Source organism: Streptomyces sp. NPDC058683, assembly GCF_042716195.1.
GTDB lineage: Bacteria > Actinomycetota > Actinomycetes > Streptomycetales > Streptomycetaceae > Streptomyces.
In genome coordinates this window covers 1-110,832 of the sequence record NZ_JBHXSK010000030.1, presented here as the reverse complement: position 1 = coordinate 110,832, position 110,832 = coordinate 1, and the positions used below count along the sequence as shown (strand labels likewise).

Below are 110,832 nucleotides of genomic sequence, written 5' to 3'. Positions count from 1 at the left end.
TGACGGTCCGCTACCCGGATCGCTCGGCGGACGCGGTGACCGATGTGTCGTTCACCGTGGAACCCGGCGAGACGGTTGCACTGGTCGGCCCCAGTGGCGTGGGCAAGTCGACGCTGCTGAACGTGCTGCTGGGGTTCGTGCGGCCGGTGGCCGGCCGGGTGCGGATCGGGGGAACCGAGCTCAGCGAGGTGGACCTGGAGGCGTGGCGGTCGCGGATCGCGTGGGTGCCGCAGCGGCCGCATCTGTACGCCGGGACGATCGCCGAGAACGTACGGCTCGCACGTCCCGACGCGGACGACGAGGCGGTACGGAGGGCGTTGCGGGACGCGGGGGCGCTGGAGTTCGTGGATGCGTTGCCGGAGGGCGCCGGGACCGTGCTCGGTGAGGACGGGGCCGGACTGTCCGCCGGGCAGCGGCAGCGGCTGGCGCTGGCGCGGGCGTTCCTTGCGGACCGGCCTGTGCTGTTGCTGGATGAGCCGACGGCTGCGCTGGACGGGGCGACCGAGGCGGAGGTTGTGGCGGCGGTACGACGGCTTGCCGCGGGGCGGACGGTGTTGCTGGTGGTGCACCGGCCGGCGCTGCTCTCGGCGGCGGACCGGGTGGTGCGGCTCTCCGGCAGCGAGGCCCCCAGGGGGCCCCGCCCCCTGGACCAGCCCCTTCGCCCACCCACCACCCGACTCGGTCAATTGAATAGCGAGGCGAGCGAGCAACTCGGTCGGCTGGAAAGCGATCCGACGGAGCAGCTCGGGCAGACCGAAGTGCTCGGTCGGTCGGAAAGTGGCTTGGCGGGCCAGCTTGGTCTGTCTTCGGGTGGCTTGGCGGGCCAGCTTGGTCTGTCTTCAGGTGGCTCGGTGGGGCAGCTCGGGCTGTCTGGGCGTGGGGCTGTGGGGACGGCGGGTGGGGCTCAGGCGGGTGTTCTGGGGCGGGTTCGTGCGGCCTCTGGGGCTCGGCGGGGGCGGTTGTTGCTCGCGCTTCTGCTGGGGGCTCTCGCGCTCGGCAGCGCTGTGGGGTTGATGGCGACCTCCGGGTGGCTGATCTCGCGGGCCTCGCAGCAGCCGCCGGTGCTGTATCTGATGGTCGCCGTGACGGCTACGCGGGCCTTCGGGATCGGGCGGGCCGTGTTCCGGTACAGCGAGCGGCTCGTGTCGCACGACGCCGTGCTGCGGATGCTCGCCGACACCCGGGTCGCCGTGTACCGGCGCCTTGAACGGCTCGCACCTGCCGGGCTTCGGACGACCAGGCGCGGGGACCTGCTCAGCCGGCTCGTCGCCGACGTGGACACCCTCCAGGACTACTGGCTGCGCTGGCTGCTGCCCGCCGGGGTCGCGGTGGCCGTGTCCGCCGGGGCCGTGGGGTTCACGGCCTGGCTGCTGCCCGAGGCGGGCGCCGCTCTGGCCGTGGGGCTGCTGGCGGCCGGCGTCGGTGTCCCGCTGGTGACCTCCGCCGTGGCCCGGCGCGCCGAGCAGCGGCTGGCACCCGCCCGCGGCCTGCTCGCGACCCGGGTGACCGACCTGCTCACCGGCACCGCCGAACTGACCGTCGCCGGCGCGCTGCCCGCCCGTAGCGACGACGCCCGGCAGGCCGACGGCACGCTCACCCGGATCGCCTCGCGGGCCGCCACCGCCACCGCGCTCGGTGACGGACTGACCGCTCTGCTGACGGGTCTGACCGTCGCCGCCACGGCCCTGCTGGGCGCCCAGGGGGTCGCCGACGGCCGGCTGAGCGGGGTGGCGATGGCGGTCGTCGTGCTCACGCCGCTGGCCGCCTTCGAGGCCGTACTGGGGCTCCCGCTCGCCGTGCGGCACCGGCAACGGGTGCGCAAGAGCGCCGAGCGCATCTACGAGGTGCTGGACGCGCCCGAGCCCGTACGGGAACCCGAGCGACCGCGCCAGGTACCCGCCGCGCCCTTCCCCGTCGTACTGAAAGGCCTGTACGCCCGCCACGAGGGCCAGCGTCGGGACGCGCTCGCCGGGCTCGACCTCACCCTCCACCAGGGGCGCAGGGTCGCCGTGGTCGGTCCCTCCGGCTCCGGCAAGACGACCCTCGCCCAGGTCCTGCTGCGGTTCCTCGACCCGGACGCGGGCTCCTACACGCTGGCCGGCGTGGACGCGTACGGCATGGACAGCGACGACGTACGCCGGCTCGTCGGGCTGTGCGCCCAGGACGCGCACCTCTTCGACAGTTCCGTGCGCGAGAACCTGCTGCTCGCCCGTAAGGACGCCACCGAGGAGGACCTGCGGGACGTGCTGGGCCGGGCCCGGCTTCTGGACTGGGTGGACGGGCTGCCCGACGGGCTCGACACCCTGGTCGGCGAGCACGGAGCCCGGCTGTCCGGCGGGCAGCGGCAGCGGCTGGCGCTCGCCCGGGCGCTGCTCGCGGACTTCCCGGTGCTCGTCCTGGACGAGCCCGCCGAGCATCTCGACCTGCCCACGGCGGACGCGCTCACCGCGGATCTGCTGGCCGCCACCGAGGGCCGTACGACTGTGCTCATCACCCACCGGCTGGCGGGCCTGGAGGCCGTGGACGAGGTCATCGTGCTCGACGAGGGCCGGGTGGTGCAGCGCGGGCCGTACGCGGAGCTGGCCGCCGTGGCCGGGCCGTTGCGGGGGATGGCGGAGCGGGAGGCGGCGACGGAGTTGCCGGCGGCCGCACCTCAGGGCCTGGTGGGGGCACCTTAGGGCCGAGTGGAGCGCCTGGGAGCACGCCGGTGCCTCCCGGATCGAGGTCGTCGCCGATGCCACGGAGACGCTGCCCGCCGGCCGGCGGGGCGTCCGGCTGACGGTCGCCGACGACGGGGCCGGCATCCCCGAGGACGGCCGCCCCAGCAGGCTCCGGAACCGGCGGCTTCAGATGCGCGCGGCCAGCAGCTGTTCGATCACGACCGCCACGCCGTCCTCGTTGTTGGCGACCGTGCGGCCGGAGGCGGCGGCGATCACGTCGGGGTGGGCGTTGCCCATCGCGTACGACTGTCCGGCCCAGGTCAGCATCTCGACGTCGTTGGGCATGTCGCCGAAGGCCACGACCTCCTCGTGCGAGATGCCACGCTCGGCACACTCCAGGGCCAGCGTGCTGGCCTTGGAGACCCCCGGGCCGCTGATCTCCAGCAGGGCGCTGGGACTGGACCGGGTGACGTTGGCGCGCTCACCGACGGCGAGGCGGGCGAGGGCGAGGAACGCGTCGGGGTCGAGGTCGGGGTGGTAGGCGAGGATCTTGATCACGGGCTCGCCGGCGCTCGGACCGTCGGCCGCGAGGATCTCCTCGGCGGCCAGCAGATGGTCCGGTGTCTCCAGGTGCAGCTTGGGATAGGCCGGCTCCTGGTGGAAGCCGTACGTCTGCTCGACCGCGTACACCGTGCCGGGCGCGGCGTCGCGCAGCAGCCGTACCGCGTCCAGCGCGTTCTCCCTGGCCAGTTCACGCACCTTCACGAAGCGGTGGGCGCCGGGGCCGCCGTGCAGGTCGACCACGGCGGCGCCGTTGCCGCAGATCGCCAGGCCGTGGCCGTGGACGTGGTCGCTGACGACGTCCATCCAGCGGGCCGGGCGGCCGGTGACGAAGAAGACCGCGATGCCCGCCTCCTCGGCGGCGGCCAGCGCGGCGACCGTCCTCGGGGAGACCGACTTGTCGTCGCGCAGCAGGGTGCCGTCGAGATCGGTGGCGATCAGCCGGGGAGGAGTCGCGAAGGCGGAGGTCTCGGGCTGTCGGGTCGCTGAGGTCACCGCGCCATTCTCGCGCATATGCCCGCACGCCAGTGCGGTGCTCCGCACAGATGAGACACAGACGACTCCCGAAGCATCTCCCGGGCCCTGCCCACCCTGCTCGGCCCAGCCTCCTCGGCCCAGCCTCCTCGGCCCAGCCTCCTCGGCCCCGCCCGTCGGCCTCAGGCCAGCTGGGCCGGGGCCTCCATGGCGATCCGCTCGAAGACCTTCTCCTCGGCCGCGAAGTCCGAGTCGGGGATGGGCCAGTGGATCACCAGCTCGGTGAAGCCCAGCTCCTGGTGACGGCCCGCGAAGTCCACGAAGGCGTCCAGGGACTCCAGTGGCCGGGCACGGTCCGGGGTGAACCCGGTGAGCAGGACCTTCTCCAGCTCCGACGCGTCCCGGCCGACCGCCGCGCAGGCCTCGCCGAGCTTCGCCGTCTGACCGCGCAGCGCCTCGACGGACTGCTCGGGCGTGCCGTTCTCGTACAGCTTCGGGTCGCCGGTGGTCACCCACGCCTGTCCGTGCCGCGCGGCGAGCTTCAGCCCGCGCGGGCCGGTGGCCGCGACCGCGAAGGGCAGCCGGGGCCGCTGCACACAGCCCGGGATGTTGCGCGCCTCGTGGGCCGAGTAGAACGAGCCCTCGGACGTCACGGAGTCCTCGGTGAGCAGCCGGTCGAGCAGCGGCACGAACTCGGCGAACCGGTCGGCGCGCTCGCGCGCGGTCCACGGCTCCTGGCCCAGCGCGGTGGCGTCGAAGCCGGTGCCGCCGGCGCCGATACCGAGCGTCACCCGGCCGCCGGAGATGTCGTCGAGCGAGATCAGCTCCTTGGCGAGCGTCACCGGATGCCGGAAGTTCGGCGAGGTGACCAGCGTGCCCAGACGCAGCCGGTCGGTGACGGACGCGGCGGCGGTCAGCGTCGGGATCGCACCGAACCACGGGCCGTCCCGGAAACTGCGCCAGGACAGGTGGTCGTAGGTGTACGCGGTGTGGAAGCCCAGTTCCTCGGCCCGCGTCCACGCGGCACGGCCGCCCTCGCTCCAGCGGCGGTACGGCAGGATCACGGTGCTCAGACGCAGACTCATGCGCCCGAGACTAAAGGGCCCCACCGGCAACGGACGAAACGGTCACCGTATGCGGCCGCTCAGCCACGGCGTGAGGAAGCTCGCGGGCAGGTACTCCTTGTACGTACGGTCCCCGGGCAGCGGTACGACCAGCGAGGCCGTCGGTGGGAAACGGCGGGCGCGGACATGGGCCAGCCCGCCGAAGACGGCGCGGAGGAAGGCCGGCACGTCGTCGCGCGGGAGGTCGTGGAACTCGACGCCCTCCACCGTGATCAGCGCGTCGTCGTCCGGGTAGAGCCGCACGCTGACCCGGGGCACCCCGCCGAACTCGGCGTATGCCTCGTGCGGCAGCGAACCGTCCGGGTCCGCGGTGACACCGAACCCCGCCGCGCTGCGCCGGGAGGTCTGGTCCGCGCCGATGTCGTGCGTCACCTCGATCTCGCGGCCGCACTCGGCGGCGATCGCGCGAAGAGCGGTCACGGCCGCCTCCGTCGTGGGGAGGTGGTCCCTGCGTGCGCTTTGGTCCATACCAGTCATCATGCAGGGGTCAGTGCGGGTCGGGGAAGCGCAGGTACTGCGCCGGTACGGCTTTCGTCAGCCACACCCCGTTCGCGCTGACGTGGAAGACATGGCCGGCCCGGTGCATCGCGCCCGCGTCCACCGACAGCACGACCGGGCGCCCGCGCCGGGCACCGACCCGGGTCGCGGTCTCACGGTCGGCCGACAGATGCACGTCGTGCCTGCTCATCGGGCGCAGACCCGTGGTCCGGATGGCGTCCAGGTACCGGGCCACGGTCCCGTGGTAGAGGTACGGCGGCGGGGTCGCCGGGGGCAGTCCGAGTTCGACGTCGACGCTGTGACCCTGGCTGGCGCGGATCCGGGCGCCTTCGATCGCGAAGCGCTGCTTGTCGTTGGCGGCGACGACGTGGTCGAGTTCCTCGCGGGTGACCGGGAAGCCGTGTGCCGCTGCCGCTGCCAGCAGCGTGTCGATCTCCACCCAGCCGGCTTCGTCGAGCGTGAGGCCGATGCGTTCCGGCTGGTGGCGCAGGTGCTTCGAGAGGTACTTCGACACCTTCACGGTACGCCGATCGTCCCGCACCTTGTCGTTCTGTCCGATATCCGGCTTGTCGTCCCGTCCGTCGTTCGTTTCGTCGTTCCTTCTGTGGCTCTTCTTGTCGTTCACACCACCAGCGTGCCGGGAGAGACGCGGATCACGCAGATATTTTTTGCCGCAGGTTTGATCCACAAGCAAGTGCGGTTATCCACAGGTGAATTGGCTGCGCTGTGGACAACTGCTGGGCGATTCAGGATGTTTCGTCAAGATCGTTAACAGGGATGTGATGTGCGGTCAGTGCGTCCAAGTGGCGTGCCCGCGCCTCCCGTTCGGCGGCCAGGGCGATGAACTCGGCGACGTGGTCCGGGCCAACCAGACGCCGTACGGCCTGAATCGTGTCGACGGGGAGAGACACGGTACGCGTCTCCTCCCGGGACTTCGGCTGCTCCCCGGTACCAAGTCGCCGGCGCACCTCGCGGGTGGCGAACAGGCGCATGGCCCGGGCCAGTTCGGCGTCCACCGTCTGCTGGGCGAGCGGGCGCAGGCGCCGTACCAGGGAGGCCGCCTCGGCGGCTTTCGCGTCGGTGCGGTGGTGCGGATCGTCGAGGTAGCGGGCGAAGACGTGCTCGGTGGTGAACTCGAGGAAGCGGGCTGCGATGTGCTCGACCTGAGTCCTCAACTCCCGCAGGTGGTCCGAGATCGCGGTGAGCGGTACCCCGGCCGCGTGCAACTCGGCGGCCACGGCCAGCTCTTGGGGACTCGGGACCAGGAAGGAGTCGGGGTCGCCCGACACCGGTTCCAGGACGCCGAGCGCCACGGCCTCGGCCACGGCCGTGTCGTCGGGGGTGCCGCCGAAGCGGGCGTCCAGGTCGGCGCGGGAGAGACGGGCCGGTTCCTCGTCGGTCCAGGGGCCCTCGGCCTCCGTGACGAGGCCGAGGACGCCGGCCAGGCCGCGGCCGGTGTCCCACGCGTCGAGGAGTTCCCTGATGGAGGCGAGGGTGTAACCGCGGGCGAGGAGGTCGGCTATCTGGTGGAGGCGGGTGAGATGGGTGTCGGAGTAGAGGTTGGCGCGGCCCTGGCGCTCCGGGCGGGGCAGCAGGCCTTTGTCCTGGTAGGCGCGGATGGTGCGGACGCTGGTCCGGGAGTGGTGGGCCAGGTCTTCGATGCGGTACGTCCTGTGCGGCGGGGGGTCGGCCGTCACAGCCTCGGCTCCGTCCTCGCGATTCTCCGCAGCACCCCCGGCGCCACCCGCGACAGCATCCGCAACCCCCGCGCCTCAGGTGTCACCGGTACCACCGCCCTGTTGGCCTCCACCGCCTCCAGAATCGCCGAAGCCACCTTCTCCGGCGGGTAGTTCCGCATGCCGTACAGGCGGGCCGAGCGCTTCTGCCGCCTCCGTTGCTCCTCCTCGTCGACGCCTGTGAAGCGGGCGGTCGACGTGATGTTGGTGTTGACGATGCCGGGGCAGATCGCGGTCACGCCGATGCGCTGAGCGGCGAGTTCGGCGCGCAGGCACTCGGACAGCATCAGGACCGCCGCCTTGGAGGTGCTGTAGGCCGGCAATGCCCGTGACGGCTGGAAGGCGGCCGCCGAGGCGACGTTCACGATGTGGCCGCCCTGGCCGCGGTCCGCCATCCGCGCGCCGAACAGGCGGCAGCCGTGGATCACGCCCCAGAGGTTGACGTCCAGGACCTTGCGCCAGTCCTCCGTGGTCGTCGTGAGGAACGAGCCGGAGAGGCCGATGCCGGCGTTGTTGACCAGGACGTCCAGGACCCCGTGCTCGCGGTGGACCCGCTCGGCGAGCTTCTCCATGGCCTGCTCGTCGGAGACGTCGGCCGTCTCGGCCCACGCGTCCGCCGCGCCGATCAGCCGGGACAGCTCGGCGGTGCGGGCGGCGGCCTCCGCGTCCCGGTCCACGGCCACCACGCGCGCGCCCGCCTCCGCGAACGCGAAGGCGGTGGCCCGGCCGATGCCGCTGCCCGCGCCGGTGACCAGCACCAACTGGCCGCCGAACCGCTGGGCATGGCGGTCCGCACGCTTCGGCTCGGTGCCCCGGCCGTCCTCGACGGAGATCACGAACTCCTCGATCCAGGCCGCCACCTGGTCCGGCCGGGTACGTGGGACCCAGTGCTTGTCGGGCAGGGTGCGGCGGGTCAGCTGGGGTGCCCAGCGCTCCAGGTCGTCGTACAGCCGCGCGGACAGGAACGCGTCGCCCAGGGGCGTGATGAGCTGCACGGGCGCGTGCGCGTACGCGTCCTCGCGCGGGCGGCGCAGCCGGGGCCGTACGTTGTCGCGGTACAGCCAAGCGCCGTGTGCCGCGTCGGAGCGGAGGGAGCCGGTGGGGTAGTCCCCGGCGGGGAGTTTCTCGGCCCGTCGGAGGATGCCCGGCCAGGCCTTGCCGAGCGGGCCGCGCCAGGCCAGTTCGGGGACGACGGGGGTGTGCAGCAGGTACACGTACCAGGACTTGGCGCCCTGGCCGAGGAGCTGTCCCACCCGGCGGGGTGTCGGGCGCTTCACGCGTGCGTTGATCCAGTGCCCGAAGTGGTCGAGGGACGGCCCGGACATCGAGGTGAAGGAGGCGATACGGCCCTCCGTGCGCCCCACGGTGACGAACTCCCAGGACTGCACCGAGCCCCAGTCGTGGCCGACGAGGTGCACCGGGCGGTCCGGGCTCACCGCGTCGATCACCGCGAGGAAGTCGTCGGTCAGCTTGGCCAGCGTGAAGCCGCCGCGCAGTGGTTGCGGTGCGGTCGAGCGGCCGTGGCCCCGGACGTCGTAGAGCACCACGTGGAAGCGCTCGGCCAGGCGGGGCGCGACCTCGGACCAGACCTCCTTGCTGTCCGGGTAGCCGTGGACGAGGACGACCGTCGGCTGTGCGGGGTCGCCCAGCTCCGCCACGCACAGTTCGATGCCGCCGGTGTGCACCCGGCGCTCGCGTGCGCCCTTCAGTGCCGTCACTTGTCCTCCGCCCAGCGCCGCACGTGCGGCAGATCGTCGTCCAGCCAGAAGGCGCCCTGCTCGGGGTCCCGGGAGTCGGTGACCACGAGGATCTCCTCGAACTTGGCTCCTGTGCCGCGGAAGCCGAGGTGCGGTTCGACCGCCCACAGGCCCGGCTGGGGCGGGTGGTCGGAGAAGCGGTACGGCGACCACAGGGGTGACCAGCCCTCGCGGTGGCCGTGCAGGGCGTCGGCGGCGAGGCCCTTCAGGGACTGGGTGCCGAACCCGAAGAGGTGAGGTGCCCAGCGGCGCTGTTTCACCCGGTCCACCTTGTGGGCGATCACGCCGAACGGGTACGCGCGGTGCCGGTTGGCGTAGCCCTGGCGGACCATGAGGCGGTCCACGTCCTCGTAGATCTCGCGCAGCGGGCGCCGCTCGCGCACCTCGCGCAGGATCAGCTCCCGGTGTGCCTCCAGGTCGGCCATGAGGCGGTCCTGCACGGGGTTGATCCCGAGGGAGCCCGAGTAGCCGATGTCGGCCGTACAGCCCTCGTACACCGGGGCCAGGTCCAGGATGAACGGCATCCCGGGGGCCAGCCGGCGGTCGGTCGGGAAGAACTGCAGCGGTATGCGGAAGTCCGTGAAGGCGGTGCGGTCGCCGAACCAGGCGAAGGGGAGGTGGAACCAGTCCCGTACGCCACGGGCGCGGAGCCACTCGCGCTGCATCCGGGCCGCCTCGCGCTCGGTGACGCCGGGCTCCAGCCGGGCCGCGACCGCCTCCGCGCATTCGTACGCGAGTCGCTGCACCCGCCGGAAACCCTGGAGCTCCGTGGCGCGTTCGGAGAGTACGTCCTGCACTGTCGTCGTCATCCGCCCCGTCCCCATCGACTGCGGTACGTGTCCGTAACTTGACACTGGCGAATGTGACAGTTGTTAGAGGCGACGTCAATAGGTGGTGCAAGGCCTGTGGATAACTCTGCGTAGCTCTCAGGCAGGGGATCCCCTAGGGTCCCGTAATACTCGAGAGTGATGCGAAGACGGCTCTCGGGTCTGACGACCTCCGTGGTCCACATCACTACCTTCGATGGCGTGACTGTGATCGCGACCGAAAGCCTGAGCAAGCGGTTCCCCCGGGTGACCGCGCTCGACCGGCTGTCCGTGGACATCGGACCCGGTGTGACCGGACTCGTCGGAGCCAACGGCGCCGGCAAGTCCACCCTGATCAAGATCCTGCTGGGTCTGTCCCCCGCGAGCGAGGGCCGAGCCGAGGTGCTCGGCCTCGACGTGGCGACCAAGGGTGCCGCCATCCGCGAGCGGGTGGGTTATATGCCGGAGCACGACTGCCTGCCGCCCGACGTCTCGGCCACCGAGTTCGTCGTGCACATGGCCCGCATGTCCGGCCTGCCGCCCGCCTCCGCGCGCGAGCGCACCGCCGACACCCTGCGCCATGTCGGGCTCTACGAGGAGCGGTACCGCCCCATCGGCGGCTACTCGACCGGCATGAAGCAGCGCGTGAAACTCGCCCAAGCGCTGGTCCACGACCCGCAGCTGGTCTTCCTGGACGAGCCGACCAACGGCCTCGACCCGGTCGGCCGCGACGAGATGCTCGGCCTGATCCGCCGCATCCACACCGACTTCGGCATCTCAGTCCTGGTCACCTCGCACCTGCTCGGCGAGCTGGAGCGGACCTGTGACCACGTGGTCGTCGTCGACGGCGGCAAGCTGCTGCGGTCCAGCTCCACCACCGACTTCACGCAGAGCACGACCACCCTCGCGATCGAGGTCACCGACAGCGACGAGCACCCCGACGGCACCCGCGCGGTGCGCGACGCGCTCCACGCGCGCGGGGTGGAGACGAACGCCGAGGGCGGCGGCCTCCCCGGCGCCGGCCACATCCTGCTGCTCACCGCCCAGGGCGAGGAGACGTACGACCTGGTCCGCGACGTCGTCGCCGACCTCGGCCTCGGCCTGGTGCGCATGGAACAGCGCCGGCACCACATCTCCGAGGTCTTCACCAGCAGTGACGAGCAGCCGAAGGAGGCGGCCGTCCATGGCGGTTGAGCAGCCCCTGGCCACCCCCGCGGGTGACCAGTCCCGAATCCACGACATCGGCTACCGCGGCTATGACGGCCCGCGCCTCGGCCGCGCCTACGCCCGTCTGTCCCTCTACTCGCAGACCCTGCGCGGCTCCTACGGCCTCGGCCGCTCGGTGAAGTCCAAGGTGCTGCCGATGCTGCTGTTCGCGGTGATGTGCGTGCCGGCGGCCATCATGGTCGCCGTCGCCGTCGCCACCAAGGCGCACGACCTGCCGGTGTCCTACACGCGGTACGCGATCATCATGCAGGCCGTGATCAGCCTGTACGTCGCCTCGCAGGCACCCCAGGCGGTCTCCCGCGACCTGCGCTTCAAGACCATCCCGCTGTACTTCTCGCGGCCCATCGAGACCGCCGACTACGTCCAGGCCAAGTTCGCGGCGCTGGCCTCGGCGCTGTTCATCCTCACCGGCGCCCCGCTGGTCGTGCTGTACGCGGGCGCCCTGCTCTCCAAGATGGACTTCGCCCACCAGAGCAAGGGGTTCGGCCAGGGACTGGTCTCGGTGGCCCTGCTGTCCCTCCTCTTCGCCGGTATCGGCCTGGTCATCGCGTCGGTCACGCCGCGCCGCGGCTTCGGCATCGCCGCCGTGATCGCCGTCCTGACCATCTCCTACGGCGCGGTCTCCACCCTCCAGGCCATCGCCGACTCCCAGGGCAGCACCAGCGCCATCCCATGGATCGGCCTGTTCTCGCCGGTCACCCTGGTCGGCGGCCTGAGCACCGCCCTGCTCGGCGGCACCAACACCTTCCCCGGCGGCGACGGGCCCTCGCACGCCCAGGGCGTGGTGTACCTGCTCGTCATCGTCGGCCTCATCGCCGCCTGCTACGGCCTGCTGCTGCGCCGCTACAAGAAGGTGGGACTGTGACCACGCTCTCCATCGACCACGTCTCCCGCTGGTTCGGCAACGTGGTCGCCGTCAACGACATCACCATGACCATCGGCCCCGGCGTCACCGGCCTGCTCGGCCCCAACGGCGCCGGAAAGTCCACCCTCATCAACATGATGGGCGGCTTCCTCGCCCCCTCCACCGGCACGGTCACCCTCGACGGGCAGCCGACCTGGCGCAACGAGGCCATCTACAAGCACATCGGCATCGTCCCCGAGCGCGAGGCGATGTACGACTTCCTCACCGGCCGCGAATTCGTCGTCGCCAACGCCGAGTTGCACGGCCTCGGCGCCAAGGCCGCCCAGAAGGCCCTCGCGACGGTCGAGATGGAGTACGCGCAGGACCGCAAGATCTCGACGTACTCCAAGGGCATGCGCCAGCGCGTGAAGATGGCGTCCGCCCTGGTCCACGACCCTTCGCTGCTCCTGCTCGACGAGCCCTTCAACGGCATGGACCCGCGCCAGCGGATGCAGTTGATGGACCTGCTGCGGAAGATGGGCGACGAGGGCCGCACCGTGCTGTTCTCCTCGCACATCCTCGAAGAGGTCGAGCAGCTCGCCTGGCACATCGAAGTGGTGGTCGCCGGACGGCACGCGGCCAGCGGCGACTTCCGCAAGATCCGCCGTCTGATGACCGACCGTCCGCACCGCTACCTGGTCCGCTCCAGTGACGACCGGGCCCTCGCGGCCGCGCTGATCGCCGACCCGTCGACCTCGGGCATCGAAGTCGACCTCACCGAGGGCGCGTTGCGCATCCAGGCCGTCGACTTCGGCCGTTTCACCGCCCTGCTGCCGAGGGTCGCCCGCGACCACGGCATCCGGCTGCTCACGGTCTCGCCGTCCGACGAGTCCCTCGAATCCGTGTTCTCGTATCTGGTCGCGGCGTAGGAGGCCGAAGATGTACGACCCCACAGTCGCCCGGCTCACTTATCGAGCCCTGCTCGGCCGCCGCCGGGCCCTCATCCTGGGGGCGCTGCCCCTGCTGCTCATCGCGATCTCCGTCGTCGTCCGCGGCCTCGCCGGTGCCGACGACCAGACCGCCTCCGACCTGCTCGGCGGCCTCGGGCTCGCGACCATGGTGCCGATCATCGGCGTCATCGCCGGCACGGGGGCGATCGGCCCGGAGATCGACGACGGCTCGGTGGTGTACCTGCTGTCCAAGCCGATCAAACGGCCCACGATCATCCTCACCAAGCTGATCGTGGCGATCGCCGTGACGATGGTGTTCTCGGCCCTGCCGACGCTGATCGCGGGCTTCATCCTCAACGGCAACGGCCAGCAGATCGCCGTCGCCTACACGGTGGCCGCGCTGGTCGCGTCGATCGCCTACGCGGCGCTCTTCCTGCTGCTGGGCACGGTGTCCCGGCACGCGGTGGTCTTCGGCCTCGTCTACGCCCTGGTCTGGGAGGCCCTGTTCGGCTCTCTCGTCCCCGGCGCGCGCACGCTCAGCGTCCAGCAGTGGTCCCTGGCGGTCGCCCACAAGGTGACGGGCGGCGAGCTGGTCACGTCGGACGTGTCCCTGGCGACGGCCACGGTGCTGCTGATCGCGGTGACGGTCCTGGCGACCTGGTACGCCGGCCAGAAGCTGCGCTCGCTGACGCTGGCGGGCGAGGAGTAGACGCCCGGCTTATTGACGGGGGCTTCACCTCTGTCCAGGCACACTGGACAAAGCGGGTGTACTGCGTAGGAGGCGCGGGATGGCTGAGGGTTTCGGAGACGGGGACTGGGACGGGCTTGACGGGCTTGTCCTGGACGAGAACTTCATACGGTCCGCGGGGACTTCGGAGCCGTCCGCGCGGGCGCGGATGCTGGCGGCGAAGTGGCGGGCGCAGTCGCCGGAGCCTCAGCCGTGGCGGTCGGACGAGCCGCCCGCCGGCTGGTTCTTCAGCAAGGCGCGGCGCAGGTGGTGGCGTCGCTAGGTGCCTTTAATTCGGTGGCTTCCAACTCGGCCGACAGGCACAGTTGTTGTGTCAGCCCCCGAACCGGGAGAGGAGCCGGACGATGTCCATGCACGACAGTACGTCCCGCTCCCTTCAGGGCAGCTCGCGGCGGATCGCGATGTAGCTGCCCGGGGCGGCCGCTTCGAGCACGCGATGTCGCTCTCGCGTGGGCCGCCCACCCGGAGGATTGGCCGAGTGGTAAGGCACTGGCTTGCGCTGTGTTTCCTCAAGAGCAAGCCGTGGTCGGGCGAAAGCCCGCGCACGTTCGATCCGTGCATCCTCCGCAATGCTGTGAAGGCATCTCAGCCGCAACACCGTGAAGGCGCCTCAGCCCAGCAGGCGCTCCAGCACCACCGCGATCCCGTCCTCCTCGTTGGAGGAGGTCACCTCGTCCGCCACGGCCTTCAGCTCGTCGTGCGCGTTGGCCATGGCCACACCCCGGGCCGCCCAGGCGAACATCGGGATGTCGTTGGGCATGTCACCGAAGGCGATCGTGTCGGCGGCCTTCAGGCCCAACCGGCGCGCGGCCAGCGACAGGCCCGTCGCCTTCGACAGCCCCAGCGGCAGAAGCTCCACGATTCCCTCGCCCGCCATGGCGACGGTGACGAAGCCGCCTGCCGTATGACGTGCCACCTCGGCCAGCTCGTCGTCGGAGAGCTCGGGGTGTTGGATGTAGATCTTGTTCAGCGGCGCCGCCCAGAGATCCGCCGCGTCCGTGAACGGCGTCGACGGGAGCTTGCCCGTCACCGCGTACCCCGGCCCCACCAGAACCTCGCCGTCGAGGCCGTCGCGGCTCGCGGCGAGGTACAGCGGGCCCACCTCCGCCTCGATCTTCGCCAGGGCGACCCCGGCCAGCTGGCGGTCCAGCGTCACGGACGTCAGCAGGCGGTGCGACCCGGCGTCGTACACCTGCGCCCCCTGGCCGCACACGGCGAGGCCGTGGTAGCCGAGGTCGTCGAGGATGGGCCGGGTCCAGGGGACGGCACGGCCGGTGACGACGATGTGCGCGGCGCCCGCCGCGGTGGCCGCGGCGAGCGCGTCACGGGTGCGCTGCGAGATCGATTCGTCGGGGCCGAGCAGCGTTCCGTCGAGGTCGGTGGCGATCAGCCCGTACGGGAAGCTCACCGGGACACCGGCTCCAGGACCTCTCGGCCGCCCAGGTACGGGCGCAGCACCTCGGGGACCCGGACCGAACCGTCGGCCAGCTGGTGGTTCTCCAGGATCGCCACGATCGTGCGCGGTACGGCGCACAGCGTGCCGTTCAGCGTGGCCAGCGGCTTGACCTGCTTGCCGTCGCGGACCCGGATCGACAGCCGGCGGGACTGGAACTCGGTGCAGTCCGACGTCGACGTCAGCTCGCGGTACTTGCCCTGCGTCGGGATCCACGCCTCGCAGTCGAACTTGCGGGCGGCGGAGGAACCGAGGTCACCGGTGGCGACGTCGATCACGCGGTACGGCAGCTCCAGCGAGGTCAGCCACTGCTTCTCCCAGGCCAGCAGACGCTGGTGCTCCGCCTCCGAGTCCTCGGGGGCGACGTAGGAGAACATCTCGACCTTGTCGAACTGGTGGACGCGGAAGATGCCCTTGGTGTCCTTGCCGTGCGAACCGGCCTCGCGGCGGAAGCAGGGCGAGAAGCCGGCGTAGCGCAGCGGGAGCCGCTCGGCGTCGATGATCTCGTCCATGTGGTACGCGGCGAGGGGCACCTCGGACGTGCCGACCAGGTAGAGGTCGTCCTTGTCGAGGTGGTAGACGTCCTGGGCCGCCTGGCCGAGGAAGCCGGTGCCCGCCATGGACTGCGGCCGGACCAGCGCCGGGGTCAGCATCGGCGTGAAGCCGGCCTCGGTGGCCTGCGCGATCGCCGCGTTGACCAGCGCCAGCTCCAGGAGGGCGCCGACACCGGTCAGGAAGTAGAAGCGGGAGCCGGAGACCTTGGCGCCGCGCTCGACGTCGATCGCGCCGAGCAGCTGGCCCAGCTCCAGGTGGTCCTTGGGCTCGAATCCCTCGGCGCCGAAGTCGCGGATCGCGCCGTGCGTCTCCAGGGTGACGAAGTCCTCCTCGCCGCCGACGGGCACGTCGGGGTGGACGAGGTTGCCGAGCCTGAGCAGCAGCTCGTGGGTCTCGGCGGCGGCGGCGTCACGCTCGGCGTCGGCGGTCTTCACGTCGGCGGCGAGCTGGCCGGCCTTCTTCAGCAGCTCGGCCTTCTCGTCACCGGCGGCCTTGGGGATGAGCTTGCCGAGCGACTTCTGCTCGTTGCGCAGCTCGTCGAAGCGGACGCCGGAGGACCTGCGCCGCTCGTCGGCGGAGAGGAGGGCGTCGACGAGCGCGACGTCCTCTCCACGGGCGCGCTGGGACGCGCGCACACGGTCGGGGTCCTCACGGAGCAGGCGTAGGTCAATCACGGAGCCAAGGCTACCGGTGTGGGGTTGCCCCCCACGAATCACTATTGACCCGTGTTCCGAATCGCGGCTTACGTTCGGTTATGGGGGAATTGCCGAGCGTGTCAATAAAAAGTGTCTCACTCCCCGAGACGGGGCATGCGCGAGGCCTGCGGTTGACTGGATTCCCTTGTGGGGAGCGGGACTTGGAGGCCCGGTTGTCCACAGGGATCCACGCCCTCCCGAGAGTTATCCACAGGCTGTGTGGATGGGTTGTGGACTTCGGAATTGATCACTTCGAAGCTGGCGCCCGAAGAGAGGAATTCCCCGCCCAAACCTGGACAACACCCACTTTCGAGTGGAAAGGAGTCGCTCCAAAAGATGAACCATGGGAAACGAGTGGACGAAGGGTGACGTGGGTGATCACCGGCCCTCCTGTGGACTGTAGGCCGATTTGTCGACAGAGTCAGGTGTCGCTGTCGACTTGTCCCCAGGTCGAGTTGAGGACCTGTGGATAACTTCTGTGGATAACGAAGATATGAACGTATGGCCGGTTAGAAACGGCCGTCCTGGCAGCGCGCCACCCAGTCCGAGGCCGCCATGAACTCCTCGTCCGACGTCCCCGGCCGCGTCGGTCCCGCGGTCTCGCCCGGCTTGATGTCCGCACGCGGGTACGAGCCGAGGAACCGCACCTGGCGGCAGATCCGCTTCAGCCCCATCAGGGCCTCCGCCACCCGGCGGTCGGAGATGTGCCCCTCGGCGTCGATGCAGAAGCAGTAGTTGCCGATGCCGGCGCCGGTGGGCCGGGACTGCAGCAGCATCAGGTTGATGCCCCGGGTGGCGAACTCACCGAGCAGATCGCGCAGCCCGCCGGGGTGGTCGTCGTTCTGCCAGAGCACGACCGAGGTCTTGTCCGCGCCGGTCGGGGCCGCGGGCCGGGCCGGACGGCCGACCAGGACGAACCGGGTCTGCGCGTTCTTCGCGTCGTGGATCTCGGTCTCCAGGGCCTCCAGGCCGTACCGCTCGGCCGCGAACTCACCGGCGAACGCGGCGTCGTAGCGGCCCTCCTGCACCAGCCGGGCGCCGTCCGCGTTCGAGGCGGCGGACTCCCAGACGGCGTTGGGGAGGTGGGCCCGCAGCCAGTTGCGGACCTGCGGCTGGGCGACCGGATGCGCGGTCACCGTCTTGATCTCGGAGAGCTTGGTGCCCGGGCGGACCAGCAGCGCGAAGGTGATCGACAGCAGCACCTCGCGGTAGATCGTCAGCGGCGCGCCCGCGACCAGTTCGTCCAGGGTCGTGGTGACCCCGCCCTCGACGGAGTTCTCGATCGGCACGAACGCGGCCTCGGCCTCGCCGCCCCGTACCGCGTCCAGGGCGGACTGCACGGAGACGTACGGGATCAGCTCCCGGGTGGCCGCCTCCGGAAGCGTGCGCAGGGCGACTTCGGTGAAGGTGCCTTCGGGACCGAGATACGCATAGCTCGCTGGCATGTCCCTCACCCTAATGGGCGCAAGGGAGCAGGGCTCACTTGTCTCGTCGGAACCACTCGACCGGGTGGTTTGAAAACCGGAAACGCGCCAATAGTGATCAGAATCCACGGTGGTAACGCGGCCACCGCGCGGAATCCACCGCACGCGCGCGGAATCCCCTACACGAGAAACCCGGCCCCGGCTGTCCGCTCTCAGCCCTCCAGCAGCCGCTGCCCCACGTACTCCCCGTCGGCCGTCCCGCCCGGCACCGCGAACAGTCCGCTCGCCTCGTGCCGGATGTACTGCGAGAGCGCGTCCCCGCGGTCCAGCTTCCGCTGCACCGGGACGAACCCACGCAGCGGATCCGCCTGCCAGCAGACGAAGAGCAGCCCCGCGTCCGGCGTCCCGTCGGCATCGATGCCGTCGTGGTACGAGAACGGGCGCCGCAGGATGGCCGCGCCCCCGTTCTGGTCGGGCCGGGTGATCCGGGCGTGGGCGTTGATCGGGACCACGTAGTCACCGTCGGACCTGGTCTTCTCCAGGTCCATCGCCGTCGTCTCGGTGCCTCCGGACAGCGGCGCTCCAGTGGACTTCCTGCGCCCGATCACGTCCTCCTGGGCCGCGAGCGAGAGCTTCTCCCAGTCGTCGAGGAGCATGCGGATCCGGCGTACGACGGCGTAGGAGCCGTTCGCCATCCACGCGGGGCCGTTCGAACCGCTCGCCGGAACGAAGATCCGCTGATCGAAGTCCGAGTCCGCCGGCTTCGGATTGCGGGTGCCGTCCAGCTGGCCCATGAGGTTGCGGGCCGTCATGGGGTGGGCGGTCGCGCCCGGGGTGCGGTTGAAGCCGTTCATCTGCCAGCGGACCTTGGCCGCGCTGCCCGCGTCCTTCTGGACGGCGCGCAGGGCGTGGAAGGCGACCAGGGCGTCGTCGGCGCCGATCTGTACCCACAGGTCGCCGTTGCTGCGCGACCTGTCGAGGTGGTCGGAGGAGAAGTCGGGCAGCGGGTCCAGGGCGGACGGGCGCTGCTTCTCCAGGCCGGTGCGGGCGAAGAAGCTGTTGCCGAAGCCGAAGGTGATCGTCAGCGACGAGGGACCGGCGTCACGGGCCACATCCGTGTCGTCCTGTGTCATCGCCTCGCCCGCCATCAGCCGCCCGGCCGTCGTCGACCAGCGACGCAGCAGCGCGGCGGCGTCCTTCCGCCCCGCGCCCGCCGCCAGGTCGAAGGCGATGAGATGGCCGCGCGCCTGGAGGCCCTCGGTGATGCCGGGCTGATGTTTCCCGTGAAACATCGCCCGGTCGGAGCCCACCGAGCTGAGCGGGGTGGCCTGTGCGGGTGCGGCCGCGTAGCCGACACCCGCGCCCGCCGCGCCGAGCACGAGTCCGGTGGCCCCGGCGGTGCCGAGCAGTGCGCGCCGGCTGACGCCTTGGGCCGGGGGAGCCGACGGGCCTTCCTCGGTGACCGACGGACGGAGGGACTGGGACGGTTCAGCCATGGTGCGGTTCAGCCGATCTGCGCGTTCTTGGAGACGGTCACCTGGTCGATGTCGGAGGTCCGCACGGTCACGGAGATCTGCCAGTCGCCGGCCATGGGGATCTGTACACCGTTGGCGGCCCAGTGGCCGGTGGTGACGTGGTCGGGGGCCACGGGAAGCGGCCCGATCTTCTTGGCGGCGAGGGTGAAGGCGACCTTCACCTCGGGGATGTCGAAGGCCCGGCCGTTGGGGCGCTGGACGTAGACGTGCATCTCGTTGGTGCCCACGGCCGCGGGGTCGAGGTCGACACGGACGACGCCCTTGCCGTCCTTGCCGCCGGTGTCGAAGGACATGTCGAGGGTCAGCGCGCCCGAGGACGAGTTCGATGCCGAGGACGAGGAGGTGGAGGACGCCGAGGAGGCGGCCTTGGCGTCCTGCTCGGTGCGGCCCGGCTCGGTCTGCGTCAGCACGGTCGTGACCGCGAGCAGAGCGACGGCGACCCCGGCCTCGGCGAGCACCGAGCGCCGCAGGCCGAAGCGGTTGGGGTCGGCGTCCCGGACGCGCTTCTGCCGGGCGGAGTCCTTGGCGGCCTGCTGCCGGGCCAGTTGGGCGGCCCGCCCGGGGTCCTCGGAGTCGTCATCGGCGGAGGCGTCCTTGCCGGACCCCTTGCCGCCGGAGGCGCTGGAAGCGGCGGACGCCCTGGACCCGCCGGACGCGACCGACGCCTCCTTGGTGGCGGCGGACGCCTTGACGGTCTCCTTCTCTTCCTCCGCCTCCTCCTCCGCATCGGTGACTTCCCCGGCCGACTCCTCGGTCTCCGTCACCGCCGTGTCCGCGAGCCGTCGCGTCCATCGCCGTGAGATGGACGCGATGCCGACCAGCAGCGCCACCAGCGCGATCTTGACCAGCAGCAGCTGCCCGTAGGCCGTGTCGGTGAACGCCGACCAGGAGCCGAGCTGGCGCCAGGACTGGTAGATGCCGGTGGCGACCAGTGCCACCACGCTTCCGAAGGCCATGCGGGAGAAGCGGCCCACGGCGACGGCCCCGACGGGCTTGTCCGCGGGCGCCCGGTAGAGGGCGACCAGCAGGGCGGTCAAGCCGCCCAGCCAGGTGGCGACGGCGAGCAGGTGGATGACGTCGACCGGCATCGCGATGCCCGGCTGGAGTCCGGTGGAGGCGTGCTCGGCCATGGCCCAGCTCGCCGCGAGCCCGGCGGCCACGACGGTCCCGCCGATGGCGAGCCCGAAGGTCAGGTCCCGCTTCTCCGCGCCCTCCTCGCGCTTGTCGTAGGCCCCGAAGAGGACGGCGATGAACAGCGCGGCGGCCGCGAGCAGCAGCAGCCGGGAGACCAGGGCCGCGCCGGTCTTGGTCTGGAGGACCTGGCCGAGCAGGTTGAGGTCGAAGACGTCGCCGAGGCTGCCGGAGGTGGTGTAGGAGCCGCGCAGGAGCAGCAGCCAGAGGGTGGCCGCGGTGAGTGTCAGCCAGCCGCCGACGACCAGCCGCTGCAGGGCCTGTACGCCGGAGCCGCGCTGCCAGCAGGCGAGGACGAAGGCGGCGCCGCCGACGAGCACGATGTACCCGGCGTACGACATGTACCGCCCGAAGCCGTAGAGCCAGCCGACGACCCCGCCGCCCGCTTCCTGGTCCCCGACCGAGGCGACGGTCGTGGAGGGCGCCCCGACGGAGAAGGTGTAGGCGCCTGCGACGGGGTGGCTGTCCGCGGAGACGACCTGCCAGGCGACGGTGTACGTGCCCTTGCCGAGCCCGCTCTTGAGCTGGACGCCGTAGGTCGTCCCGGTCAGGTTGTTCGGCTTGGCCAGGTCGACCCGCTTGCCCTTGGGGTCGAGGACCCGGATCGAGTTGTCGTTCAGCGACACGCTCTCGGAGAACGTGAGCGAGACCTGGTCGGGTGCCTTCGGGACCACCACCCCCTGGGCGGGGTCGCTGCCGGTCAGCGCGGCGTGCGCCGAGGCCGGCCCGGCGCCGGCCAGCAGCGCGCCGGTGACGGCGAGGAACAGCAGCACCAGCGTGCGCAGGCGGGGGGTGATGGTCCGCGTCAAGGTCGGTCCCTCCCTCAGTGTCCGGTCGAAGGGTTGTACGTGGCGGACTTCACCGGCATCTCGACGGTGAGCGGACCGGATTCGGCGAACTTCAGCTTCAGGGTGATCGTGTCGCCCTGTTTCGGGCGGCGCTTCAGCTTCTCGAACATCAGATGGTTGCCACCGCTTTTGAACACGAGTTGACCGTGCGCGGGCACCTCGAAGGAGTTGACCTCGTCCATCGCCCCGCCGTTGGTCTCGTGCATGGTGACCTCGCCGGCGGAGTCGCTGGTGACGGACGTCAGCTCGTCCTTCGTCCCGCCCTTGTTGGTGATCGTCAGGAACCCGGCGGCCATGTCGGCCGATACCGGCCGGGGCATGTAAGAGGCGCCGACGGACAGTTCCGTTCCCGGGGAGCCCGAAGAACCCGAGCCGCCGCAGCCCGCCAGGACCAGGGCGCCCGCGAGGGCTATGCCGGTCGTGGCCACGCCGGTCAGGGCGAGCCGTCGCCCGGTCAGCGCCGGAAGGGCCGGCGCCCGGCGGGGCGGTGCCGGACGGGGCGGTGCCGGGACGGCTCGGGCCCGACGCCTCACGGCTTCTCTCCCTTGACCAGCTTGGGGAGGTCCTTGGTGTAGTCGTCGACGGTGGCGTCCTCGCCGTACAGGACGTAACCGCCGTCGGTCTTCGGCGAGAACGCGATGACCTGGGTGCCGTGCACCGAGACGGTCTTGCCGGTCTTCTTGTCCTTGTGGGTCGGCTCGATGGAGATGCCGAGGGTGCGGGCGCCGGCCTGGATGGTGGAGAAGTCGCCGGTCAGGCCGATGAACTGGGAGTCGATGCCCTTGAGCCACTTGCCGAGCTCGGCCGGGGTGTCGCGGGCGGGGTCGGTGGTGACGAACACGACCCGCAGCTTGGCCTGGTCGGCCTTGGACAGCGCCTTCTTGGCGACCGCGAGGTTGTTCATGGTCAGCGGGCAGACGTCGGGGCAGTGCGTGTAGCCGAAGTAGATGAGCGTCGGCCGGCCCTTGGTCTCGGCGCGCAGGTCGTACTTCTTGCCATGGGTGTCGGTGAGTACCAGGTCCGGCTTCTCGAACGGCTGGTCCAGGATGGTCGCGGCCTTGTTCGAGGTGTCCCCGGCGACCACGGTGACGGGTGACTTGGCGTCGTCGCCGCTGCCGCAGGCGGAGAGGGTCAGGGTGGCGGCGGCGAGCAGCGCGGCCGCGGCGAACGTCTTCTTGCGCATACGAAAATGTCCCAGATGTGAGAGATCCGGCGCGCACCGGGGGCGTACGAGAACTACCGGGGCGTACCCGAGCTGTCGGAGCCACGACAGCCTCGCACGGCCCCCTGTGCGCGCTACGGACGGGGAGCTCAGGCCTCGGAGCCGGTGGACCGGCGGCGGCCCGCGAGGACGCCGTAGGCGACCCCGGCCGCGCCGACGACGATGCCGACGACGCCGAGGACGCGGGCGGTGGTGTCACTGCCACCGGACGAGGATCCGGAGTCGTCCGAGGCGGTGGTCTCGGTCTTGGCCGCGGTGTCCTCGGCCGTGGTGGTGGTCCCGTGGTGGTCGTCGGTGGCGGCGGACAGCGCGAGGGCCGGGGCCGGGTTCTCGGGCTCCTCCTGGCCCTCCTGCTGGACCTCGATCCAGCGGACGACGTCCTTGTTGGAGTACGTCTGGATCGCCTTGAAGACCAGTTCGTCGGTGTCCTCGGGCAGGGCGCCCACGGAGAGCGGGAACTTCTGGAAGTAGCCCGGCTCGATCCCCTTGTCCTCGGCGGTCCAGGTGACCTTGGTGACCGCCTCGTCGATCTTCTCGCCGTGCATCTCCAGCGGCTTGGCCAGCTTGGACTTGGTGACCTCGACCTTCCAGCCGGCCATCGGCTGCGGCATCACGGAGGCCAGCGGGTGGTCGGTGGGGAAGTTGACCTCGAGCTTGGTGGTCGAGGCGTCGTCGCGCTCGTTGGGGACCTTGAAGTCGATGACCGCGTAACCGCCCTTTGCGGCGGTGCCCTCGGGCTGCACGCTGACGTGTGCGAACGCGGGCGAGGAGACGGCCAGGACGGCCGTGCCCGCGACGGCGGTGACGGCGGCGAGACGAGAAACCTTCATGGCACGGAAAGCCTTCATGGCGTGGAGCACTCCACTCTGAGTGAGTTCTGTCGTTGAGGGGGCGCGCGGGCAGCGGGAAGCGCACGCACGCGCGCGTGCCGCGCGACGGCGGCAGGCCCCCTCCGGATCCGGACAGATCCCGGGAACTGCTCTGGTCGCGTCGCGTCAGGCGGCGAGAACGAGTACGGCGGCGGCCATGGGCGGCCCGCGCCGGATCACGGAGTGCTGGAGTGCGACGGTGTGGGGTGCGGGCGGTTCGTCCCGGGGGCTGCGACGGCTGTGTGCGGGCGCCTGGGGCACGGCCACGAGCCCGGCGCACAGAGCGCGCGCCAGTGCGAGCGCCCCGCGCAGGGAACGGACGAGCGCCCCCTCGGCGACTCCGTGCGCCGACAGCTCGATCAGCCGCAGCAGCGCCAGGTCGCCCCGGCGCAGCAGCCATCCGGCCACCACGGCCGCGAGGAGGTGTCCGAGCAGCATGGGCACGGAGGGCAGCAGCGAGCCGGAGGCCCCGGTGGCGTCCGCCGCATGGGCCGTCCCGCTCAGACCGGCGGCCGAACCGGAGGTGCTGAGATGCGCGTCGGTGAGGATCTTGTACGCGTGGGCGGGGCTGATCTGCGCCGCCCCGGCCCCGCACACCAGCCGCGCGGCCCGCTCGACCAGCGAGGCGTCACTCGTCGACAGGGAAGACAGCGAGGACAACGACGACGCGGATGACATGGACGACATGGACATCGACGACATCGACATCGAGCCGCCGGACATCGAGCCGGCCGACATGGCCGCGCCGCCGTGCTGGCCGAGCCCGAACAGGGTGTGCAGCACGGTCTGCATGACCGCGAGCAGTGCCACGATCCCCGGCAGCGTGCGGGCCCGCCCGGTGAGCGGGGCGACGAGTGCCAGGGTGCCGAGGAAGCCCGCGCCGAGCGTCCACAGCGGAACGGTCGCGCAGGATGCCAGCGTGTGCCCCGCCGCGGCCAGTACGACACAGAGCGCGGCGAACACCGCGGCCCGCAGGAGCCGCAGTCCGCTTCCGGTGCGCGCCGTGCGCGGATGGGGGGCGTTCATGGCGCGCTCATCATCGCACTGGGCTCACGCCCGCCATACGCCAGGTCCGCAAGATTCGTTTACAGGTGAAAGGAGTGAAAGAACCGGAAGATCGTCCTTGCTGTGAACCACCCGCTCATACACCGAAACCTCCCAAGGCGCATCCCCCGGATGGGCGTTCTCACATGAACGGAGTGCTTACACCCGCGCACGGGTGGCAATAGGTATCGGTATGTCGAGCCGCAGCCAGGAGGCTGGAGCATGAGCATCTGGTGGTCACTCCATCTGCGGCGCGAGGCCGCGAGCGTCCCGCTCGCCCGGCGGCTGCTGATCGGCACGATGGAGACGGCGGGCGTCGACCCCGAGATCTCCTACGACCTCTCGGTCGCCCTCAGCGAGGCCTGCGCGAACGCGGTGGAGCACGGCGGGGCGGGCCGTGCCTCGGAGGCGTACCGGGTCACCGCCTATCTGGACGGTGAGAAGTGCCGTATCGAAGTGGCCGATTCCGGCCCGGGGTTCGCCCCGGGGTTCGCCCGCACCCAGGAGATCAGACCCGCCCGCCCGGACGCCGAGCACGGCAGAGGGCTCTGTCTGATCAGAGAACTCGCCGATCACGTCCACATCGGCAACAAACCGGGCCGTGGCGGGACGGTGGTCAGCTTCGACAAGATCCTCAAGTGGACCAAAGATCCTTCTCTGCTTTCGGCATGACTCTCCCTCCTGCATAACTCGCGCGCTAAGGTGCGCGCATGATTCTCGGAAAGATTAAAGAAAACGCAATCCTGCCCGGCGTGATATTGCGTCCCATTGCCGTCGGCGACGCGAAACCGCTGTCCGCCGCCTACGCCGGCAACCGAAAGCATCTCGAACCCTGGGAACCGCTCAGACCCGAGTCCTTCTTCACGGTCGAGGGGCAGACCGAACGCATCGATGGCCTGCTGCGACAGGCAGCGGACGGGATCATGGTCCCCTGGGTCATGGAGTCGGCCGAGGACCGCCGGATCGTCGGCGCGATCACTCTTTCCGGAATTTCCCTGGGACCTTTCTGCAGTTCGTACGTCGGCTATTGGGTGGCCGGTGATCAGCAGGGCCGCGGGCTGGCCAGCGCCGCGCTGGAGCGGGTCTGCGAGATCGCCCGGGATGTCATGGGACTCCACCGGATCGAGGCGTCCACCCTGATCGACAACACGACGTCGCAACGGGTGCTGAAGAAATGTGGATTCGAGACGATCGGTGATGCTCCGCAGTATCTGCACATCAATGGAGAATGGCGGGACAGCCGGCTGTTCCAGCGGGTTCTGCACGACCGTGATCCGGCTCTGTGACGGCGTCACCCCACCCCTGTGACCAGCGTTTCCCCGCCGGCTTCAGCTTCCTGGGCGTTCACAGCCGGTTGCCAGCCCCTGCCCATGCCCCTGACAAACGGGGTTCCTAACTTCGTCGACCATGACGGGAAACCACAAAGACACGTCGATCACCCGCCGCCGCGCCCTCGTGGTGTCCGGCGGCACGGTGGCGGCCGGCGGCCTCGCGGTCGCCGGCTTCCAGTCGGCCTTCGCCGATGTGACCGACACCAGTGCCGACGCGGACGCCACGGCCTCCGCCAGTTCCACCAGCGATGCGTGCATGACGCTGATGACCAGCGTCACGGAGGGCCCGTACTACCTCGATGGTGCCTTGGTGCGCAAGGACATCACCGAGGGCAAGGCCGGTGTTCCGCTCACCCTGCGCCTGACCGTCGTGGACGCCACCGACGGCTGCACCCCGGTCAAGGGTGCCGCGGTCGAGATCTGGCACTGCGACGCCTGGGGCTACTACTCCGGTTACACCACCGCCAACCCGGGCGGCTCCGCCCCCGCGGAGAGCGAGGAGGGCGACTCCGCCGACGACAACACCTATCTGCGCGGCTACCAGGTCGCCAACGCCAACGGGGTCGTCAAGTTCGAGACGATCTTCCCCGGCTGGTACACCCCGCGCACCTGCCACATCCACGTGAAGGTGCACACGGGCGGCGAGAAGGAGGACGGCACCTACGAGGGCGGCAAGGTCAACTACACCGGTCAGCTGTTCTTCGACGACACCGTCGCCGAGGAGATCTTCACGCTCGACCCGTACTCCAGGCACACCGGCAGCTACACCGTCCTCGCCGACGACATGGTGTACGACGGCGGCGGTGCCTCCAGCGGTCTGCTGACCCTGAAGGCCGTGCACAAGAAGGACCCTTCGAAGGGCTACAAGGGCTCCCTGACCCTGGGCATCGACCCCGACGCCGAGAACACCGGCGCCGGCAGCGGTGGGGGCGGCACCCCGCCGAGCGGCGCCCCCACAGGCGCCCCGCCCACCGACAGCGCCTCCCCTTCGGCCTCCGCCTCCTCGTAAGGTAAGGGACATGACAAGCCGCGAGGATGACGCGCTGGCGCAGGCCGCCGTGGCCGCGCTCACCGGTCAGCTGGCGCTGGCCCCGAAGCCGGGGCTGCCCGACCCGCGTGACCTGGACGCCCGCAGCACGCGCCGGGAGCACGACAGTCTGCGCTGGTCGGCCCGGGCGCTGGCGCCCGGCCTCGCGGCGATGGCCGCCTCCGCCCGCCGTACCGGCGAAGCCTCGCCGGTGCTGCGGGCGGAGCTGGGCTCGATCGGCCGGTCCACCGAGCACTCGGTCGGCCTGGCCGGTGGCGGCCACAAGGGCGCCCTGTGGGCCCTCGGCCTCCTGGTCGCCGCGGCCGCCCTGGACCCGAGGGCCAAGGCCCGCGAGATCGCCGCCACGGCGCGCAAGATCGCCGCCTTCAACGACAAGGGCGCCCCCAAGCGCCCCTCCCGGGGTTCGTCGATCTCCGTGAAGTACGGAGCGGCCGGCGCCCGGGGCGAGGCCAGGGCCGGATTCCCGCACGTACGAAGGGCGTTGGACGCACTGGCGACGGCCCGCAAGGCGGGCGCCACCGAGAACCAGGCCCGTCTCGACGCCCTGCTCACCGTGATGTCCACCCTCCAGGACACCGAACTCCTCTACACCGCGGGCCCCTTGGGCCTGCGCCACGTCCAGGCGGGCGCCCGCGGCGTCCTGGAAGCGGGCGGTACGGCGACGGGGGCCGGCGCGGAGGCGCTGACGGCCCTGGACGCCGACCTGTACGAGCGCGGCTGGAGCCCGCGGGGCAGCGCGGGCCTGCTCGCCGGGGCCCTGTTCCTGGACGCCCTCCCGACACGCTGAGTCAGCCGTCCAGCACCTTGGCGAGCACCTCCAGGGCCTCCGGGTAGACCCGCTCCCGGGGCGTCCCGTACCCGACGACCAGGCCCTGCGGCCGCCCCGCACCGCCGCCCGTGTGCCAGTGCTCCCCGAGGCCGCCCACCGCCAGCCCCGCCGCCTCCGCACGGGCCAGCGTCTCCTTCTCGCCGGCCACGGTGACGAGCGCGTGCAGCCCGGCCGCGATCCCCCGCACGTCCCGTCCGGCACCCAGCCGCCCCAGCAGCTGGTCCCGGCGCCGCCGGTAGCGCAACCGGCACGCGCGCACGTGCCGGTCGTAGGCATGGCTCTCGATCAGCTCGGCGAGCGCCAGCTGCCCGATGGACTCGGTGTGATGATCGCTGTGCAGCTTGGCGTCGGCGACGGCGTCGACGAGATGCGGCGGCAGCACCATCCACCCGAGCCGCAGCGCGGGCCCCAGCGTCTTGGAAGCGGTCCCCAGATACACGACCTGCCCCGGCGCCATCCCCTGCAGGGCACCCACGGGCTGCCGGTCGTAGCGGAACTCCCCGTCGTAGTCGTCCTCGACGATCACCCCGCCACGCGCGCGTGCCCACTCCACCACGGCCCGCCGCCGCTCCGGATGCAGGGTGACTCCGGTCGGATACTGATGGGCCGGGGTGAGGACGACCGCCCCCGCGTCCCCCAGCTCCGCCGCCCGCGCCCCTCGTTCGTCCACCCGCACCGGCACCACGGTCCCGCCGTTCTTCCGCACCACCTCCCGGTGGAAGGGCATCCCGGGGTCCTCCATGGCCACGGCGGCGCCCCCGCCCAGCACCCGGGTGAGCAGCGCGAGCCCCTGCACGTACCCGGAGGTGATCACGATCCGCTCCGGCGGCGCCACCACCCCGCGGGCCCGCACCAGATACCCCGACAGCGCGGTCCGCAGCTCGATCCGCCCGCGCGGATCGCCGTAGTCGTACGCCAGGGAGGGCGCGCCGGTGATGGCCCGCCGCAGGGCCCGCAACCAGGCGGCCGCCGGGAACGCCCCGGTGTCCGGCCCACCGGGCCGCAGATCGAAAAGAGGCGCACGCGCGCGTGCGGCGGCTTCGGGAGCGTCGGAGGCGGCGGAGGGGAGGGTGGCGACGCGGGTCCCGGACCCCTGGCGAGCGGTCAGATACCCCTCGGCGACGAGCTGGTCGTAGGCGGCCTTGGCGGTCCCCCGGGAGATCCCCAGCTCGGCGGCGAGCCGCCGGGTGGCAGGCAACCGGACCCCGGGCAGCAGCTGCCCGACGCGAACGGCGTCCCGCAGGGCACGCTCCAGCCCGACCCGCCGTCCGTCGCCGGTATCACCCTCCAGGTGCAGTACGACGGCACTCCAGAAGTCGTCCACTCGTAACCCCCGTCGACTGGATCCACCTACGCAGAACACAACAATGGCCGGGCACCCACCCAGGTACCCGGCCATTCACTCCATACGTCAGCTCTTGAGCGAAGCCATCCACGCCTCGACCTCGTCCGACCGCCGGGGCAGCCCCGCGGAGAGGTTCCGGTTCCCGTCGGCCGTCACGAGGATGTCGTCCTCGATCCGCACGCCGATCCCCCGGTATCCCTCCGGAACGGTCAGGTCGTCGGCCTGGAAGTACAGTCCCGGCTCGACGGTCAGCACCATCCCCGGCTCGAGGACGCCCTCCACGTACGTCTCGGTCCGCGCGGCAGCGCAGTCGTGGACGTCGAGCCCGAGCATGTGCCCCGTCCCGTGCAGTGTCCACCGGCGCTGCAGCCCGAGCTCCAGCACCCGCTCCACCGGCCCCTCCACGAGCCCCCACTCGACGAGCCGCTCGGCCAGCACCCGCTGCGCGGCGTCGTGGAAGTCGCGGTACTTGGCGCCCGGCTGCACCGCCGCGATGCCGGCCTCCTGGGCGTCGTACACCGCGTCGTAGATCTTCTTCTGCAGCTCGCCGTACGTGCCGTTGATCGGCAGTGTGCGCGTGACGTCGGCGGTGTAGAGGCTGTGTGTCTCCACGCCGGCGTCCAGGAGGAGCAGGTCGCCCGAGCGCACCGGGCCGTCGTTGCGGACCCAGTGCAGGGTGCAGGCGTGCGGGCCGGCCGCGCAGATGGAGCCGTAGCCGATGTCGTTGCCCTCCACGCGCGCGCGGAGGAAGAACGTGCCCTCGATGTAGCGCTCGGACGTGGCCTCGGCCTTGTCGAGGACCTTCACCACGTCCTCGAAGCCGCGGACCGTGGAGTCGACGGCCTTCTGCAGCTCGCCGACCTCCCACTCGTCCTTGACCAGCCGCGCCTCGGAGAGGAAGACGCGCAGTTCCTCGTCGCGCTCGGCGGTGACCTTGTCGGTCAGCGCGGCCTCGAGGCCGGCGTCGTACCCGCGGACGACCCGCACCGGGCCGGTGGCCTCGCGCAGCTTGTCGGCGAGTTCGCGGACGTCGGCGGCGGGGATGCCGTAGAGCGCCTCGGACTCGGTCAGGGAGTGGCGGCGGCCCACCCACAGCTCGCCCTGCCCGGAGAGCCAGAACTCGCCGTTCTCGCGGTCGGAGCGGGGCAGCAGATAGACGGTGGCCACATGGCCGTCGTCCTTCGGCTCCAGGACGAGTACGCCGTCCTCCGTCTGGTCGCCGGTGAGATAGACGTACTCGACCGACGCCCGGAACGGGTAGTCCGTGTCGTTCGATCGGGTCTTCAGGTTGCCGGCCGGGATCACCAGGCGGTCGCCCGGGAAGCGGGCGGACAGCTCGGCGCGGCGGCGGGCGGTGTGCTCGGCCTGCTCGACGGGCGTCAGGTCGCGCAGCTCCGTGTCGGCCCAGCCCGACTTCATGTTCTCGGCGAGCTCGTCGGACACGCCCGGGTACAGGCCGTTCTTGCGCTGCTTGATCGGCTCTTCCGGCTCGGTTTCCGGGGTCTCCGGTGTGAGCTCGTCGGCCACGGTCATCCTCCTCGACACTGCACTGGATCCCGTCCATCGTACGGTCGTACCGAACGGTGCCCCAGGGCCGGACGACTCCTGACCGGGTGGCCTGGCCTTTTGACTGACCGATCAGTCGAAACGGGCCGCGAGCAGCACCACGTCCTCCTCGCTGCCGGCCGAGTCCAGTCCGTTCGGCAGCACCGTGCGCAGCACGTGGTCGGCGATCGCCCCGGGGTCGTGGCGCAGCGCGCGCGGGACGCTCGCGGCGGCCGCGTGCAGCCGGGCGAAGGCGCGGTCCATGGGGTCGCCGGTGCGGTGCAGCAGCCCGTCGGTGTAGAGGAGCACCGTTTCCCCGGCCTCGGCCTCGATCTCCACGCTGGGCGCCTCCCAGCAGGCCAGCATCCCGAGCGGCGCCGAGACCGACGTCTCCGCGAACTCGGTGCGGTGCTCCCCGATCAGCAGCGGCGGGCTGTGTCCGGCCCCGGCCAGGGTGACCTTGCGCAGCGCGGGCTCGCAGTAGGCGAACAGGGCGGTGGCGGAGCGGGCCGGTTCGGTCAGCCGCAGCAGCAGCTCGAGGTCGGAGAGGACCGCGACCGGGTCCTCGCCCTCCATCACGGCGTACGCCCGCAGGGAGGCCCGCAGCCGGCCCATGGCGGCCACCGCGCTGGGCCCGGAGCCGGTGACCGAGCCGACCGCGAGGCCGAGGGCGGCGTCGGGCAGCGGCAGCGCGTCGTACCAGTCGCCGCCGCCGCGCGGGCCGGTGCGGTGCCGGGCGGCGAGCTGGACGCCGGCCACCCGGGGCAGCCGGGAGGGGAGCAGCTCCTCGGCGATGGTCGCCATGCACGCGCGCGTGCGCTCGACTTCCAGCAGCCGGGCCAGGTGCTCGGCGGCGAAGCGGACGTACAGGCCGATGAGATGACGCTGGCGCTCGTTCGGCTCGGCCGGCTCGTCGTACAGCCAGAGGACCGCGCCCAGGCGGGCGGCCGCGTCGGTGGTCAGGGGGAGCGCGTAACTGGCGGCGTAGCCGAGGCGGGCGGCGACCTCGCGGTGCCGGGGGTCCAGGCCGTCCTCGGCGAACAGGTCGGGGTGGACGATCTCGGCGGCGGTGCCGGTGTCGTACGGCAGCGCGCCGCTCGGGACGGTCTCCATGTGGCCGAGGTCCGCGCGGCCGAGTCCGAGGCCGAGCGTGGTGTTCGGGCCGAGGCCGTCGGCGGGCTCCAGCGCCACGAGACCGCGCCGGGCGCCCACGAGGGCGGTACCGGCGCGCAGCAGCTCCTGGAGGGCGGGCTCCAGTCCGTCGGTGCGGGCGAGCCGTTCGGTCAGTTCGTGAAGGGTGGTGAGGTCGGAGACCCAGCCGGCCAGCCGGTCCTGGAGGAGGGTGCCCGGCGCTGGTGCGGCGGGGGCCTTCGGGACGGGAGGTGCGCCCGGGGCGGGGGGGACCGGGGCGACAGTGTGTGCGGGCGTGGGGACCGTTGAATCGATTCCAGCCACTTTCGGAGGGTGCGGGGCGTTCATCGTGTCCGGCTTTCAGACCTGTGCGTATTGCTCAAAAGCATCGCAAACCCCCATGTCTTTCTGCGCCGCTAGCGGTGTCTCCACATGTACACGCACTCGTGAGGGGATGTCCAGCATTGTCCTGCCGGGATTCCTGGTGTCCGTGGGTCTCCCGGTGACTTCTCCCGGACGGCTTGCACAAAAGCAAAGTTGGCTTAAAACTGACTCGGGTAACGGTTCATTGCGGTCGACTGGCCTTGCTCCACGGAGCGTCACAGCGGTCGTGATGGGTACGTACTCGGAGAAGGCCAGGGGTGGTTGGGGATCACCCGGAACCTGGCGACGGACCCGGGCGTCTTAACCACCGACGACCGTGCCCCATCCTCCCGTGGCGGCGGCGGAGAGAAACACTCGGAACGGCAAAACGCCAGACTTCGCCACCCCCACGCCGTGGCCGTGCTTTTGATAGACGCAGTATTGGATGCGGGCGCGGCCCCCGGCTCGACCCTTTGGGGTTCCCCTTGCCAGTGCAGGGGTGTGATGCGCCAACAGGTACGCACAGTGAAGTGATCGACACATGATGTGATGTGGTCCACGGTGTTGCCAGCGGTGCAACGGAAAGGAACGAGCGCTCATGCGCGAGATCCTCGGAAGGCGACGCAGGCTCCTGTCCAGGCGAAAAGACAAGGGGCCTGATTTTCTCGGCGCGGCCCTGACTTTCGCGACGGAATGGCAGTGGCCCGTACTCCCGGGTGTGGCCCCGGACCCGCAGGGCCGGGCCCGCTGTGCCTGCCCCGACCCGGAGTGCACGGTGCCCGGTGCGCACCCCTTCGACCCCGGTCTGCTCGCCGCCACCACCGACGAGCGCATGGTGCGCTGGTGGTGGGGCAACCGGCCGGCCGCGCCGATCGTCCTCGCTACCGGAGCCACCGGCGGAACGGCGCCCTGCGCGGTCAGTCTGCCCGCCCTCGCGGCCTCCCATGCCCTTGCTCTTCTCGACCGCCGAGGCATGCGCCTCGGCCCGGTGGTCGCGGCGCCCACCCGCTGGGCGCTGCTCGTCAAGCCGTACTCCATGGAGCAGTTGGGCGAGCTGCTGTACGCCAAGGACTTCGTCCCCGGCTCGCTCCGCTTCCACGGGGAGGGCGGCTATCTCGCCCTGCCCCCCTCCGAGACCGGCCAGGGTGCCATCCGCTGGGAGCGCGCCCCGCTGCCCGGCTCGGCCAAGCCCTGGGTGCCCGATGTGGAGGCCGTGGTGGACGCCGTGGTCGACGCCCTCACCCGTACGGGTGTGAGCGCACCCGAGTTGTAAGGGTGTCGGGCGCGAGAACCCGGCTTCTCGTGCCTCGCTGGTTATCTTCCGCACATGCTGCGTAATTCTGGGGGGCAACCCCCAGACCCCCGACTACGTCTGCTCGCCCTCGTGGGTGTCATGGTGTGCGCGGTCGCGCTGCCGCTGACCGTGGCGTCCGCGGGGCAGGTGGGCGACGCCGCCGGACACCCCGCCCGAAGTGACGACGAGAAGCTGCCGGCCCCCGTCCGGTCCCCCCTCGTGCTCGGCCTCGGCCTGGCCACGGCCGCCCGCTGCGGTCCCGAACTCACCTCCCCCGGCGGAGTGGAGGCGCAGACCTGTGTGATGGCCCAGGGCGCGGACACCTGGGCGCGCACCTACTACCGCAACGCCACCGGGGCGGACCTGGAGCCCGTGCTGAGCCTCCTGGGCCCGCACGGCCGCACCGTGCAGACGCACTGCCCCGCGGACGCCGCCGACGAGCCCGCCACCTGTGAGACGCCCCGGGAGCACACGCGGGGCGCGCTGGACGCCTACACGGCCGTCACGGAGTTCGCGGCGCGCGACGGCGACGGACCGCTGCTGCTGCGCAGCGCGAGCAACTCGGCAAGTGACCCCGGGAGCGGTTCCGGCAGTGACTCCGGGAGCGGGGCTGCGGGTGGCGCCGGAAGCGACTTCGGGAGGGGCGCCGCGGGCGGCTCGGCCGACGGCTCCGGAGACTCGTACGAGAGCAACTCCGGTGGGTCAAACGGCAGTTGACGTATCGCTACGGTCCGTACACCGGACGCCGGCATGCACGCGGGCATGAAAAGGCCCGGTTGCTGGCGACGGGGGATGCACCAGCAACCGGGCTACTGAGACGGTAACAAGAGATCGGCGGTTCGCAAATTCGATCTCGGCTATTCGGACACGTATTTGCTTGCCACATAGGGAAGTTGTGACAGGAGTCACCCGAGTCAACGGGTCCGGAGCGGCTGACCGGTCGGTCAGCCGCGTCCCTCCGCCGACCGTGATCGTCAGCTGAGCGTGACCTGCCGGTTGGTGAGCCCGCCACGGGCCCGGCGCTCGTCCGCCGTGAGCGGTGCCTCCGAGGCCAGAGCGGTCGCGAGCCGCTCGGCGAACTCGGCGGCCGGCTTCTCCACGTCCTCGGCGCCGACCCCGCTCGGCAGGTCCCAGACCGGCACGGTGAGACCGTGGGCGCGGAACGATCCGACCAGCCGGGTCCCCTCGCCGAGGCCGGACCTGCCCGCCGCGTGCAGCCGCGCGAGAGCGTCCAGAAGCTGCTCCTCGGGATACGGCATGACCCACCGCAGATGGTTCTTCTCGGGCGTCTCGCACCAGTAGGCGGAGTCGACGCCGGTCAGCTTCACCGTCGGGATGGCGGCCGCGTTGGCCCGCTCCAGGGAGGCGGTCACCTCCGCGCTGGCGTTCTCCGCGTCCTGCACCCAGAACTCGAAGCCGTCGTGCACGACCGGCACGAACGGGCCCTCGGGGTCGAGCAGGTCCTGCAGCCGGGGGCTGTCGGCGGGGGCGCGGCGGCCCTGCACGGGGGTGCCCGGCTCGGCGGCGAGGGCGCGCTGGAGGGTGTCGGCGAGGTCGCGGCTGATGTCGCCGGACGCCGTGTCGTTCTGCAGGCCGAGGAGGACGGTGCCGTCCTCGCGCCGGAGCGCCGGCCAGGCCATCGGCAGCACCGTCGCGAGCATGACCGAGGGGACGCCCTCGGGCAGGCCGTCCTTCAGGGTCAGTTCGGCCGTGGCGGCGGGGACCAGCTCGCGCAGTGCCACCCAGTCGCCCTCGCCGGACAGGCCCTCGAACGGGCGGTGCACCAGCTCGGTCGCCGCGTGTGCGGCCGCCCGGCCGTGGCACGCCTTGTAGCGCCGGCCGCTGCCGCAGGGGCAGGGTTCACGGGCACCGACAACCGGAAAGTCTCCATCAGCGCCTTGGGCCCGGGCCGCATCGCTGAGCTGCGGCCGCGTGGCCTTTGTCTGGGGTCGCTTCTTGGCCATCTGGGTGTCTCCCGGTTACGGCTCGTCTCGTACTGGCGGGAGCCTAGCCGTTCACGCCCCGGACCACGGGTACCTGTGGACAGAGCCGCGCAGCGGGCTCCGCAGGACCGGGTCGGTACGGCTCGGTACAGGCCGGTACCGGTCAGTCCAAGTCGGTACCGGTCAGTCCGAGTCGGTATACCGGTCAGTCCAGGTCGTCGAACGCGTCGGCGAAGTCCAGGCCGGCCATTTCCGGGGCCGCGGGTGTCGTGACGCGCGTAGCGAAGGCGTCGCGGCGGACCGTGCCATCCGGATCACTCACGTCCTTCTGGACCACGACCCAGACCGTCACCTCGCCCCGGGCGTCGTCCCGGACCCCCCAGTCGTCCGCCAGGGCCGTGATGATGTTCAGCCCGCGGCCGCCGTGTGCCGTGACCGACGGGGTCATGGGAGCCGGGCGGGTCGGTCCGCCGCCGTCCGTCACCTCGACGATCAGCCGGCCGCGCGTGTCAACTCGCCAGGCGGCCCGGACGTCGCCGTCCCCGGCCAGCGCGTCCCCCAAGGGACGCCCGTGTTTGCACGCATTGCTCAAAAGTTCGGAAAGGATAAGTACGGCATCGTCGATGACCGATTCCGATACGCCACCGGTGCGCAACTGATCACGCATGCGGTGCCTCGCCTTCCCCACGCCCGCAGGGCCATGGGGTACGGCCATGCTCGACGACGTGGGCACCTCCTGTGCCACCACCAACGCCACCCCCGAGACCTCCTTTGCCCCACGCCACGGTGTGGATGCCCCATCGGCCTGAACCGGAAACCGGCCAATGAATGTCCGGTGACGCATTCGCAACGAACGAATGCGGACCGAACGCGCCGGAGCACACCCTGTGACGGGTTCGTCGCCATATCCCCCAGGCATGGCTTCGTGTGGCTGAATTTCGATGGTGTGGCCGATACGTGAGGATGCTGTGAGTGCGCCGTGGGGTCAAGGGGTGCGGGGATTCCTTACGCGACTCTTTATCTGAGCCTCGATCAGCACGTCGATCAGCATCTCGATCAGCATCTCGATCAGCACGTCCAGGGCACGTCGATCAGCGGCACGGGCCCCGGGTCGTCGGACTCATCGCCCGAGCCGCCGCAGCACCGCCCCCGGCCGGTTGGTGATGATCGCGTCGATACCGAGCTCCAGGCACAGATCCACGTCCTCCGGCTCGTTCACCGTCCAGACGTGCACCTGGTGGCCGTTCCGCTTCAGCCGTTCGACGTAGGTGGGGTGGTTGCGCACGATCCGGATCGAGGGGCCCGCGATCCGCACCCCGGCCGGCAGCCGGCCGTCGCGCAGCCGGGGCGAGAGGAACTGCAGCAGATAGACCGTCGGCAGCGTCGGCGAGGCCGCCCGCACCCGGTGCAGCGACCGCGCGGAGAAGCTCATGACCCGCACCTGTGACTCGGCCGCCGTGGCCGGGGCGTCCAGGCCGAACCGCTTCAGCAGGTGCATCAGCCGCTCCTCGACCTGCCCCGCCCACCGCGTGGGGTGCTTGGTCTCGATCGCCAGCTCCACCCGCCGCCCGGCGTCCGCGACCAGCTCCAGCAATCGCTCCAGTGTGAGTACGGAGGTGTCCGCGCGGTCCTCCGGCCGGAACTCCCATTCGGGCTCCTCGTCCCGTCCCCGCCAGGCCGGGCTCTTGCGCCACGAACCGAAGTCCAGGGCCGCCAGCTCCGCGAGCTCCAGGGCCGAGACGGCACCCCGCCCGTTGGACGTACGGTTGACCCGGCGGTCGTGGACACAGACCAGGTGGCCGTCCGCGGTCAGCCGGACGTCGCACTCCAGGGCGTCGGCGCCGTCCTCGATGGCCTTCTTGTAGGCGGCGAGCGTGTGCTCGGGGGCGTCCTCGGAGGCCCCGCGGTGCGCGACGACCTGGATGCGATGCTGTGGTGCGTGGGTCACCGCGACATGGTGCCATCGAGCGGGCGTACGTGGGGGCATCCCCGATGCCAGCAAAGGGAACTTTTGTCGGACAGGCCCTATATAAAGGTTATCGGTGTACCCACAGCCACCGCTTATGGTGCTCTGACGGCCTGTGGGAAAAGCTGACGGCATACAAAAGCACATGCACAGCTGAATCGCGCCGGACCGACAGCAAGCGTGAAAGAGCGTGACCGAGTGCGACCGAGAAGAAAAGCCGTGGACCGAGGAGAGAAGCTGTGAGCACCGAGAACGAGGGCAACCCGGTACCTCCGGCCCCGTCCGCACCTCCCGTGCCGCCGACGTCTCCCGCTGCTTCGCCGCAGGCAGCCGCGTCCGACGGCGGGGAAGCGCCGACCACCCCGATCCCGCCGGTGCCCCAGGGCACGCCCGCGGGTGACCCGTACGCGCACCCGCCGCAGGCCCCCGCCGAGGGTTCCTGGCCGCCCCCGGCCCCCGCGACCCCTTCCTACGCGGACGCCGGCGCGGGCGCAGGTGCGGCTGCCGGGGCGGGCTGGGGCTCGCCGTACGACCAGCAGCACCAGCAGTACCAGCAACACCAGCCGTTCCAGCAGCCGCAGCCCGCGCCGAAGAAGGGCAGCGGGCGCGGCGGTCTGATCGCCGCCGTTCTGGTGGCCGCGCTGGTCGCGGGCGGCGTCGGCGGCGGCCTCGGCTACACGCTGGCCAAGAACGACGACGACATGGGCTCCACGACCGTCTCCGCCTCCTCCGACGGCGGCGCCACCCAGGTCAAGCGCGCGGCCGGCACCATCGCGGCGGTGGCTCACAACGCGCTGCCCAGCACGGTCACCATCGAGGCCGAGTCGACCAGCGGCGAGGGCGGCACCGGCACCGGGTTCGTCTTCGACACCCAGGGCCACATCATCACCAACAACCACGTGGTCGCGGACGCCCTCGACGGCGGCAAGCTGAGCGCGACCTTCCCGGACGGCAAGAAGTACGACGCCGAGGTCGTCGGCCACGCGCAGGGCTACGACGTCGCGGTCATCAAGCTCAAGAACCCGCCGTCGGACCTCAAGCCGCTCGCCCTGGGCAACTCCGACGACGTGGCGGTCGGCGACGAGACGATCGCGATCGGCGCCCCCTTCGGCCTGTCCAACACGGTCACCACGGGCATCATCAGCGCCAAGAACCGCCCGGTGGCCTCCAGCGACGGCAGCTCCACCAGCAAGGCGTCCTACATGAGCGCCCTGCAGACCGACGCCTCCATCAACCCGGGCAACTCCGGCGGCCCGCTGATGAACGCCTCCGGCGCGGTGATCGGCATCAACTCCGCGATCCAGTCCGCCTCCAGCGGCGGCCTGGGCAGCACCGGGCAGTCGGGCTCGATCGGCCTGGGCTTCGCCATCCCGATCAACCAGGCCAAGTACGTGGCCCAGCAGCTGATCAAGACCGGCAAGCCGGTCTACGCGAAGATCGGCGCCTCGGTGTCCCTGGAAGACTCGACGAACGGTGCGCAGATCACCGACGCCGGCACGGGCGGCTCCGCCGCGGTCGAGTCGGGCGGCCCCGCGGACAAGGCCGGCCTCAAGCCCGGCGACGTCATCACCAAGCTCGACGACTCGGTGATCGACAGCGGCCCGACCCTGATCGGCGAGATCTGGACCCACAAGCCCGAGGACAAGGTCCAGATCACCTACAAGCGGGGCGGCAGCGAGCACACGGTCACCGTCACGCTCGGCTCCCGCGTCGGCGACAACTGACCCGCACCCGCGCGCACGAACCGGTCACCCTGTTCCCCGCGCCGATCTCGGTCGGCGCGGGGTGGGGTGACCGAGCGGCCTGAGGGACGGTCTTGAAAGACGTGAGGACGCGAAAGCGTCCCCGTGGGCTCGGATCGCACCACCACCGGGCCATAGACGTGCTGGTCAGAAGGGGTGCCTCTCGCTGAGGGGCACCCCTTCTGCGTGGAGCGTGACTCACCTTGATCCGGCTCTGCCGCGTTGTGGATCACGTCGTGCGGACCAGGCGTGGCCAAGGCGTGGACCACGAAACCGTGCACGTGACCGGCTCGGTTCATCGCTGGACGCAGGTTGGGGACGAGGTGGGCGGCAGGCACGTCGGTGGCGTACGGCCCTGCCCGGCCCGACCGGCAGCCTGGTCCGCCCCGGTTGTGGTGCCCAGGACCCGCCGCAGCTCCTCGACGGACGGCGCTCCGCCGATCCGGCCGTCCGCTCCGCGGTAGAGCCGGCAGGACAGGCCGGCCTCGGCCCCCGGGGCGGCGAACGGGTCGCGCCCGTCGACCAGCAGCGTCGGCGAGCCGTACATGCCCCGGTGCTCGGCCTCGGCCTGGTCGCCGACCACGTTCTCGGTCAGTTCCACGTCCGTACGTCCGGCGAGCGCGAGCACCAGCCTCTCCTTGAGCACCGGGCCGTTCGGGCAGTCCGGGACCGTCAGCATCTCCACGCGCATCGGCGTCACCCCCAAGTCACGCGGCCCTACGCTAGACCTTCCATCGCGCTGGAAGGTCAAGGGTTAGCGTGAAGGTATGCGCATCGGAGCCCTCGCCGCCGCCACCGGCACCACCACCAAGACTCTGCGCTTCTACGAGCAGGCCGGGCTGTTGGAGGAGCCGCCGCGCACCCCGGGCGGCTACCGCGACTACCCGGTCCACGCTCAGGCCCGGGTCGGCTTCATCCGCTCCGCCCAGGCGGCCGGCCTCAGCCTCGCCGAGATCCGTGACATCCTCGCGATCCGCGACAGCGGCCAGGCACCGTGCGCGCACGTCTCCGCGTTGCTCGACCAGCACCTCGCCGACGTCGACCGAAGGATCGCCGAACTGGACGCGACGCGCGCCATGCTCCGGGAACTGGCCCGCGCCGCCTCGGCCACCGACCCCTCCACCTGCACCGAGGGGCACATCTGCCGCATCCTCACAGCCGACTGACGCCGTCAGCGCCACAGATGGGGGTCTTCATCGATCACTCCTCCCGGTCGGGGAGGGCACGCCCCGACCGTCGACCCCCTAAGTGATCAAGCAAGCACAAATCGCCACCCAGGAGTTCTCGTTGAAGCCCCACGCGCGCCACCGCCGATACCGGTAAGCCTCCCGTCCTGACCGGCTCTGGTGTCCTTCGGCGGCTGACGGCCGCTCGCTCAGCACTGGTGCCACCGGCGAGCAGAACGGAGCCGGTGGACCCGGAGTGGACCAAGAACCCCGCGCGCGGCCGGGGGCCGGTACTCTGTACCCGCTCCGCCCCCTGGTGGACGGGGCAGGAGGTGGGTTGCCCGAGCGGCCTAAGGGAACGGTCTTGAAAACCGTCGTGGCAGCGATGTCACCGTGGGTTCAAATCCCACACCCACCGCGGCCGGTGTAAGGGGCGCTCCTCAGAGAGGGGTGCCCCTTACGCATGGGGGCTGGACGGGTGTCGTCGGCTTGGGGAAGCATCAGGCATGCGCTCAGGTGACTGGCAGTTGACCGAAGACGTCGACGACTTTCTCGTCCGGGCCGGCGACTTCCTGCGCTCCCGGCCCGGCCCGCACGTCATGCAGCTGACCTGGGCCGAGAGAGTGCGAACGGGGCGGGCGGCCGGGTTCGGCGGCGAAGCCCCCGTCTTCGGTGTGCTGGAGCGGGCGGGCGAGGTGCAGGCCACCTTCTATCGCCTTCCGCCCCGTGGCTACGGTCTCTCCCCGCTCACGCCCGAGCAGGCCGACTCCCTCGCCGCCCGCCTGGCCGCCCTCGGTCAAACCGTCCCCTCCGTCAGCGCGGACCACAGCACGGCCACCGCCTTCGCCGAGGCCTGGCAGCGGCGCACCGGCGCGACACCGGGACTCCGCGACACGCGGCTGCGTCTGTACCGCCTCGGCACGCTCACCCCACCGGAGCCGCTGCCGGCGGGCCGAGGCCGGGTCCTGGGCGAGCAGGACCTCGATCAGGCCGTGTTCTGGTGCGGCGAGTTCGCCAAGGCCGTCGGGGAGGACGTCTCCCTCGACGCCGGCACGTGGGCCGACACCCGCTTCGCCGACAAGCGCTACACGCTCTGGGAGACCCCGGACGGCACTCCCGTCTCCGTCGCGGGCCTGAACCCGCAGATCGGCGGCCAGGTCCAGGTGGACATCGTGTACACCCCCGCCCACCTGCGCGGTCGCGGTTACGCGGGTGCCGTGACCGCGGAGGTGAGCCGGGCCGCGCTGGCCGCGGGCGCCAGGGACGTCGTCCTGTTCGCGGATCTGTCCAACCCCACCAGCAACGCCCTCTACCAGCGGCTCGGCTACCGCACGCTCACCGACTGGGCGGTGTACGACTTCCCGTACACCTTCTCGTACACCGCGTCAGAAGCCGGTTAGGGCCTCACCGGGACAGCAGGTCCTGCGGATCAGGCGTTGCGCCAGTCGTTGATCCGCTTCTCCCACTCCCTGTCGTCCGTCGTCTCCATGAACTCACGGCGGTTGATGAGCAGGTAGATCTCGCCGGCCGACGGGGAGGCGGTGGTGAGGATGAGGGGCTTGCCGGCGTTGAGGAGGCCTCCGAGGAAACGGCCGTAGAGGTCGGTGAAGCGGGTCTCGGCCGTGGTGATGTCCGCGCGGGTGAGGACGAGGGAGCCGGCCTCGGACCAGTTCGTGAGGACGAGTTCGTCGGGGTGCAGGACGATGCGCCCGCGGCGCTGGAAGAGCGCCTTCTGGCTGATGACCGCCGCGGCTTTGTCGGCTCCTTGCTTGCGGCTCAGTTCGTCGGCGGTGGCGGCGATGTAGTCGGCTTCGGCGAGTGCGGTGTCGTGGGTGCTGCTCATGTGGTGCTCCCGGTGAGGTGGAAGGTCAGGACACGGTCAGGGTGATGCGCTGGTGCGGGCGGTCCGAGGCGCTGCCGATCGTGAGGTCGAACGTTCCCGGCTCGACGACGGTGCGCAGCTGTTCGTCCACGAGGGTCAGGTCCCGGGCGGCCACCACGGGGAACGACACCGTGGCCCGCTCGCCCGCCGCCACCCGCCGCTTGGCCACGCCCTGCAGCCGGATGCGCGGCAGCGAGACGCTCGCGTGGTTGTCGGTGACGTACAGCTGTACGACCTCGGTTCCGGCCCGGTCACCCGTGTTCGTGATGTCGACGTGGACCTGGGTCCGCCCGTCCGGCGCGATGGAGGTGTCGTCCAGCCGGATGCCGCTGTAGCGGAAGGTCGTGTAGCCGCGGCCCGATCCGAACGCGTGCAGGGGAGTGGAGGGCAGGTCGACGTAGTCGTCCGCTTCGGCGCGGGCGTGTTTCTGGTCGTACGACAGGGGGAGCTGGCCGACGTCCCGCGGGAAGGTGACGGGCAGCCGGCCGGTCGGTTCGGTCTCTCCGAACAGCACCTCCGCGACCGCCCTGCCGCCCGCCTCGCCGGGCAGCCAGGCGATCAGCAGCGCCGGCAGGTGCGCCGTGGCCCACGGCAGGGCCAGGGCGCGGCCGGTGACCACCACGGCGACGGTCGGCGTGCCCGTGGCGTGCACCTCTTCCAGCAACCGCTGCTGTACGCCGGTCAGGTCGAGGGAGGCGACGTCCTTGAGTTCGCCGTCGGTGCGGTCCGGAGAGAAGTAGCCGCCCTTGGTCTGCTCACCCACGACCACCACGGCGACATCGGCGTTGCGGGCCGCCGCACGCGCGGCGGCGAAGCCGGAGGTGTCCGTTCCGGTGACGGCGCAGCCGGGCGCGTACCGCACCTGGACCCGGTCGCCGAGCAGGCGTGTCAGTGCCGCGCGGATGGACGGGGTCTCGTGCAGGGCGGGGTAGGCGTTGTACTCGCCGAGGAGATTGAGCTCGTCGTCGGCGTTGGGCCCGATCAGAGCCACCGTACGGACCTTGTCGGCGGCCAGCGGCAGCAGGCCGCCCTCGTTCTTCAGCAGCACCATCGACTCACGCGCGGCGCGCAGCGCCAGGGCCCGGTGCTCCGTGCGGTTGACCACCCGTTCCGCCCGGGCGGCGTCGACGTACGGGTTCTCGAACAGCCCCAGACGTTCCTTGAGGGTCAGCACGCGCCGCACCGCGCGGTCGAGCAGGGCTTCGTCGACGCTTCCGTCCCGTACGGCCGCGGCCAGCTGGTCGAGATAGATCTCGTCCCAGGACAGGCTGACGTCGACCCCGGCGCGCAGCCCGAGCCGTGCCGCCTCCTGGGCCGTGGCCGCCACGTGTTCGCGGATCAGGCCGCGCAGGTCGTTGCCGATCACCACCCCGTCGAAGTGCAGTTCGTCCCGCAGGAGTTCGGTGAGGTACCTGCGTGAGCCGTGCACGACCAGTCCGTCGATGGTCTGTTCGCTCGCCTCGGTCATCAGGGCCCCGGCCTCGGCGAAGCCCACCCGCCACGGTTCCAGGTGGGTCTGGCGGAAGGCACGTTCGCCGATCTCGATCGAACTGGTCTCCAGGCCGCCGACGTTGGGGGACTCCATGGGGAAGGTGACCAGGGACGTGACCGCCGACGCGTCGGACGTGAGGTCGTCGCCCTGCATGGCCGGCACCAGCGCGCCGACGTAGGCGGCCGTCAGGAAGGAGTCCTCGCTGAACGCCCAGATCCCGCGGCCGTAGCGCGGATCCCGGTTCAGCTCCGCGGTGATGGTGCTGAGCGCGTGGATCCCCACCGCGCGGGACTCCCGGGCCACCGCCGCGTACACCTGGCCCACCAGGTCCGGGGCGAAGGTCGCGCCGAGCGCCAGTCCCTCCGGGAAGATCGTCGCCCCGGGGCCCACGGAACCGTGGGTGCCCTCGCTGATCTGGAGCAGCGGAATGCCGAGCCGGGTGTCGCGGGCCAGCCGCTGCAGCCGGTTGTGCTGCTCGGCCTGTTCGCGTGGCGTCAGGGGGTGCGGCACCTCGATGGAACCGGACAGGGACTGGTTGACGAGGCCGAAGAAACCGCCGCCGGGGCCCAGGGTCAGCTGCCGGCGGCCTGTTCCGACCACGGTCCGGCCGCGTACGTACGCCTCCCGGTTCTCCGGCGTGCCCGTCGGATCCGTGGAATCGCCGAGCAGTTCCTGCGGGAGGCAGACCGGGATGTTCAACTGGGCGATCTTGTCGGCCAGCGTCATACGGGTGAGCAGGGCCTCGACCCTTCGGGAGCCTGCGCTCCCCGCGCCGCGGCCCGCCGCCGACCGGGCAGGGGATGCCGACCGCGCCCCCAGAGCGGGGGCCGCCCCGGCTGCGACGGCAGCGGTGGCGGCAGCGGCGGCGCCCACCAGCGCACGCCGGGAAATCTTCGCCTGATCCATACCGCCAGCATGCCGAGCGAGACCCGCCCGGATCAGCTCCCGAAAGTCTGCGGCCACGCATCTTTCGTCGCTGCCGAGCAACCCCAAAGTCGCGCCGAACCGGACACGCGCCAGGCGGACGCGCCGTCAGAGACCGGAGATCGGAAGCTGGAGACGGGGATCAGAGACTGGAGGTGAGAAAGGGGAGGTCAGGAGCCGGAGACGAGGATCAGAGGGCGGAGGTCAGGAGCCGGGAGCCTGTCGCCGGACTGCCGGACTGCCGGACTGCCGGACTGTGGACTGCCGGGGGCCGGAGGCGAGGGCGACGCGGGTCAGGGGCATGAGTGGCAGGTCAGGGGCGGGCGGCTTTCCGTGTTCGATCTTCAGGGGTGGTGGCCGGTCATGCGGGCCGCCGACGCGATCGTCGCGCGGGCCTCGTGTTCCGTCAGGCCGGTGTGGACCGCCGCGTCGATCAGCGGGGCCCGCAGGGCGCGGCCGATGCCGTTCTCGTAGGCGCGGCAGGCCGCCCAGAACAGGCGGGTGTTGCGCTGGCCCTCGTGGGCGGCGAGGACGAACTGGACCAGACCCTGGCCGCGGTTGCCGACCGAGGGGTGGGTCGCGGGGTGGGGTGCTCGCGGGGGCGGGAGCAGGAGGCGGAGCAGGGACGGCGGGCAGGGCGCCGGGACCAGGTGTTCGGTGCCGGGGGCGGTGGCGTAGACGCCGTGGTCGGTGCGGGAGCCGGGGCCGACCAGGTAGCCGCCGGCGCCCCGGATGTCGATGCCGGGGGCGAGCCGGCTGGCCGAGTTGGGGATCACGGCGTCCGGAGGTCCGGTCAGCCAGAGGTGGCGGCCGCCGCTCGGCGTGAGCACGACGACCGTGGGCGGGATCGTGAACAGGTGCCGCAGTGCCAGTTCGCGCAGCGCGGCGGTGGAGTCCGTACCGGACTTCACGTCGAGGTCGACGCCGATGAGGCGGTACGGGGGCAGCCCGCAGGCGATGCCGTAGCCGGTCGCCCAGGGCGCCGCGGCGAACAGCTCGCGGATGCGGGCCGGGTCGGTGGTGGCGTCGTACACCCCGTGGCCGGGGCGGCCGCACTCGCCGTGGCAGGGCGGTAGCGCCGGTTCCGGCCCGGCGGGGTCCGGGGAGCCGAGGCCCGCGGATCGGTCCGGAGATCGGTCGGGGGACAGGGATCGGTGCGGGGAGCGCAGGGCCGGGAGTTTGGTCCGGGACAGGGGGATGACGGCCAGGCCGCGCTCGGCGGCTGACAGGGCGTGTGCGAGGGCCAGCGTCGTGGCCTGCCGGTCGGTGGTGGCCATGCATCCATGTTCGTACGTACGTTCGAAAAAGGGAAGAGGGGCCGGGTGTGACACGCCGAGGGCGGCAACCTGGCCGGAAAAGGTGCCGGATCGGTTCTCCCCTTGGGGCGCTTGAAGGGGTGATGTCCGGACTGGTCATGACTGGGACTGGAGTCAACCAAAGATGGCGAAAGGGGTTTATCGACTTGTCATCACGCTTGAGGGCGAATGAGGCTGTCCGGGGTGGTTCGCCGGGGATTCGGTGGGCAATTCTGATCTCGCGACGTCGATGACAACCACCGAGGCGGTCGGCCAACTGCCTTGGAAACAGCCTTACTTGACGTACTTCCGGCATAGCCGGGCTCTGAGAGGAAACAACATGGCAAGCATCCGTACCGCCCGCGTTCTCGCCGCCGTCTCCGCCCTTCCGCTCGCCGCCGCTCTCTTCGCCGGTGTGGCCGCCGCGGACAACGGTGCCATCGCGGACAACGGATCGAGCGCCAACGCCGGTGTGGCGGGCATCATCGGCAGCGGTGTCGGCCACGACAACAACGGCAACTCCTCCACCACGCAGCAGAACGCGGTGGGCAACGGTGCCTCGAACCAGAGCAACACCGCGCAGGTCAACGGCTCCGCGTGGACGGCCATCCAGCAGGGCAACGACAACGTCGCCGTCCACTTCACCCAGCTGTGGTAGTCCCCGTCTGAGCCCTGGTGGGGTGTGCTCTGTGGGGATGAAGCGCGCCTGCGCGGCGGTACTCCGGTACCGCCGCGCAGGCGTTTTCCGACGTTCCGCTTTCCGGCGGCTCCCGGCCTTCCGGCAACTCCCGGTCTTCCGGCGGCTCCGGTCTTCGGGCAGCTCCCGGCCTTCCGGCTCCGCGTGCCGTCTGTTCGACCTTGACAGTGGGTCGTATCTGACGGACAGTCAGAAACCATGCATCTGGCTCCCACCGAACGCCAGCGGCGGCTGCGCGCCGAACTCCGTGCCTACTTCCGGTCCTTGATCCCGTCCCCCGCCCCCGAGACGCCCGGGGAACGCCGGGCCCTGCTGCGCCGCATCGGCGCGGACGGCCTGCTCGGCCTCGGCTGGCCCGTCGAGTACGGCGGTCAAGGGCTGGGCGCCGAGGAGCAGTTCGTGTTCTTCGACGAGGCGTACCGGGCCGGCGCCCCCGTCTCGATGGTCACGCTCAACACGGTCGGGCCCACGCTCATGAAGTACGGCAGCGACGAACAGAAGGCCCGCTTCCTGCCCGGCATCCTCAGCGGCGACCTGGTCTTCGCCATCGGCTACAGCGAACCCGCCGCCGGCACCGACCTCGCCTCGCTGCGCACCCGGGCGGTGCGGGACGGCGACGGCTGGCGGATCGACGGGCAGAAGATCTTCACCTCGGGCGCCCAGCACGCCGACTGGATCTGGCTGGCCTGCCGTACCGACCCCGAGGCGCCCAGGCATCGCGGCATCTCGATCCTCCTGGTCCCCACCGACGCCCCCGGGTTCTCCTGGACCCCGATCGAGACGGTGGGCGGCCAGATCACCACGGCGACCTACTACGACGGCGTCCGCGTCCCCGCCGGCCACCTGGTCGGCGCCGAGCACGACGGCTGGTCGCTCATCACCAACCAGCTCAACCACGAGCGGGTCGCCCTCGCCGCGACCGCCATGCAGGCCGAGGACTTCTACGAGGCCGCGCTCACCGCCGCCCGCACCCCCGATCCGGTGACGGGCCGACGCCGTGTTGACGAGTCCTGGGTGCGTTTTCGGCTGGCCGAAGCGCATGCCCGGCTGGCGGCGAACCGCCTGCTCAGCTGGCGTTTGGTGGGGGACGCGGGGGCGGGCCGGGTGGCCCCCGCGGAGGCCAGCGGCGTGAAGTTCGCGGGAACGGAATCGGCAGTCGCGACGTATCGCATGTGTCAGGAGATCGTCGGCGAGGCGGCATTGGTCCGGTCCGGATCGCCGGGGGCGTTCGAGGACGGCGAGCTGGAGCGGCTCAACAGGGCGGCGCAGATCAACACGTTCGGGGGCGGGGTGAGCGAGGTGCAGCGGGAGATCGTCGCGACGATGCGGCTCGGGATGAGGAGGGGTGGCCGTGGCCGGGGGGACTGACGAGCTGGGGGTGCGGCTCAAGGCGTACGAGGGGCAGCCGGCTGCGGTCTCGGGCGTGGGCAGGGACCCGGTCAACCTGCCCATGATCCGGCACTGGTGCGAGGCGACGGGCGACACGAATCCGGCGTACGAGGGGCCCGACGCCGTCGCCCCGCCCACCATGCTCCAGGCGTGGACCATGGGCGGTCTGTCGGGACACGACGGGCGCACCGGCGCGTACGACGAGCTGATGACCCTGCTCGACGAGGCGGGCTGCACCTCGGTGGTGGCCACCGACTGCGAGCAGGAGTACCTGAAGCCGCTGCGGCCGGGCGACGAGGTGGTCTTCGACACGGTGATCGAGTCGGTGTCGGAGCGGAAGCGGACGAAGCTGGGCACCGGGTACTTCGTCACGACCCGCACGGACGTCCGTGTCGGGGACGACCTCGCCGGCACCCACCGCTTCCGCATCCTCAAGTACGCGCCGAGCGCCCGGCCGCCCGCCGGAAAGGGCCGGCGCCCCCGCCCGGTGGTCAACCGGGACAACGCCGGCTTCTGGGAGGGCGTGGCCGAGGGCCGCCTCCTCATCCAGCGCTGCGCCGACTGCGGCACCCTGCGCCACCCCTGGCTGCCGGGCTGCAACGCCTGCGGCAGCCTCGACTGGGACACGGTCGAGTCGGCCGGCGAGGGCACGGTCTATTCGTACGTCGTGATGCACCACCCGCCCTTCCCGGCCTTCGCCCCTCCGTACGCGGTGGGCCTGATCGAACTCGCCGAGGGCGTGCGGATGGTGAGCAACGTGGTGGGGGTGCCGTACGACAAGGTGCGGATCGGGCTGCCGGTACGGGTGGAGTTCTGCCGGTACGAGGACGAGGAGGGCGCGTTGACCCTGCCCGTCTTCCGGGGCGTGGACACCCTCGCCGGTCTCGGCGGGGAGGTCTGACATGGACTTCACGCCCACCGAGGCGCAGGCCGCGGCCCGTGACCTGGCCGCCCGGATCTTCGCCGACCTCGCCACCCACGAGCGGCTGCGGGCCGCCGGTACCGGCAGCGACCCGGAACTGTGGAAGGCCCTCACCGCGGCCGGGCTGGTGGCCGCTGTCGAGGAACTGGGCCTGCTGGGGCTGGTGCTGCTCCTGGAGGAACAGGGCCGCACCACGGCCCAGGTGCCGTACGCGGCGAGCTGCGTGTACGGGCAGCTGGCGGTCGCCGCGCACGGCACGAGCGAACAGCGGGAGCGGCTGCTGCCGGGGATCGGGGACGGATCGGTGGTCGTCGCCGGGGCGTTCCCCGCCCAGCAGGGTGTACGGCCTTCCGGGCGCGGTGGGCTGACCGGCACCGTCCCCGTCGTCCCGTGGCTGCGCGACGCCACGCACGTCCTGGTCGCGGACGCCGGCCGGCGGCTCTGGCTGGTGCCGCTCGGCGAGGGCACCGGCATCGAGGAGACCGAGCTCACCGCCCCCTGGTCGGCGGGGCGCCTCACCCTCGACGAGGCCCCCGCCGAGCCCCTCGGCACCGACCCCCGCCCCGCACCCGACCCGGACCCCGCCGCCACCGACCCCGGCCCCGCACCCGACCCGGACCCCGGTGCCACCGACCCCGGCCCCGATCCGGACCCCGGCGCCACCGCCTACGCCGACGTTCTGGCCACCGCCCGCACCGCCTTCGCCGGGCTCCAGGCCGGTGTCTGCGCGGGCTCCCTCGCCCGGGCCGTCGCGCACACCAACACCCGCGAGCAGTTCGGGCGCCCGCTCGCCACCCGGCAGGCCGTGCAACTCCGGGCCGCCGACGCCCATATGGACACCGAGGCGATACGGGTGACGGCGTACGAGGCGGCCTGGCGGCGGGACGCGGGGCTGCCGTACGCCACGCACGCGCTGACCGCCGCCTGGTGGGCGTCCGAGGCGGGGCAGCGGGTCGTGCACACGGGCCAGCATCTGCACGGCGGCGCGGGCGCCGACGTCGAGCATCCGGTGCACCGGCACTTCCTGTGGGGGCGCCAGCTGGACGCGTATCTGGGCAGTGGGGGCGAAGTGCTCCAGGAACTGGGGGAGTTGATCGCGAGTGGGGACTGAGACGACACGGCCCGGCGTGGGCACCCGGCTGCCGCCGCTGGAGATCCCGATCACGCGGACGCTGATCGTGGCCGGCGCGATCGCGTCCCGGGACTACCAGGACGTGCACCACGACGCCGAACTGGCCCGGCTGAAGGGCTCCCCCGACATCTTCATGAACATCCTGACCACCAACGGCCTGGTCGGCCGGTACATCACCGACTACTTCGGCCCGACGGCAGAGCTCCGCAAGGTCGCCATCCGGCTGGGTGCGCCCAACTACCCCGGGGACACGATGGTGTTGACCGGCCGCATCGAGGAGCTGGACGAGGTGACGGGGACGGCGACGGTCCGGGTGGTCGGCGCCAACGGTATCGGCAACCACGTGACCGGCACGGTGACCGTCGAACTCACCGGGGGCCTGGTGACCGTCACCATCACCGACGAGGGGGACTCATGAGCGTGCGGGGCCGGGACTCGCTCGGCGGGCGGGCGGCGATCGTGGGGATCGGGGCCACCGAGTTCTCCAAGGACTCGGGGCGCAGTGAGCTGCGGCTGGCGGCGGAGGCGGTGCGGGCCGCGCTGGCCGACGCGGGGCTGACCCCGGCGGACGTGGACGGGATGGTGACGTTCACGATGGACACCAGCCCGGAGATCACCGTGGCCCAGGCCTGCGGGATCGGCGAGCTGTCCTTCTTCTCCCGCGTTCACTACGGCGGCGGCGCGGCCTGTGCGACGGTCCAGCAGGCGGCGCTGGCGGTGGCGACGGGGGTGGCCGAGGTCGTCGTCTGTTATCGGGCGTTCAACGAGCGGTCGGGGCGCCGGTTCGGCTCGGGCGTGCAGCACCGGGAGCCGTCGGCGGAGGGCGCGGCGCTCGGCTGGGCACTGCCGTTCGGGCTGCTCACCCCGGCGTCCTGGGTGGCGATGACGGCGCAGCGCTACCTGCACGCGTACGGGCTGACCCCCGAGGTGTTCGGGCAGGTGGCGGTGGTGGACCGGAAGTACGCGGCGACCAATCCCGCGGCCTACTTCCACGGCCGTCCGATCACCCTCGCCGACCACGCGGCGTCCCGCTGGATCGTCGAACCGCTCCGGCTCCTCGACTGCTGCCAGGAGACGGACGGCGGACAGGCGCTCGTCGTCACGTCGGTGGAGCGGGCGCGTGATCTGCCGCGTCCGCCGGCCGTGATCGCGGCGGCCGCGCAGGGCGCCGGCCGGGCCCAGGAGCAGATGACCAGCTTCTACCGGGACGACCTGACCGGGCTGCCGGAGATGGGCGTGGTGGCGCGGCAGCTGTGGCGCACCTCCGGACTTGCCCCGGCCGACATCGACGTGGGGATCCTGTACGACCACTTCACCCCGTTCGTGCTGATGCAGCTGGAGGAGTTCGGGTTCTGCGGACGCGGGGAGGCGGCGGACTTCGTGACCGAGGAGCGGTTGCCGCTGAACACGCACGGAGGACAGCTCGGGGAGGCGTACCTCCACGGGATGAACGGGATCGCGGAGGGAGTACGCCAGTTGCGGGGCACGGGCGTGAACCAGATACCGGGCGCGGGTCGGGTCCTGGTGACCGCCGGTACCGGGGTGCCGACGTCAGGGCTGGTCCTGACCTCGGACGGGTGAACCGGCGGCCTGCCGGGGCGTGGTCCGCGGCCTTGGCCGTACTCCCCCCTCAGGGGTAAACCCGCAGGAGCACTGCCCGCGTACTCCACCTTCAGGAGGTGTAGCCAGCCCTACCCCTACAACCTGAGGCGGACTCTCCTTCGGGACCTGCGGCCGATCCGCCGTCACGCTGTTCGCTCATAGCGTGGAGCCATGACCACACCCGTCTGCACCAGCGCTTCGGACGCCGCTGTCTCGGCGAGGCAGACCCGGCCGTACCCGTCCTTCGCGTCGTACGTCAGGGCCCGCCAACCGGTCCTGCTGCGCACCGCCCGGTCGTTGACCGCGAACCCCAGTGACGCGGAGGACCTCCTCCAGACCGCGCTCGCCAAGACGTACGTCGCCTGGGAGCGGATCGAGGACCACCGGGCGCTCGACGGCTATGTGCGCCGGGCGCTGCTGAACACCAGGACCTCGCAGTGGCGCAAGCGCCGGGTCGACGAGTTCGTCTGCGACGAACTGCCCGAGCCGGAGCCGGCGGGCGGCGGGGACGACCCGGCCGACCGGCAGGCACTGCACGACGCGATGTGGCGGGCGATCATGAAGCTGCCCGCGCGGCAGCGGGCGATGGTCGTGCTGCGGTACTACGAGGACCTCAGCGAGGTGCAGACGGCCGAGGTGCTCGGGGTGTCGGTGGGCACGGTGAAGTCCGCCGTGTCGCGTGCGCTCGGCAAGCTGCGCGAGGACCCTGAACTGGACGTCGTCCGATAGCGGCCGGACAGCCGCCGACCGGTGTTAGTTGTCTCTCCCCTAGTGACATACCGCCCGGTATGTGAGCAGAATCAGCGCAGCCCCTTTACCACCGAGTAGGCAATGTCGCCCCCGGGAGGACCGCCGTGCTGAGCACCATGCAGGACGTACCGCTGCTGATCTCAACGATCCTGACGCATGGGTCGAGGATTCACGGCGAGTCACAGGTGACCACCTGGACGGGCGAGGCCGAGCCGCACCGCCGCAGCTTCGCCGATATCGGCGCCCGCGCCGCCCAGCTGGCCCATGCCCTGCGCGACGACCTGGGTGTCCAGGGCGACGACCGGGTGGCCACGCTCATGTGGAACAACGCGGAACACACCGAGGCGTACTTCGCGATCCCCTCCATGGGTGCGGTCCTGCACACGCTCAACCTGCGGCTGCCCGCCGAACAGCTGGCCTGGATCGTGAACCACGCGGCCGACCGGGTCGTGATCGTCAACGGTTCGCTGCTGCCGCTGCTCGCCCCGCTGCTGCCCCACCTGAAGCCGTTGCGGCACGTCGTGGTCTCCGGCCCGGGTGACCGCTCCCTGCTGGACGGCGCGACCGTGGCCGTGCACGAGTACGAGGACCTGATCGCCGGCAAGCCGACGGCGTACGACTGGCCGGAGCTCGACGAACGCCAGGCCGCCGCCATGTGCTACACCTCCGGCACCACCGGCGACCCCAAGGGCGTGGTGTACAGCCACCGTTCGATCTACCTGCACTCCATGCAGGTCAACATGACCCAGTCGATGGGCCTGACCGACCAGGACACCTCCCTGGTCGTCGTGCCCCAGTTCCACGTCAACGCCTGGGGCCTGCCGCACGCCACCTTCATGACCGGCGTCAACCTGCTCATGCCGGACCGTTTCCTCCAGCCCGCCCCGCTCGCCGAGATGATCGAAACGGAGCGGCCCACGCACGCGGCCGCGGTCCCCACCATCTGGCAGGGCCTGCTCGGCGAACTCACCGCCCGGCCCCGGGACGTCGCCTCGCTCACCCAGGTCACCATCGGCGGCTCGGCCTGCCCGCCCTCCCTCATGGCCGCGTTCGACAAGCTGGGCATGCGGGTCTGCCACGCCTGGGGCATGACCGAGACCTCGCCGCTGGGCACCGTCTCCCGCCCGCCGGCCCACGCCGTCGGCACGGAGCAGGAGTTCGCCTACCGCCTCACCCAGGGCCGCTTCCCGGCCGGTGTCCAGGCCCGGCTGACCGGCCCCGCCGGCGAACGCCTCCCCTGGGACGGCGAGTCGGCCGGTGAGCTGGAGGTGCGCGGCCCCTGGATCGCGGGCGCCTACTACAACGGCCCCGACGCCGACCCGCTGCGCCCCGCCGACAAGTTCAGCGAGGACGGCTGGCTGAAGACCGGTGACGTCGGGACCATCTCCCCCGACGGCTTCCTCACCCTCACCGACCGCGCGAAGGACGTCATCAAGTCCGGCGGCGAGTGGATCTCCTCGGTCGAGCTGGAGAACGCGCTGATGTCCCACCCGGACGTCGCCGAGGCCGCGGTGGTCGCCGTACCCGACGACAAGTGGGGCGAGCGCCCGCTGGCGACGGTCGTCCTGCGGGAGGGCTCCACGGCCACCTTCGAGACGCTGCGCGTCTTCCTCGCCGAGGAGGGCAAGATCGCCAAGTGGCAGCTGCCGGAGCGCTGGACGGTGGTGGAGGCGGTACCGAAGACGAGCGTCGGCAAGTTCGACAAGAAGGTGCTGCGGAGGCGCTACGCGGAGGGCGAACTGGACGTCACCAGCCTCTGAGCGCCCCACGCTGAAGCGCCCCGTCAGGGGCGCGGGGCTGTTTCGATATGCGGCTACCGCCGCGTGGGCACGACCAGCCACGAACCGCTCGCGGCCGGCTGACGGCAGTTCCCCGGCGGCGCTTCGTCAGTTGGTCCCGATCCGCGCCAAGAGATCCACGATCCGGCCCTGCACCTCGGAACTCGTCGACCGCTCCGCCAGGAACAGCACCGTCTCCCCCGACGCCAGCCGCGGCAGGTCCGCCTGGTCGACGGCGGCCGTGTAGACGACCAGCGGCGTCCGGTTGAGCTGCCCGTTCGCACGGAGCCAGTCGATGATGCCGGCCTGGCGGCGGTGCACCTGCAACAGGTCCATCACCACCAGGTTCGGCCGCAGCTGCCCGGCCAGCGTCACCGCGTCCGCGTCGCTCGCCGCCCGCGCGACCTGCATCCCGCGCCGCTCCAGCGTCGCGGTCAGGGCGAGGGCGATCTCCGCGTGCTCCTCGATGAGCAGCACCCGCGGCGGATGCTGCTCGCTGTCCCGGGGCGCGAGCGCCTTCAGGAGTACGGCGGGATCGGCGCCGTACGCCGCCTCGCGCGTCGCCTGTCCCAGTCCGGCCGTGACCATCACCGGCACCTCGGCCGCCACCGCCGCCTGCCGCAGCGACTGCAGCGCGGTCCGCGTGATCGGCCCGGTCAGCGGGTCCACGAACAGCGCCGCCGGGAACGCGGCGATCTGCGCGTCGACCTCCTCACGGGAGTGCACGATCACCGGCCGGTAGCCGCGGTCGCTCAGCGCCTGCTGGGTGGTGACGTCCGGCGCGGGCCACACCAGCAGCCGGCGCGGGTTGTCCAGCGGCTCTGGGGGCAGCTCGTCGTCCATCGGCTGCGGGCGCGGCGGGTCCGCGACCTCGACCGCCCCGCCCGGACCGTCCAGCGGCTCCGGGCCCTCGGCGGCGTTCACGTCCGGTGCGCCTATCGCGTACGACCGTCCGGCGCCCTCGGTGGCGCCCGTGAGCCGGGACTGCCCGGCCAGCGACGGCTGGGGCAGCGGCTGGGCCACCGGCTGCTCGGCCGGCGGATGTGGCCGGGCGGCCTGCTCGGGCTGCTGCTGCTCGTTGCGCGTGCCCAGCTTGCGGCGCCGCCCGTTGCCGCCCGGCTGGTGCGGGGGCGGGGTCGCCGTCGGCTGCTGCACCTGCGCGGCCTGCCGGGAGAACGGCACCCCCTGCCCCAGCGTCCGCACGCTGAACGCCCGGCCCTGCGTGGAGTCCGGGTCGGCCGGCGCGGGCGTCGCCGCCTCGGCGGGCAACGGCTGCGCGGCTCGGGCGGGTTGAGCGGCGGGCGCGGGCGCTTCGTCGCCGCCGCCCGGCCACTGCTGCGGTACGGGGGCCACGGGCGCGGCCTCCGCCGGCAGCGGCTGGGCGCCGGCCGGGGTGGCTTCGGCGGCCGGGGCGGGCTGCGCGGGCAACGGCTGGGCCGGGGTCGCCGGAGCGGGGATCTGCGGCTGCGACTGCGGCTGCTGTGCCTGCGCCGGTACGGCGGCCGCGCCCGGCAGCGCCTGCGGAACCGGCAGGCCGGGCTGACCCGCCTGCACGGGCGGCACCGGCTGCTGACCGGCGGCCGCCGGGGCGACGGGGATGCCGGACGGCGCGGCGACCTGGGACGCGGGCCCGGCCTGGGCCGGGATGCCCTGGCCGGGCTGACCGGGCGGAAGCTGCCCCGGCGGTACCGGCTGGCCGGGTGCGCTCGCCTGCGCGGGCACCGTCGGCACGGCGGCCGGCGTGGCCTCGTCGGGCTGGCCGACGGCCCGTCGACGGCGGCCCGTCGGCGCGTTGGTGGGGTGCGGCTGCGGCGGGGTGTGGTCCTCGGCCTGGTCGTGCGCCACGGCGTCGTGCCGGCCCTCCTCACCCGCCACCGCGACCGGATCGGGGGTGCGGTCGGCCTCGGCGGGCGGCAGTGCGAAGACCGGACGGGGGCCCGCCTGCTGCTGCTCCGCCCGCTCGGCCGCCGCGGCCAGCGCACGGCGCCGCCGCCCGCTCGGCTGCCCCTCGTCGTCCTGCGCGGCAGCGGCAGCGGCAGCGGCAGAGGCAGTGCCAGCGGGCGCGGGCGCGGGCAGCGCCGGCGGCAGCGCCTGCCGCTCGTCGGGCTCACGCCGGGCGCGTCGCCCCGCCGCCGGTGCGGGCACGCCCTGCGGCGGAACGGTGCCACCGAGCCCCGTACCCGCGGCGGCCGTACCGGCGCCCTGCTCGGCCGCCGTCACCACGGCACCCTCGGAGACGCCGGCGACACCGGCGCCCCCCGCGTCTCCGCCGGCACCCGCGTCGGCCGGTCGTCCGCGCCGCCGCCCGGTACCGCCGGACGCCGACTCCGCGCTCTCGATGCTCGCGGCGCTCTCGATCGCGGCGGGTCCGCTCTCCAGGGCCGCCGCCTCGGCGGCACGCCGGCGCCGCCGTCCGGTCGGCAGCACGGCCGGGACCTCGCCCTCGCCGCCCTCGCCGCCGGGCACGTCGCTCTCCAGGAAGGCGTCCACGGAGGACCGCCGGGCCCGGCGCCGTCCACCGGCGCCGCTGTCGTCGCCGGCCGGGATCACGGCCACCGCCGTACCGGCCGGAGGGGTCACGGCCCCGGCGCCGCCCCCGATCGGCACCTCCAGGACGAACGCGCTGCCGCTCATGCCCGGCACCTCGTGCGTCTGCAGCACACCGCCGTGCGCGCGCACGATCCCGCGCACGATCGGCTCGTGCACCGGGTCGCCGCCGGGATACGGCCCGCGCACCTCGATACGGACGACCTCACCGCGCTGCGCCGCCGCGACCACCACCGTGTTGTCCATGTAGCCGCCGGCGGAGACGGGCGCGTTGCCGGTCGCGTCGACACCCGCCACGTCCGCGACGAGATGCGCGAGCGCGACGGCGAGCCGCTGCGGATCCACCTCGGCCTCGATGGGCGGCGCGTGCACGGCGAACTGGACCCGCCCGGGCCCGATCAGCTCCACCGCCCCGTCCACACCGGCGGCGACGACCGCGTCCAGCATCACTTTCGTGCGGTTGATGTCCTCGGTCCCGGCGTCCAGCGCCTGGTAGCCGAGCACGTTGTCGATGAGCTGGGTGATACGCGAGTAACCGGCCGAAAGGTGATGAAGCACCTGGTTGGCCTCGGGCCACAGCTGCCCGGCGTCGTCGGCGGCGAGCGCGGCCAGTTCCCGGCGCAGTTCGTCGAGGGGGCCGCGCAGCGACTGCGCGAGCAGGGTCAGCAGCTGTTCGTGCCGCCCGGAGAGGGCCTCGTACCGGTCCTTCTCGCGCTCGCCGAGGGCCGCGTACCGCTCCTCGCCGGACGCCAGCTCCTCGGCCTGCCGCTCGCGCAGCTCCTCGACCTCGGTGACGTGCTTCTGGCGCAGCGCGGTCAGGTCGGAGGCGTGCTCCTCGGAGAGCCGCTCCAGCTCCTCGGCGTGCGTCTTCTCCTGGGTGTCCTTCTCCTCGGACAGCGCGTCGTACGGCCGCCGGTCGGTGAAGGTCATCACGGCGCCGACGAGCTGGTCGCCGTCGCGTACCGGCGCGGTCGTCAGATCGACCGGCACCTTCTTGTCGCCCTTGGCCCACAGCACCTGGCCGCGCACCCGGTGCTTGCGCCCGGAGCGCAGGGTGTCGGCGAGCGGCGACTCGGCGTACGGGAAGGGTGAGCCGTCGGCGCGCGCGTGCAGCACCAGGTTGTGCAGCTCCTTGCCGCCCAGCTCACCGGCCCGGTATCCCAGTATCTGAGCGGCGGCCGGGTTCACGAGCACGATCCGGCCGTCGGTGTCCGTCCCCACGACACCCTCGCTCGCGGCCCGCAGGATCATCTCGGTCTGCCGCTGCGAGCGGGCCAGTTCGGCCTCGGTGTCCACGGTGCCGGTCAGGTCGCGCACGACCAGCATCAGCAGCTCGTCGGCGCCGTAGCCGTAACCGTCGTACGCCTGCTGCCCGTTCTCCAGGTTGGCGCTGGTGACCTCGACCGGGAACTCCGAGCCGTCGGTCCGGCGCGCCACCATCCGGGTCGGCTTGGTACGCCCGCGCGGATCCATGTGATCGGGCCGCCGCATGGACCCCGGGATGAGCCGGGAGTCGAACTGCGGCAGCAGATCCAGCAGCCCTCGCCCGACCAGCGCGGTACCCGGTGCCTCGAACGCCTCCAGAGCGATCGTGTTCGCGTTGACGACGGTCCCGTTGGCGTTGACCAGCACCAACGCATCCGGCAGCGCATCGAGTATGGCTGCGAGGCGAGCAGCGCCTCGGGATGGCCTGCTGCTCACGAGACGCTTCCTCCCTGTTACCGCACCTTGCCGACCGCTCGGGCCATCTTGCCAACCGGCCCGCGGCGTGTCACGCGAGGGAGTCTAAAGGCACCGGTTGCGCTCACGGCGCCGGATGAGAGGGAGGTCGCACGACGAAGTGACGGCGAACATGTGACCGACACGCCTCACCTCCGCCGTATCTCCGCGAGACTTTTACGGGAGCGGGGCCTCCGCCATGGAACCGCTGTGCCGCCTCGACGGCTGAATCGCTCGACGGGCGACCGGGCCGCCGGGCCCTAGGAACCCAGGTCGGGCAGGAGGGGGACCATGCGGTTCCAGCGTCCGATCTCACAGCCGTTGCTGCGGTCGTAGGCCGCGTCGACCGGGCGGCCGGCCCAGGTGCCGGTGACATGGGCGGTGGCGGGGCCGCCGTACAGCATGGTGCAGGCGGCGCCGGGGGCGACCGGGGCGAAGGTGTCCCGTCCCCAGCGCGTGTTCCGGTCGAGCGCCTGGCAGGCCCCGCTCACGTCCGGGTGACTGCCGGCGCCGGGATGGCAGGACAGCTCGTACGTGCCGTCCCGCCCGTCCCCGGCGTGCCGGACGGTGACGGTGAGGTGGTCGCCCTGGACGGCGGCGGAGGCGGGCAGGGCGGGGAAGGATCCGAGAACGGCGGCGACGGCCCCGAGGGCGCCCCGCACGGCGAAGTGAGACATGTCCTGACCAACGCGTCGGCCGCCCGGACGTTGCGGCGCGCCCCCGACGACGGGAAGTGCTTTGCCCTGCGACCCGCCTGCCTAGTACCGTGGGAGCCGATTGGTGACAGCACGCTCGACTGTGTCATCATCTGCACGCACCACTCGCGCTCGCGCGGGCGGCTGTGCGGGAGGCGTCGCCTAGTCCGGTCTATGGCGCCGCACTGCTAATGCGGTTTGGGACTTCAATCCCATCGAGGGTTCAAATCCCTCCGCCTCCGCACCTGACTCAGGGAGCCCGACCATTTTCGGTCCGGGCTCCCTGAGTCGTTTGCGGCCCTGCCTGCGCTCCGTGGTGATCACCGCCCCTCCCGACGGCCGGTGCGTGCAGGACCCCGAGATATGGCGTTTCCGCAGGTCACAATGGGTGCACCTAACGGATTTCACATGGCGGCGGCAGTCATGTAATGTTCTTCCTGTCGCCGCGAGCGGCCCGGAAGGGCCGGAAGCCAAGACGAAAAAGCAAGAGAACAAGCACTCGTAGCTTAACGGATAGAGCATCTGACTACGGATCAGAAGGTTGCAGGTTCGAATCCTGCCGAGTGCACACAGGTCAAAGGCCCCCTGGGATTGTTCCAGGGGGCCTTTGACATCAACCGTTGACATCAACGCGGGTGAAAGTGCCGATCACTCCTTGGTGTCCGGCTGCTGCTCTCCCTGCGACCTTGCGTTCCTGCTCCTGCTGCGCCTGATGCTGTACGAGTGCCTGCACGCAGGCCTTCGGGAGCGACACCTTGCGGATCGATCGAGTCGTCTTGGGGGTGCCGAAGATCAGCTCACGCCGGATTCGTTGCACGTTCCTGCGGACCCGGAGTTGGCCGTTCTTCAGGTCGATGTCCTCCCAAGTGAGCGCGAGAGCTTCGCCCCGCGCGGTTCGGGTAGGGGCGGTGAGCCATGGGCGCCAGCATGATAGAGGTGTGGGTCATGTCCGGCGTGGCGTCAATGCCTTCCCTGCAGGGTCAGTCCGGCGAGGTGCCTGTGACCATCAGCGATAGTCGGCCCGAGGCGGCGGGGTAGGCCGCTGGTGAGGGACCTGCGCTCAAGGGCGGTTGGCCCGTTTGCTCAGAGATAGTTGACCATTCCAGGATCCCGTACCCACGCTGCCGTGCCTCACCGTGTGGCCTTCTTGGGTTCCGCTCCGCCAACGCAGCGGATGTGCGTCACCAGCGGTAGAGATAAGGCCGACCGTCGGTGATGTTTTGCATCTATGCTCCAGTGCCGGGAAATGGACGAGGGGGACCGCGATGTCGGATGGCATGCTCTTGTTGCTGACACTGATCTGGATGGCGATTGTGAGTCCCGCCGGGATTGCCGTGGTTCTCGGCCTCGTCTTTGTCCGGGATGCATACAACGGCGTCTCCGCTGACGTGGGGGCCATGACGAGGCGTAGAGGGTGGATCATGGTCTGGATCGGTGCGCCTATCTTCGTCGCCGCCATGTTCCTGTCTCCGTGGTGGTGGGTGTAGTTGCTGGGCCGCGGCTCCACGGCTGCGATCGTTTCGACGTGGCCAACCATCTCTGCGAGTGGCCATCTACCGTTGCGCGTCACAGTGCCGGGGCGGGACTCAGCCTAGAATCGAACACATGAGCGAGATGTTGCCACCGGACTCCGCGCGCCTGCGTGTGATCCTCGCGCACCTCGACAAGGAGCTGACCGACCACGAGACCATCGGCACCTACCTGCGTCTCCAGCGCGATGCCGTCCAGGCGGCGATCACCAAGGCTGAGATACGGCGGAAGCCTCGCGCCGCACAGCCGCCCCATCAGGGTCCGAGGCGGATGAAGTTGAAGCCCGGGACGTACATGCTGGAGCCGAAGACCCAGCCTGACCATCCGAGGTCCGCGTACGTCCACATCGGTGGCTGCACCGCGATCGAACGGCCGGCGACGGAGTGCACGATCCGACAGGCGGAGCTTTCACTGACCCAGCAAGCGGTCGGAGCCCAGGCGTGTCCGACCTGCCGACCTGACATGGCACTGGGCATCGACGTTGCCTAGAAGACGTATGGTCCAGCTCCCTCAGAATGGGGCGCCAGAGGGAGCATCCGCCCAACCTCGACCACGGTCACGGACGATGCCTCCGGAGAGGGAAGGCTCTCAGCTGTGGCGGTAGTCGGAAAACCCCCAGGTCGAAGGGGGTTCAAGGTGGGTCTACGCAACGTTCTTGAAAACCGTTGTACTCCCAGCCAGAACAGATTCCCCCACCTCATCAAGCTGGCTGCGCTCCGCCGGGTGCGCTCCCGGCTCCGCGCCGGGCGTGGCTCCTGCCTTCGGCCCGCTCCGCCCGCGCTGCGCCGACGCGCGCCCACGCAACGAGAGCCGGGTCATGGGTGATCGCCGTAGAGAATGGCCACCGGTCAGAACAGCCTCCGGTGGGGGCGCTCAGGCTCCGAGATGGCGGGGGCCGGCGAGTAGTGGCGTGCGTGGAGTGCTCCTAGCGCTACGACGAGGGAGTGAGATATCGAAGGACGGATCCGAGGAATTCGCTAAGCTGCAGATTTTCCACCTCGTGAAGCTTCATCCCAAGAACTTCAGGGACCCAGGTCTTCTTGTTGCCGATCTCTGGGTGCCATCTTTCAAGTACGCCGACGGGAACCACGAAGATGCCGCACCCGGAGAGGACCTTCACGATGCGCTGCATAGCGGCTGAAGGTTCGCCCTGTGGTACTGCAGAAACGCCACCGGTCTTCAGCTGTTCCCAGCCTGATACATGCCTTATGGCTTGGGCGACCGCTTTCCTCACCTCATCAGGAATGGCATCCTTTTCTCCTGGATTCGAGAGTCCAGATACGACATCCATGAGATCCGCGCTGCTCTGACATCAGCCGCTGACATCAACAGCCACGCACACCAGCGCACAGCGGCGGACTGAGGTGAGCTGGGGCCCGTGAACCGTGGGCGCTCACAGGCTGGTTGACGGTGCGCTTGTTCGGGGTGAACACGCCAACGGATCACAGGACCGAGTTCGGGGACGGGTAGCGGCCGGTCGGTGGATCGCGGCGCGGTATGGCGGTGTGTCTGTAGGGCCGCACAGGGCGGGTGTGGCTTGATCGTCGGGCGGTCCCGGCAGGGGCCTGAGCATCAACCGACGTCTGCGGCACACCCCGAGTGCCGCGCTCTTTGTCGAGGAGTCCCCCATCGTGAGACCGACCCTGCGACCTGCCGTGTTCCCACGACGTGGTGCAAAAGCCGCTGGTGAGTGGCTGCGGGCCCGGCGTGCTGCCGTCCTGCTCGCCGCGGTGGCGCTGCCGGCGGCCCTGGTGGTGCCCACGGCCACGCCCGCTGCTGCGGCGGTGCCCGTGACCGTCACCTTCAACGCGGGCGCCAACCAGCCCTTCACCGTCCCGGCCGGCGTCACCCAACTGACCGTCACCGCCACAGGCGCCGCGGGCCAGAACGGGCCCAACGGCAGCGCGGGCGGCAACGGCGCCACCGTCACCGGCACCGTCACCGTGCCGCCGAGCACCACCACCCTCTATGTCAACGTCGGCACGGGCGGGGGCGCCGGCGGCGGACCGGTGACCACGGGCGGCGCCGGCGGCGGTGCCAGCGACGTCCGCACCTGCAGTTCGGCCGGCCCCGGCTGCACCCTGACCGGCGTCCCCGGCACCGACCCCCGCCTCATCGTCGCGGGCGGAGGAGGAGGCGGCGCAAGCAGCGTCTCCGGATTCCCCAACCCGTCGGCCACCGGCGGAAACGCCGGAAACACCGGGGGGGCCGGCGGCGACAGAACGGACAGTGGCAAGGGCGGCGGCGGCGGAACCCAGACCGCCGGCGGCACGGCCGGAGCCGCATGCGCCTTCTCCGGTACGTCCGGCGCTCCGGGAACAGGCGGTGCAGGTGGCACCGGGGGAGGCAGCTTCGGGGCCGGCGGAGGCGGGGGCGGCTGGTTCGGTGGAGGCGGAGGCGGGGGCTGCAACCAGATCCGGAACTCCCCTCCGGCGGCCGGCCCCGGTGGCGGTGGTGGTGGGTCGAACCTCGTCCCGACGGGTGGTACCTCCGGACCTGCAGCGGGAGCGGCCCAGGTGACCATCACCTACGAGCCGGTCCCCCCCACCTGTGCGACTGCCACGCCGACCATCACCGGCACCAACGGCCCCGACTTCCTGGTCGGCACTCCCGGCGACGATGTGATCTTCGCTCTCGGCGGCAGCGATGCGGTCGACGGCCGCGGTGGCAACGACCTCATCTGCGGCGGCGACGGCAACGACTCGTTGTCCGGCGGTGACGGCAACGACCGCATCGAGGGTGGCAACGGCGCCGACAGCCTGAACGGCGGCAACGGCAACGACGCCCTCTTCGGCGGTCCCGGCAACGACGCCCTCTTCGGCGGCCCTGGTACCAACACCAACGACGGCGGCCTCGGCGTCAACGCCTGTTTCAACCCCTCCACCGGACCCGGCTGTCCCTGACCCACCCCACACGCCGCCGACCTGATCGACGGACATCAGAAACGGGCCCCGGCACCTCCCTCGTCGCAGCGGCGACCAACGCACGAGGCCCGTTTCAACGCTTTGTCCAACCGAGGAGAGTAAGCCTGCTCGCACGCGGAGCCGTCTCGCGGGACCTGGGCATGTTGCGTGACATCAGTAGCTGACATCAACAGAGGCGTACAACCGCGCACCGTGGCACGCCTGTGATCGGTGGACGAGCCGACAGATTCCAGCAGGCGAGCGGTTCGTGATGGTGCAGCACGCGCCTACGGATCAGAAGGTTGCAGGTTCGAATCCTGCCGAGTGCACACAGAGTGAAGGCCCCGGATCTGTCCGGGGCCTTTGTCGTTTCGGGGTCGTACGGCAGCGAAGTACAGCAACGGCTGATGTCCGCCGTCGGTCCGTGACCCGCCCATTGCTTCGGAGAGCTTGCCGAGCGCGGCCTGTACCTCCTCCTCCTGCTTCGACCACAGTCCAGGGCGTTGATCGATGAGGCGGCCGCAGCCACGGCGCAGCCGGTGATCAGTTGTCGGCGTACTGATCGCGCACGCCGCCTACGACCCACCGTGGAAGAAGCCGGACTTCAGGTCCCGGATGGTGGCGTCGAGTGGGTGCCCACTGACGATGAACGGTCCGCTCCAGGGCGCGCTGAGTGCGAAGAGCAACGCCAGGCTCAGCCCGACCACACTCGCAACCCCCACGATGAGCAGCGACGTTCGCAGACTGCTGCGGAAGACCAGTGCGCCGGAGTTCACGATCAACGCCAGTCCGCTGACCACAAGCGTGACGACGTAGAGCGCGGGAACGTCGCGTGAGGCGGCCGCAACGCGGGCGCGGCGACTACTGGTGACACCGTCCAGGGCAACCACCAGCTCCGTGCCGGTCGGAGTTCCCACATCGGGCCGGGCCGCCTCGGCGCGCACACTCCGCTCCAACCGTGCGATCGCACGAGCGGTGGCCGGGTCGTCACCGGACGCCGCTGCCGTACCTTCCCACTCCCTGGCACGCGTGGTCTGCAAGTAGTCCAGCAGTGCCGCATGGATCGGCTCCGACTGGACGCGCGGGCTTGTCGCCGCCCATGCCAGGCGGGAGGACGCGGCCGCCTCATCGCTCACCAACCCCTCGGCCGCGCGCAGGTAGCCGGCCTCGCTGGCCAGCGAGAGTGCCGCAAAGATCGCGAAGGCAGCGCCGAGTGTCGGCATCAGGGGCGTGGCGATCTGCGGCACCCGATCCCGTTCCCCGACCGGTACGAGCGCCCGGACGCCGACCCGCGCCACTGCCGCAACCAGGAAGGCAAGGAGGAGTCCGCCCACAACCAGCACCACCGCCGGCAGCGAGGTCAACCAGTCCACCACATCACCTACCGCGCGTTCCCGCGAGCGCCCCACGGCGGCGGCACATCGGGCCCCGCGACCTGAAGCTCCTCGTCGATCACTTCCAGCGAACGCTCCATGATCACAGGGCAAAGACCTCTGAAGCTCGCGACGCCCGGCACGGCACCTCCTTTCGTTGGCCGAACAGCCGAATACGGTCCAGTACGAGGCTGTACCGGCAGCGCCCGCCGCGCCCGTCCCACTTTCCGTCCCACGATCCCAACCCGGCTCGGCGGAGGAACTCTGCGACGCCGGCCATGTCTGGGCTCGGCCAGAGGCCCTGGAGCATTCCGGGGCCTCTGGCGTCTCAGGGGTGTTGAGATGCGCATCCTGTTGCGGCGAGGCGAGGTCGCAGCTTTACGGAACGGGCTGATAGGCCACGGTCGTGCCGGGGCACGCCTCCGCGAGCTGGCTGAGTGCTTCGAGTTCGACGGCGTCTGCGGTGAGTCCCCAGCGGAGTTTGGTTCCGGTCCATTCCGAGACGTACCGGCACGTGGCTTCGACGGTCGGCGGCAGCCACTGGGCCGGGTCCTGGTCGGCCTTGCTGCGGTTCGAGGCTGCCGACACGGCGACGAGGGAGGTCGGGATGTCGAGGTCGTTGGCGTAGGCCTCGCGCCGCTCCGGCGTCCACTGCGACGCCCCGGAGTCCCAGGCTTCGGCCAGCGGCACCATGTGGTCGACGTCCAGGGCTCCGGCGGGGGTGATCCACTTGGAGTCGTAGTACGACCACCAACGCCCTCCGGACAGCTTGCAGCCCGGGAGGACCTGGGGAGGGTCGACCGCCTCGGAGAGAAGCACCTCGGCTCGGGTGTTGCAACCGTCGGTCGGGTTCTGGCCCGCGTTCCAGTGCTTGAAGCTCGTGCGCTGATAGCCGTCGCGTACCTCCGCGGCGACCGGGAGTGCCTGGACCGCGGCCGTCATGGGGACGGTGAACACCGGGGTGGAACGGTCCTGCGCTTGAGCTGGAGTGGATGCCATGAGGGACACGACGAGGAATACGACCGCAACGGCGGCCATCCTGAGGCTCTTGATCACGTCAAGCAGAGTTGACCGCGGGTACCTCGTTCGAGGGGTCCGACTCGAATGAATGAGCCATATGGATGTCTCAGTTCACCGGACAGGTGTGCACGCAGTCACCCGATGAGGAAAGGCTCTGCTGCTAGGGCGACGTCGCGAGGGCAGCGCTCCGCGGGGGCTCGGTCGTCTCGGCAGGCGGTGCGCACGGCAGCCGTCCGGAGCCGACGCGGAAAGGGCAGGTCAACGGAGGTTCGTCGCCCGTGCCCCGAAGTTCTGACGATTCACGGCGAAATGACCGTAATGCGATGATTGGAACGACGGGTGATCCCTCGATGATCGCGAGGAGCGGCAGGTGGATGCCTCGGACGAACTCCTTCGTAGGACCGAACCGTCGGCTCTGTTGCATCTCGACGGCGTTGTCCGCGCCGTGAACGCGGCGATGGCCACGGCGCTCGGCAGGCCGGCGGAACAGTGTGTGGGCCGGTACGCATGGGAGCTGGTGCCCGACAGCCAGCGCCCCCTGGTCGAGCGCATGGTGACCCACGCGAGCCGGCAGCAGCTGGCGATGCGGGTGCTGGACCTTCCCAGCCCCGATGGGGCATCTCTGGCCTTCCTCGTCGAGGCGCGGCCGGTGACCGCCGACGGGGGCGAGCAGCTCGTCTGGATGCACTCCCTGAACGTGCAGAAGGACCTCGGCAGCCTGCTGATGCCGTTCCGGCTGTCGGCGAGGGCCGCCGGTCTCGGCCTGTGCATCTACCACCCCGAGGTGCAGGAGCTCGAATGGCTGGGAGGCGCGGCCGCCGTGGGCGCGCTGTTCCCAGAGGCCTCGGTGTCCCTGCCCTGGGTGGTCCGGCACGTCCACCCCGACGATCGCAACTCCCTGCACCGGCTCCTGGCCGCGGAGACTCCCCAGCGCACCTGGACCGAACTGCGGTTCCACACCGATCACGGTGACCGGTACGAACTGGCTTGCCAGACCCGTAGGGTCCGGCTGGGGTACGACGGCCCCGAGCAGGTCTTCGGGATGATCCGCGACGACACCCAGCACGAGGCCCGCCGCAAGGAGATGCTGGCCAGGCTGGGGGCCGAGCGGCGCCGCGCCGATGAGATCGCCGAATTCTCCTCCGCCCTCATCCGTACCGCCTCCGAGCAGGAGCTTCAGCAGGTCGTTCTGACACGGCTCGCCGCGACCTTCGGCGGTACCAGCGCGGCACTCGCGCTCGTCGACCACGAGCACCTCTTCGTCTCCTCGGACGGCGGGTTCCCCGCGTGGCACGCCGACGAGGTGCGCAGCATGGACCTGGACGAGCGGCATCCGCTGACCGAGGTGATCCGCACGGGCGAGCCGCAGTTCATCGCCGATCGGAGGGAGCTTCTGCGCCGCTTGCCCCCCACGGACGCGGCGTCCCTGCCGCGGGTCGGCCCCGACGTCGCCGTGTCGATCACTCCCCTCGGCTCCGCCGACGAACAGCCGCTCGGGGCCTGGGCGGTGACCTACGAAATCGGGCACCGCCCGTCCCTGGACGAGAACGCGTTCACGCTCACCCTGGCCGAGCTGGCCGGCCAGGCCCTGGTGCGCATCAGATCGCAGCAGGCCCGCGTCGAGCTGGCCACGGCGGTTCAGCGCACCATGCTCCCGAAGCTGCCCGAGCACCTGCCGGGTCTGCGGGTCGCTGCCCGCTACCGGCCCTGCGGTTCCGGGCTCGACATCGGCGGAGACTGGTACGACGCCTTTCTCATGCCGGACGGCACGGTTGCCCTGGAGATCGGCGACGCCCAGGGGCACGACGTGGACGCGGCCGCCTTCATGGGACAGGTGCGCGGCTCCATGCGTGCGATCGCCGCCCACGAGCCGAACCCCGGAACCGTGCTGACGCACACCAACCAACTGCTCGTCGCGATGGACGTACCACGGTTCGCCAGCTGCAGCATGCTGCACATCGATGCATGCAACGGACAGGTCACCGGCGCCAGCGCCGGCCACGTGCCCCTGCTGTGTGCCCACGACGACGGCAGCCATGACGTACGCCGGCTGCCGGGCGGTCCGCTCCTGGGCGTCCTGCCGGACGCCGACTACTCGCAGGGGACCTTCACGCTGGACAAGGACACCGCTCTGGTCATGGTCACCGACGGCTTGGTCGAAGGGCCGGACCTCACGCTGGACGCCGGACTCGAGCAGACCGGAACACTGGCCGCCCAAGCCCTTCACGACGGACTGAGCCCCGAGGAGACCGCCGACCGCATCCTCGACGCAGCCATCGCCTCGAACAACCCCGACGACCTCGCCGTGCTGGTAGTCCGACGCACAGGGTGAACTTCCGTGATCAAGCACGGTTTGGTCAATCCGGCGAGAGGGAAACGCCTCACCGTGTCTTGAAACACCAGGTCAGCGGTCTGGCGGCAGAGTTCACGTGCGGATCTGTGCCGACGGCCACAGCAAACGGGCCGCGCGTAGGCTCATACTGAGCCATGACAAAGCCTGCGGCACCGAAGCGTCACCTGCCTACCAGCCCCTTCAAAGCCCCGGTCGCACCGGCTCCCAAGCACTTCGCCATGGGCGATCAGGTCACCCACGATGTGTACGGTCTCGGCCGGGTCATCGGCATCGAAGAGGGAACCGCGGCGCTCGTGGACTTCGGTTCGGCCCAAATGCGGATCCTGAGCCCGTACTCCAAGATGACCAAGCTGTAGGACCGCCGTGCCGGTCACGGCACGCCAGGCCCCATCAGGGACCTGTAACGAAAGGCAGACCTCTCATCGACTCGACGTCGCTGTTCTCCGCCCTGGAAGGGCAACCCCGCCGTTCCACCGCTGTATCGCCGCCTCCGACGACAAAGCCCTTCCAGGCACCGGACTTCGGAGAAGACGAGCCTTCCTGGACCGAGGACGCACAGGAGCCCGCCCCGGGCACGCGTGCGGCGCGGCCCGAGGCTGCCTAGCGGTCAGTTCGACAGCTGACCGCTGAGTGTCGCGGCGCTGCGGTGCTGCGAGGAGTGCGGGCGTCTGTACGCCCCGGAAGGGCGTGACGGAGCCGGCGCCCGTCACCGCCCCCCTGCCCCCAGCTCGCCAACCGACAGCAAAGGCCCCGGGTCGGTCCGGGGCCTTTGGCGTTTCGGGGCGGGGTGGCCGAGGAGCTGGGGCTTACGAGGGGTTGCCGGGGCGGATCGTGAGGGCGGCCGGTTCGTGGGCCGCCGTGCACGGCTCCGGCTCACGCCGTGGTGAGGACGCGGGTGCGCTCGCGGCCGCGGAGTGCCTGGCCGCGTACGACGATGATGCCCAGGCGGATGACGACCTCGCTGACGGCCATGAGGACCAGGGCGGCGACCCATGCCTGTTCGCCGGTGATGTCGTGGGTGGCGGAGAAGTGGGCTATGCGGGTCTCGCCGGAGGGGTGGGAGGTCCAGATCGCGAAGCCCAGGCGGAAGCCCATGCTCAGTACCCACAGGGCCGCCGCGCCCAGGGTCGCCTTGACCCGGACGTGCCCGTCCGCGAAGCGGACCCGGGTGAGCAGGCCGCCGGCCACGCCGCAGGCGATGCCGATTCCGGCGAACGCCGCGATGAGGGAGAGGTCGTTGCCCGCTGTCGGGATCTCGTGCAGGTAGCTGGTCGCCACCCAGGTGATCAGGCCCAGGGGCAGCAGCAGCCTGAAGGCCGTCAGCCGCTCCTCGCGCATCTGCTTGATGACCACGAGGATGAGCGCCACATCGATGATCCAGTCGGAAATCGTCATGCCCCGACTATCCGGTTCCGACCCCGTCCGGCACGTGGACCCATGGGTGGAAGCAGGGTGGAAAACAGGTGGATGCGGTTGCTCTACCCGGGGGAGGACTCAGCCCGGCTCCGTGGCGTCGCCGCAGTCGGCGGAGTCCTTGGAGCCGTTGCTGTTCAGTCGTTCCAGGTACTCGTGGGCCAGCTCCGTCGCGCGGGTGAACCAGTCGGTGAGGGTGCCCAGTTCGTCGGGGGTGTAGTCGGCGAACAGGTCCGCGAGGCGTGCGTAGTGGCCGGCGTACACCGCCTCGACGCGGACGACGGCGTCCGGGACCGCGGCCACGCGGACCCGGCGGCGGTCGTCGGGATCGGGGCGCCGGGTCACGTAGCCCGCGCGTTCCAGGCGGTTGAGGATGCCCGTCACCGCGCCCGTCGTCACATGGGCGCGGGCGGCCAGGTCGCCCGCCGTCAGCAGGTCCTCGCCCGCCTCCAGGACGAAACCGAAGCAGGTGAGGTCCGTGACGTTGACCCCGAGCCGCCGGGCCAGCTCCTGCTGGCCGATCACATGGGCCGCGATGAGGTGGTCCATCGCGGACCGGGCCCGGGCGGGGTCCGCGGGCGGTCGCGGCTTGCCGTGCATGGTCGTTCCCGATTCCTTGGGGGTTCGCGGGTCCCTGGAGATCCGCCGATCCTCGGAGATTCGCCGAATCCCTTAGCGAGTGAGAGATCTAGGGGGTAAATTTCTTAGCCCGTGAGGGATTCTAGTCGTCCTCGCGTCGGACGTTGTGTTTCTGCTGCCAGTGAAGTTTCCGCTGCCTATGAAGGGGAGGCGGGTACGTGAGTCAGCACGACGAAGGTCACACGGTCGCCGGGTGGACGGGTACCGCGATCGCGACGGTCGGAAGCGGCCTGCTGGGGCTGGGGGTGTGTGCCGTCTCGGTCCCGGCCCTGGCCGGAGGGGCCGCGGTGAGTGCCGCGAGCGTCCTGGTCACCTGGTGTCTGCACCTCGCCGGCTGGGGCAAGCCGCCCGGCCCCCGGCCCCGGACGCAGTGGCCGCTCGGGGTCCGGGACACCAGCGCCCGCGACGGCCACCCCGGATGCGTGTCGTGCCGGCTGGCGGGCCGGGGACGACGTACCGGGTCCGTGCTGGAGCCGGTGACCACCACCGGTGAGACCGAGCCGGCGACCGCCCGGACCGGCGGCTGACCGGCAGCCGGCACCCACCTCCACGTCCCCCGCTCCACGTCCCCCGCGCTCCGCTCCACCCCGGCCCGTTGTCAGTGCTGCCCTCTACGCTCGCGAGTGATGGCACAGGTGTGGAAATGCTCGGGGCTGCGGTGGTCGGACGACGGACCCGTGCTGGTGTGGAGCGGCGGGCGGCGCAGTGTGCTCGGGCCGGGGAAGCGCGTCGCCTTCAGGACGGCCGACGGAGCCGTGCGGCAGTGCGTGGGGGCGCGTGGCCATCCCTGCGCGGCACGTGCGTCCGTGTCCGGGCGCAGTACCGGCGTGCGCTGCGAAGAGTGCGCCCGGCTGGACCGGGCGCACTCCGTGGCCGCCGACGGCATCGCCGATGATCCTCGGCCGTACCACGTGTACCTGGCGTGGTTCGGGCCCGGCATGGTCAAGGTCGGGATCACCGCCGTCGAGCGCGGGCCGGCGCGGCTGCTGGAGCAGGGGGCCGTCTGCTTCAGCTGGCTGGGCGCCGGACCGCTGATGGCGGCGCGGCGGGCCGAGGAGTTGTTGCGGGCCGCGCTCAAGGTGCCCGACCGGATCCCCTACGGCGACAAGCGCGTCGTACGGGCCGCCCTGCCGGGAAGCGCAACCGAGCGTGCCGCCGAGGTCGTCGTCCTGCATGCGCGGGCCCTGGCGCTCGCGGCCTGGCCCGAGGCGCTCGTTCCCGAGCCCTGCCAAGTCGTCGACCACGTGCGGGTGTTCGGCCTGGACGGGGCGCCCGCCGCCGTCGGCGAGGTGGCCGAGCTGGTCCCGGGTGGCGTGGTGAGCGGTGAGCTCGTCGCGGCCGCCGGGCCGGATCTGCATCTCGCCACCCGGCGCGGGGTCGTCGTCCTCGACACGCGCTTGCTGCCCGGGTGGGAGCTGACCGCCGCCGGAGCCGGGGACGAGGGCGAACTCGGCGTTCCCCTGCGGGAGTTCACCGCACCCCAGGAGGGGCTGTTCTGACCCGTGCCGGACATCCGGGAAGGATCCCCGGGACGGACCCGCCGAGGTCCGCCCGAATCCACCCGACAGGCGCCCTGCCGCCCGCCCCGGTACGCTCTCATCAGCGGTTCATCGGGCTTTCATCAGGGGGCCGGGCGCACACCGGACGTACATGATCCGCACAGCCGGGAGGTGGGGGCCGGTCCCGAGTCGGTGCGCATGTGGTGGGATTCCCAGGCGTTCCCTGAGAGGCGCCTGTGTGTTTCTTAGGGAAATCACAGATTAGTGAAAGCGTGTTCTCAGAGGACCCCGACAAGGTGTCCACCATGACCACGACCTCGCCCCAGGGGCGCACCGAACTGCTGAGGCCGGACGGGAGCCCCGTCCGAGTGCTTGTGGTGGACGACGAGCTGTCGATCACCGAACTCCTTTCCATGGCCCTCCGCTACGAGGGCTGGCAGATCCGGAGTGCGGGTGATGGCACGGGTGCCATCCAGACCGCCCGGGAGTTCCGGCCCGACGCGGTCGTCCTCGACATGATGCTGCCCGACATGGACGGCCTCACCGTTCTCGGTCGCCTGCGGCGCGAGCTGCCCGACGTGCCGGTGCTGTTCCTCACCGCGAAGGACGCGGTCGAGGACCGGATCGCCGGTCTCACCGCGGGCGGCGACGACTACGTCACCAAACCCTTCAGCCTCGAAGAGGTCGTGGCCCGGCTGCGCGGGCTGATCCGCCGCTCCGGCGCCGCCGACCGGCGGTCGGACTCGGTGCTCGTCGTCGGCGACCTCACCCTGGACGAGGACAGCCACGAGGTCTCGCGGGCCGGGGAGGGCATTCACCTCACCGCCACCGAGTTCGAGCTGCTGCGCTTCCTGATGCGCAACCCGCGGCGCGTGCTCAGCAAGGCCCAGATCCTGGACCGTGTGTGGTCCTACGACTTCGGCGGCCAGGCCAATGTGGTCGAGCTCTACATCTCGTACCTGCGCAGGAAGATAGACGCCGGCCGGGAGCCGATGATCCACACCCGGCGTGGGGCCGGTTACCTGATCAAGCCCGCCGCGTCATGAGCGGGCGACGACGGCCGCGTGCGCAGAAGCGACGAGCAGGACAGCCGCGCACCCTGCGGACCCGGCTCGTCGTCGTGTCCGTGACCCTGATCGCCGTGGTCTGCGCGGTGATCGGGACCGTCACCACCCTCGTGCTGCGGGACCACCTGTACGGGCAGCTGAACAGCAACCTGCGCGAGGTCGCGCTGCGCGTGGCCGGCGGACCCCTGGGCGGCTTCGACGGCAAGGGCAGCCCCCCGGCCGGCACCGCCAGCAAGCTCAAGCCGAACCAGCAGAAGAGCCTCGGCGACCTCGTCACCCAGGGGCCGCAGCCGCAGAAGACCATCGCGGCCCAGGTCGAGAACGGGTCGATCACCAGCGGCAAGGTCGGCACCAAGGAGAACAACTCCGCCGGCTACACCCAGATGACCCCCGAGGACCTCAGCGACGCCCAGATCAAGGCGCTCGGTTCCGTCGCCCAGGACGAGCGGCCGCACACGGTCGACATCCCGGGCCTCGGCACGTACCAGGCCCAGTACGTCAAGGGCAACGACGGCACCTTCTACGTCGGCATCCCGACCTCCGACGTGGACGGCACGATCAACACCCTGATCATCGTCGAGATCAGCCTCACCCTCTCCGGTCTGATCGCCGCCTCCCTCGCCGGCACCGTCATGGTCGGCGTGGCCACCCGCCCGCTGCGCAGGGTCGCCAACACCGCCACCCGCGTCTCCGAACTCCCCCTGCACACCGGCGAGGTCAACCTCAGCGAGCGGGTCCCGGAGTCCGAGTGCGACCCGCACACCGAGGTCGGCCAGGTCGGCGCCGCGCTCAACCGCATGCTCAACCACGTGCACGGCGCCCTGCACGCCCGCCAGCAGAGCGAGATGCGGGTACGGCAGTTCGTCGCCGACGCCAGCCATGAGCTGCGCACCCCGCTCGCCTCCATCCGCGGTTACGCCGAGCTGACCCGGCGCGGCCGGGAGGAGGTCGGGCCCGACACCCGGCACGCCCTCGGCCGTATCGAGTCCGAGGCCGGCCGGATGACCCTTCTCGTCGAGGACCTGCTGCTGCTCGCCCGGCTGGACGCGGGCCGTCCGCTGCAGTTCGAGCACACCGACCTGATCCCGCTCGTCGTCGACACCATCAGTGACTCGCGCGCGGCCGGCATGGACCACAACTGGCGCCTCGACCTGCCCGACGAGCCGGCCCTGGTGGCCGCCGACGCGGCCCGTATCCAGCAGGTGCTGGTCAACCTGCTCGGCAACGCGCGCAAGCACACCCCGCCGGGGACCACCATCACCGCCCGTATCCAGCGGCGCGGCCCGTGGATGTGCGTGGACGTCGAGGACAACGGACAGGGCATTCCGCCGGACCTGCTGCCGCACGTCTTCGAGCGGTTCGCGCGCGGCGACTCCGCGCGGTCGCGGTCCACCGGGTCCACCGGCCTGGGGCTCGCCATCGTGCAGGCCGTCGCGTCCGCGCACGGCGGTGCCGTCACCGTGGACAGCGTTCCCGGCAGCACGGTGTTCACCCTCTATCTGCCCGCGCTTGCCCCGGCGGTTCCCCAGCCGGCCCCTGAAACGAACTGGCAATCGCACTCACAGGCACAGCACAGTGCCACCACATGGGTGCAACAGGGCGCTTGACCAGAGTCGTTCCCATGCGAACCGACTCTTCTCCCGGCACCCTGCCGGCGCGGGAGCACCTCCCGGCCGGAGACGCCGGTACGCCTGTCCTGGACGTAGTGATCCCCGTCTACAACGAGGAGAAGGACCTCGGCCCATGCGTCGTCAGACTGCATGACCACCTCAAGCGCACCTTCCCGTACGCGTTCCGCATCACCATCGCGGACAACGCGTCCACGGACACCACCCCCCAGGTGGCGCAGCGGCTCGAGGCGGAGCTGGCCGAGGTCAAGTCGTTCCGGCTGGAGCAGAAGGGCCGCGGCCGTGCGCTGCGGACCGTCTGGTCGGCCTCGGACGCGCCGATCCTCGCGTACATGGACGTGGACCTGTCGACCGACCTGAACGCGCTGCTGCCGCTGGTGGCGCCGCTCATCTCCGGCCACTCCGACCTGGCGATCGGTTCCCGGCTGGCCCGCTCGTCGCGCGTGGTGCGCGGTGCCAAGCGGGAGTTCATCAGCCGCTCGTACAACCTGATCCTGCGCGGCTCGCTGCAGGCCCGCTTCTCGGACGCGCAGTGCGGCTTCAAGGCGATCCGGCGCGATGTCGCGCAGGTGCTGCTGCCGATGGTCGAGGACACCGGCTGGTTCTTCGACACCGAGATGCTGGTGATCGCCGAGCGCGCGGGTCTGCGCATCCACGAGGTGCCGGTGGACTGGGTCGACGACCCGAACTCGACCGTGCACATCGTGAAGACGGCCACCGACGACCTCAAGGGCGTGTGGCGGGTCGGCAAGGCGCTGGCCACCGGTTCGCTGCCGCTGGACCGGGTCGCCCGCCCGTTCGGCGACGACCCGCGCGACCGCGACATCCAGGACGTGCCGAAGGGCCTGGCCCGCCAGCTCGTCGGCTTCTGCGTGGTCGGCGCCCTGTCGACCCTCTTCTACCTGGTGCTCTACAGCCTGTTCCGGCAGTTCTCCGGCTCGCAGATCGCCAACGCGCTCGCGCTGCTGGTGTCGGCCGTGGCCAACACGGCCGCCAACCGGCGCCTGACCTTCGGGGTGCGCGGCCGGGGCGGGGCGGTCCGGCACCAGGTGCAGGGCCTGGTCGTCTTCGGTATCGGCCTGGCGCTGACCAGCGGTTCGCTCGCCGCCCTGAACGCGGCGAGCAGCGACCCCGCGCACTCCACCGAGCTGGCGGTGCTGGTCGCCGCCAACCTCGCCGCGACCGTCCTGCGCTTCCTGCTCTTCCGCGCCTGGGTCTTCCCGGACCGCGACGGCAGCCGGCAGGACTCCTCCACGGTGGTGGCCGGGCACACCCCGTCGTCGCCGACTTACACCACGGCCTCCGGCGGACACCAGCAGCAGGGCGGCCCGCTGCCGCACCGCTCGGCGCACCAGCCCTACGTCCAGGGCTCCACCCAGCCCTACGCCCCGGGCTCCACCCAGCCCTACGCCCCGGGCTCCACCACGACCACCCAATTCCGCGCCGGTGAAGCCGCGGACGGCACCTGGAGGGACGCCACCATGCAGTTGCAGCCGGTGCGCCCCCATGACACCGATCCGGGGGATCCCCGATGAGCAGCACCCACACCGACCGTCCGACCCAGTGGGGCCCGGCGGCCCCCGCGGCTCCCGCGCCGCCCCGGCAGGCGCCGGACGTCCAGGACGTCCAGGACGTCCCGGCCGCGCCGGTGCCGCAGGCGGGCTCGGGCGAGCCCCGGCAGCCCTTCGCCCGGGGACTCTGGCGCGGCCGCCCCGAGGACCCCCGCTGGGCGCGCCCGGCCTTCCTCGGCCTGCTGCTCGTCACCGCGGTGCTCTACTTCTACAACCTGAGCGTCAACGGCTACTCCAACTCCTTCTACTCGGCCGCCGTCCAGGCCGGCACCAAGAGCTGGAAGGCGATGTTCTTCGGCTCGCTGGACGCGGGCAACGCGATCACCGTCGACAAGCCCTCGGCGTTCCTGTGGCCGATGGAGATCGCGGCCCGGATCTTCGGCCTGAACTCCTGGACGATCCTCGGCCCCGAGGTCCTCATGGGCGTCGGCACGGTCGCGGTCGTGTACGCCTCCGTGCGCCGCCGGTTCAGCCCCGCGGCCGGTCTGATCGCGGGCGCCGTGCTCGCGCTCACCCCCGTCGCGGCGCTGATGTTCCGGTTCAACAACCCGGACGCGATGCTGGCCCTGCTGATGGCGCTGGCCTGCTACTTCGTGGTCCGCGCCGTCGAGGACGGCAAGACGAAGTGGCTGGTGTGGGCGGGTGCGGCGATCGGCTTCGCCTTCCTCGCCAAGACCCTCCAGGCCTTCCTGATCCTGCCGGCGCTGGCGTTCGTGTACGCGGCCGTCGGCCCGCACACGCTGAAGAAGCGGATCGGCCAGCTGGCCCTCGCGACCGGCGCGCTGATCGTCTCCGCCGGCTGGTGGGTCGCGATCGTCGAACTGTGGCCGGCCTCCTCCCGCCCCTACATCGGCGGTTCGCAGAACAACAGCTTCCTGGAGCTGACCTTCGGCTACAACGGCCTCGGCCGCCTCAGCGGCGACGAGACCGGCAGCGTCGGCGGCGGTGGCGGCGGCACCGGCACCGGGCAGTGGGGCGCGACCGGCTGGGACCGGATGTTCAACTCCGAGATCGGCAGCCAGATCTCCTGGCTGATCCCGGCCGCGCTGATCCTGCTGGCCGGGGGCCTGGTGGCGACGCGCAAGCTGAAGCGGACCTCGGTGACCCGGGCCTCGTTCCTGGTCTGGGGCGGCTCGCTGCTGATCACCATGGTGGTCTTCAGCTACATGGCCGGCATCTTCCACCAGTACTACACGATCGCCCTCGCCCCCTACATCGCCGCGGTGGTCGGCATGGGCGCCGGGCTGCTGTGGGAGAAGCGCGCCGAGCTGTGGGTGTCGATCACCCTCGCCGCCGCCGTGGTCTCGGCCGCGGTCTGGGGCTACGTCCTCCTCGACCGCACCTCCACCTACCTGCCCTGGCTGAAGTGGCTGGTCCTGATCGGCGGTCTGGCCGCCGCGCTCGGCCTGATCTTCGCGGGCCGGATCAGCCGTCAACTCGCCCTCGGGGCGGCCGCGGTGGGCCTGGTGGCCGCGCTGGCGGGCCCGACGGCGTACACCCTCAGCACGGTGAACTCCGCGCACACCGGCTCCATCCCGACGGCGGGCCCGGCGGGCGCGAGCATGATGGGCTTCGGCGGCGGGGGCGGCGGCCGTGGCGGCATGGGCGGCGGCGGTGGCTTCGGCCAGGGCGGCCAGAACCAGCAGGGCCAGGGCCAGCAGGGCGGCAACGGCAGCACCCAGAACCAGCAGGGCGGCACCGGCACCGGCGGCTTCCCGGGCGGCGGTACCGGCGGCTTCCCCGGTGGCGGCACCGGCGGTGGTATGCCGGGCCAGAACCAGCAGGGCCAGGGCCAGAACGGGACCACGCAGAACGGCAACGGCTTCCCCGGCGGCGGTCGGATGGGCGAAGGCGGCGGCATGGGCGGCGGCGGTGGCGTCGGCGGCCTGCTGAACGGCGCGACCGTCACCTCCGAGGCCAAGAAGCTGCTGGAGAAGGACGCCTCGAAGTACACCTGGGTCGCGGCGGCCATCGGCGCCCAGAACGCGGCGAGCTACCAGCTGGCCACCGACGACTCGGTGATGGCGATCGGCGGCTTCAACGGCACCGACCCGTCCCCGACGCTGGCCCAGTTCAAGGAGTACGTGACGGACGGAAAGATCCACTACTTCATCTCGTCCGGCACCGGCGGCGGCATGGGCGGCAGCAGCAGCGGCACGTCCTCGCAGATCACCTCGTGGGTCGAGAAGAACTTCAAGAAGGTGACGGTCGGTTCGTCCACCTTCTACGACCTCACGCAGAAGGCGAGCAGCAGCTGACGGCTGCCTGATCGGCGAGAGGGCGGTGGCTTCGGCCACCGCCCTCTCGCGTACGTCAGGGGAAACGGCGTTGTACGCCGTATAGGAAGTCTCTTACGGTGTACAGCATGACTTCTCAGGGCCACCCCCAGCGCTGGCTGATCCTCGGTGTGATCTGCCTCGCGCAGCTCACCGTGCTGCTCGACAACACCGTTCTGAACGTGGCCATCCCCTCCCTCACCCGGGAACTGCACGCGGCCACCGCGGACATCCAGTGGATGATCAACGCGTACTCGCTCGTCCAGTCCGGCCTGCTGCTCACCGCGGGCAGCGCGGCCGACCGCTACGGCCGCAAGAAGATGCTGATCACCGGACTCGTCCTGTTCGGTGCGGGTTCGCTGGCCGCGGGCCTGGCCGGCTCCACCGCCCAGCTGATCGCCGCGCGCGCCGGGATGGGCGTGGGCGGCGCTCTCCTGCTCACCACCACCCTCGCCGTGGCGATGCAGATCTTCGCCCCCGACGAGCACCCCAAGGCCATCGGCATCTGGAGCGCCGTCAACGCGCTGGGCTTCGCCGCCGGGCCGCTGATCGGCGGGTTCATGCTCAACCACTTCTGGTGGGGCGCGATCTTCCTGATCAACCTCCCGGTCGCGGCGCTGGCCCTGGTGGCGGTCGTCGTCCTGGTCCCCGAGTCGAAGAACCCGCGAGGCGACCGCCCCGACCTCCTCGGCGCGCTGCTCTCCACCATCGGCATGGCCGCACTGGTCTTCGCGATCATCTCCGGCCCTCAGCACGGCTGGACGTCGGCACGGGTGCTGGTCACGGCGACCGTGGCGGTGGTGGTCCTGTCCCTGTTCGCGTACTGGGAGAACCGGATCCCGTACCCCATGCTCGACCCCCACTTCTTCAGGGACCGCCGCTTCACGGGCGCCGTCGCCGGCGCGGTGCTCATCACCTTCGGCATGGGCGGCGCGCTCTTCCTGCTCACCCAGCACCTGCAGTTCGTCCTCGGCTACGGCCCGTTGGAGGCCGGCCTGCGCACGGCACCGCTCGCGCTCACGGTCGTCGCCCTCAACTTCACGGGCCTGTCCGCCAGGTGGGCGACACGGCTGGGTACGCCGGTGGCGATAGCCCTGGGGATGCTGCTGATGTCGCTCGGGCTGGTGTCCATCGCCGTACTGGATGCGAGCGGGTACGGCGGCACGCTGCTCGGTCTGCTGCTGATCGGAGCGGGGTGCGCGATCGCCAACCCGGCCATGGCGCACGCCATCATGAGCGCGATTCCTCCGGAGAAGGCCGGGGTGGGGGCCGGGATCAACGGCACGCTGGCGGAGTTCGGGAACGGGCTGGGGGTGGCCGTGCTGGGAGCGGTGCTGAGCTCTTGGGTGGCGTCGGGGAAGTCGTTCTCGGCGGGGCTGGGGGCCGGGCAGTTGGTGGGGGCGGTTGCCGTGGTGGTCGGGGGGTTCGTGGCGGCGGGGCTGCTCAGTAGGGCGGAGAGGAATGTCGCCTAGTGGGCAGGGGGTACATGTCCATCGGCGGGTGCGGGTGGGATGTGGCTGGTCGCGCCCACGCGGCGGAGCCGCATATCGGACACAGCCCCGCGCCCCTTTCAGGGGCGTTGCAGCCGTAGCATCTTGGGAAGTGATCGTCGAGGAGGAGGTCGTGATGGCGCGGGCCAGTGTGTGGTTGGAGGAGAAGGCCCGCAAGGGCGGCCGTACCGGTCAGCCGTCCGGGCTCGACCGTGATCGCATCACCTCGGTCACCGTCCGGCTCCTGGACTCCGACGGGCTCGACAAGTTCTCCATGCGGCGGCTGGCGGCCGAGCTCAACGTGACCGCCATGTCCGTGTACTGGTACGTCGACACCAAGGACGACCTGCTCGAACTCGCCCTCGACGCGGCCTTCGGCGAACTGCGCCTGCCGGCGGCGGACGACGGCGACTGGCGGGAGCAACTGCGGGCGCTGGCCACGGAGTACCGTGCGCTGCTGGTCCGCCACCCCTGGCTCTCCCCGCTGGCCGGCCGGTACCTCAACATCGGCCCCCACTCGCTGGCCTTCTCCCGCGTGGTCCAGCAGGTCGTCCGCCGCGCCGGCCTGCCCGCACACGGGGTGACCGGCGCGATCTCGGCCGTCTTCCAGTTCGTCTACGGCTACGGCACGATCGAGGGCCACTTCGCCGAGCGGGTGGCAGCGGCCGGCATGACCCCGGACGAGTACTTCAGCACCGCGATGACCGCGGTGACCGAGACCCCGGCGACGGCCCAGATCATCGAGGAGTCCAAGGACCTCATGGCCGCAAGAGGCGGCGACACGGTCGCAGAAATGCTGGACAGGGACTTCACCTTCGCACTGGACCTGCTGATCGCCGGCATCGAAGCCAAGGTGACCGGCCCTACCTAGGGGCGCGGGGAACTGCGCGACCAGCCACACACGACCCGCAGCCGCGCACTCACAACGCCCCCACTCTCTCAGGCGTCCGGCGAAGCCAACCGCGCCGGGAACCCGCCCGTGGCCACCGGCCCCCACTTCTCCGGCGTCACCCGAATGATCGACTTGCCCTGCTTCAGCATCGCCGCCCGGTACTCGTCCCAGTCCGGATGCTCCCCGGCGATGTTCCGGTAGTACTCCACCAGCGGCTCCACCGACTCCGGCGGGTCGATCACCTCCGCGCGGCCGTCGACCTGGACCCACGGCCCGTTCCAGTCGTCGCTCAGGACGATCACGCTCACCCGCTCGTCCCGCTTGGCGTTCCGGGTCTTGGCCCGTTCGGGGTACGTGGAGGCCACGATCCGTCCGGAGTCGTCGACCCCGCAGGTCAGCGGCGACCCCTGGGGGCTGCCGTCGGCGCGGCGCGTGAGCAGGATCGCGCGGTGGCGGGGTCGTACGAAGTCCAGCAGTTCGTCGAGGGAGACGGCGGTGTTCGTCGCGATGTTCGGTGCCATGGCGTCAGCCTAGGCCGACGGGCCCCGCCCCGCCCGGCCGCTGCCTGTCCCTGCCGGTCCTACGCCTGCGGCAGGGACTCCCCCTGCACCGCCTGGACCTCCAGCTCGACCTTGAGGGTCGTGCCGATGGCCGCGATGCCCGCCTGGACGACCTGGTTGTAGTTCATCGCGAAGTCCTCGCGGTGCAGCTCGGCCGTCGCGCGGAACGCGGCCCGCGTGCCGCCCCAGGGGTCGGCGCCGGTGCCGAGGTAGGCGAGGTGCAGGTCGACGGGTCGTACGACACCGCGCATGGACAGCTCGCCGTGGACCGTCCAGCGGTCGGAGCCGGCCACCGTCAGACCCGTCGACGTGTACGTCAGTTCGGGGTACCGCTCGACGTCCAGGAAGTCGGCCGAGCGCAGATGCGTGTCGCGCATGCCGTTGCCGGTGTCGATGGAGGCGGCCCGGATGACGGCCTGGACGCGGGACTTGGTGACGTCGTCGGGGGCGATCTCGATGGCCGCCGTGAAGTCCGTGAAACGGCCGCGGACGCTGGAGATGCCCAGGTGCTGGGCGACCGCGGCGATGGTGGAGTGCGCCGGGTCGACGGTCCACGGGCCGGGCGGCGGCAGCTCGGTGCCGCCCTGCCGGGCGAGCGTGACCTTGCCGACCTCGGCGCGGCCGCTGGCGGTGACGATCGCACTGGAGGCGGCGGGCGCGTAGCCCACGGCGGTGACGATGACGGTGTACGCCCCGGGCGCGAGCGGGTTCGGGTCCCGTACCGTGCCCTCGTCGTCGGCCTCGGCGCGCAGCACCTGCGTGCCGGTCATGTCGGTCACCGTGACGACCGCGTGCGACACGGCCCATCCGTCCCGGGTGCGGATCCTGGCGGTGAGTCCCATCCCGAATTCTCCCTGAAAACCGATCTAGAGGCGTGAATAGCCCTATAAATTGCACAGATTGCGACGGCCCGGGGCAGCCGATGAACCATCGCTGCCCCGGGCCGGGGTGAACTACTCGCCGGGGTGGGAGAGTTCGATGTCGTGCCCGTCGACACCGGCGCCGGTGACGTTCAGGGCCGTGGCGACCGGCGGGTAGCCCGTCGCGATCACGGTGTAGTCACCGCCGTTCAGGTCGGCGAAGGCGTACGCGCCGTCCAGGCCGGTGGTGGACGTGCCGACCACGTTGCCGGCCGCGTCCACGAGGGTGACGCGGGCGTCGGCCAGCGGCCCGTGCGGAGCCCGTACGACGCCCTGGAGCTGGGCGCCGGCGTCCAGGTCGACCTCGATCCGGGTGACCCCGGTGGTGCCGATCTGGACCGGCAGGGCGCGGGGGCGGTACCCGGCCGCGTTCACCGCGACCGTCACCACGCCCGGCACCAGGTCGCCGAAGACGAACTGGCCCTGGTCACCGGTGGCCGCGGTGGCCAGCAGGTCGCCGCGCACGTCGGTGACGATCACCATCGCGTCCTTGACCGGCAGCGCGCTGCCCGCGCCCCGCACCACACCGCTCAGCCCGCTGGTGCCGCTGAGCAGGATGTCGTACGGCAGCGGCTCCTCGCCCACCAGGACGGTGGCGGCCTGCGGCTGGTAGCCGTCCGCGGAGGCGATCAGCACGTACGAGCCCGCGCCGGGCGCGTCCAGGCGGTAGGAGCCGTCGTAACTCGCGACCGAGCGGCCCAGCTGGCGGCCGGAGAGCGAGATGAGGGTGACCGCGGCCTGGGCGACCGGGGCGCTCTCGGCGCCGCGCACGAAGCCGTGCACCGGGGTGCCGCCGGAGCCCGCCGAGTGCTCGGGGGCGGCGATGGTCGCCACGGCGGAGAACTGCCGGGTGGCTTCCGTGGCGGTGTCCGTGGTGCCGCTCACGACCGGGGCGGCCCAGCTGGGGACCGTCTCCTCGGCGGGAGCCGGGACGGCAGCGGCGGCGGCAACCGGAGCGGTCTCGATGCCCTGCTCGTCGGCGGCGGCCTGGGCGAGCGCGCCCTTGGTCCTCAAGGGGACCTCCTTGATGAACAGGCTGATCAGGAACGCGAGGGCCGCGAGGCCGCCGGCGATCAGGAAGACGTCGGCGATGCCGTGGCCGTAGGCGCTCTCCATGAGGGTGCGCAGCGGGACCGGCAGCGTGCTCAGGTCCGGGAGGCTGTCGCTGGAGGAGCTGGAACCGGCCAGGGCGGCCTGGTACTTGTGCGGGAGGGCGGCGGCGCCCTCGGTCACGTAGTGCGTGATCCGGTGGGCCATCACCGCGCCCAGCGCGGAGACGCCGACCGCACCGCCGAGGGAACGGAAGAAGGTGACGGTGGAGCTGGCCGAGCCGAGGTCGGCGGGCTCGACCTGGTTCTGCGTGCAGAGCACCAGGTTCTGCATCATCATGCCGATGCCGAGACCCAGCAGCGCCATGAAGATGCCCATCTTCCAGTACGCCGTGTCGTACCGGATGGTCCCGAGCAGGCCGAGGCCGGCCGTCACGAGCACGCCACCGCTGACCAGCCAGGCCTTCCAGCGGCCGGTGCGGGTGATGAACTGCCCGGAGACGGTGGAGGAGATGAACAGACCGCCGATCATCGGGATCGTCATCACGCCGGACATCGTCGGGGAATTGTCGCGGGCCAGCTGGAAGTACTGGCTGAAGAAGACCGTGCCGGTGAACATCGCGACACCGACGAACAGGGAGGCCAGCGAGGCCAGGGTGATGGTGCGGTTGCGGAACAGCCGCAGCGGGATGATCGGCTCCTTGGCCTTCGACTCGATGAGCACGAAGATCAGGCCGAGCACGATCGAACCGCCGACCATGGCGTAGGTCTGCCAGGAGACCCAGTCGTACTTGTCACCGGCGAAGGTGACCCAGAGCAGCAGCAGCGAGACGGCGGCGGCGACGAAGAACGCGCCGGACCAGTCGACCTTGACCTCCCGCTTCAGGACGGGCAGGTGCAGGGTCTTCTGCAGCACGATCAGCGCGACGACGGCGAACGGGACACCGACGTAGAAGCACCAGCGCCAGCCCAGCCACGAGGTGTCGGTGATGACACCGCCGAGCAGCGGGCCGCCGACGGTGGCGACGGCGAAGGTCGCACCGAGGTAGCCGGAGTAACGGCCGCGCTCACGCGGCGAGATCATCGCGGCCATGACGATCTGGGCGAGCGCCGACAGACCGCCGACGCCGACGCCCTGGACGACACGGCAGGCGATCAGCATGCCGGAGTTCTGTGACAGACCGGCGGCCGCGGAACCCAGGACGTAGATGACCAGGGCGATCTGGACGAGCGCCTTCTTGCTGTACAGGTCGGAGAGCTTGCCCCACAGCGGGGTGGTGGCGGTCATGGCCAGCAGCGACGCGCTGACGACCCAGGTGTAGGCGGACTGGCCGCCGCCGAGGTCGCTGATGATGTGCGGCAGAGCATTGGTGACGATCGTGGACGACAGGATCGCCACGAACATTCCGAGCAGCAGCCCGGATATCGCTTCCATGATCTGCCGGTGCGTCATCGGGGCAGCCTGCTCGACGGAGCCTCCCCCGTGCTTTGCATGGGCCCGCACACCGGCTGGTGTGGTCGTTGCCATGGGCTTCCTTTTCTTACGTCTTACGCGGGTGTACGGGTGGTCGGTTCGAGTACGGGGGCGCTGGTGGGGGCGCGGGCGGCGGAGGCGACCGTGGCCGTGGCGGCGGCCTTCGGGTTCCCCGGGACCGCCTCGGCCGGGGCCGTGGCGGTCAGACGCGGGTGGGCGGTCCGGCAGTCGCCGAAGCTGTCCCGGAGCCGGGTCATCAGCCGGATCAGCTGGTCGACCTCCTCGTCGCTCCAGTCGGCCAGCCGCTCGGTGAGCAGCGCGGTGCTGCGCCGGGACAGGTCCCGGAGGGTCGCCTCGCCCGCGGGGGTGAGGTGCAGGATGCGGGAACGCTTGTCCGCCGGGTCGGGGGACCGCTCGATCCAGCCGCGCTCGGCGACATGCGCCACGTGCCGGCTGGTCACGGACATGTCCACGGCGAGCAGCTCGGCGAGCTTGCTCATGCGCATGGATCCGTAGCGGCCGAGCAGCGTCAGCACGGCCGCGGAGCCGGTCGGGCAGTCGGGCGGCAGAATGCGCCCCAGGTCCCGCTTCACGGCTCCGACGGCGCTGAGCTGACGCGCCAGCTCCTCGAACTGCGCCTGCTCCGCCATCACACCTCCCGTATTCGTTGCTTTGGGCAACCATAGAACTGCTTGGTTGCCACAGGCAAATAAATGGGCGGGGGTGGGGATAAAAACTTGGCAAAGGCAAGTATTGCGAACGTAAACACCCAGGTGAGGCAGGCTGTGCTTCCGGACGGCCCCCCACTTGGGCCGGACCACCGGATTCGCTAGTGTCTCGGGGCATGGCTAACACCCAGGGCCCCCAGGGCAACTACGACCCCGCCGGCAACACTCAGATGTTCCGCGCGTTCGTCGACGAGGCCCCGCAGACCTCCCAGCAGACGGCATCCCCCTCCGCCTCCGGCGGCCCCCGCATCGGCCTGATCCTCGGCGTCCTCGCCGTGGTGGTCGTGGTCGCGGCGGTGGCCTGGCTGGCACTCAAGTAGTCCCTCGCCGCCCGCTCGGCCCCTCGGGCGATACGAGGGTCGGGGCGGCGGCGCGACGAAGAACCCGGGGTCCACTGCCCCGGGCTTTCGTCGTGCCCGTACGGGCACGACGGCTCAGCTCCAGTCGACCGCCACGACCCGGGTCTCCACATGCATGCCCAGGGGGACGCGCCAGTCGTCCACGCACACCGTCCAGGTCCCGCTCGTACGGGAGCCGGGCGCGACCGGGGCGGGCACGGGCTCCGTCGACCCGATCGTCGCCCAGTCGATGCCCAGCAGGTCGATGATGTGCGTGCCGAGGGTGACCGTGCCGGAACGGACCGCCGTACCGCCCGAGTTGCGGAATTCGACCGTCACCTTCTCGCACCACCGCTTGTCCGTGGGCTCACGGGTGGGGGTGCTCCAGGTGAGGGCGGCGGGTGAGGTGCCGCCGGAGGTGGTGGCGGTGGGCGAAGTCGCGGTCGGCTGCGGTGGGTTCGGCGCCGGCGGATCGGACCGTCGGGGCCGGGTGACCTCGCGGCGGGAGGAAGCGGGTGACGGCGCCGGGGCCGAGGCCGCCGGGCCGGCCGGCCCGGCCGCTGCCGCGGACCGGCCGTCCTCCGCCGGGGGTGAGCCGTTGGCCGCCCCCGCCGGGGAACCGTCCAGCGGGACCAGCGTCACCGATCCCGTCGGTCCCGACGGCGTCCCGGGCGCCCCCGGTGCCGTGCCCGCCGCCCCCACGGCCGTATAGCCGCCGCCCCCACCGCCTCCGCACGCCGTGAGTGCCGAGGCCAGGCAGACGGCGGCCGCCGACGCTGCCGTGACGGCGCCTCGGCGGCCACTCGGTGTCCTACGGAGAAGCATCGCGCCAGTGTGGCTGACACTCCGTCAGTAAGGAACCCGTCGGAGCGGGTTCAGTCCGAGATCAGGCCCTCGCGGAGCTGGGCGAGGGTGCGGGTCAGCAGGCGGGAGACATGCATCTGGGAGATGCCGACCTCGTCGCCGATCTGGGACTGGGTCATGTTCGCGAAGAAGCGGAGCATGATGATCCGGCGCTCGCGGGGCGGGAGCTTGGCCAGCAGCGGCTTCAGCGACTCGCGGTACTCGACGCCCTCCAGGGCCGTGTCCTCGTAGCCGAGGCGGTCGGCCAGCGAGCCCTCGCCGCCGTCGTCCTCGGGGGCCGGGGAGTCGAGGGAGGAGGCGGTGTACGCGTTGCCGACGGCCAGGCCGTCGACCACGTCCTCCTCGGAGACGCCCAGCACGGCGGCCAGTTCGGTGACCGTGGGAGAGCGGTCCAGCTTCTGGGAGAGCTCGTCGCTGGCCTTGGTGAGGGCCAGGCGCAGCTCCTGGAGGCGGCGCGGGACACGCACCGACCAGGAGGTGTCGCGGAAGAACCGCTTGATCTCGCCCACGACCGTCGGCATCGCGAACGTCGGGAACTCCACGCCCCGTTCGCAGTCGAAGCGGTCGATCGCCTTGATCAGGCCGATGGTGCCGACCTGGACGATGTCCTCCATCGGCTCGTTGCGGCTGCGGAAGCGGGCCGCCGCGTAGCGCACGAGAGGGAGGTTGAGTTCGATCAGGGTGTCCCGGACGTAGGCACGCTCGGGGCTGTCCTCGTCGAGCGCGGCAAGGCGCAGGAACAGGGAGCGGGACAGGGTGCGGGTGTCGAGGTTTCCCGAGGCCACCGGGATTTCCGGGGTCGGAGGTGTCTCCAGCGCCGGGGCGCCGTCGATGCTGTTGAGCACGTCGATGGCGTCGAGCTCCTTGGGCGCTGCCTCGCTCTTCGTGAGCGTAAGCACCTTCGAGCTGCCCTGGTCTGCGGACATGCCACCCCCTTTGGGTCGCGGGACGGTCGCGGCGACGCCCCTCACGAGGAACGGCGCCTTCACCTGAATACCGGAGCCGAAGCCCCGGCAAACGCGCTTCCCGCAGAATGTCACATGTCGGCAACACGCTGTAGTGACATGTCGACATGGGAAATGCGAATCCGCCCTGGATGCAGGGGGTCTGACGCTATTTCGACCCCCAACTGTCGGGAAGTGCGCTGGTGAGCGATTCGCTCGCGACGGTGATGGCTCGATCCTGCTTGCGGTTATCTCCGCACGAAGCAGGCCGGGGCGTGTCTCGGACCGGTAACGGGTCCTGCGACGGGCGCGTGCGACGGCGCATGCGACGGCGCGTACGGAGGGCCTCGGGGCGGCGCGTACGGAAGGCCTCGGGGCGGCGCGCAGGGCCTCGGCGGTGGGTCGGCGGCGGGGCTTGAGGCGGGACTCGCGGCGGGGGCCGCGGCGGGGCTCAGGCCTCGATGCGGTTGGCCGAGCGCAGTCGCTGGAAGCTGCGGGCCAGCAGGCGGGAGACGTGCATCTGGGAGACGCCCAGCTCCGCGCTGATCTGCGACTGGGTGAGGTTGCTGTAGTAGCGCAGCAGGAGGATCCGCTGCTCCCGCTCGGGGAGTTGGACCAGCAGATGGCGGACCAGGTCGCGGTGTTCCACGCCGTCCAGGGCCGGGTCCTCGTAGCCGATGCGGTCCAGCAGGCCCGGCAGCCCGTCGCCCTCCTGGGCGGCCTCCAGGGAGGTCGCGTGGTACGACCGGCCGGCCTCGATGCAGGACAGCACCTCCTCCTCGCTGATCCGCAGCCGTTCGGCGATCTCAGCGGTGGAGGGGGAGCGCCCGAAGGCGGTGGTCAGGTCCTCGGTCGCGCTGTTGACCTGGACCCACAGCTCGTGCAGCCGGCGCGGGACATGCACGGTGCGCACGTTGTCCCGGAAGTACCGCTTGATCTCGCCGACGACGGTCGGCATCGCGAACGTCGGGAACTGCACGCCCCGGTCCGGGTCGAAGCGGTCGATGGCGTTGATCAGCCCGATGGTGCCGACCTGGACGACGTCCTCCATCGGCTCGTTGCGGGAGCGGAAACGGGCGGCCGCGTAGCGCACGAGCGGGAGGTTCGCCTCGATGAGCGCCGCGCGCACCCGGTTGTGCTCCGGAGTGCCCGGCTTGAGGTCCTTGAGCTGGCCGAAGAGCACCTGGGTCAGCGCCCGGGTGTCGGCGCCCCGTCGCTTCTCCGGGGGCGGGGCGGGCGCCTGGGCGGGGGGCTGGACGGGTCCTTGGGCGGGCGGCTGGGCAGTGGGGGGAGCAGGGGCGGGCGCCTCTTCCTGGGGCGGCGCAGAACTGGCCGACACGGTCAACGCCACCTCTTCATCGGTCAATCATCCGTCAAAAGCGGTCATAGCATCACAAGACATGTGCACTGTGCGCAAGCACCGCATAACGTCGTGTTGAGAGTGAAAGACGGCAAGTTGGGGCATAAGACGCAGAAAGGCCCCCCGCTGTTCCTGGCGGAGGGCCTGTCTCCGGAAGGTGCCGTACGGCTGTCCGGAGGGTGCGGTACGGCTCAGAACTCGTAGTCGGCGATCACCCACGTGGCGAACTCCCGCCACTGCGCTGCGGCCGTCTGGTGGGCCGGGTGCTCCAGGTACCGCTTCAGCGCGTCCCCGTCCTCGACGGCCGAGTTGATCGCGAAGTCGTGGGCGATGGGGCGCTCGGTGATGTTCCAGCCGCACTCCCAGAAGCGCAGCTCCTCGATCTGGGCGCCGAGCGCGGAGAAGGCCGCGGCGCCCGCGAGGGCCCGCGGATCGTCCCGCTCGACACCCTCGTTGAGTTTGAAGAGGACCAGGTGGCGGATCATGGTTGCTCCCGTGGGTGGTGCGCTATTTGGCTCCGTCGACGAGCCAGGTCATGAACGATCCGATGGCCTTGGCCGCGTCCGATATGCCCTCAAATCCTATCTGGACGTAATCGGCCGCTTTGGCCGGGTCTGTGATGATCACGTAGAGCGCGAAGACCACGAGCACGTACGTGGCGATCTTCTTGGCATTCACCGCCACCGCGGCCTCCCCTGTGCCTGCCTCTGCCGGCGTGTCTGCGTAGCCTGTGGACCCTGCTGCCGGCGGTGAGTGTAACCTTCACGCCCCCCTCGGGGACCAACGGCCCGCTGGTCGAAGCCCGTTGCCGGGTCAAGGGGCGCGACAGGGGGCGCGCGACGGGGATGTGCACGGGCGGAGATGTGCCCGGCGGGACGGGTCCGGCGGACGGTTCCGGCGGACGGTTCCGGCGGCGGACGCAGAAAGGGCCCCGTCTTTCGACGGGGCCCTTTTCCAGCGGTAGCGGAGGGATTTGAACCCTCGGTGACTTGCGCCACACTCGCTTTCGAGGCGAGCTCCTTCGGCCGCTCGGACACGCTACCGAGAGAGACCTTACAGCACGGGGGGCCGTGCTCCGAAATCACTATTCGGGGGCCCGGGACCAGTGCTGGGAGCGGCCCTCAGCGGTCCCGGAAGAATTCCGTGAGCAGCCGGGCGGATTCCTCGGCCAGGACGCCCTCGACGACCTCGGGACGGTGGTTCAGGCGCCGGTCGCGCACGACGTCCCAGAGCGAGCCGGCGGCGCCCGCCTTCTCGTCGCGGGCGCCGTAGACCAACCGGTCCACACGGGACTGGACCAGCGCGCCGGCGCACATGGTGCAGGGCTCCAGCGTGACCACGAGGGTGCAGCCGGCGAGCCGCCACTCCCCGAGCGCCACGGCGGCCCGGCGCAGGGCGAGGACCTCGGCGTGCGCGGTGGGGTCGCCGGTGGCCTCGCGTTCGTTGTGACCGGCCGCGAGCACCGTCGTACCGTCCGGGGACAGCACGACGGCGCCGACGGGGACGTCCCCGCCCCGGACGGCCTGTCCGGCCTCGTCCAGGGCGAGCCGCATCGCGGCCCGCCAGCGGTCGCGTACCGGGTCCGGAGACCCGGACGCCTCGTGGAAGGTCAGCGGACGGTCTCCAGGACCTCGGCGGCGCCCAGAGCCTCGGCGATCTCGCTGAGCGCGTCGTCGCTGAGCGCCAGCAGTTCCTTGGCGCTCACGCCCAGGTCGTCGAGGATCCGGATGTCACCGACCGGGCCGGACGGCACGGCGGACATGTCCGTGTCCGTTTCCGTGTCCTCGCCGTCCTCGGCCTCCGGCTCACCGTCCTCGGTGCCGTCGAGGTCGAGGGCGTCCAGGTCGTCGTCTTCGTCCTTGGGCTCCCTTCCGAGCAGTTCGTCGGTGAGCAGGAGCTCGCCGTACGAGCTCCGGGCGGCGGCGGCTGCGCTGGAGACGAAGACCCGGGGGTCCTCCTCGCCGTCCACGCGCACGACGCCGAACCAAGCGTCTTCCTGCTCGATGAAGACGAGCACCGTGTCGTCGGCGTCCGACGCCGATTCCCGGGCCAGGTCGGCCAGGTCCGACAAGGTCTCCACATCGTCGAGCTCTGTGTCGCTCGCTTCCCACCCGTCTTCGGTGCGCGCGAGCAGTGCGGCGAAGTACACCGTGACTCTCCCACTGGTCTTAGGCGTGCCGGTTGGGGGTCCCCCCGGCGGAGGTTCTGGGCGGGGAGAGCTGGGCTCCGAGCCCCACCCACTCGGAATCGTGGCAGAAACAAGGCGTTCAGGGGACGTCTTCGGCTCCCTGTGTCTGGCAGTTTTGTTCGCACGTATGCAAAGAGGCATCCAGGTGCCCGTGTACGGAATCACCAGCGCACTCGTTGCCGCCACCTGCGGATCGTACGCGGGTTTTCCCGCGGGCCACGCACGGCCTTCCCCATGACGGACCGCAACGCGCCACAAGCAGTGGATCTTTGCCGAAGGATCGGCTTTACGACTCTTACCGTTCTTACGGTTTTACCGACTCTTACCAGCGGAACGTCCGCATACGCAGGGCGTGCCGCAGCCGGGCCGTCCTGGCGCGGCGGGGCTGGACCCGGTCGCGCAGCGCCCTGGCCTCGGCGAGTTCACGCAGGAACCGGGCCCGGCGGCGACGCCGTTCGGCCTCCGTCTCGCCCTCGGGCGCGCCGTACGCGCGGTCGGACGGCTCGGGGAGATCAGGCAGCTCAGGGACATCAGACACGGTCACACCACCCCAGTCCGGTCACTCCCACTTTCCCCCGGACGGGGGGTTTGATGCCAGCGAGGACCCGCGCGGGCCAGCGGCGAGGTGTACGCGGACGCGGTTACTGTTATGGGCATGCGTCTCCACGTCGTCGACCACCCTCTGGTCGCCCACAAGCTCACCACCCTGCGCGACCAGCGCACCGACTCCGCGACGTTCCGGCGGCTCGCCGACGAACTGGTCACCCTGCTCGCCTACGAGGCGACGCGGGACGTGCGGACCGAGGCGGTCGACGTCCAGACCCCGGTCTCGCCCACGACCGGCGTCAAGCTCGCCCGTCCCCGCCCGCTGGTGGTGCCGATCCTGCGGGCCGGGCTCGGCATGCTGGACGGCATGGTCCGGCTGCTGCCGACCGCCGAGGTGGGCTTCCTGGGCATGATCCGCAACGAGGAGACGCTCCAGGCGTCCACGTACGCCTCGCGGATGCCGGAGGACCTCTCGGGGCGTCAGGTGTACGTCCTGGACCCGATGCTGGCCACGGGCGGCACGCTGGTCGCGGCGATCCGTGAGCTCATCAGGAGGGGTGCGGACGACGTGACGGCGGTGGTCCTGCTGGCCGCGCCGGAGGGCGTCGAGGTGATGGAGCGGGAGCTGGCGGGAACGCCGGTCACGGTCGTCACGGCGGCCGTCGACGACCACCTCAACGAACACGGCTACATCGTCCCGGGCCTGGGCGACGCGGGCGACCGCCTGTACGGGGCGGCCGAGTAGGAGCCGAGCCGTACGCCTTGGCCGTCTGGCCGCCTTGGCCGCATTGGCGCCGTAAGGGTGCGGGTGCGTCGGCGGCTGCGGGTCCGTGGCGGGCCGGTCGCGCAGTTCCCCGCGCCCCTTATAGGGGCGCGTGTGCCTCTTCGGCTGCGGGTTTGTGGCGGGGCCGGTCGGCGCAGTTCCCCGCGCCCCTTACGGGGGCGCGTGTGCCTCTTCGGCTGCGGGTTTGTGGCGGGGCCGGTCGGCGCAGTTCTTCGCGCCCCTTACGGGGCGGCGGCGCTCGGCCCGGCTTTCAGCAGCCCTTCTTCGAAGTCGATGCCTTCGGCTCGGGGTGGGAGAGGGCCGTGATGGCCTTGGCGGCCGTCGCCTGGGGCGTGAGGGTCTTGAAGGCGTTGCCCAGGATCATGTCCACGGCGGCGCCCTTGCGGCCCGCCTCCGTGCGCTGGTCCGGTGCCGTGAGCTGGGTGGCCAGCACCGGCAGGGACGTGTGCAGGGCCGAGGCGGGTCCGAGCAGTATCGCCGTGCCCTTGACCTTCGCGTCGAACTTCGCCGGCGCGTTGCCGACGTCGCCGATCTTGAAGCCGCGTTTCTTGAGTTCGTCCGCGGTGTCCTTGGCCAGGCCCGTACGGGTCGTGGCGTTGTAGACGTTCACCGTGATCTGGGCCGGCTTGGGCAGTGCCGCCGACGAGGCACCGGCCGCCGGCTCCGCGCTCGCGGCGGCCTGCTTCACGCACGTCGTGCCACCGGCCGCTGCAGCCTCTTTGTCGCCGCCCGTGAAGACGTCGATGAGCTGCAGGGTGCCCCAGCCGACGAGGCCGAGCGCGGTGACGGAGGCGACCATGGAGAGGACGAGCCGGGCACGCCGCCGGCGCGGGCGCATGCGAGGGTATTTGTCCCCAGTGATCCGGTACTGGCCGCCCATGCCGGGGGGAGTCAGCATGCTCATGAGCGCAGCGTAGTGCGCCACGGGTGCGTTGACTAATAGATGATCATCCGACGCCGCACGGTCCAACCCGAAAGGGGCAACCGGCGTCAAACGGCGGGTGGCGAGCGGGTGTCGGCCGTGTTGGTCGACACGGCCGGGTCAGTCCAGTTCGAGCACGCGCGCGTGCAGCACCTGACGCTGCTGGAGGGCGGCGCGGACCGCGCGGTGCAGCCCGTCCTCCAGGTACAGGTCGCCCTGCCACTTCACGACGTGCGCGAAGAGGTCGCCGTAGAACGTCGAGTCCTCGGCCAGGAGGGTCTCCAGGTCGAGCTGCCCCTTGGTCGTCACGAGCTGATCGAGGCGGACCGGGCGCGGTGCGACGTCCGCCCACTGCCGGGTGCTCTCCCGGCCGTGGTCGGGGTACGGCCGGCCGTTTCCGATGCGCTTGAAGATCACACGGAAAGCCTACCGGTCCTGACGTTCCGGGCGCAGCCATGGCGACCGAGTGCGACGCTGGAAAAGCCACCGTAAAGGTCATCAAAAAGGCAAAAAGGGAACAGGGGTCCGATGATGAGTGCCGGTGAAGCCGCCGCAACCGGTGACCCGCCCCCGCGTCCGTCCTCGCCTCCGTCCTCGCCTCCGTCCTCGACTCCATCCTCGCCTCTGCCCCCGGGCGCCGCCGCGATCGCCTCCGGGTACGCCTTCAGCGGTCCGGCCCTGGACCTCGGCGCCCTCCTCTGGGACGGGCGGTGCCGTCCCGACGCGCCGGTCCGCATCCCCCTCCCCATGCTCAACCGGCACGGCCTGGTCGCCGGGGCCACCGGCACCGGCAAGACCAAGACGCTCCAGCTGATCGCCGAGCAGCTCTCGGCGCAGGGCGTCCCGGTGTTCCTGGCAGACGTCAAGGGCGATCTGTCGGGCATCGCCCGGCCCGGGCAGCGCGGTGAAAGGGCCCTGGGCCGGGCGGGTGAGGTGGGGCAGGAGTGGGCGGCGACCGGCTTCCCCGCCGAGTTCCTCGCACTCGGCGGCCTCGGCCACGGCATCCCGGTCCGCGCCACGATCACCAGCTTCGGCCCGGTCCTGCTGTCGAAGGTGCTCCAGCTGAACCGGACCCAGGAACAGTCCCTCGGCCTGATCTTCCACTACGCCGACACCAAGGGCCTGGAGCTGATCGACCTCAAGGACCTGCGCGCGGTGGCCGCCTTCCTCACCTCCGACGAGGGCCGGGCCGAGCTGAAGGGCATCGGAGGGCTGTCCACGGCCACGGCCGGGGTGATCCTGCGTTCGCTGACCGCCTTCGAGGCGCAGGGCATGGCCGACTTCTTCGGCGAGCCGGAGTTCGACACGGCCGACCTCCTCCGTACGGCACCGGACGGCCGGGGCGTCGTCTCGGTCCTGGAACTCCCCGCCGTACAGGACAAGCCGCTCCTCTTCTCGACCTTCCTGATGTGGCTGCTGGCCGACCTCTTCCACGACCTCCCCGAGATCGGCGACGCCGACAGGCCGAAGCTGGTCTTCTTCTTCGACGAGGCGCACCTGCTGTTCAACGACGCCTCGAAGGCGTTCCTGGACTCGATCACCCAGACCGTGCGCCTGATTCGCTCGAAAGGGGTCGGCGTCTTCTTCGTCACGCAGACCCCGAAGGACGTACCGTCCGACGTCCTGGCCCAGCTCGGCAACCGCGTCCAGCACGCGCTCCGCGCCTTCACCCCCGAGGACCAGAAGGCGCTGCGGGCGACCGTGGGGACCTTCCCGAAGTCGTCGTACGACCTCGAAGAGCTGCTCACCGGCCTCGGCATCGGTGAGGCCGTGGTCACCGTGCTCAGCGAGAGGGGCGCCCCGACGCCGGTCGCGGCGACCCGGCTGCGGGCCCCGGAGTCCCTGATGGGGCCGGTCGACGCGGCGGAACTCGACGAGGCGGTAAGGGCGTCGGCCCTCTACGGACGTTATGCACAGGCTGTGGACCGGGAGTCGGCGTACGAGAAGTTGCAGCGGACCCCGGCCGCCGGGCCGAAGGCCGCGACCCGCGCAGGGAAACCCTCGCCCGAAGAGGAACCCTCGCTCGTCGAACAGGTCGTGGGCAGCGGGATGTTCAGGTCCCTGGCCCGTTCCGTGGGCACACAGCTCGGCCGCGAGATCACCCGGTCGCTGTTCGGTACGGCGCGCCGGCGCAGGTGAGCTGGGTGAGCCGGGTGAACCGGGCGCCCCGCACGGGCCGCCCGGCTCACGACGTCAACCGTGTTTCTGCACCTGAGGCCGCGGCCTCGGCGGCTCCGCCACCTTCGCCTCCGTCTCCGGCTTCGGCGCGCTGCGAACGGCCTCCGCGCGCAGCAGGGCGCGCAGGACCGCGTACGGGTCTGTGGACATGGCTGTGTTCCTTGCGTAGTGCTGGCTGACCTGGGGGAGTGCGGGACCTGTCGGTCGGTCAGCAGCGCAGGACCACGGTGCGCAGCAGAGGCGTGGCGTACGGCGGACGCGGTGCCGTCGGGCACGGGCGGTGGCGGTCCGCCGGGTCGGCGGGCGCCGCGTCCGGCAGCGGCGCGGGGCGCTGGGGCACGTCGGCGCGGTGGACGGCGCGGGCGGGGAGCCGTAGCGGAGTGTCGAGGGCGTCGAACTCGACGGTCTCGGAGGAGGCCGCCGGAGCGGTCGCCGTGAGGGCCTCGGCCGCCGTCGGGGCGCCGGCCAGCAGCAGGGCGAGCAGCAGCACGAGCGCCCGCAGCCAGGTGTGTCCTGGCTGCGGGCGGCCGGAGCGGGAGCCGCTGCTCATGGCGGTCATCTCCCCACGCGACGGACGGTGTTCATCGCGCCGGGCGCGAGATCCGCTCGCTCGGCGTACCGGTGGGGCGCGAGGTTGACGCCGTTCACACTGCCTGCGGGATGTGTTTGGCCCGGCTGCGGATGCCGAACGAGGAGATGATCTCGACGATGCCGACGACGACCAGCCAGATTCCGGCGACCAGGGTCAGCACGGCGACCGACTCGAACGGCGAGACGATCAGCACGATGCCGGCGATGAAGGTGACGATGCCGAGGAAGATCATCCAGCCGCGGGCGGGCATCCCGGGGTCGTGCACGGCGGCGATCGTCTGGGTGATGCCGCGGATCAGCCAGCCGATCCCGATCCACAGGGCGAGCAGCAGGATCGACTCCAGCGGGCCGCGGAAGCAGAACAGGCCCAGCAGGATCGACAGCGCGCCGCTGATGAAGGCCAGTACCCGCAGCGAGGTCGTCTTGTGCGTGCCGAACGCGGCGACCAGCTGGAAGATGCCGCTGATGATCAGGTAGATACCGAAGAGCACACCGGCGGCGAGCAGTGAGGCGCCCGGCCAGACGAGGACCAGGACGCCGAGGATCAGGGAGGCGATCCCGGTGAGCAGTACGGTCTGCCAGGCGGCCTTCGCGAGGGCGTGCAGGGGCCCCTCGAAGGGCGGTTCGGGCTCATGCCGGTAGGCGGGCGTGGGCGCGGAGACGGAGGCGGACGCGGACGCGGACGCCGGGACTGAGGCCGGGGCCGGGGCCGGGGCGGTGTGAGCCGTGCGGTCGTCGTCGGCGGGGCCGGTGCTGGGAGGCTCGCTCATGCCTCCAGCTGAAACCGACGGGAGCGGCCCTGCCATCAGGGAGGGGCCGAACGGGTGACGAAACCCGGCCCCCCGCGGCTACTTCTCCCCGGCCTTCGCCGCCTTCGCCGCCGCCTTCATCTCCTGCTTGTGCGCGCGTACCTTCGCCAGTGACTCGGGCCCCGTGATGTCGGCCACGGACCGGAAGGACTCCGCCTCCCCGTACGCCCCCGCCGCCTCCCGCCACCCCTTCGGCCGTACTCCCAACTGCTTGCCCAGCAGCGCCAGGAAGATCTGCGCCTTCTGCTTGCCGAACCCGGGCAGTTCCTGGAGCCGCTTCAGCAGTTCCGCCCCGCTGCCGGCGTCGCGCCAGATGCCCTCGGCGTCACCGTCGTAGTGCTCGACGAGGTACTGGCACAGCTGCTGAATCCTCTTGGCCATGGAGCCGGGGTAGCGGTGCACGGCCGGCTTCTCGGAGAGCAACGCGGCGAAGGCTTCGGGGTCCTGGGCGGCGATCTCGTGCGCGTCCAGGTCGTCCGTCCCCATCCGCTGCGCGATGGTCGCCGGTCCCTTGAACGCCCACTCCATCGGGACCTGCTGGTCGAGCAGCATGCCGGTGAGCGCGGCGAGCCTGCTGCGGCTGAGGAGTTCGTCGGCGGCGGGGTCCTGGGCGAGATGCAGGGGCGTGGCGCCGGCCCCGGTGTCGGGCTCGGCCTTGGCGTTGGCGTCCATGGCTCGATGATCCCGCGCCCGCACCCGCCCCGCGCGCCCGCGGCGGCCCGGCCTGCGCCGCTCCCGCACCCCTCACGTACGATTCCCCCACGATTCAGCTTAGGCAAGCCTAACCTTAGACAAGAGGTGTCGCAGGGTGACCATCACGACGTACCGAGACGCCTGGGGCATCCCGCACCTGCGGGCGGCCGACGCCCGCGAACTCGCCCGTGCGCAGGGCCGGGTCACCGCCCACGACCGGGCCTGGCAACTGGAGGTCGAACGGCACCGGGCGCAGGGCACGTCGGCGTCCTTCCTCGGTTCCCCGGCCGTCGCCTGGGACGTGTTCGCCCGCCGGGCCCGCCTGGCGGACACCGCGAGACGCTGCTTCGAGGCGCTGGAGAGACGGGACCCGGAGACGGCGGAGTGGGTACGCGCGTACGTGGCCGGGGTGAACGAGGGTCTGGCGGGCGGAGCGGCCCGCACGCCCGAATTCGCCCGCACCGGCCTCGCCCCCGGCGTCTGGGAGCCCTGGCACCCCCTGGGCGTCTGGCTGGCCACCCACATCCTGTTCGCCGGCTTCCCGGCCAAGCTGTGGCGCGAGGAGGCGATACGGCACCTGGGGGAGGACGCGGTCCCGTTGTTCGCCACGGACGGCCCGGGCACCTCCGGCAGCAACGGCTGGCTGCTCGCGGGCTCCCGCACCACCACCGGCCAGGCACTGCTCGCCGGCGACCCGCACCGCTTCATCGAGGCGCCCGGCGTCTACCAGCAGATCCGCCTCTCCTGCCCGGAGTTCGACGTGATCGGCCTGGCCGTACCGGGCGTCCCGGGCATCGCCCACTTCGCCCACACGGGCACGGTCGCCTGGTCCATCACCAACGCGATGGCCGACTACCAGGACCTCTACCGGGAGCGCCTGCGGCGCACGGAGAGGGGCGTGGAGGCCCTGAACCCGGACGGCACCTGGCACCGGGCCGCACGGCACACGGAGACGGTGGAGGTGGCAGGAAACCCCCCGCTGCGGATCGAGGTGCTCGAGACCGAACGGGGCCCGCTGATCACAGACACCGCAACCGACCAACCACACCCAACCCCCACCCCCACAGCGCCAGCCGGCGCTCATCCTCCGCACAGCGCTCCCGCCCTCGACCCGACGGCCGCCGATGGCGCTCGTCCTCCGCACAGCGCTCCCGCCCTCGACCCGACGGCCGCCGACGGCGATCAGCCCCCGCACACTGCTCCCGCCCTCGACCCGACAGCCGCCGACGGCGATCAGCCCCCGCAGGGGCCACCCGCACTCGACCACGAAACTCGCACGGGTGGTGCGGGTGGGAAAACACACGCCGATGGCGGAGCCGAGGCGTTGGCCCTGCGGTATCCGCCCCGCGTCACCGCCGACCTCGGCTTCAGCGCCCTCCTCCCCCTCCTCCGGGCCCGCCGCGTCGCCGACGTCGACCGTGCCTTCGACGCCTGGACCGAGCCCGTCAACGTCGTACACGCCGCCGACACCGACGGAGGCCTCCTGCACCGCGTCGCCGGCCGCGTCCCCGTCCGCTCCCACATCAACCGCACCCGCCTCGCCCCCGCCTGGCTCCCCGGCCACGCCTGGCAGGGCTGGCACGAGATGCCGTACGGCGACCTCACCGACGGCGTCGCCGTGATGGCGAACCAGCGCGGCCCGGCCGCCCCCCTCGGCGTCGAGTTCGCCCCACCCCACCGCGCCGACCGCATCCGCACCCTCCTCGACGAGCGCCGCACCTGGTCCGCCGCCGACCTGCCCGCGATCCACACCGACACCCACCTCGCCTCCGCCGCGCCCCTCCTCGACCACCTGGCCGCCCTCGACGACCTCACCCCCGGGGCCGCCGAACTCCGCGGCCGGCTCCTTGCCTGGGACCGCCGGATGGACGCCGACAGCACAGGCGCCGCCGTCTACGCGGCCGTACGCACCGCGGTCGTACGACACCTCGCCGCCCACCCCGCCTTCGCCGCCCTCGCCGAACCCCCCGCCCACCCCGAGGTCCTGCTCCCCTGGCTGGCCCTCACCCCCCGTGTCGCCTTCGCCCTGGAACACCTCCTGAGGGCGGAGGAGCTGTACGGCATCGACCGTCCCGCCGTCGTCCGTACGGCAGTCGAGGAGGTCGCGGCCGGCAGACCCACCGGTACCGGTACCGGCACCTGGGGCGACACCCACCGCCTCGCCCCCTGGCAGGCGCTGCCCGACCCGTCGTACGACGGACCGGCCCTGTCCGGCGACCACGACTGTGTGCTGTGCACCTCGGCCGTTCCCGGTCTCACCGACCTTTCCGCGCGCGGCCCGGCCGCCCGGTACGTCTGGGACCTGGCGGACCGCGACAACAGCCTCTGGGTGGTGCCGCTCGGCGCGGACGGCGTCCCCGGCGCACCGCACCACACCGACCAGCTCGCCCTGTGGCTCAAGGGCGAGCTGGCCCCGGTCAGCACCGACTGGGACCGACTGGAACTCGTAGAGGAAACCGATGTCTGAACACACCGTCGACGGCTTCGGCACCGTCCGGCTCCGCCCCCTCGACCCCGAGCGGGACGCGGCCGTCGTCCACACCTGGGTCAGCGAGGAACGCGCCGTCTTCTGGGGCATGACCGGCCTCACCCGGGCCCAGGTCGCCGAGATCTACGCCCACATGGCCACCCTCGACACCCACCACGCCTACCTCGCCTGTCTCGCCGCGAAGGACGACACCCCGGTCGCGCTCCTCCAGACGTACGAGCCGGAGGCCGACCGGGTGAGCGAGTGCTACGAGGTCCGCCCCGGCGACATCGGCATCCACGTCCTCCTCGCCCCGGCCGGCCCCGAGGGCCCCCGCCCCGGCTGGACGGACGCCCTCCTCTCCGTCTTCACGGAGTTCGCCCTGCGCACCCTCGACCGCCACCGCATCGTCGTCGACCCGGACGTCCGCAACGAGAAGGCGATCGCCCGGTTCGTCCGCCAGGGCTTCACGCCCGGCCCGGCCGTCGTACTCCCCGAGATCGACCTCCCGGACGTCCATCTGCCCGAAAAACATGCTCAACTGGCATTTCTCCCCTGGGCGGTAGCCTTCCCGGGTGCTGACCCCCGATGACCTGATCGCCCACTACGACCTGGAGCCGATCCCCCGCGAGGGCGGCCTGTTCCGGCAGACCTGGGCCGGTCCCGAACGTGCCGACGGCCGCCCCGAGGGCACCGCGATCGTCGTCCTCCTCACCGCCGACGACTTCTCGGCCCTGCATCGCCTCCCCACCGACGAGATCTGGCACCACTACCTGGGCGACCCCCTGAACCTCCTGCTCCTCGCCCCCGACGGCACCACCCGCACCCCCGTCCTCGGCCCGGACCTCCGGGGCGGCCAGCAGATCCAGCTCACCGTCCCGGCCGGCACCTGGATGGGCGCCCGGGTGGCACCGCCCGGCGCCTGGGCCCTGTTCGGCTGCACCATGGCCCCCGGATTCACCTTCGAGGGGTACGAACACGGGAACGCGGCCCACCTCACGGCGCGTTACCCCTCCGAAGCCGCCCGCATCACGGGACTCTGCCGTCCATGACCCACCTACTGGACGGACAGATCGCCCTGGTCACGGGCGCGAGCGGCGGCATCGGCCGGGCCGTCGCGCTGCGCCTCGCGCAGGAGGGCGCGGCGGTGGCCGTGCACTGCCGTACGGCCGTGGCGGCGGCGCACGAGGTCGCCTCGGCCATCGGCGAACGAGCGGTCGTCGTACAGGGCGACCTGACCGACGAGGCGACCTGCCACCGGATCGTCCAGGAGGCCGCGGACTGGGGCGGCGGCCGGCTGACCGCACTCGTCAACAACGCGGCTGTACAACCCGTACAGCCCCTGCCCGGCATGACCGCGGCCGACTGGCGTGCGGTCGTCGACACCGACCTCGGCAGCGTCTTCGCCTGCACCCAGGCCGCCGCCGACATCATGCGCGCCCAGCCCGAGGGCGGCACGATCACCCACATCGCCTCCATCGAGGCGACCCACCCGGCCCCCGGCCACGCGCACTACAGCACGGCGAAGGCGGCGGTGGTGATGCACGCGCGAGCGGCGGCCCTGGAGTACGGCCACCTCGGGATCCGCGTCAACACGGTCTCCCCGGGCCTGATCGACCGGGAGGGCCTGGCGGACGCCTGGCCGGAGGGGGTGCGGAGATGGCAGGAGGCCGTACCGACGGGCCGGCTGGGCCGCCCGGAGGACGTGGCGGACGCGGTGGTCTTCCTGGCGTCCCCGCTGGCGTCCTGGATCACCGGCCACGACCTGGTGGTGGACGGAGGAGTGTCCGCCCGGCCGACGTGGTGACGGCGCCCTTCCGCACAATGAGTGCTGCAGGCCCCCCATCCGTATGACCCATGAACGCCTGCTTCCGAACTCAGGACGGTGACGTGAGCGAAGATCCCGGCCGGCGGTGCACGACAACCCCCCACAGGGCGGCCCCACGCGGAGCGTTGCGCACCCTCGCCCTTCTCGGCACCCTCTTCACCGCCCTCTTCCTCGCGTCGGCCGCCCCCGCCTCCGCGCACGCGGCCCTGCGCGGCAGCGATCCGACTGACGGCGCCGTACTGAAGTCGTCGCCCGGATCCGTCACCCTGACCTTCACCGAGTCCGTCGGTCTGCTCGACGACTCGTTCCGGGTGTACGACCCCACCAACCACCGGGTGACCACCGGCGAGCCCGAACACGGCCCCGCCGGCTCGGACACCGCCCGGATCACCTTCCCGAAGAAGCTCGGCTCCGGCACGTTCACCGTGGCGTGGCGGGTCGTGTCGGCGGACAGCCACCCCGTCTCCGGTGCCCTCACCTTCTCCGTGGGCAAACCGTCGGCGACCACGGCGGCCGTCCCCACCGGCCCGGTCGAGAACCCGGCCACCGGCAGCCTCTACAACATCGGCCGCTATGCCGCGTACCTCGCCGTGGCGCTGCTGATAGGCACCGTCGCGTTCATAGCCCTCTGCCGCCCGCCGGACCCGGCCCCGCTCCGCAAACCGATCCGGACGGCCTGGTGGACCCTGCTGGCCGCCACCCTCTTCCTCTTCGTCCTCCGCTCCCCCTACGAGGAGGGCACCTCCCCGGCGTCGGCCTTCGACCTCTCCGCGCTCGCCAGGACCGCGACGGGCCGCCCGGGCCTGATCCTGCTGGCGAGGGTCGCCCTCCTGGCGATCACGGCAGGCCTGTACGTCTTCCTCGTCCGCAAGCGCGAGACCCGGTTCCGCCCGTCGTCCCGCCCGTTCCTCGTCACGGCCGCCGCCCTCGCCGTCGCTCTGACCCTGACCTGGGCGACGGCGGAACACGCCTCGGCCGGCATCCAGGTACCCCTGGCGGTGACGTCCTCGGTCCTGCACCTCCTGGCGATGGCGCTGTGGCTCGGCGGCCTCACGGCCCTCCTCATCACCCTCCACCGGGCCACCGCCACCCCCCTCCCCACCGTCGTCGTCACCCGTTTCTCCCGGGTGGCCTTCGCCTCGGTGACGGTCCTCGTGGTCACCGGCGTGTACCAGTCCTGGCGCGGCCTGGGCTCCTGGCAGGCACTCACCGACACGACGTACGGCCGTCTCCTGCTCGTCAAGCTCGTCGCCGTGACCCTGCTGCTGGCGGCGGCCTCCCAGTCCCGCCGCTGGACGGCGAAGGCGGCGGGCGCCCCGGCCGCGGCCGCGGCGACGGCCCGCGAGCGCGTCCCGCAGACGGTCGGCGCGCCGCCCCCGGAGACCTCACCGGCCTCGGAAACCCCACCGGCCTCCGAGACCCCATCGGCCTCGGAGGAGCCGGCCCCCACGCCGGACCACCGGGCCCTGCGCCGCTCGGTCCTCGCCGAAGTCGCCATCGGCGTCGCCGTCCTGGTCATCACCACGATCCTGACCGGCACCCTGCCCGGCCGCGCGGCCGCCGAGGCGGCCGAGGCGGGCTCGGGAACGGCCACGACCGGCGGCATCCCGACGACCTCCGTCTCCATGGTCCCCTTCGACGTCGGCACCCCGAACGGCCACGGCAAGGTACAGATCACCCTGGATCCCGGCCGGGTCGGCGACAACTCCGTGCAGGCGGTCGTCTTCGGCCCTGACAACGGCATCTCCGCCGTCCCCGAACTCCGCCTCTCCTTCACCCTCGCCGCCCAGAAGATCGGCCCCCTTCCGGCCGACCTCACCGACCGAGGCGGCTACTGGGCCACCAACTCCGTCAACCTCCCGATCGCGGGCGAGTGGACGATGAACCTGACGGTGCGGGTGTCGGACCTGGACCAGGTGACGGTGGCGAAGAAGATACGGATCGCCGGGTAGCCGCGTCGACCACCCTCGTCCGCCGGAACCGGGACCAGGGTGGTCGACGCCGGCCCTGGTCACCGGCCCTGCGGGACGGTGCGCCGCCGCGAGGGATACCGGACCCGGCCGATTGCGAAGGGCACAGGTGTCCGACACACGTCGGGGATCTGCGGGCGGTCAGAGGGTGGCGACGCGCAGTCCGACGAGGACGGCGGCGCTGATCGCGAGGACGGTTGCCGGGGGTGCGCCCTTGAAGTCGCCGACACGCAGGTGCGTGGCGACCGCACCGATGAAGTAGAGGGCCAGTCCGACGGCGGCGGCGACTCCCAGGGGCGCCCACCGGAGCCCGACGACGAGGCCGCCCGCTCCGGCGATCTGAGCGACGCCCAGGAACGGCAGCACGCCGTAGGACAGTCCGAGGGTGGACATCTGGTCGACGAGCCGCTTGGGCCGGATGAATTTGGCACCGGCCGAAGCCAGAAGCACTGCCGACATGAGTGCGGTGAGGACGGCGTAGGCGATGGACATGCGAGACCTCGACTGTTCGGCGATTTCGGGTGGTTGCACTTGCGCGGGGTGGTCCGGCTCCGGTGCGCGGGCGGCTCAGCCGGATGCGCGCCGTACGGCGGGTGCCACCTCGGACGCGAACTTCTCGACGAAGACCTCGTCGTAGAGCTCCCTGTCGACGCCGAAGATCTCGAACGGCTCGGTGTAGGCGCTGCGGCCCGCCGTGATTTCGGCACGCCCTCCCGAGACCAGGTCGAGCTGCGCGAAGTCCTGGTGGAGACGGACGGGCTCGAGCACGCTGAGGACCGAGACGGCACTGGTCAGGGTGATGGACGAGGTTCGGGCCGCGACGGCCGCAAGGACGACGGCCGGTGAGGAGACCGCGAACCGAGGAGTGTGGTGCTCGCCGACGCCGAACACGTCGAGCCCCGTCTGATCCGCGAACACTCCGAAGTCCACGATGTCGCGGACGCGTTGCGAGCCGGTGTCACCTGGGCTTACGTCGGCGAGGGAGTGGATGCCGAGCTCGATCTCGGCGCCCGTCGGGGTGGTGCGCTGCATACCCTCGACGCTAGGGATCCGTTAGGTACCCGAAGGTACCCTTCGGCTCATGAGCCTCCGTCCCGGGACCGTCTTCCTCGCCGACTGTCCGGCCAGGCTGGCCATCGAGATCATCGCCAGCAAATGGGCCATGGTCACGCTCTTCGCGCTGAGCGACGGCCCGGTGCGGCACGGCGATCTGGTCGAGCTGATCGGCGGAGTCTCGCGCAAGGTGCTGACGCAGACGCTGCGCCGACTGCAGGACAACGGCCTCGTCGAGCGACGGGCGTACGCGGAAGCGCCACCACGCGTGGAATACAGCCTGACCGAACTCGGGGCCACGCTCAGGGAGCCCATCGCCGTACTGGCCGACTGGGCGAAATCCAACGGCGAAGCGATCGCCACGTTCCATGAGGCGGCCGAGGCGGAGGATTCCTAGCCGCATACCTGTCTGTCGCTACGGCAGCTCTGGGCGGCCGCGGAGGATACGAGATTCGAACTCGTGAGGGGCTGCCCCAACACGCTTTCCGACTGTGGTGGCGGGCGCCGTTCGGGGGCGTTCACCTGGGTTCACGGGCGGAAGATCGGTGCGCGGGAGTGGGCTCGTGGAGTCGTCTGAACGTCCGCGAACGGTGGTGAATGAGACGGGAACCGAGACGGCCGTGCTGACCGTCAGGGGCAGGACAGGTCGTGGGGCAACTTGCAGGCGTCGTCACGCAGGTGCAGCCTGCGGAGATCCTGGACCAGGCCGATGGGGAAGGGATGCAGCATCCACTTGGCGCGATAGCCGGTCTCGCCATGCTCCGCGAGTACTTGCTGAGCGGCGTCGAGAACGGTGTGGGCGAACACCGGTCGTGGATGCGCCGATCTCCACATCACCGTGCCGTCGGAATCCGGTAGGTCAGGACTGACCGCGACGTCGGCGAACGTGTAGATGGACACGCCGACCGATTCATCCGTCGCGCGGAGAACCCAGCGAAGTTCCTGCGGCTCGGCGTCGAAGAAGAACCGGGTCGTGCGCTGCTGCCCGTACAAACCGCCCGTGCCGGCCACGAGGTCCGCCAGCGCGTCAGTGCAGTAGCTGACGGTCAGCGAGACCTTCTTGGAACCCTCGGTCAGGTGGCATCTCGCCCAACCATGGTCCCCCAGTTCCCACGTCAGCTGGAAGCTTGGCCTGGTCCCCGCCATTCCCTGCCGTTCCTCGCATGGTCTGGCACGTGTCCGGTACGGGCGCGGCCGCTCGATCTGTGCGTCTGCCGTGAGCCACGGACTACTCGTAGATGGTCGCAGCTCGTAGAGCTCGTGCGAAGAAGCTCCAGTCACCGTCGGCCGGCAGACTGCGGCCGACGTTGCCGTACCAGCCGTCCGCGTCATCGATCCATGCTGCCAGCGCCTCCAGGAAACTCGCGAGGTCCGCGTTCTCCCATGAGTGCCCCTCCTCGGTGTGGCTTCGGTGGAGGGCACGGACGAAGGCGGCCAGGTCTTCTCTGCTGTCGACGTGATCAGGAGAAGCGGTCATGAACGGCACCCTACTTGGCACACCTGCGGTTGGCGGGAGCCTGGTGAACACCGCTTTAGGAGTTCGATTGAGCGCCCCGCATCTGGCCCTCGCGCTCCTACCGGTATGGCGCGCGTGATCACTCAAGCCCGCCTGCGTTCGCCGTCGTTGATGTCGGTTGGTGATGTCGGTTGGTGATGTCAGGTTGGATGGCCCGATGGAGCGTATTGAGGTCGAACTGTTCACAGACGGTGGCAACGACGCCGTGGTGCGCATGCCCGGCAGACGGTTCCCCGGGGTTCTGGTACAGGGCGACTCCCTTCACATCCTTCGCACCGACGTGGCCGAGGTGGTGGAGGCATGCGAGCGAGGCGACCTGGACGAAGCGCGGGAGTCCGCCGGCCTTCTTCTTGCGAACCTGGACGCTCTGCTGACGCGGTACGAAGCTGCGTTGGCCGAGCACGACAATCCGCGGCCGTATTGAGCTGTCGGGCCGTCGGCTTGGGAAGCTGAGATCATTTGGGGCTGGTCTGTCGGAGATGGCCTTACCTGGAAGAGGCTCCTGCGGGACGCGGGAGTGCGAGACGGCCGTCTCCATGACGCTCGCCACACCGCCGCGACCGTGCTCCTGATCCTCGGGGTCCCGGACGTCGTGGTTGACGCGATCATGGGCTGGGAGTCCGGGGGAGCGACGCGTATGTGTGCCCGGTACATGCATGTCACCGGGACAGTGTTGAAAAGGACCGCTCATCAGGTCGGAGAGGCCCTTTGGGGTGCCGATGGACGGTCTCTGCCATGATCCGGGATCGCCTGTCTCCCGTCCGGGAGGGGACAGCTGGGGGAGGAACCATGGACAAGCGGACGGACCCTGTCGAGATCATCGCGCGCGTGGGTGGCGTGACGCCCTACTCGGATCACGAGCGGGCGTTCGGTACCTGGGTGTATCTCGCCTCGAAGGCCGGATGGCAGGTGGTCGAGGCTGACGGCTTCGCCGCTGACAGCGACCGGGGCGAAATCGGTGCGGTGGACGTCGAGGGTGTTCGGTACGTGATCCGGCTCGGGCCACGAGTGCGGCGGCTGCTCTACGAGGTTGTCGATGGGCACATGGTGAAGCGGGATGTGCTCGCGGTTGCGGCCTGGGCGGAGCCGGTCGTCACCAAGGAGAGCGCCCCTGGTTGGTACTCCGCAGAGGCCGACCGAGACGGAAAGTGAGACGGACAATGTCGAAGGGCCCCGCTGCGAACAGCGGGGCCCTTCGACATCGTGCCCGGTGAGGCACTGGCGGAGGATACGAGATTCGAACTCGTGAGGGGTTGCCCCAACACGCTTTCCAAAACTGAGACCAGGCTGCCGGGTCATACCTTCTTGACGACGACGGTGTCCGGGAGGAGCTTTTCCAGGTCGTCCACGTCCGAGGTGAAGACGGTGACCTGTCCCTTCTGCTGGCGTGCGATGACAGCGAGCACGGCATCGATGGCGTATTTGTGGCCGTGCAGCTTGGCGGCGCCGAGGAGCCGGCGGGCTTGGCGGGCCTCGTCCTTGCCGATGTCGGCGACCTTGAGCCGGGAGAGCACCCAGTCCCAGCGTTGCTCGGTGGTTCTGCCGTCGTACGCCTCCACCAGCGTCATGGGCGACGTGACCACTTCGGCTTCACCCCGTGCTGCGAGATCGAGCCAGGCGATCATCTTCCGGTCGCCACGCACAGCGAGGGACAGGGCTTCGCTGTCGAGTACGAAGGTGCGCAGTGGCCGCTGCCCGTGCTCACTGGCTCGCTTGGTCACGCGGCCTCTCCAGCGTTGTGTCCTTCGGCGGTGAGGCGGCGCTCGTGCTCGGCGTCGAGATCTTCCAGCTCCGAGAGTGCTGCCGCGCGCTCGTCCTCGGTGACCGCGCCGTGTTCCTCCTGCAGCCAGTCGACCAGTTCCAGCAGACGGTCCCGATCACGCTTGAATCGCAGTGCTTCGGCGACGTACGCCGAAAGTCCCCGCTCAGCCGCCTCGGCGCGGATCTCGTCTAGTAGATCTTCGGGGATCGTCACCGTTACTTTCTTGGTCGCCATACAAGTCACCATACTCTTGGTGTGAATGCCCCTACCAGTTTGCCGTGACTCGTAGGGCAAGGAGGCCAATGGCCAATCCGTGAGCCCTGCCCATGCGTGATCGCCGACTCGTACCGCTTCACTCGGCCACCTCGTGCCGTTCACTCTCATCAGCGCATGCTGCGTCGGACGAGGATGGTTGTCCTTCGCGGTGGTGAGCCTCCTGCCGTTGATGGAACGACAGGAGGAGAGTCCATGTCCCTGCTGCCTTCGGCAGACGTCTTCAGATCGATCGAGCTAAAGGTTCCGCAGCTGCTCGGTGGACAGTTGGTCTGTCCACATGTGCCCGGGGAGAGATGTTCGGTCGGCGAGCACCTCACGCTCTCGGAGGCGAAGGAAGCGGCGGCACGAGATGCCGCGCATCGATGGCGCTACCTGCTGGACTCCCACGTTGCAGAGGCTCAAAGCAATCTAGGGCACATGGTGTGGTGTGACCCACTGAGCCGGTACACGGACTATCACGACTGGAAGCGGCTGCTGGAGGACGCGGGAGTGCTGAACGCCCGGCTGCACGACGCCCGGCACACCGCCGCCACCGTGCTCATGCTGCTCGGTGTCCCGGATCGCGTCATCGATCAGATCATGGGGTGGGAGCCGGGCACCTCCGCGAGCATGCGGGCGCGGTACCTGCATGTGCCGGACGCCATGCTGAAGGACGTGGCCCGGAAGATCGCCGAAGCCATCTGGGGACCCCCGGAAACACCCGCTGTGGACAAAAACCAGGACAACGAGGTCTGAGGACAACGTCGAAGGGCCCCACCTCGCGGTGGGGCCCTTCGACGTATTGCCCGGTGAGAGCAATGGCGGAGGATACGAGATTCGAACTCGTGAGGGGTTGCCCCCAACACGCTTTCCAAGCGTGCGCCCTAGGCCTCTAGGCGAATCCTCCGCTCGGAACATTACATGACCGAGAGGAGTGCTCGCGAACTCGTTCCCACCCCCTGACGTCGGGTACTCTGTGCAGAGCCCCTCACGCGGCGCTATCTGACTGAACTCCCCCAGGGCCGGAAGGCAGCAAGGGTAGGTTGGCTCTGGCGGGTGCGTGGGGGGCGCTTGCGTTTGCGGGCGGGGCTGCTTGTCAGTGGGCGCCTATAACCTCGTAAGCGTGTCGTCTCTCGCGCTGTACCGCCGCTATCGCCCGGAGTCGTTCGCCGAGGTCATCGGGCAGGAGCATGTCACCGACCCGTTGCAGCAGGCGCTGCGGAACAACCGGGTCAATCACGCGTACCTGTTCAGCGGGCCGCGTGGGTGCGGGAAGACCACCAGCGCACGGATCCTGGCCCGCTGCCTGAACTGCGAGCAGGGGCCGACGCCGACCCCCTGCGGCGAGTGCCAGTCCTGCCGCGACCTCGCACGCAACGGGCCCGGTTCCATCGACGTCATCGAGATCGACGCGGCCTCTCACGGTGGTGTGGACGACGCCCGTGAGCTGCGCGAGAAGGCCTTCTTCGGGCCTGCCGGCAGCCGCTACAAGATCTACATCATCGACGAGGCCCACATGGTCACGTCGGCCGGCTTCAACGCGCTGCTCAAGGTCGTCGAGGAGCCCCCGGAGCATCTGAAGTTCATCTTCGCCACCACCGAGCCCGAGAAGGTCATCGGGACCATCCGGTCGCGGACCCATCACTATCCCTTCCGGCTGGTGCCGCCGGGCACGCTGCGGGATTACCTCGGCGAGGTGTGCGGCAAGGAGAAGATCGCCATCGAGGACGGCGTGCTGCCGCTCGTCGTGCGCGCCGGTGCCGGTTCCGTGCGTGACTCCATGTCCGTCATGGACCAGCTGCTCTCCGGGGCCACCGAGGCGGGTGTGACGTATGCCATGGCCACCTCCCTGCTCGGCTACACCGACGGGTCCCTGCTCGACTCCGTCGTCGAGGCCTTCGCGACCGGGGACGGCGCCGCCGCCTTCGAGGTCGTCGACCACATCATCGAGGGCGGCAACGACCCGCGCCGCTTCGTCGCCGACCTGCTGGAGCGGCTGCGGGACCTGGTGATCCTCGCGGCGGTGCCCGACGCCGTGGAGAAGGGGCTGTTCGACGCCCCCGCCGACGTCCTGGAGCGTATGCAGGCCCAGGCCGGCACGTTCGGCGCCGCCGAGCTCAGCCGCGCGGCCGACCTCGTCAACGAGGGCCTGACCGAGATGCGCGGCGCCACCTCCCCCCGCCTCCAGCTGGAGCTGATCTGCGCGCGCGTGCTGCTGCCGGCCGCCTACGGCGACGAGCGGTCCCTGATGGCCCGCCTCGACCGGCTGGAGCGGGGCGTCAACTTCTCGGGCGGGGGCGGTGCGCCCGCGATGGGGTACGTCCCAGGGCCCGAGGCACACCAGGCGGCGCCGGGAGGGGCTTCGGCGGGTACGGCTCCCGCTCCGGCTCCCGCTCCTGCTCCGGTTCCTCCGGCTGCTCCGGCTCCGGTTCCGCAGGGCGGCGGGCCTGCGGCGGCCCGTGCGGCGGTACGAGGGGGAGCGGCACCCGAGCCCGCGCCGGTGCAGGCGCCCGCGCCGACGCCGACACCGGCCCCTCAGCCGCCTGCGCCCACACCGACGGCCCCGACGGCTCCTCCGGCCGCCCCGCCCGCCGCCGCACCCGGCGCCTGGCCGACGGCCGCCCCCGCGGG

General features: G+C 71.0%; 104 protein-coding genes, 6 tRNA genes, 1 other RNA gene and 4 pseudogenes (1 of these 115 only partly in view). 56 read left to right on the top strand and 59 right to left on the bottom strand.

Annotation, left to right across the window (positions count from 1 at the left end; all coding sequences use genetic code 11):
- A protein-coding gene (gene cydD, locus ACFWXC_RS30530) for a thiol reductant ABC exporter subunit CydD (RefSeq protein WP_384483493.1) crosses the window boundary here: on the top strand, positions 1-2,678 show its 3' portion. The gene continues 1,021 nt to the left of window position 1, outside the view; the window shows 2,678 of its 3,699 coding nt (coding positions 1,022-3,699); its start codon lies beyond the left edge, outside the window; its stop codon occupies positions 2,676-2,678.
- Positions 2,679-2,688: 10 nt separating this feature from the next.
- Positions 2,689-2,868 (top strand): annotated as a pseudogene (locus ACFWXC_RS30525) (two-component system sensor kinase); the annotation flags it as partial.
- Here the strand turns inward: ACFWXC_RS30525 and ACFWXC_RS30520 are convergent.
- The 7 genes from ACFWXC_RS30520 to ACFWXC_RS30490 form a co-directional block, all read right to left on the bottom strand.
- Positions 2,847-3,734, bottom strand: a complete 888-nt coding sequence (locus ACFWXC_RS30520; protein WP_384483492.1) for a Cof-type HAD-IIB family hydrolase — start codon at positions 3,732-3,734, stop codon at positions 2,847-2,849. The pseudogene ACFWXC_RS30525 and the gene ACFWXC_RS30520 sit on opposite strands and share 22 nt — an antisense overlap.
- Before the next feature lie 143 nt (positions 3,735-3,877).
- The gene (locus tag ACFWXC_RS30515) at positions 3,878-4,780 is read right to left on the bottom strand and encodes an LLM class flavin-dependent oxidoreductase (RefSeq protein WP_384483491.1); all 903 of its coding nucleotides are present in this window, start codon (positions 4,778-4,780) and stop codon (positions 3,878-3,880) included.
- 42 nt (positions 4,781-4,822) lie between these two features.
- Positions 4,823-5,299, bottom strand: a complete 477-nt coding sequence (locus tag ACFWXC_RS30510; protein ID WP_384483490.1) for a hypothetical protein — start codon at positions 5,297-5,299, stop codon at positions 4,823-4,825.
- A gap of 7 nt (positions 5,300-5,306) precedes the next feature.
- Positions 5,307-5,876: an RNA 2'-phosphotransferase gene (locus tag ACFWXC_RS30505; RefSeq protein ID WP_384483522.1), complete on the bottom strand. Its 570-nt coding sequence runs from the start codon at positions 5,874-5,876 to the stop codon at positions 5,307-5,309.
- A gap of 187 nt (positions 5,877-6,063) precedes the next feature.
- Positions 6,064-7,014, bottom strand: a complete 951-nt coding sequence (locus tag ACFWXC_RS30500; protein ID WP_384483489.1) for a MerR family transcriptional regulator — start codon at positions 7,012-7,014, stop codon at positions 6,064-6,066.
- Positions 7,011-8,771: an SDR family oxidoreductase gene (locus tag ACFWXC_RS30495; protein WP_384483488.1), complete on the bottom strand. Its 1,761-nt coding sequence runs from the start codon at positions 8,769-8,771 to the stop codon at positions 7,011-7,013. Before ACFWXC_RS30495 ends, ACFWXC_RS30500 begins: the two co-directional genes overlap by 4 nt.
- Positions 8,768-9,619: a M24 family metallopeptidase gene (locus ACFWXC_RS30490; protein WP_384483487.1), complete on the bottom strand. Its 852-nt coding sequence runs from the start codon at positions 9,617-9,619 to the stop codon at positions 8,768-8,770. Before ACFWXC_RS30490 ends, ACFWXC_RS30495 begins: the two co-directional genes overlap by 4 nt.
- Positions 9,620-9,844: 225 nt before the next feature.
- Here ACFWXC_RS30490 and ACFWXC_RS30485 point away from each other — a divergent pair, with 225 nt between their 5' ends.
- The 6 genes from ACFWXC_RS30485 to ACFWXC_RS30460 all read left to right on the top strand — a co-directional run bounded on the left by ACFWXC_RS30485 (position 9,845) and on the right by ACFWXC_RS30460 (position 13,952).
- The gene (locus tag ACFWXC_RS30485; RefSeq protein ID WP_384483521.1) at positions 9,845-10,810 is read left to right on the top strand and encodes an ABC transporter ATP-binding protein; all 966 of its coding nucleotides are present in this window, start codon (positions 9,845-9,847) and stop codon (positions 10,808-10,810) included.
- Positions 10,800-11,708, top strand: coding sequence for an ABC transporter permease (locus ACFWXC_RS30480; RefSeq protein ID WP_384483486.1), 909 nt, complete (start codon positions 10,800-10,802; stop codon positions 11,706-11,708). Before ACFWXC_RS30485 ends, ACFWXC_RS30480 begins: the two co-directional genes overlap by 11 nt.
- Positions 11,705-12,616, top strand: a complete 912-nt coding sequence (locus ACFWXC_RS30475) for an ABC transporter ATP-binding protein (RefSeq protein ID WP_351695749.1) — start codon at positions 11,705-11,707, stop codon at positions 12,614-12,616. Before ACFWXC_RS30480 ends, ACFWXC_RS30475 begins: the two co-directional genes overlap by 4 nt.
- Positions 12,617-12,626: 10 nt before the next feature.
- Positions 12,627-13,346, top strand: coding sequence for an ABC transporter permease subunit (locus ACFWXC_RS30470; protein ID WP_384483485.1), 720 nt, complete (start codon positions 12,627-12,629; stop codon positions 13,344-13,346).
- Between the two features lie 79 nt (positions 13,347-13,425).
- Positions 13,426-13,647, top strand: a complete 222-nt coding sequence (locus ACFWXC_RS30465) for a hypothetical protein (RefSeq protein ID WP_384483484.1) — start codon at positions 13,426-13,428, stop codon at positions 13,645-13,647.
- A gap of 202 nt (positions 13,648-13,849) precedes the next feature.
- Positions 13,850-13,952, top strand: a tRNA-OTHER gene (locus ACFWXC_RS30460).
- A 43-nt stretch (positions 13,953-13,995) separates the two neighbouring features.
- On the opposite strand, the gene ACFWXC_RS30455 is transcribed toward ACFWXC_RS30460, so the two are convergent.
- The 9 genes from ACFWXC_RS30455 to ACFWXC_RS30415 form a co-directional block, all read right to left on the bottom strand.
- Entirely contained in the window at positions 13,996-14,793 is a 798-nt protein-coding gene (locus tag ACFWXC_RS30455) for an HAD family hydrolase (RefSeq protein ID WP_384483483.1), read from the bottom strand.
- Positions 14,790-16,067, bottom strand: a complete 1,278-nt coding sequence (gene serS / locus ACFWXC_RS30450; protein ID WP_384483482.1) for a serine--tRNA ligase — start codon at positions 16,065-16,067, stop codon at positions 14,790-14,792. The genes ACFWXC_RS30455 and serS overlap by 4 nt, the downstream gene beginning before the upstream one ends.
- A 530-nt stretch (positions 16,068-16,597) precedes the next feature.
- Entirely contained in the window at positions 16,598-17,533 is a 936-nt protein-coding gene (pheA, locus tag ACFWXC_RS30445) for a prephenate dehydratase (protein WP_384483481.1), read from the bottom strand.
- 191 nt (positions 17,534-17,724) lie between these two features.
- Positions 17,725-19,008, bottom strand: a complete 1,284-nt coding sequence (efeB, locus tag ACFWXC_RS30440) for an iron uptake transporter deferrochelatase/peroxidase subunit (protein ID WP_384483480.1) — start codon at positions 19,006-19,008, stop codon at positions 17,725-17,727.
- Positions 19,009-19,016: 8 nt separating this feature from the next.
- A complete protein-coding gene (locus ACFWXC_RS30435; protein WP_384483479.1) occupies positions 19,017-21,047 on the bottom strand; it encodes a copper resistance CopC/CopD family protein in 2,031 nt (676 codons plus the stop codon).
- A 14-nt stretch (positions 21,048-21,061) separates the two neighbouring features.
- On the bottom strand, positions 21,062-21,544 hold the full coding sequence (locus ACFWXC_RS30430; protein WP_384483520.1) for a copper chaperone PCu(A)C: 483 nt from the start codon (positions 21,542-21,544) through the stop codon (positions 21,062-21,064).
- Between the two features lie 71 nt (positions 21,545-21,615).
- Positions 21,616-22,269 (bottom strand): SCO family protein, encoded by a 654-nt coding sequence (locus ACFWXC_RS30425; RefSeq protein ID WP_384483478.1) that lies wholly within the window; start codon positions 22,267-22,269, stop codon positions 21,616-21,618.
- Between the two features lie 128 nt (positions 22,270-22,397).
- The gene (locus ACFWXC_RS30420) at positions 22,398-23,138 is read right to left on the bottom strand and encodes a YcnI family protein (protein ID WP_384483477.1); all 741 of its coding nucleotides are present in this window, start codon (positions 23,136-23,138) and stop codon (positions 22,398-22,400) included.
- Positions 23,139-23,303: 165 nt separating this feature from the next.
- The gene (locus tag ACFWXC_RS30415; protein WP_384483476.1) at positions 23,304-24,203 is read right to left on the bottom strand and encodes a hypothetical protein; all 900 of its coding nucleotides are present in this window, start codon (positions 24,201-24,203) and stop codon (positions 23,304-23,306) included.
- Between the two features lie 240 nt (positions 24,204-24,443).
- On the opposite strand from ACFWXC_RS30415, the gene ACFWXC_RS30410 reads away from it, so the two are divergent.
- From ACFWXC_RS30410 to ACFWXC_RS30395, 4 genes are all read left to right on the top strand, one after another.
- The gene (locus tag ACFWXC_RS30410) at positions 24,444-24,893 is read left to right on the top strand and encodes an ATP-binding protein (RefSeq protein ID WP_384483475.1); all 450 of its coding nucleotides are present in this window, start codon (positions 24,444-24,446) and stop codon (positions 24,891-24,893) included.
- Positions 24,894-24,931: 38 nt separating this feature from the next.
- Positions 24,932-25,507 (top strand): GNAT family N-acetyltransferase, encoded by a 576-nt coding sequence (locus ACFWXC_RS30405; protein ID WP_384483474.1) that lies wholly within the window; start codon positions 24,932-24,934, stop codon positions 25,505-25,507.
- A 121-nt stretch (positions 25,508-25,628) separates the two neighbouring features.
- Positions 25,629-26,561, top strand: coding sequence for an intradiol ring-cleavage dioxygenase (locus ACFWXC_RS30400; protein WP_384483473.1), 933 nt, complete (start codon positions 25,629-25,631; stop codon positions 26,559-26,561).
- A gap of 10 nt (positions 26,562-26,571) precedes the next feature.
- A complete protein-coding gene (locus tag ACFWXC_RS30395) occupies positions 26,572-27,387 on the top strand; it encodes a triphosphoribosyl-dephospho-CoA synthase (protein ID WP_384483472.1) in 816 nt (271 codons plus the stop codon).
- 1 nt (position 27,388) lies between these two features.
- On the opposite strand, the gene ACFWXC_RS30390 is transcribed toward ACFWXC_RS30395, so the two are convergent.
- The 3 genes from ACFWXC_RS30390 to ACFWXC_RS30380 form a co-directional block, all read right to left on the bottom strand.
- A complete protein-coding gene (locus ACFWXC_RS30390; RefSeq protein WP_384483471.1) occupies positions 27,389-28,753 on the bottom strand; it encodes a PLP-dependent aminotransferase family protein in 1,365 nt (454 codons plus the stop codon).
- An 87-nt stretch (positions 28,754-28,840) separates the two neighbouring features.
- Positions 28,841-30,307: an aminopeptidase P family protein gene (locus ACFWXC_RS30385; protein WP_384483470.1), complete on the bottom strand. Its 1,467-nt coding sequence runs from the start codon at positions 30,305-30,307 to the stop codon at positions 28,841-28,843.
- A 105-nt stretch (positions 30,308-30,412) separates the two neighbouring features.
- Positions 30,413-31,798, bottom strand: a complete 1,386-nt coding sequence (locus ACFWXC_RS30380) for a PP2C family protein-serine/threonine phosphatase (RefSeq protein ID WP_384483469.1) — start codon at positions 31,796-31,798, stop codon at positions 30,413-30,415.
- Between the two features lie 613 nt (positions 31,799-32,411).
- Between ACFWXC_RS30380 and ACFWXC_RS30375 the strand changes: the two genes are divergently transcribed.
- The gene (locus tag ACFWXC_RS30375; protein ID WP_384483468.1) at positions 32,412-33,086 is read left to right on the top strand and encodes a bifunctional DNA primase/polymerase; all 675 of its coding nucleotides are present in this window, start codon (positions 32,412-32,414) and stop codon (positions 33,084-33,086) included.
- Between the two features lie 54 nt (positions 33,087-33,140).
- A pseudogene (locus ACFWXC_RS30370) lies at positions 33,141-33,689 on the top strand (hypothetical protein); the annotation flags it as partial.
- Between the two features lie 392 nt (positions 33,690-34,081).
- Here the strand turns inward: ACFWXC_RS30370 and ACFWXC_RS30365 are convergent.
- The 3 genes from ACFWXC_RS30365 to ACFWXC_RS30355 form a co-directional block, all read right to left on the bottom strand.
- Positions 34,082-35,071: a DUF5926 family protein gene (locus ACFWXC_RS30365; protein WP_384483467.1), complete on the bottom strand. Its 990-nt coding sequence runs from the start codon at positions 35,069-35,071 to the stop codon at positions 34,082-34,084.
- Positions 35,072-35,255: 184 nt separating this feature from the next.
- Positions 35,256-35,894 carry an ATP-binding protein gene (locus ACFWXC_RS30360; RefSeq protein WP_384483466.1) on the bottom strand — a complete coding sequence of 213 codons (639 nt, stop codon included), beginning with the start codon at positions 35,892-35,894 and terminating at the stop codon, positions 35,256-35,258.
- A gap of 276 nt (positions 35,895-36,170) precedes the next feature.
- Positions 36,171-36,998, bottom strand: a complete 828-nt coding sequence (locus ACFWXC_RS30355; RefSeq protein WP_384483465.1) for a glycerophosphodiester phosphodiesterase — start codon at positions 36,996-36,998, stop codon at positions 36,171-36,173.
- A gap of 257 nt (positions 36,999-37,255) precedes the next feature.
- Here ACFWXC_RS30355 and ACFWXC_RS30350 point away from each other — a divergent pair, with 257 nt between their 5' ends.
- Positions 37,256-38,740, top strand: a complete 1,485-nt coding sequence (locus tag ACFWXC_RS30350) for a S1C family serine protease (protein WP_384483464.1) — start codon at positions 37,256-37,258, stop codon at positions 38,738-38,740.
- A gap of 313 nt (positions 38,741-39,053) precedes the next feature.
- Here ACFWXC_RS30350 and ACFWXC_RS30345 read toward each other — a convergent pair whose 3' ends face one another.
- Positions 39,054-39,449 carry a hypothetical protein gene (locus ACFWXC_RS30345; RefSeq protein WP_384483463.1) on the bottom strand — a complete coding sequence of 132 codons (396 nt, stop codon included), beginning with the start codon at positions 39,447-39,449 and terminating at the stop codon, positions 39,054-39,056.
- A 76-nt stretch (positions 39,450-39,525) separates the two neighbouring features.
- On the opposite strand from ACFWXC_RS30345, the gene ACFWXC_RS30340 reads away from it, so the two are divergent.
- From ACFWXC_RS30340 to ACFWXC_RS30330, 3 genes are all read left to right on the top strand, one after another.
- Positions 39,526-39,924, top strand: coding sequence for a heavy metal-responsive transcriptional regulator (locus ACFWXC_RS30340; protein ID WP_384483462.1), 399 nt, complete (start codon positions 39,526-39,528; stop codon positions 39,922-39,924).
- Between the two features lie 331 nt (positions 39,925-40,255).
- Positions 40,256-40,342, top strand: a tRNA-Ser gene (locus tag ACFWXC_RS30335).
- Between the two features lie 88 nt (positions 40,343-40,430).
- The gene (locus tag ACFWXC_RS30330; protein WP_384483461.1) at positions 40,431-41,324 is read left to right on the top strand and encodes a GNAT family N-acetyltransferase; all 894 of its coding nucleotides are present in this window, start codon (positions 40,431-40,433) and stop codon (positions 41,322-41,324) included.
- A gap of 29 nt (positions 41,325-41,353) precedes the next feature.
- Here ACFWXC_RS30330 and ACFWXC_RS30325 read toward each other — a convergent pair whose 3' ends face one another.
- The 3 genes from ACFWXC_RS30325 to ACFWXC_RS30315 all read right to left on the bottom strand — a co-directional run bounded on the left by ACFWXC_RS30325 (position 41,354) and on the right by ACFWXC_RS30315 (position 45,499).
- Positions 41,354-41,767, bottom strand: coding sequence for a hypothetical protein (locus tag ACFWXC_RS30325; protein WP_384483460.1), 414 nt, complete (start codon positions 41,765-41,767; stop codon positions 41,354-41,356).
- Positions 41,768-41,792: 25 nt separating this feature from the next.
- Complete coding sequence (locus ACFWXC_RS30320) at positions 41,793-44,204, bottom strand: glycoside hydrolase family 3 C-terminal domain-containing protein (RefSeq protein ID WP_384483459.1); 2,412 nt, start codon at positions 44,202-44,204, stop codon at positions 41,793-41,795.
- A 362-nt stretch (positions 44,205-44,566) separates the two neighbouring features.
- Entirely contained in the window at positions 44,567-45,499 is a 933-nt protein-coding gene (locus ACFWXC_RS30315) for a bifunctional DNA primase/polymerase (protein WP_384483458.1), read from the bottom strand.
- Positions 45,500-45,857: 358 nt separating this feature from the next.
- Here ACFWXC_RS30315 and ACFWXC_RS30310 point away from each other — a divergent pair, with 358 nt between their 5' ends.
- From ACFWXC_RS30310 to ACFWXC_RS30275, 8 genes are all read left to right on the top strand, one after another.
- The gene (locus ACFWXC_RS30310) at positions 45,858-46,175 is read left to right on the top strand and encodes a hypothetical protein (protein WP_384483457.1); all 318 of its coding nucleotides are present in this window, start codon (positions 45,858-45,860) and stop codon (positions 46,173-46,175) included.
- A 237-nt stretch (positions 46,176-46,412) separates the two neighbouring features.
- Complete coding sequence (locus tag ACFWXC_RS30305; RefSeq protein WP_384483456.1) at positions 46,413-47,582, top strand: acyl-CoA dehydrogenase family protein; 1,170 nt, start codon at positions 46,413-46,415, stop codon at positions 47,580-47,582.
- Entirely contained in the window at positions 47,566-48,504 is a 939-nt protein-coding gene (locus ACFWXC_RS30300) for a bifunctional MaoC family dehydratase N-terminal/OB-fold nucleic acid binding domain-containing protein (RefSeq protein ID WP_384483455.1), read from the top strand. The genes ACFWXC_RS30305 and ACFWXC_RS30300 overlap by 17 nt, the downstream gene beginning before the upstream one ends.
- Position 48,505: 1 nt before the next feature.
- On the top strand, positions 48,506-49,636 hold the full coding sequence (locus ACFWXC_RS30295; protein ID WP_384483454.1) for an acyl-CoA dehydrogenase family protein: 1,131 nt from the start codon (positions 48,506-48,508) through the stop codon (positions 49,634-49,636).
- Entirely contained in the window at positions 49,626-50,075 is a 450-nt protein-coding gene (locus ACFWXC_RS30290) for a MaoC family dehydratase (RefSeq protein ID WP_384483453.1), read from the top strand. The genes ACFWXC_RS30295 and ACFWXC_RS30290 overlap by 11 nt, the downstream gene beginning before the upstream one ends.
- Positions 50,072-51,238, top strand: coding sequence for a lipid-transfer protein (locus ACFWXC_RS30285; RefSeq protein ID WP_384483452.1), 1,167 nt, complete (start codon positions 50,072-50,074; stop codon positions 51,236-51,238). Before ACFWXC_RS30290 ends, ACFWXC_RS30285 begins: the two co-directional genes overlap by 4 nt.
- Before the next feature lie 192 nt (positions 51,239-51,430).
- Positions 51,431-51,988, top strand: coding sequence for a SigE family RNA polymerase sigma factor (locus tag ACFWXC_RS30280; protein ID WP_384483451.1), 558 nt, complete (start codon positions 51,431-51,433; stop codon positions 51,986-51,988).
- Between the two features lie 125 nt (positions 51,989-52,113).
- Positions 52,114-53,769 carry a long-chain fatty acid--CoA ligase gene (locus tag ACFWXC_RS30275; RefSeq protein WP_384483450.1) on the top strand — a complete coding sequence of 552 codons (1,656 nt, stop codon included), beginning with the start codon at positions 52,114-52,116 and terminating at the stop codon, positions 53,767-53,769.
- Between the two features lie 126 nt (positions 53,770-53,895).
- Here ACFWXC_RS30275 and ACFWXC_RS30270 read toward each other — a convergent pair whose 3' ends face one another.
- Positions 53,896-58,035: a PAS domain-containing protein gene (locus ACFWXC_RS30270; protein ID WP_384483449.1), complete on the bottom strand. Its 4,140-nt coding sequence runs from the start codon at positions 58,033-58,035 to the stop codon at positions 53,896-53,898.
- A 278-nt stretch (positions 58,036-58,313) separates the two neighbouring features.
- Positions 58,314-58,730, bottom strand: coding sequence for an SSI family serine proteinase inhibitor (locus ACFWXC_RS30265; protein WP_384483448.1), 417 nt, complete (start codon positions 58,728-58,730; stop codon positions 58,314-58,316).
- Between the two features lie 169 nt (positions 58,731-58,899).
- On the opposite strand from ACFWXC_RS30265, the gene ACFWXC_RS30260 reads away from it, so the two are divergent.
- The 4 genes from ACFWXC_RS30260 to ACFWXC_RS30245 all read left to right on the top strand — a co-directional run bounded on the left by ACFWXC_RS30260 (position 58,900) and on the right by ACFWXC_RS30245 (position 60,767).
- A tRNA-Ser gene (locus ACFWXC_RS30260) sits at positions 58,900-58,990 on the top strand.
- 253 nt (positions 58,991-59,243) lie between these two features.
- A tRNA-Arg gene (locus tag ACFWXC_RS30255) sits at positions 59,244-59,316 on the top strand.
- A gap of 697 nt (positions 59,317-60,013) precedes the next feature.
- On the top strand, positions 60,014-60,235 hold the full coding sequence (locus ACFWXC_RS30250) for a hypothetical protein (protein ID WP_384483447.1): 222 nt from the start codon (positions 60,014-60,016) through the stop codon (positions 60,233-60,235).
- A gap of 118 nt (positions 60,236-60,353) precedes the next feature.
- Positions 60,354-60,767: a DUF6233 domain-containing protein gene (locus tag ACFWXC_RS30245; protein WP_384483446.1), complete on the top strand. Its 414-nt coding sequence runs from the start codon at positions 60,354-60,356 to the stop codon at positions 60,765-60,767.
- Between the two features lie 442 nt (positions 60,768-61,209).
- On the opposite strand, the gene ACFWXC_RS30240 is transcribed toward ACFWXC_RS30245, so the two are convergent.
- The gene (locus tag ACFWXC_RS30240) at positions 61,210-61,569 is read right to left on the bottom strand and encodes a hypothetical protein (RefSeq protein WP_384483445.1); all 360 of its coding nucleotides are present in this window, start codon (positions 61,567-61,569) and stop codon (positions 61,210-61,212) included.
- 340 nt (positions 61,570-61,909) lie between these two features.
- On the opposite strand from ACFWXC_RS30240, the gene ACFWXC_RS30235 reads away from it, so the two are divergent.
- Positions 61,910-63,181 carry a calcium-binding protein gene (locus tag ACFWXC_RS30235; RefSeq protein ID WP_384483444.1) on the top strand — a complete coding sequence of 424 codons (1,272 nt, stop codon included), beginning with the start codon at positions 61,910-61,912 and terminating at the stop codon, positions 63,179-63,181.
- A gap of 575 nt (positions 63,182-63,756) precedes the next feature.
- Here ACFWXC_RS30235 and ACFWXC_RS30230 read toward each other — a convergent pair.
- Positions 63,757-64,554, bottom strand: a complete 798-nt coding sequence (locus ACFWXC_RS30230) for a hypothetical protein (protein WP_384483443.1) — start codon at positions 64,552-64,554, stop codon at positions 63,757-63,759.
- A gap of 378 nt (positions 64,555-64,932) precedes the next feature.
- Positions 64,933-65,553, bottom strand: a complete 621-nt coding sequence (locus ACFWXC_RS30225; RefSeq protein ID WP_384483442.1) for an HNH endonuclease family protein — start codon at positions 65,551-65,553, stop codon at positions 64,933-64,935.
- Between the two features lie 391 nt (positions 65,554-65,944).
- Here ACFWXC_RS30225 and ACFWXC_RS30220 point away from each other — a divergent pair, with 391 nt between their 5' ends.
- Positions 65,945-67,906: a SpoIIE family protein phosphatase gene (locus ACFWXC_RS30220; protein WP_384483441.1), complete on the top strand. Its 1,962-nt coding sequence runs from the start codon at positions 65,945-65,947 to the stop codon at positions 67,904-67,906.
- Positions 67,907-68,061: 155 nt separating this feature from the next.
- The gene (locus ACFWXC_RS30215) at positions 68,062-68,283 is read left to right on the top strand and encodes a hypothetical protein (protein WP_384483440.1); all 222 of its coding nucleotides are present in this window, start codon (positions 68,062-68,064) and stop codon (positions 68,281-68,283) included.
- A 517-nt stretch (positions 68,284-68,800) separates the two neighbouring features.
- Here ACFWXC_RS30215 and ACFWXC_RS30210 read toward each other — a convergent pair.
- A complete protein-coding gene (locus tag ACFWXC_RS30210; RefSeq protein ID WP_384483439.1) occupies positions 68,801-69,322 on the bottom strand; it encodes a hypothetical protein in 522 nt (173 codons plus the stop codon).
- Positions 69,323-69,421: 99 nt separating this feature from the next.
- On the bottom strand, positions 69,422-69,940 hold the full coding sequence (locus ACFWXC_RS30205; RefSeq protein WP_384483438.1) for a MarR family winged helix-turn-helix transcriptional regulator: 519 nt from the start codon (positions 69,938-69,940) through the stop codon (positions 69,422-69,424).
- A 197-nt stretch (positions 69,941-70,137) separates the two neighbouring features.
- Here ACFWXC_RS30205 and ACFWXC_RS30200 point away from each other — a divergent pair, with 197 nt between their 5' ends.
- The 8 genes from ACFWXC_RS30200 to ACFWXC_RS30165 all read left to right on the top strand — a co-directional run bounded on the left by ACFWXC_RS30200 (position 70,138) and on the right by ACFWXC_RS30165 (position 80,381).
- Positions 70,138-70,506, top strand: a complete 369-nt coding sequence (locus ACFWXC_RS30200; protein WP_384483437.1) for an HGxxPAAW family protein — start codon at positions 70,138-70,140, stop codon at positions 70,504-70,506.
- A 99-nt stretch (positions 70,507-70,605) separates the two neighbouring features.
- Positions 70,606-71,478 carry a DUF2797 domain-containing protein gene (locus tag ACFWXC_RS30195; protein WP_384483436.1) on the top strand — a complete coding sequence of 291 codons (873 nt, stop codon included), beginning with the start codon at positions 70,606-70,608 and terminating at the stop codon, positions 71,476-71,478.
- 305 nt (positions 71,479-71,783) lie between these two features.
- Positions 71,784-72,524: a response regulator transcription factor gene (locus tag ACFWXC_RS30190; protein ID WP_026179246.1), complete on the top strand. Its 741-nt coding sequence runs from the start codon at positions 71,784-71,786 to the stop codon at positions 72,522-72,524.
- The gene (locus ACFWXC_RS30185; protein WP_384483435.1) at positions 72,521-74,152 is read left to right on the top strand and encodes an ATP-binding protein; all 1,632 of its coding nucleotides are present in this window, start codon (positions 72,521-72,523) and stop codon (positions 74,150-74,152) included. Before ACFWXC_RS30190 ends, ACFWXC_RS30185 begins: the two co-directional genes overlap by 4 nt.
- 14 nt (positions 74,153-74,166) lie before the next feature.
- The gene (locus ACFWXC_RS30180) at positions 74,167-75,708 is read left to right on the top strand and encodes a glycosyltransferase (RefSeq protein WP_384483434.1); all 1,542 of its coding nucleotides are present in this window, start codon (positions 74,167-74,169) and stop codon (positions 75,706-75,708) included.
- On the top strand, positions 75,705-78,002 hold the full coding sequence (locus tag ACFWXC_RS30175) for a glycosyltransferase family 39 protein (RefSeq protein ID WP_384483433.1): 2,298 nt from the start codon (positions 75,705-75,707) through the stop codon (positions 78,000-78,002). The genes ACFWXC_RS30180 and ACFWXC_RS30175 overlap by 4 nt, the downstream gene beginning before the upstream one ends.
- Before the next feature lie 107 nt (positions 78,003-78,109).
- Positions 78,110-79,492 carry an MFS transporter gene (locus ACFWXC_RS30170; RefSeq protein WP_384483432.1) on the top strand — a complete coding sequence of 461 codons (1,383 nt, stop codon included), beginning with the start codon at positions 78,110-78,112 and terminating at the stop codon, positions 79,490-79,492.
- A gap of 154 nt (positions 79,493-79,646) precedes the next feature.
- Entirely contained in the window at positions 79,647-80,381 is a 735-nt protein-coding gene (locus ACFWXC_RS30165) for a TetR/AcrR family transcriptional regulator (RefSeq protein ID WP_384483519.1), read from the top strand.
- 68 nt (positions 80,382-80,449) lie between these two features.
- Here ACFWXC_RS30165 and ACFWXC_RS30160 read toward each other — a convergent pair whose 3' ends face one another.
- From ACFWXC_RS30160 to ACFWXC_RS30145, 4 genes are all read right to left on the bottom strand, one after another.
- Complete coding sequence (locus ACFWXC_RS30160) at positions 80,450-80,923, bottom strand: PPOX class F420-dependent oxidoreductase (RefSeq protein ID WP_384483431.1); 474 nt, start codon at positions 80,921-80,923, stop codon at positions 80,450-80,452.
- 59 nt (positions 80,924-80,982) lie between these two features.
- The gene (locus tag ACFWXC_RS30155) at positions 80,983-81,804 is read right to left on the bottom strand and encodes a YceI family protein (RefSeq protein ID WP_384483430.1); all 822 of its coding nucleotides are present in this window, start codon (positions 81,802-81,804) and stop codon (positions 80,983-80,985) included.
- 111 nt (positions 81,805-81,915) lie between these two features.
- On the bottom strand, positions 81,916-84,459 hold the full coding sequence (locus tag ACFWXC_RS30150) for an MFS transporter (protein ID WP_384483429.1): 2,544 nt from the start codon (positions 84,457-84,459) through the stop codon (positions 81,916-81,918).
- A 20-nt stretch (positions 84,460-84,479) separates the two neighbouring features.
- Positions 84,480-85,055 carry a MarR family winged helix-turn-helix transcriptional regulator gene (locus ACFWXC_RS30145; protein WP_384483428.1) on the bottom strand — a complete coding sequence of 192 codons (576 nt, stop codon included), beginning with the start codon at positions 85,053-85,055 and terminating at the stop codon, positions 84,480-84,482.
- Between the two features lie 194 nt (positions 85,056-85,249).
- On the opposite strand from ACFWXC_RS30145, the gene ACFWXC_RS30140 reads away from it, so the two are divergent.
- The gene (locus ACFWXC_RS30140; RefSeq protein WP_384483427.1) at positions 85,250-85,453 is read left to right on the top strand and encodes a hypothetical protein; all 204 of its coding nucleotides are present in this window, start codon (positions 85,250-85,252) and stop codon (positions 85,451-85,453) included.
- A gap of 114 nt (positions 85,454-85,567) precedes the next feature.
- On the opposite strand, the gene ACFWXC_RS30135 is transcribed toward ACFWXC_RS30140, so the two are convergent.
- From ACFWXC_RS30135 to ACFWXC_RS30095, 9 genes are all read right to left on the bottom strand, one after another.
- Positions 85,568-86,296, bottom strand: a complete 729-nt coding sequence (locus tag ACFWXC_RS30135) for a hypothetical protein (protein ID WP_384483426.1) — start codon at positions 86,294-86,296, stop codon at positions 85,568-85,570.
- 50 nt (positions 86,297-86,346) lie between these two features.
- Positions 86,347-87,261 carry an RNA polymerase sigma factor SigF gene (locus tag ACFWXC_RS30130; RefSeq protein ID WP_384483425.1) on the bottom strand — a complete coding sequence of 305 codons (915 nt, stop codon included), beginning with the start codon at positions 87,259-87,261 and terminating at the stop codon, positions 86,347-86,349.
- A 469-nt stretch (positions 87,262-87,730) separates the two neighbouring features.
- Positions 87,731-88,618, bottom strand: a complete 888-nt coding sequence (locus tag ACFWXC_RS30125) for an RNA polymerase sigma factor SigF (protein ID WP_384483424.1) — start codon at positions 88,616-88,618, stop codon at positions 87,731-87,733.
- A gap of 212 nt (positions 88,619-88,830) precedes the next feature.
- Positions 88,831-89,124: a Dabb family protein gene (locus ACFWXC_RS30120; RefSeq protein WP_384483423.1), complete on the bottom strand. Its 294-nt coding sequence runs from the start codon at positions 89,122-89,124 to the stop codon at positions 88,831-88,833.
- A 22-nt stretch (positions 89,125-89,146) separates the two neighbouring features.
- Positions 89,147-89,323: a hypothetical protein gene (locus ACFWXC_RS30115; RefSeq protein WP_362731395.1), complete on the bottom strand. Its 177-nt coding sequence runs from the start codon at positions 89,321-89,323 to the stop codon at positions 89,147-89,149.
- A 274-nt stretch (positions 89,324-89,597) separates the two neighbouring features.
- A tRNA-Ser gene (locus ACFWXC_RS30110) sits at positions 89,598-89,682 on the bottom strand.
- 78 nt (positions 89,683-89,760) lie between these two features.
- Positions 89,761-90,192, bottom strand: coding sequence for a tRNA adenosine(34) deaminase TadA (tadA, locus tag ACFWXC_RS30105; RefSeq protein ID WP_384483422.1), 432 nt, complete (start codon positions 90,190-90,192; stop codon positions 89,761-89,763).
- Between the two features lie 56 nt (positions 90,193-90,248).
- Positions 90,249-90,788: a hypothetical protein gene (locus tag ACFWXC_RS30100; RefSeq protein ID WP_384483421.1), complete on the bottom strand. Its 540-nt coding sequence runs from the start codon at positions 90,786-90,788 to the stop codon at positions 90,249-90,251.
- Positions 90,789-91,149: 361 nt separating this feature from the next.
- Entirely contained in the window at positions 91,150-91,347 is a 198-nt protein-coding gene (locus ACFWXC_RS30095; RefSeq protein ID WP_384483518.1) for a hypothetical protein, read from the bottom strand.
- A gap of 135 nt (positions 91,348-91,482) precedes the next feature.
- Here ACFWXC_RS30095 and upp point away from each other — a divergent pair, with 135 nt between their 5' ends.
- Positions 91,483-92,118 (top strand): uracil phosphoribosyltransferase, encoded by a 636-nt coding sequence (gene upp / locus ACFWXC_RS30090; RefSeq protein ID WP_360481103.1) that lies wholly within the window; start codon positions 91,483-91,485, stop codon positions 92,116-92,118.
- 289 nt (positions 92,119-92,407) lie between these two features.
- Here upp and ACFWXC_RS30085 read toward each other — a convergent pair whose 3' ends face one another.
- Positions 92,408-93,061, bottom strand: coding sequence for a LytR C-terminal domain-containing protein (locus ACFWXC_RS30085; protein ID WP_384483420.1), 654 nt, complete (start codon positions 93,059-93,061; stop codon positions 92,408-92,410).
- 138 nt (positions 93,062-93,199) lie between these two features.
- Complete coding sequence (locus tag ACFWXC_RS30080) at positions 93,200-93,496, bottom strand: type II toxin-antitoxin system VapB family antitoxin (protein WP_003999914.1); 297 nt, start codon at positions 93,494-93,496, stop codon at positions 93,200-93,202.
- A gap of 111 nt (positions 93,497-93,607) precedes the next feature.
- On the opposite strand from ACFWXC_RS30080, the gene ACFWXC_RS30075 reads away from it, so the two are divergent.
- Positions 93,608-95,218: a helicase HerA-like domain-containing protein gene (locus ACFWXC_RS30075; RefSeq protein ID WP_384483419.1), complete on the top strand. Its 1,611-nt coding sequence runs from the start codon at positions 93,608-93,610 to the stop codon at positions 95,216-95,218.
- A gap of 54 nt (positions 95,219-95,272) precedes the next feature.
- On the opposite strand, the gene ACFWXC_RS30070 is transcribed toward ACFWXC_RS30075, so the two are convergent.
- From ACFWXC_RS30070 to ACFWXC_RS30055, 4 genes are all read right to left on the bottom strand, one after another.
- Positions 95,273-95,407, bottom strand: coding sequence for a hypothetical protein (locus tag ACFWXC_RS30070; RefSeq protein WP_384483418.1), 135 nt, complete (start codon positions 95,405-95,407; stop codon positions 95,273-95,275).
- A gap of 58 nt (positions 95,408-95,465) precedes the next feature.
- Positions 95,466-95,816, bottom strand: a complete 351-nt coding sequence (locus ACFWXC_RS30065) for a hypothetical protein (RefSeq protein WP_384483417.1) — start codon at positions 95,814-95,816, stop codon at positions 95,466-95,468.
- Positions 95,817-95,901: 85 nt separating this feature from the next.
- Positions 95,902-96,618, bottom strand: coding sequence for an HdeD family acid-resistance protein (locus ACFWXC_RS30060; RefSeq protein WP_384483416.1), 717 nt, complete (start codon positions 96,616-96,618; stop codon positions 95,902-95,904).
- A gap of 78 nt (positions 96,619-96,696) precedes the next feature.
- Positions 96,697-97,329 (bottom strand): HhH-GPD-type base excision DNA repair protein, encoded by a 633-nt coding sequence (locus ACFWXC_RS30055; protein WP_384483415.1) that lies wholly within the window; start codon positions 97,327-97,329, stop codon positions 96,697-96,699.
- A gap of 136 nt (positions 97,330-97,465) precedes the next feature.
- Between ACFWXC_RS30055 and ACFWXC_RS30050 the strand changes: the two genes are divergently transcribed.
- The 5 genes from ACFWXC_RS30050 to ACFWXC_RS30030 are packed head-to-tail and all read left to right on the top strand — an operon-like array spanning position 97,466 to position 103,597.
- The gene (locus ACFWXC_RS30050; RefSeq protein ID WP_384483414.1) at positions 97,466-99,817 is read left to right on the top strand and encodes a penicillin acylase family protein; all 2,352 of its coding nucleotides are present in this window, start codon (positions 97,466-97,468) and stop codon (positions 99,815-99,817) included.
- Positions 99,810-100,409 carry a GNAT family N-acetyltransferase gene (locus ACFWXC_RS30045; protein ID WP_384483413.1) on the top strand — a complete coding sequence of 200 codons (600 nt, stop codon included), beginning with the start codon at positions 99,810-99,812 and terminating at the stop codon, positions 100,407-100,409. The genes ACFWXC_RS30050 and ACFWXC_RS30045 overlap by 8 nt, the downstream gene beginning before the upstream one ends.
- Positions 100,396-100,869, top strand: coding sequence for a cupin domain-containing protein (locus ACFWXC_RS30040; protein ID WP_384483517.1), 474 nt, complete (start codon positions 100,396-100,398; stop codon positions 100,867-100,869). The genes ACFWXC_RS30045 and ACFWXC_RS30040 overlap by 14 nt, the downstream gene beginning before the upstream one ends.
- The gene (locus ACFWXC_RS30035) at positions 100,866-101,624 is read left to right on the top strand and encodes an SDR family NAD(P)-dependent oxidoreductase (RefSeq protein WP_384483412.1); all 759 of its coding nucleotides are present in this window, start codon (positions 100,866-100,868) and stop codon (positions 101,622-101,624) included. Before ACFWXC_RS30040 ends, ACFWXC_RS30035 begins: the two co-directional genes overlap by 4 nt.
- Positions 101,625-101,674: 50 nt before the next feature.
- A complete protein-coding gene (locus tag ACFWXC_RS30030; RefSeq protein WP_384483411.1) occupies positions 101,675-103,597 on the top strand; it encodes a copper resistance CopC/CopD family protein in 1,923 nt (640 codons plus the stop codon).
- Between the two features lie 159 nt (positions 103,598-103,756).
- On the opposite strand, the gene ACFWXC_RS30025 is transcribed toward ACFWXC_RS30030, so the two are convergent.
- Positions 103,757-104,107, bottom strand: a complete 351-nt coding sequence (locus ACFWXC_RS30025; protein WP_384483410.1) for a DoxX family protein — start codon at positions 104,105-104,107, stop codon at positions 103,757-103,759.
- Between the two features lie 75 nt (positions 104,108-104,182).
- A complete protein-coding gene (locus ACFWXC_RS30020) occupies positions 104,183-104,647 on the bottom strand; it encodes an LLM class flavin-dependent oxidoreductase (protein ID WP_384483409.1) in 465 nt (154 codons plus the stop codon).
- A gap of 49 nt (positions 104,648-104,696) precedes the next feature.
- On the opposite strand from ACFWXC_RS30020, the gene ACFWXC_RS30015 reads away from it, so the two are divergent.
- Positions 104,697-105,065, top strand: coding sequence for a winged helix-turn-helix transcriptional regulator (locus ACFWXC_RS30015; RefSeq protein ID WP_384483408.1), 369 nt, complete (start codon positions 104,697-104,699; stop codon positions 105,063-105,065).
- Between the two features lie 233 nt (positions 105,066-105,298).
- On the opposite strand, the gene ACFWXC_RS30010 is transcribed toward ACFWXC_RS30015, so the two are convergent.
- Together ACFWXC_RS30010 and ACFWXC_RS30005 are read right to left on the bottom strand one after the other, a co-directional pair.
- A complete protein-coding gene (locus ACFWXC_RS30010; RefSeq protein ID WP_384483407.1) occupies positions 105,299-105,814 on the bottom strand; it encodes a hypothetical protein in 516 nt (171 codons plus the stop codon).
- A gap of 82 nt (positions 105,815-105,896) precedes the next feature.
- Positions 105,897-106,145 carry a hypothetical protein gene (locus tag ACFWXC_RS30005; protein ID WP_384483406.1) on the bottom strand — a complete coding sequence of 83 codons (249 nt, stop codon included), beginning with the start codon at positions 106,143-106,145 and terminating at the stop codon, positions 105,897-105,899.
- 196 nt (positions 106,146-106,341) lie between these two features.
- On the opposite strand from ACFWXC_RS30005, the gene ACFWXC_RS30000 reads away from it, so the two are divergent.
- From ACFWXC_RS30000 to ACFWXC_RS29990, 3 genes and pseudogenes are all read left to right on the top strand, one after another.
- Positions 106,342-106,608 carry a DUF6959 family protein gene (locus tag ACFWXC_RS30000; protein WP_384483405.1) on the top strand — a complete coding sequence of 89 codons (267 nt, stop codon included), beginning with the start codon at positions 106,342-106,344 and terminating at the stop codon, positions 106,606-106,608.
- Positions 106,609-106,674: 66 nt separating this feature from the next.
- Positions 106,675-106,923: pseudogene (locus ACFWXC_RS29995) on the top strand (tyrosine-type recombinase/integrase); the annotation flags it as partial.
- Between the two features lie 50 nt (positions 106,924-106,973).
- Complete coding sequence (locus ACFWXC_RS29990) at positions 106,974-107,336, top strand: hypothetical protein (protein WP_384483404.1); 363 nt, start codon at positions 106,974-106,976, stop codon at positions 107,334-107,336.
- A 143-nt stretch (positions 107,337-107,479) separates the two neighbouring features.
- On the opposite strand, the gene ACFWXC_RS29985 is transcribed toward ACFWXC_RS29990, so the two are convergent.
- Positions 107,480-107,905 (bottom strand): PIN domain-containing protein, encoded by a 426-nt coding sequence (locus ACFWXC_RS29985; RefSeq protein WP_384483403.1) that lies wholly within the window; start codon positions 107,903-107,905, stop codon positions 107,480-107,482.
- On the bottom strand, positions 107,902-108,180 hold the full coding sequence (locus ACFWXC_RS29980; RefSeq protein ID WP_384483402.1) for a CopG family transcriptional regulator: 279 nt from the start codon (positions 108,178-108,180) through the stop codon (positions 107,902-107,904). Before ACFWXC_RS29980 ends, ACFWXC_RS29985 begins: the two co-directional genes overlap by 4 nt.
- A gap of 474 nt (positions 108,181-108,654) precedes the next feature.
- On the opposite strand from ACFWXC_RS29980, the pseudogene ACFWXC_RS29975 reads away from it, so the two are divergent.
- A pseudogene (locus tag ACFWXC_RS29975) lies at positions 108,655-108,957 on the top strand (tyrosine-type recombinase/integrase); the annotation flags it as partial.
- 63 nt (positions 108,958-109,020) lie between these two features.
- On the opposite strand, the gene ACFWXC_RS29970 reads toward ACFWXC_RS29975, so the two are convergent.
- A tRNA-Ser gene (locus tag ACFWXC_RS29970) sits at positions 109,021-109,108 on the bottom strand.
- 72 nt (positions 109,109-109,180) lie between these two features.
- Here ACFWXC_RS29970 and ffs point away from each other — a divergent pair.
- Both ffs and ACFWXC_RS29960 read left to right on the top strand, forming a co-directional pair.
- Positions 109,181-109,279: signal recognition particle sRNA small type (gene ffs, locus ACFWXC_RS29965), an RNA gene on the top strand.
- 45 nt (positions 109,280-109,324) lie between these two features.
- Positions 109,325-110,832: DNA polymerase III subunit gamma and tau (locus ACFWXC_RS29960; protein WP_384483401.1), on the top strand; the 1,508-nt coding region annotated here is incomplete at its 3' end.

What these genes read in the sequence shown, in the direction of transcription:
- ACFWXC_RS30520 (WP_384483492.1), bottom strand. Translation starts at nt 3,734, where the DNA reads ATGCGCGAGAATGGCGCGGTGACCTCAGCGACCCGACAGCCCGAGACC.
- ACFWXC_RS30515 (WP_384483491.1), bottom strand. Translation starts at nt 4,780, where the DNA reads ATGAGTCTGCGTCTGAGCACCGTGATCCTGCCGTACCGCCGCTGGAGC.
- ACFWXC_RS30510 (WP_384483490.1), bottom strand. Translation starts at nt 5,299, where the DNA reads ATGATGACTGGTATGGACCAAAGCGCACGCAGGGACCACCTCCCCACG.
- ACFWXC_RS30490 (WP_384483487.1), bottom strand. Translation starts at nt 9,619, where the DNA reads ATGACGACGACAGTGCAGGACGTACTCTCCGAACGCGCCACGGAGCTC.
- ACFWXC_RS30480 (WP_384483486.1), top strand. Translation starts at nt 10,800, where the DNA reads ATGGCGGTTGAGCAGCCCCTGGCCACCCCCGCGGGTGACCAGTCCCGA.
- ACFWXC_RS30470 (WP_384483485.1), top strand. Translation starts at nt 12,627, where the DNA reads ATGTACGACCCCACAGTCGCCCGGCTCACTTATCGAGCCCTGCTCGGC.
- ACFWXC_RS30465 (WP_384483484.1), top strand. Translation starts at nt 13,426, where the DNA reads ATGGCTGAGGGTTTCGGAGACGGGGACTGGGACGGGCTTGACGGGCTT.
- pheA (WP_384483481.1), bottom strand. Translation starts at nt 17,533, where the DNA reads ATGCCAGCGAGCTATGCGTATCTCGGTCCCGAAGGCACCTTCACCGAA.
- efeB (WP_384483480.1), bottom strand. Translation starts at nt 19,008, where the DNA reads ATGGCTGAACCGTCCCAGTCCCTCCGTCCGTCGGTCACCGAGGAAGGC.
- ACFWXC_RS30425 (WP_384483478.1), bottom strand. Translation starts at nt 22,269, where the DNA reads ATGCGCAAGAAGACGTTCGCCGCGGCCGCGCTGCTCGCCGCCGCCACC.
- ACFWXC_RS30420 (WP_384483477.1), bottom strand. Translation starts at nt 23,138, where the DNA reads ATGAAGGTTTCTCGTCTCGCCGCCGTCACCGCCGTCGCGGGCACGGCC.
- ACFWXC_RS30415 (WP_384483476.1), bottom strand. Translation starts at nt 24,203, where the DNA reads ATGAACGCCCCCCATCCGCGCACGGCGCGCACCGGAAGCGGACTGCGG.
- ACFWXC_RS30410 (WP_384483475.1), top strand. Translation starts at nt 24,444, where the DNA reads ATGAGCATCTGGTGGTCACTCCATCTGCGGCGCGAGGCCGCGAGCGTC.
- ACFWXC_RS30405 (WP_384483474.1), top strand. Translation starts at nt 24,932, where the DNA reads ATGATTCTCGGAAAGATTAAAGAAAACGCAATCCTGCCCGGCGTGATA.
- ACFWXC_RS30400 (WP_384483473.1), top strand. Translation starts at nt 25,629, where the DNA reads ATGACGGGAAACCACAAAGACACGTCGATCACCCGCCGCCGCGCCCTC.
- ACFWXC_RS30395 (WP_384483472.1), top strand. Translation starts at nt 26,572, where the DNA reads ATGACAAGCCGCGAGGATGACGCGCTGGCGCAGGCCGCCGTGGCCGCG.
- ACFWXC_RS30385 (WP_384483470.1), bottom strand. Translation starts at nt 30,307, where the DNA reads ATGACCGTGGCCGACGAGCTCACACCGGAGACCCCGGAAACCGAGCCG.
- ACFWXC_RS30380 (WP_384483469.1), bottom strand. Translation starts at nt 31,798, where the DNA reads ATGAACGCCCCGCACCCTCCGAAAGTGGCTGGAATCGATTCAACGGTC.
- ACFWXC_RS30375 (WP_384483468.1), top strand. Translation starts at nt 32,412, where the DNA reads ATGCGCGAGATCCTCGGAAGGCGACGCAGGCTCCTGTCCAGGCGAAAA.
- ACFWXC_RS30365 (WP_384483467.1), bottom strand. Translation starts at nt 35,071, where the DNA reads ATGGCCAAGAAGCGACCCCAGACAAAGGCCACGCGGCCGCAGCTCAGC.
- ACFWXC_RS30360 (WP_384483466.1), bottom strand. Translation starts at nt 35,894, where the DNA reads ATGCGTCACCGGACATTCATTGGCCGGTTTCCGGTTCAGGCCGATGGG.
- ACFWXC_RS30345 (WP_384483463.1), bottom strand. Translation starts at nt 39,449, where the DNA reads ATGCGCGTGGAGATGCTGACGGTCCCGGACTGCCCGAACGGCCCGGTG.
- ACFWXC_RS30340 (WP_384483462.1), top strand. Translation starts at nt 39,526, where the DNA reads ATGCGCATCGGAGCCCTCGCCGCCGCCACCGGCACCACCACCAAGACT.
- ACFWXC_RS30330 (WP_384483461.1), top strand. Translation starts at nt 40,431, where the DNA reads ATGCGCTCAGGTGACTGGCAGTTGACCGAAGACGTCGACGACTTTCTC.
- ACFWXC_RS30325 (WP_384483460.1), bottom strand. Translation starts at nt 41,767, where the DNA reads ATGAGCAGCACCCACGACACCGCACTCGCCGAAGCCGACTACATCGCC.
- ACFWXC_RS30320 (WP_384483459.1), bottom strand. Translation starts at nt 44,204, where the DNA reads ATGGATCAGGCGAAGATTTCCCGGCGTGCGCTGGTGGGCGCCGCCGCT.
- ACFWXC_RS30315 (WP_384483458.1), bottom strand. Translation starts at nt 45,499, where the DNA reads ATGGCCACCACCGACCGGCAGGCCACGACGCTGGCCCTCGCACACGCC.
- ACFWXC_RS30310 (WP_384483457.1), top strand. Translation starts at nt 45,858, where the DNA reads ATGGCAAGCATCCGTACCGCCCGCGTTCTCGCCGCCGTCTCCGCCCTT.
- ACFWXC_RS30305 (WP_384483456.1), top strand. Translation starts at nt 46,413, where the DNA reads ATGCATCTGGCTCCCACCGAACGCCAGCGGCGGCTGCGCGCCGAACTC.
- ACFWXC_RS30295 (WP_384483454.1), top strand. Translation starts at nt 48,506, where the DNA reads ATGGACTTCACGCCCACCGAGGCGCAGGCCGCGGCCCGTGACCTGGCC.
- ACFWXC_RS30285 (WP_384483452.1), top strand. Translation starts at nt 50,072, where the DNA reads ATGAGCGTGCGGGGCCGGGACTCGCTCGGCGGGCGGGCGGCGATCGTG.
- ACFWXC_RS30280 (WP_384483451.1), top strand. Translation starts at nt 51,431, where the DNA reads ATGACCACACCCGTCTGCACCAGCGCTTCGGACGCCGCTGTCTCGGCG.
- ACFWXC_RS30265 (WP_384483448.1), bottom strand. Translation starts at nt 58,730, where the DNA reads ATGTCTCACTTCGCCGTGCGGGGCGCCCTCGGGGCCGTCGCCGCCGTT.
- ACFWXC_RS30250 (WP_384483447.1), top strand. Translation starts at nt 60,014, where the DNA reads ATGTCGGATGGCATGCTCTTGTTGCTGACACTGATCTGGATGGCGATT.
- ACFWXC_RS30245 (WP_384483446.1), top strand. Translation starts at nt 60,354, where the DNA reads ATGAGCGAGATGTTGCCACCGGACTCCGCGCGCCTGCGTGTGATCCTC.
- ACFWXC_RS30240 (WP_384483445.1), bottom strand. Translation starts at nt 61,569, where the DNA reads ATGGATGTCGTATCTGGACTCTCGAATCCAGGAGAAAAGGATGCCATT.
- ACFWXC_RS30225 (WP_384483442.1), bottom strand. Translation starts at nt 65,553, where the DNA reads ATGGCATCCACTCCAGCTCAAGCGCAGGACCGTTCCACCCCGGTGTTC.
- ACFWXC_RS30215 (WP_384483440.1), top strand. Translation starts at nt 68,062, where the DNA reads ATGACAAAGCCTGCGGCACCGAAGCGTCACCTGCCTACCAGCCCCTTC.
- ACFWXC_RS30210 (WP_384483439.1), bottom strand. Translation starts at nt 69,322, where the DNA reads ATGACGATTTCCGACTGGATCATCGATGTGGCGCTCATCCTCGTGGTC.
- ACFWXC_RS30205 (WP_384483438.1), bottom strand. Translation starts at nt 69,940, where the DNA reads ATGCACGGCAAGCCGCGACCGCCCGCGGACCCCGCCCGGGCCCGGTCC.
- ACFWXC_RS30195 (WP_384483436.1), top strand. Translation starts at nt 70,606, where the DNA reads ATGGCACAGGTGTGGAAATGCTCGGGGCTGCGGTGGTCGGACGACGGA.
- ACFWXC_RS30190 (WP_026179246.1), top strand. Translation starts at nt 71,784, where the DNA reads ATGACCACGACCTCGCCCCAGGGGCGCACCGAACTGCTGAGGCCGGAC.
- ACFWXC_RS30185 (WP_384483435.1), top strand. Translation starts at nt 72,521, where the DNA reads ATGAGCGGGCGACGACGGCCGCGTGCGCAGAAGCGACGAGCAGGACAG.
- ACFWXC_RS30180 (WP_384483434.1), top strand. Translation starts at nt 74,167, where the DNA reads ATGCGAACCGACTCTTCTCCCGGCACCCTGCCGGCGCGGGAGCACCTC.
- ACFWXC_RS30175 (WP_384483433.1), top strand. Translation starts at nt 75,705, where the DNA reads ATGAGCAGCACCCACACCGACCGTCCGACCCAGTGGGGCCCGGCGGCC.
- ACFWXC_RS30170 (WP_384483432.1), top strand. Translation starts at nt 78,110, where the DNA reads ATGACTTCTCAGGGCCACCCCCAGCGCTGGCTGATCCTCGGTGTGATC.
- ACFWXC_RS30165 (WP_384483519.1), top strand. Translation starts at nt 79,647, where the DNA reads ATGGCGCGGGCCAGTGTGTGGTTGGAGGAGAAGGCCCGCAAGGGCGGC.
- ACFWXC_RS30160 (WP_384483431.1), bottom strand. Translation starts at nt 80,923, where the DNA reads ATGGCACCGAACATCGCGACGAACACCGCCGTCTCCCTCGACGAACTG.
- ACFWXC_RS30155 (WP_384483430.1), bottom strand. Translation starts at nt 81,804, where the DNA reads ATGGGACTCACCGCCAGGATCCGCACCCGGGACGGATGGGCCGTGTCG.
- ACFWXC_RS30150 (WP_384483429.1), bottom strand. Translation starts at nt 84,459, where the DNA reads ATGGCAACGACCACACCAGCCGGTGTGCGGGCCCATGCAAAGCACGGG.
- ACFWXC_RS30145 (WP_384483428.1), bottom strand. Translation starts at nt 85,055, where the DNA reads ATGGCGGAGCAGGCGCAGTTCGAGGAGCTGGCGCGTCAGCTCAGCGCC.
- ACFWXC_RS30140 (WP_384483427.1), top strand. Translation starts at nt 85,250, where the DNA reads ATGGCTAACACCCAGGGCCCCCAGGGCAACTACGACCCCGCCGGCAAC.
- ACFWXC_RS30135 (WP_384483426.1), bottom strand. Translation starts at nt 86,296, where the DNA reads ATGCTTCTCCGTAGGACACCGAGTGGCCGCCGAGGCGCCGTCACGGCA.
- ACFWXC_RS30130 (WP_384483425.1), bottom strand. Translation starts at nt 87,261, where the DNA reads ATGTCCGCAGACCAGGGCAGCTCGAAGGTGCTTACGCTCACGAAGAGC.
- ACFWXC_RS30120 (WP_384483423.1), bottom strand. Translation starts at nt 89,124, where the DNA reads ATGATCCGCCACCTGGTCCTCTTCAAACTCAACGAGGGTGTCGAGCGG.
- tadA (WP_384483422.1), bottom strand. Translation starts at nt 90,192, where the DNA reads ATGCGGCTCGCCCTGGACGAGGCCGGACAGGCCGTCCGGGGCGGGGAC.
- upp (WP_360481103.1), top strand. Translation starts at nt 91,483, where the DNA reads ATGCGTCTCCACGTCGTCGACCACCCTCTGGTCGCCCACAAGCTCACC.
- ACFWXC_RS30085 (WP_384483420.1), bottom strand. Translation starts at nt 93,061, where the DNA reads ATGAGCATGCTGACTCCCCCCGGCATGGGCGGCCAGTACCGGATCACT.
- ACFWXC_RS30075 (WP_384483419.1), top strand. Translation starts at nt 93,608, where the DNA reads ATGATGAGTGCCGGTGAAGCCGCCGCAACCGGTGACCCGCCCCCGCGT.
- ACFWXC_RS30070 (WP_384483418.1), bottom strand. Translation starts at nt 95,407, where the DNA reads ATGTCCACAGACCCGTACGCGGTCCTGCGCGCCCTGCTGCGCGCGGAG.
- ACFWXC_RS30065 (WP_384483417.1), bottom strand. Translation starts at nt 95,816, where the DNA reads ATGACCGCCATGAGCAGCGGCTCCCGCTCCGGCCGCCCGCAGCCAGGA.
- ACFWXC_RS30060 (WP_384483416.1), bottom strand. Translation starts at nt 96,618, where the DNA reads ATGAGCGAGCCTCCCAGCACCGGCCCCGCCGACGACGACCGCACGGCT.
- ACFWXC_RS30055 (WP_384483415.1), bottom strand. Translation starts at nt 97,329, where the DNA reads ATGGACGCCAACGCCAAGGCCGAGCCCGACACCGGGGCCGGCGCCACG.
- ACFWXC_RS30045 (WP_384483413.1), top strand. Translation starts at nt 99,810, where the DNA reads ATGTCTGAACACACCGTCGACGGCTTCGGCACCGTCCGGCTCCGCCCC.
- ACFWXC_RS30035 (WP_384483412.1), top strand. Translation starts at nt 100,866, where the DNA reads ATGACCCACCTACTGGACGGACAGATCGCCCTGGTCACGGGCGCGAGC.
- ACFWXC_RS30030 (WP_384483411.1), top strand. Translation starts at nt 101,675, where the DNA reads ATGAACGCCTGCTTCCGAACTCAGGACGGTGACGTGAGCGAAGATCCC.
- ACFWXC_RS30025 (WP_384483410.1), bottom strand. Translation starts at nt 104,107, where the DNA reads ATGTCCATCGCCTACGCCGTCCTCACCGCACTCATGTCGGCAGTGCTT.
- ACFWXC_RS30020 (WP_384483409.1), bottom strand. Translation starts at nt 104,647, where the DNA reads ATGCAGCGCACCACCCCGACGGGCGCCGAGATCGAGCTCGGCATCCAC.
- ACFWXC_RS30015 (WP_384483408.1), top strand. Translation starts at nt 104,697, where the DNA reads ATGAGCCTCCGTCCCGGGACCGTCTTCCTCGCCGACTGTCCGGCCAGG.
- ACFWXC_RS30010 (WP_384483407.1), bottom strand. Translation starts at nt 105,814, where the DNA reads ATGGCGGGGACCAGGCCAAGCTTCCAGCTGACGTGGGAACTGGGGGAC.
- ACFWXC_RS30005 (WP_384483406.1), bottom strand. Translation starts at nt 106,145, where the DNA reads ATGACCGCTTCTCCTGATCACGTCGACAGCAGAGAAGACCTGGCCGCC.
- ACFWXC_RS30000 (WP_384483405.1), top strand. Translation starts at nt 106,342, where the DNA reads ATGGAGCGTATTGAGGTCGAACTGTTCACAGACGGTGGCAACGACGCC.
- ACFWXC_RS29990 (WP_384483404.1), top strand. Translation starts at nt 106,974, where the DNA reads ATGGACAAGCGGACGGACCCTGTCGAGATCATCGCGCGCGTGGGTGGC.
- ACFWXC_RS29980 (WP_384483402.1), bottom strand. Translation starts at nt 108,180, where the DNA reads ATGGCGACCAAGAAAGTAACGGTGACGATCCCCGAAGATCTACTAGAC.